This window comes from Variovorax sp. 3319, from assembly GCF_031456585.1.
In the GTDB taxonomy this organism is placed as follows: Bacteria; Pseudomonadota; Gammaproteobacteria; order Burkholderiales; family Burkholderiaceae_C; genus Variovorax; species Variovorax paradoxus_P.
Genome location: NZ_JAVDUZ010000004.1, coordinates 282205 through 397186, shown reverse-complemented (window position 1 = coordinate 397186; position 114982 = coordinate 282205). Strand labels below are relative to the sequence as shown.

Annotated in this window: 96 protein-coding genes (2 of these 96 running past the window's edge); 35 read left to right on the top strand and 61 right to left on the bottom strand. The window is 66.9% G+C overall.

The features are described 5' to 3' along the window. A protein-coding gene (trpE, locus tag J2X67_RS11325) for an anthranilate synthase component I (protein ID WP_309953061.1) crosses the window boundary here: on the bottom strand, nt 1-1099 show its 5' portion. The gene continues 404 nt to the left of window position 1, outside the view; the window shows 1099 of its 1503 coding nt (coding positions 1-1099); the start codon lies at nt 1097-1099; the stop codon falls past the left edge of the window. Between the two features lie 324 nt (nt 1100-1423). Here trpE and J2X67_RS11320 point away from each other — a divergent pair, with 324 nt between their 5' ends. After that, nucleotides 1424-2026, top strand: coding sequence for a chalcone isomerase family protein (locus tag J2X67_RS11320; protein ID WP_309953060.1), 603 nt, complete (start codon nt 1424-1426; stop codon nt 2024-2026). A gap of 8 nt (nt 2027-2034) precedes the next feature. Here the strand turns inward: J2X67_RS11320 and gph are convergent, their stop codons facing one another. After that, nucleotides 2035-2766, bottom strand: a complete 732-nt coding sequence (gph, locus tag J2X67_RS11315) for a phosphoglycolate phosphatase (protein WP_309953059.1) — start codon at nt 2764-2766, stop codon at nt 2035-2037. Between the two features lie 242 nt (nt 2767-3008). Here gph and J2X67_RS11310 point away from each other — a divergent pair, with 242 nt between their 5' ends. Continuing rightward, nucleotides 3009-7859, top strand: coding sequence for an autotransporter domain-containing protein (locus J2X67_RS11310; protein WP_309953058.1), 4851 nt, complete (start codon nt 3009-3011; stop codon nt 7857-7859). A gap of 33 nt (nt 7860-7892) precedes the next feature. On the opposite strand, the gene J2X67_RS11305 is transcribed toward J2X67_RS11310, so the two are convergent. Both J2X67_RS11305 and J2X67_RS11300 read right to left on the bottom strand, forming a co-directional pair. After that, nucleotides 7893-8375, bottom strand: coding sequence for a PA2169 family four-helix-bundle protein (locus J2X67_RS11305; protein ID WP_281147671.1), 483 nt, complete (start codon nt 8373-8375; stop codon nt 7893-7895). A gap of 180 nt (nt 8376-8555) precedes the next feature. Beyond that, complete coding sequence (locus J2X67_RS11300; RefSeq protein ID WP_309953056.1) at nt 8556-8834, bottom strand: hypothetical protein; 279 nt, start codon at nt 8832-8834, stop codon at nt 8556-8558. A gap of 203 nt (nt 8835-9037) precedes the next feature. Between J2X67_RS11300 and J2X67_RS11295 the strand changes: the two genes are divergently transcribed. Together J2X67_RS11295 and J2X67_RS11290 are read left to right on the top strand one after the other, a co-directional pair. Beyond that, entirely contained in the window at nt 9038-9421 is a 384-nt protein-coding gene (locus J2X67_RS11295; protein WP_309953054.1) for a translation initiation factor IF-2, read from the top strand. Between the two features lie 18 nt (nt 9422-9439). Continuing rightward, on the top strand, nt 9440-9667 hold the full coding sequence (locus tag J2X67_RS11290) for a hypothetical protein (protein WP_309953052.1): 228 nt from the start codon (nt 9440-9442) through the stop codon (nt 9665-9667). 13 nt (nt 9668-9680) lie between these two features. Here J2X67_RS11290 and J2X67_RS11285 read toward each other — a convergent pair whose 3' ends face one another. Together J2X67_RS11285 and J2X67_RS11280 are read right to left on the bottom strand one after the other, a co-directional pair. After that, entirely contained in the window at nt 9681-10133 is a 453-nt protein-coding gene (locus tag J2X67_RS11285; RefSeq protein ID WP_309953049.1) for a hypothetical protein, read from the bottom strand. A 26-nt stretch (nt 10134-10159) separates the two neighbouring features. Beyond that, nucleotides 10160-10549 carry a hypothetical protein gene (locus J2X67_RS11280; RefSeq protein WP_309953048.1) on the bottom strand — a complete coding sequence of 130 codons (390 nt, stop codon included), beginning with the start codon at nt 10547-10549 and terminating at the stop codon, nt 10160-10162. 277 nt (nt 10550-10826) lie between these two features. On the opposite strand from J2X67_RS11280, the gene J2X67_RS11275 reads away from it, so the two are divergent. After that, on the top strand, nt 10827-11270 hold the full coding sequence (locus J2X67_RS11275) for a beta/gamma crystallin domain-containing protein (RefSeq protein ID WP_309953047.1): 444 nt from the start codon (nt 10827-10829) through the stop codon (nt 11268-11270). Nucleotides 11271-11303: 33 nt separating this feature from the next. Here the strand turns inward: J2X67_RS11275 and J2X67_RS11270 are convergent, their stop codons facing one another. Next, nucleotides 11304-11984 (bottom strand): response regulator transcription factor, encoded by a 681-nt coding sequence (locus tag J2X67_RS11270; RefSeq protein WP_309953046.1) that lies wholly within the window; start codon nt 11982-11984, stop codon nt 11304-11306. Nucleotides 11985-12230: 246 nt separating this feature from the next. Here J2X67_RS11270 and J2X67_RS11265 point away from each other — a divergent pair, with 246 nt between their 5' ends. After that, nucleotides 12231-13559 (top strand): DotU family type IV/VI secretion system protein, encoded by a 1329-nt coding sequence (locus J2X67_RS11265; RefSeq protein WP_309953044.1) that lies wholly within the window; start codon nt 12231-12233, stop codon nt 13557-13559. A gap of 22 nt (nt 13560-13581) precedes the next feature. Continuing rightward, on the top strand, nt 13582-14694 hold the full coding sequence (locus tag J2X67_RS11260) for a type VI secretion system protein (protein WP_309953043.1): 1113 nt from the start codon (nt 13582-13584) through the stop codon (nt 14692-14694). A 14-nt stretch (nt 14695-14708) separates the two neighbouring features. Here the strand turns inward: J2X67_RS11260 and tssJ are convergent, their stop codons facing one another. Then, nucleotides 14709-15221, bottom strand: coding sequence for a type VI secretion system lipoprotein TssJ (gene tssJ, locus J2X67_RS11255; protein WP_309953041.1), 513 nt, complete (start codon nt 15219-15221; stop codon nt 14709-14711). 71 nt (nt 15222-15292) lie between these two features. Between tssJ and tssA the strand changes: the two genes are divergently transcribed. The 5 genes from tssA (at nt 15293) to J2X67_RS11230 (ending at nt 20133) form a co-directional block, all read left to right on the top strand. After that, nucleotides 15293-16330: a type VI secretion system protein TssA gene (gene tssA / locus J2X67_RS11250; protein ID WP_309953039.1), complete on the top strand. Its 1038-nt coding sequence runs from the start codon at nt 15293-15295 to the stop codon at nt 16328-16330. A 76-nt stretch (nt 16331-16406) separates the two neighbouring features. Further along, complete coding sequence (tssB, locus tag J2X67_RS11245) at nt 16407-16922, top strand: type VI secretion system contractile sheath small subunit (protein ID WP_354328526.1); 516 nt, start codon at nt 16407-16409, stop codon at nt 16920-16922. Nucleotides 16923-16951: 29 nt separating this feature from the next. Then, nucleotides 16952-18448, top strand: a complete 1497-nt coding sequence (gene tssC / locus J2X67_RS11240; protein WP_309953038.1) for a type VI secretion system contractile sheath large subunit — start codon at nt 16952-16954, stop codon at nt 18446-18448. Nucleotides 18449-18631: 183 nt separating this feature from the next. Continuing rightward, on the top strand, nt 18632-19108 hold the full coding sequence (locus tag J2X67_RS11235; RefSeq protein ID WP_309953037.1) for a type VI secretion system tube protein Hcp: 477 nt from the start codon (nt 18632-18634) through the stop codon (nt 19106-19108). An 11-nt stretch (nt 19109-19119) separates the two neighbouring features. Further along, nucleotides 19120-20133: a hypothetical protein gene (locus J2X67_RS11230; protein WP_309953035.1), complete on the top strand. Its 1014-nt coding sequence runs from the start codon at nt 19120-19122 to the stop codon at nt 20131-20133. 22 nt (nt 20134-20155) lie between these two features. Here J2X67_RS11230 and J2X67_RS11225 read toward each other — a convergent pair whose 3' ends face one another. From J2X67_RS11225 to phnD, 36 genes are all read right to left on the bottom strand, one after another. Further along, nucleotides 20156-20950, bottom strand: a complete 795-nt coding sequence (locus tag J2X67_RS11225) for a serine/threonine-protein phosphatase (protein ID WP_309953034.1) — start codon at nt 20948-20950, stop codon at nt 20156-20158. Between the two features lie 34 nt (nt 20951-20984). Then, nucleotides 20985-22691, bottom strand: coding sequence for a type VI secretion system-associated FHA domain protein TagH (tagH, locus tag J2X67_RS11220; protein WP_309953032.1), 1707 nt, complete (start codon nt 22689-22691; stop codon nt 20985-20987). A gap of 132 nt (nt 22692-22823) precedes the next feature. Further along, complete coding sequence (locus J2X67_RS11215) at nt 22824-24077, bottom strand: TIGR02270 family protein (protein ID WP_309953031.1); 1254 nt, start codon at nt 24075-24077, stop codon at nt 22824-22826. A gap of 12 nt (nt 24078-24089) precedes the next feature. Beyond that, complete coding sequence (locus tag J2X67_RS11210) at nt 24090-24800, bottom strand: hypothetical protein (RefSeq protein WP_309953030.1); 711 nt, start codon at nt 24798-24800, stop codon at nt 24090-24092. Then, nucleotides 24772-25686, bottom strand: coding sequence for a type VI immunity family protein (locus tag J2X67_RS11205; protein ID WP_309953029.1), 915 nt, complete (start codon nt 25684-25686; stop codon nt 24772-24774). The genes J2X67_RS11210 and J2X67_RS11205 overlap by 29 nt, the downstream gene beginning before the upstream one ends. A gap of 13 nt (nt 25687-25699) precedes the next feature. Beyond that, nucleotides 25700-26620 (bottom strand): DUF4150 domain-containing protein, encoded by a 921-nt coding sequence (locus J2X67_RS11200; RefSeq protein WP_309953028.1) that lies wholly within the window; start codon nt 26618-26620, stop codon nt 25700-25702. A gap of 3 nt (nt 26621-26623) precedes the next feature. Next, a complete protein-coding gene (locus J2X67_RS11195; RefSeq protein ID WP_309953027.1) occupies nt 26624-27691 on the bottom strand; it encodes a hypothetical protein in 1068 nt (355 codons plus the stop codon). Between the two features lie 2 nt (nt 27692-27693). Next, nucleotides 27694-28746, bottom strand: coding sequence for a DUF2169 domain-containing protein (locus tag J2X67_RS11190; protein ID WP_309953026.1), 1053 nt, complete (start codon nt 28744-28746; stop codon nt 27694-27696). A gap of 13 nt (nt 28747-28759) precedes the next feature. Then, nucleotides 28760-29251, bottom strand: a complete 492-nt coding sequence (locus tag J2X67_RS11185; protein WP_309953025.1) for a DUF6484 domain-containing protein — start codon at nt 29249-29251, stop codon at nt 28760-28762. Between the two features lie 3 nt (nt 29252-29254). Then, complete coding sequence (locus J2X67_RS11180) at nt 29255-31600, bottom strand: type VI secretion system tip protein TssI/VgrG (RefSeq protein ID WP_309953023.1); 2346 nt, start codon at nt 31598-31600, stop codon at nt 29255-29257. 70 nt (nt 31601-31670) lie between these two features. Then, entirely contained in the window at nt 31671-32066 is a 396-nt protein-coding gene (locus tag J2X67_RS11175) for a DUF4150 domain-containing protein (RefSeq protein WP_309953022.1), read from the bottom strand. An 11-nt stretch (nt 32067-32077) separates the two neighbouring features. Further along, nucleotides 32078-32743: a DUF3540 domain-containing protein gene (locus J2X67_RS11170; RefSeq protein WP_309953021.1), complete on the bottom strand. Its 666-nt coding sequence runs from the start codon at nt 32741-32743 to the stop codon at nt 32078-32080. A 40-nt stretch (nt 32744-32783) separates the two neighbouring features. Continuing rightward, nucleotides 32784-33836, bottom strand: a complete 1053-nt coding sequence (locus tag J2X67_RS11165; protein WP_309953019.1) for a pentapeptide repeat-containing protein — start codon at nt 33834-33836, stop codon at nt 32784-32786. Continuing rightward, complete coding sequence (locus tag J2X67_RS11160) at nt 33833-36481, bottom strand: DUF2169 domain-containing protein (protein WP_309953017.1); 2649 nt, start codon at nt 36479-36481, stop codon at nt 33833-33835. Before J2X67_RS11160 ends, J2X67_RS11165 begins: the two co-directional genes overlap by 4 nt. A 42-nt stretch (nt 36482-36523) precedes the next feature. Then, on the bottom strand, nt 36524-39385 hold the full coding sequence (locus J2X67_RS11155) for a type VI secretion system tip protein TssI/VgrG (RefSeq protein WP_309953015.1): 2862 nt from the start codon (nt 39383-39385) through the stop codon (nt 36524-36526). A 40-nt stretch (nt 39386-39425) separates the two neighbouring features. Continuing rightward, on the bottom strand, nt 39426-42155 hold the full coding sequence (gene tssH, locus J2X67_RS11150) for a type VI secretion system ATPase TssH (protein WP_309953013.1): 2730 nt from the start codon (nt 42153-42155) through the stop codon (nt 39426-39428). Between the two features lie 39 nt (nt 42156-42194). Then, the gene (gene tssG, locus J2X67_RS11145; protein WP_309953012.1) at nt 42195-43244 is read right to left on the bottom strand and encodes a type VI secretion system baseplate subunit TssG; all 1050 of its coding nucleotides are present in this window, start codon (nt 43242-43244) and stop codon (nt 42195-42197) included. Between the two features lie 2 nt (nt 43245-43246). Beyond that, on the bottom strand, nt 43247-45139 hold the full coding sequence (gene tssF / locus J2X67_RS11140; protein WP_281147640.1) for a type VI secretion system baseplate subunit TssF: 1893 nt from the start codon (nt 45137-45139) through the stop codon (nt 43247-43249). A 7-nt stretch (nt 45140-45146) separates the two neighbouring features. Further along, nucleotides 45147-45662, bottom strand: coding sequence for a type VI secretion system baseplate subunit TssE (gene tssE, locus J2X67_RS11135; protein ID WP_281147639.1), 516 nt, complete (start codon nt 45660-45662; stop codon nt 45147-45149). Beyond that, nucleotides 45655-46500 (bottom strand): type VI secretion system accessory protein TagJ, encoded by an 846-nt coding sequence (locus J2X67_RS11130; RefSeq protein ID WP_309953008.1) that lies wholly within the window; start codon nt 46498-46500, stop codon nt 45655-45657. Before J2X67_RS11130 ends, tssE begins: the two co-directional genes overlap by 8 nt. Nucleotides 46501-46525: 25 nt before the next feature. Then, nucleotides 46526-47092 (bottom strand): type VI secretion system tube protein Hcp, encoded by a 567-nt coding sequence (locus J2X67_RS11125; protein WP_281147637.1) that lies wholly within the window; start codon nt 47090-47092, stop codon nt 46526-46528. A gap of 59 nt (nt 47093-47151) precedes the next feature. After that, complete coding sequence (locus J2X67_RS11120; RefSeq protein ID WP_309953005.1) at nt 47152-49173, bottom strand: caspase family protein; 2022 nt, start codon at nt 49171-49173, stop codon at nt 47152-47154. Beyond that, nucleotides 49170-50300, bottom strand: coding sequence for a hypothetical protein (locus tag J2X67_RS11115; protein ID WP_309953004.1), 1131 nt, complete (start codon nt 50298-50300; stop codon nt 49170-49172). The genes J2X67_RS11120 and J2X67_RS11115 overlap by 4 nt, the downstream gene beginning before the upstream one ends. 28 nt (nt 50301-50328) lie before the next feature. Beyond that, a complete protein-coding gene (locus J2X67_RS11110) occupies nt 50329-51078 on the bottom strand; it encodes a hypothetical protein (RefSeq protein WP_309953003.1) in 750 nt (249 codons plus the stop codon). 141 nt (nt 51079-51219) lie between these two features. After that, nucleotides 51220-52830, bottom strand: a complete 1611-nt coding sequence (locus J2X67_RS11105; RefSeq protein ID WP_309953001.1) for an MltA domain-containing protein — start codon at nt 52828-52830, stop codon at nt 51220-51222. A gap of 54 nt (nt 52831-52884) precedes the next feature. Beyond that, a complete protein-coding gene (locus J2X67_RS11100) occupies nt 52885-54795 on the bottom strand; it encodes a serine/threonine-protein kinase (RefSeq protein ID WP_309952999.1) in 1911 nt (636 codons plus the stop codon). 619 nt (nt 54796-55414) lie between these two features. Further along, entirely contained in the window at nt 55415-56044 is a 630-nt protein-coding gene (gene tagF, locus J2X67_RS11095) for a type VI secretion system-associated protein TagF (RefSeq protein ID WP_309952997.1), read from the bottom strand. Then, entirely contained in the window at nt 56041-59640 is a 3600-nt protein-coding gene (gene tssM, locus J2X67_RS11090; protein ID WP_309952996.1) for a type VI secretion system membrane subunit TssM, read from the bottom strand. Before tssM ends, tagF begins: the two co-directional genes overlap by 4 nt. Further along, nucleotides 59637-60968 (bottom strand): DotU family type VI secretion system protein, encoded by a 1332-nt coding sequence (locus J2X67_RS11085; protein WP_309952994.1) that lies wholly within the window; start codon nt 60966-60968, stop codon nt 59637-59639. The genes tssM and J2X67_RS11085 overlap by 4 nt, the downstream gene beginning before the upstream one ends. Nucleotides 60969-61000: 32 nt before the next feature. Then, the gene (tssK, locus tag J2X67_RS11080; RefSeq protein WP_309952992.1) at nt 61001-62332 is read right to left on the bottom strand and encodes a type VI secretion system baseplate subunit TssK; all 1332 of its coding nucleotides are present in this window, start codon (nt 62330-62332) and stop codon (nt 61001-61003) included. Between the two features lie 166 nt (nt 62333-62498). Next, nucleotides 62499-65384, bottom strand: coding sequence for a zeta toxin family protein (locus J2X67_RS11075; RefSeq protein ID WP_309952990.1), 2886 nt, complete (start codon nt 65382-65384; stop codon nt 62499-62501). Beyond that, on the bottom strand, nt 65381-65734 hold the full coding sequence (locus tag J2X67_RS11070) for a hypothetical protein (protein WP_309952988.1): 354 nt from the start codon (nt 65732-65734) through the stop codon (nt 65381-65383). The genes J2X67_RS11075 and J2X67_RS11070 overlap by 4 nt, the downstream gene beginning before the upstream one ends. Further along, nucleotides 65731-65931 carry a hypothetical protein gene (locus J2X67_RS11065; RefSeq protein ID WP_309952986.1) on the bottom strand — a complete coding sequence of 67 codons (201 nt, stop codon included), beginning with the start codon at nt 65929-65931 and terminating at the stop codon, nt 65731-65733. The genes J2X67_RS11070 and J2X67_RS11065 overlap by 4 nt, the downstream gene beginning before the upstream one ends. Then, nucleotides 65928-66284, bottom strand: coding sequence for a hypothetical protein (locus tag J2X67_RS11060; protein ID WP_309952984.1), 357 nt, complete (start codon nt 66282-66284; stop codon nt 65928-65930). The genes J2X67_RS11065 and J2X67_RS11060 overlap by 4 nt, the downstream gene beginning before the upstream one ends. Nucleotides 66285-66513: 229 nt before the next feature. Further along, a complete protein-coding gene (locus J2X67_RS11055; RefSeq protein ID WP_309952983.1) occupies nt 66514-67572 on the bottom strand; it encodes a phosphate/phosphite/phosphonate ABC transporter substrate-binding protein in 1059 nt (352 codons plus the stop codon). A gap of 1 nt (nt 67573) precedes the next feature. Then, entirely contained in the window at nt 67574-68581 is a 1008-nt protein-coding gene (phnD, locus tag J2X67_RS11050) for a phosphate/phosphite/phosphonate ABC transporter substrate-binding protein (protein WP_309952981.1), read from the bottom strand. A gap of 256 nt (nt 68582-68837) precedes the next feature. Between phnD and J2X67_RS11045 the strand changes: the two genes are divergently transcribed. The 4 genes from J2X67_RS11045 (at nt 68838) to J2X67_RS11030 (ending at nt 74790) form a co-directional block, all read left to right on the top strand. Next, entirely contained in the window at nt 68838-70727 is a 1890-nt protein-coding gene (locus J2X67_RS11045) for a hybrid sensor histidine kinase/response regulator (RefSeq protein WP_309952979.1), read from the top strand. A gap of 179 nt (nt 70728-70906) precedes the next feature. Beyond that, entirely contained in the window at nt 70907-71932 is a 1026-nt protein-coding gene (locus tag J2X67_RS11040; protein WP_309952978.1) for an ABC transporter substrate binding protein, read from the top strand. Continuing rightward, the gene (locus J2X67_RS11035) at nt 71929-73953 is read left to right on the top strand and encodes an ATP-binding protein (RefSeq protein ID WP_309952977.1); all 2025 of its coding nucleotides are present in this window, start codon (nt 71929-71931) and stop codon (nt 73951-73953) included. The genes J2X67_RS11040 and J2X67_RS11035 overlap by 4 nt, the downstream gene beginning before the upstream one ends. A 66-nt stretch (nt 73954-74019) precedes the next feature. After that, the gene (locus tag J2X67_RS11030) at nt 74020-74790 is read left to right on the top strand and encodes a hypothetical protein (RefSeq protein WP_309952976.1); all 771 of its coding nucleotides are present in this window, start codon (nt 74020-74022) and stop codon (nt 74788-74790) included. Here the strand turns inward: J2X67_RS11030 and J2X67_RS11025 are convergent. The 5 genes from J2X67_RS11025 to J2X67_RS11005 all read right to left on the bottom strand — a co-directional run bounded on the left by J2X67_RS11025 (nt 74787) and on the right by J2X67_RS11005 (nt 86594). Continuing rightward, entirely contained in the window at nt 74787-80072 is a 5286-nt protein-coding gene (locus tag J2X67_RS11025) for a filamentous hemagglutinin N-terminal domain-containing protein (protein ID WP_309952974.1), read from the bottom strand. The genes J2X67_RS11030 and J2X67_RS11025 overlap by 4 nt on opposite strands. Before the next feature lie 11 nt (nt 80073-80083). Beyond that, the gene (locus J2X67_RS11020) at nt 80084-81796 is read right to left on the bottom strand and encodes a ShlB/FhaC/HecB family hemolysin secretion/activation protein (protein ID WP_309952972.1); all 1713 of its coding nucleotides are present in this window, start codon (nt 81794-81796) and stop codon (nt 80084-80086) included. A 143-nt stretch (nt 81797-81939) separates the two neighbouring features. Further along, nucleotides 81940-84084: a CHAT domain-containing protein gene (locus tag J2X67_RS11015; protein ID WP_309952970.1), complete on the bottom strand. Its 2145-nt coding sequence runs from the start codon at nt 84082-84084 to the stop codon at nt 81940-81942. 159 nt (nt 84085-84243) lie between these two features. After that, nucleotides 84244-86430: a catalase HPII gene (gene katE, locus J2X67_RS11010; RefSeq protein ID WP_309952968.1), complete on the bottom strand. Its 2187-nt coding sequence runs from the start codon at nt 86428-86430 to the stop codon at nt 84244-84246. After that, the gene (locus tag J2X67_RS11005; protein ID WP_309952966.1) at nt 86427-86594 is read right to left on the bottom strand and encodes a hypothetical protein; all 168 of its coding nucleotides are present in this window, start codon (nt 86592-86594) and stop codon (nt 86427-86429) included. The genes katE and J2X67_RS11005 overlap by 4 nt, the downstream gene beginning before the upstream one ends. 329 nt (nt 86595-86923) lie before the next feature. On the opposite strand from J2X67_RS11005, the gene J2X67_RS11000 reads away from it, so the two are divergent. Beyond that, entirely contained in the window at nt 86924-87742 is an 819-nt protein-coding gene (locus J2X67_RS11000) for a transglutaminase family protein (RefSeq protein WP_309952964.1), read from the top strand. A 32-nt stretch (nt 87743-87774) separates the two neighbouring features. Here J2X67_RS11000 and ligD read toward each other — a convergent pair whose 3' ends face one another. From ligD to J2X67_RS10985, 3 genes are all read right to left on the bottom strand, one after another. After that, entirely contained in the window at nt 87775-88665 is an 891-nt protein-coding gene (ligD, locus tag J2X67_RS10995; RefSeq protein WP_409050484.1) for a non-homologous end-joining DNA ligase, read from the bottom strand. Between the two features lie 20 nt (nt 88666-88685). Further along, nucleotides 88686-89741: a Ku protein gene (locus J2X67_RS10990; protein ID WP_309952963.1), complete on the bottom strand. Its 1056-nt coding sequence runs from the start codon at nt 89739-89741 to the stop codon at nt 88686-88688. Nucleotides 89742-89942: 201 nt separating this feature from the next. Beyond that, nucleotides 89943-90938 (bottom strand): succinylglutamate desuccinylase/aspartoacylase family protein, encoded by a 996-nt coding sequence (locus tag J2X67_RS10985; RefSeq protein WP_309952962.1) that lies wholly within the window; start codon nt 90936-90938, stop codon nt 89943-89945. A gap of 159 nt (nt 90939-91097) precedes the next feature. On the opposite strand from J2X67_RS10985, the gene J2X67_RS10980 reads away from it, so the two are divergent. After that, nucleotides 91098-91373 carry a hypothetical protein gene (locus tag J2X67_RS10980; RefSeq protein WP_309952960.1) on the top strand — a complete coding sequence of 92 codons (276 nt, stop codon included), beginning with the start codon at nt 91098-91100 and terminating at the stop codon, nt 91371-91373. A gap of 7 nt (nt 91374-91380) precedes the next feature. Here J2X67_RS10980 and rpe read toward each other — a convergent pair whose 3' ends face one another. Continuing rightward, nucleotides 91381-92079 (bottom strand): ribulose-phosphate 3-epimerase, encoded by a 699-nt coding sequence (rpe, locus tag J2X67_RS10975; protein ID WP_309952959.1) that lies wholly within the window; start codon nt 92077-92079, stop codon nt 91381-91383. Nucleotides 92080-92150: 71 nt separating this feature from the next. Between rpe and apaG the strand changes: the two genes are divergently transcribed. The 3 genes from apaG to J2X67_RS10955 all read left to right on the top strand — a co-directional run bounded on the left by apaG (nt 92151) and on the right by J2X67_RS10955 (nt 95335). Beyond that, nucleotides 92151-92546 (top strand): Co2+/Mg2+ efflux protein ApaG, encoded by a 396-nt coding sequence (gene apaG, locus J2X67_RS10970; protein ID WP_157611759.1) that lies wholly within the window; start codon nt 92151-92153, stop codon nt 92544-92546. A 285-nt stretch (nt 92547-92831) separates the two neighbouring features. Then, the gene (locus J2X67_RS10960) at nt 92832-94103 is read left to right on the top strand and encodes a cation:proton antiporter (RefSeq protein WP_309952957.1); all 1272 of its coding nucleotides are present in this window, start codon (nt 92832-92834) and stop codon (nt 94101-94103) included. 50 nt (nt 94104-94153) lie between these two features. Then, nucleotides 94154-95335, top strand: a complete 1182-nt coding sequence (locus tag J2X67_RS10955; RefSeq protein WP_309953091.1) for a YbdK family carboxylate-amine ligase — start codon at nt 94154-94156, stop codon at nt 95333-95335. Nucleotides 95336-95365: 30 nt separating this feature from the next. On the opposite strand, the gene J2X67_RS10950 is transcribed toward J2X67_RS10955, so the two are convergent. After that, nucleotides 95366-96343 carry a helix-turn-helix domain-containing protein gene (locus J2X67_RS10950; RefSeq protein WP_309952956.1) on the bottom strand — a complete coding sequence of 326 codons (978 nt, stop codon included), beginning with the start codon at nt 96341-96343 and terminating at the stop codon, nt 95366-95368. A gap of 104 nt (nt 96344-96447) precedes the next feature. On the opposite strand from J2X67_RS10950, the gene J2X67_RS10945 reads away from it, so the two are divergent. Continuing rightward, a complete protein-coding gene (locus J2X67_RS10945) occupies nt 96448-97074 on the top strand; it encodes an isochorismatase family protein (RefSeq protein ID WP_309952954.1) in 627 nt (208 codons plus the stop codon). Nucleotides 97075-97119: 45 nt separating this feature from the next. Next, the gene (gene thiL, locus J2X67_RS10940) at nt 97120-98079 is read left to right on the top strand and encodes a thiamine-phosphate kinase (protein WP_309952952.1); all 960 of its coding nucleotides are present in this window, start codon (nt 97120-97122) and stop codon (nt 98077-98079) included. Here thiL and J2X67_RS10935 read toward each other — a convergent pair whose 3' ends face one another. Together J2X67_RS10935 and J2X67_RS10930 are read right to left on the bottom strand one after the other, a co-directional pair. Next, nucleotides 98080-98790 carry a DUF3053 domain-containing protein gene (locus J2X67_RS10935; RefSeq protein ID WP_309952950.1) on the bottom strand — a complete coding sequence of 237 codons (711 nt, stop codon included), beginning with the start codon at nt 98788-98790 and terminating at the stop codon, nt 98080-98082. 104 nt (nt 98791-98894) lie between these two features. Next, nucleotides 98895-99791 carry a LysR family transcriptional regulator gene (locus tag J2X67_RS10930; protein ID WP_309952949.1) on the bottom strand — a complete coding sequence of 299 codons (897 nt, stop codon included), beginning with the start codon at nt 99789-99791 and terminating at the stop codon, nt 98895-98897. Nucleotides 99792-99891: 100 nt separating this feature from the next. On the opposite strand from J2X67_RS10930, the gene J2X67_RS10925 reads away from it, so the two are divergent. After that, a complete protein-coding gene (locus tag J2X67_RS10925; RefSeq protein ID WP_309952947.1) occupies nt 99892-100902 on the top strand; it encodes a tripartite tricarboxylate transporter substrate binding protein in 1011 nt (336 codons plus the stop codon). A gap of 16 nt (nt 100903-100918) precedes the next feature. After that, complete coding sequence (locus tag J2X67_RS10920) at nt 100919-102625, top strand: FAD-dependent oxidoreductase (protein ID WP_309952945.1); 1707 nt, start codon at nt 100919-100921, stop codon at nt 102623-102625. 34 nt (nt 102626-102659) lie between these two features. On the opposite strand, the gene J2X67_RS10915 is transcribed toward J2X67_RS10920, so the two are convergent. Then, on the bottom strand, nt 102660-104138 hold the full coding sequence (locus J2X67_RS10915) for an MFS transporter (RefSeq protein ID WP_309952943.1): 1479 nt from the start codon (nt 104136-104138) through the stop codon (nt 102660-102662). 135 nt (nt 104139-104273) lie between these two features. Between J2X67_RS10915 and J2X67_RS10910 the strand changes: the two genes are divergently transcribed. From J2X67_RS10910 to J2X67_RS10895, 4 genes are all read left to right on the top strand, one after another. Continuing rightward, nucleotides 104274-104855: a phosphatidylglycerophosphatase A gene (locus J2X67_RS10910; protein ID WP_309952942.1), complete on the top strand. Its 582-nt coding sequence runs from the start codon at nt 104274-104276 to the stop codon at nt 104853-104855. Further along, nucleotides 104849-105376 (top strand): CinA family protein, encoded by a 528-nt coding sequence (locus tag J2X67_RS10905; protein ID WP_409050483.1) that lies wholly within the window; start codon nt 104849-104851, stop codon nt 105374-105376. The genes J2X67_RS10910 and J2X67_RS10905 overlap by 7 nt, the downstream gene beginning before the upstream one ends. Before the next feature lie 110 nt (nt 105377-105486). Continuing rightward, a complete protein-coding gene (locus J2X67_RS10900) occupies nt 105487-105981 on the top strand; it encodes a nuclear transport factor 2 family protein (protein ID WP_309952939.1) in 495 nt (164 codons plus the stop codon). Beyond that, the gene (locus J2X67_RS10895; RefSeq protein ID WP_309952938.1) at nt 105978-106295 is read left to right on the top strand and encodes a GNAT family N-acetyltransferase; all 318 of its coding nucleotides are present in this window, start codon (nt 105978-105980) and stop codon (nt 106293-106295) included. The genes J2X67_RS10900 and J2X67_RS10895 overlap by 4 nt, the downstream gene beginning before the upstream one ends. Before the next feature lie 21 nt (nt 106296-106316). Here J2X67_RS10895 and J2X67_RS10890 read toward each other — a convergent pair whose 3' ends face one another. Next, nucleotides 106317-107099: a UPF0149 family protein gene (locus tag J2X67_RS10890; protein ID WP_309952937.1), complete on the bottom strand. Its 783-nt coding sequence runs from the start codon at nt 107097-107099 to the stop codon at nt 106317-106319. A 56-nt stretch (nt 107100-107155) separates the two neighbouring features. Here J2X67_RS10890 and J2X67_RS10885 point away from each other — a divergent pair, with 56 nt between their 5' ends. Beyond that, the gene (locus J2X67_RS10885) at nt 107156-108853 is read left to right on the top strand and encodes an FMN-binding glutamate synthase family protein (protein ID WP_309952936.1); all 1698 of its coding nucleotides are present in this window, start codon (nt 107156-107158) and stop codon (nt 108851-108853) included. Further along, complete coding sequence (locus J2X67_RS10880) at nt 108850-109767, top strand: hypothetical protein (protein WP_309952935.1); 918 nt, start codon at nt 108850-108852, stop codon at nt 109765-109767. Before J2X67_RS10885 ends, J2X67_RS10880 begins: the two co-directional genes overlap by 4 nt. 29 nt (nt 109768-109796) lie before the next feature. Here the strand turns inward: J2X67_RS10880 and J2X67_RS10875 are convergent, their stop codons facing one another. Further along, on the bottom strand, nt 109797-110201 hold the full coding sequence (locus J2X67_RS10875; RefSeq protein ID WP_309952934.1) for a putative toxin-antitoxin system toxin component, PIN family: 405 nt from the start codon (nt 110199-110201) through the stop codon (nt 109797-109799). A gap of 159 nt (nt 110202-110360) precedes the next feature. On the opposite strand from J2X67_RS10875, the gene J2X67_RS10870 reads away from it, so the two are divergent. Then, nucleotides 110361-110786 carry a surface-adhesin E family protein gene (locus J2X67_RS10870; RefSeq protein WP_309952932.1) on the top strand — a complete coding sequence of 142 codons (426 nt, stop codon included), beginning with the start codon at nt 110361-110363 and terminating at the stop codon, nt 110784-110786. Between the two features lie 22 nt (nt 110787-110808). On the opposite strand, the gene J2X67_RS10865 is transcribed toward J2X67_RS10870, so the two are convergent. After that, the gene (locus tag J2X67_RS10865) at nt 110809-112059 is read right to left on the bottom strand and encodes a THUMP domain-containing protein (RefSeq protein ID WP_309952931.1); all 1251 of its coding nucleotides are present in this window, start codon (nt 112057-112059) and stop codon (nt 110809-110811) included. A gap of 124 nt (nt 112060-112183) precedes the next feature. On the opposite strand from J2X67_RS10865, the gene J2X67_RS10860 reads away from it, so the two are divergent. From J2X67_RS10860 to J2X67_RS10850, 3 genes are read left to right on the top strand one after another with little or no spacing between them, the layout of a single operon-like run. Continuing rightward, nucleotides 112184-112813, top strand: coding sequence for a cytochrome b/b6 domain-containing protein (locus J2X67_RS10860; RefSeq protein ID WP_309952929.1), 630 nt, complete (start codon nt 112184-112186; stop codon nt 112811-112813). Beyond that, nucleotides 112810-113388 carry a YceI family protein gene (locus tag J2X67_RS10855; protein ID WP_309952928.1) on the top strand — a complete coding sequence of 193 codons (579 nt, stop codon included), beginning with the start codon at nt 112810-112812 and terminating at the stop codon, nt 113386-113388. Before J2X67_RS10860 ends, J2X67_RS10855 begins: the two co-directional genes overlap by 4 nt. A gap of 52 nt (nt 113389-113440) precedes the next feature. Further along, nucleotides 113441-114073, top strand: a complete 633-nt coding sequence (locus J2X67_RS10850; RefSeq protein ID WP_309952927.1) for a YceI family protein — start codon at nt 113441-113443, stop codon at nt 114071-114073. A 41-nt stretch (nt 114074-114114) separates the two neighbouring features. Here J2X67_RS10850 and J2X67_RS10845 read toward each other — a convergent pair whose 3' ends face one another. Then, nucleotides 114115-114982, bottom strand: the 3' portion of a protein-coding gene (locus J2X67_RS10845) for a phospholipase D family protein (RefSeq protein WP_309952926.1). 737 nt of this gene lie beyond the right edge of the window; the window shows 868 of its 1605 coding nt (coding positions 738-1605); its start codon lies beyond the right edge, outside the window; its stop codon occupies nt 114115-114117.

Sequence of the window (114982 nt, the reverse complement as noted above, 5' to 3'; positions counted from 1 at the left end):
TCACCTTCACGGTGCCGGTCTTGGCAATGCGGCCGATGTCGTTGCGCGCAAGGTCGATCAGCATCACGTGCTCGGCGCGCTCCTTCGGATCGTTGATGAGTTCTTCCTCGGCGGCCTTGTCGAGCTCTGGCGAAGCACCGCGCGGACGCGTGCCGGCCAGCGGGCGGATGGTGATCTTCTGTTCGCCTTCGCCCGTGTTTTCCTGGCGCACCAGGATCTCGGGCGAAGCGCCCACCACGTGGAAGTCACCCAGGTGGTAGTAATACATGTAGGGCGACGGATTGAGCGAGCGCAGCGCGCGGTACAGCGACAGGGGCGATTCGGTGTAGCGCTTGCTGATGCGCTGCCCCACCTGCACCTGCATGAAGTCGCCGGCGGCAATCATGTCCTTGGCCCGCTCCACGGACGCAAGGTAGTCGGCCTTGGCAAAGCTGCGCTCGGGCGGGTGCGGCTGCGTCGGCTTGACGATGGGCGCGCTCACCGAGTACTTGAGTTTTTCTTTCAGCTCGCGCAGGCGGCGCTTGCCTGTCGCATAGGCCTCAGGCTGCTTCGGATCGGCATAGACGATCAAATACAGCTTGCCCGAGAGGTTGTCGATGACGGCCAGTTCCTCGCACTGCAGCAGCAGGATGTCGGGGCAGCCCAGCGCATCGGGCGGGCAGCTTTTTTCAAGCTTGCGTTCGATGTGGCGCACCGTGTCGTAGCCAAAGTAGCCCGCAAGGCCGCCACAAAAACGCGGAAGCCCCGGACGCAACGCCACCTTGAAGCGCTTCTGGTATTCGGCAATGAAGTCCAGCGGATTGCCCGGCGCGGTTTCGACGACCTGCCCATCGGTGACCACCTCGGTCACGGCATCGGCGCCGAAACCGCTGGCGCGCAGCAGCGTGCGTGCAGGCAGGCCAATGAAGCTGTAGCGCCCGAAGCGCTCGCCGCCCACCACGGATTCGAGCAGGAAGCTGTGCTTGCCGCCGCCCTGGGAGTGGGCCAGCTTGAGATAGAGCGAAAGAGGCGTCTCGAGGTCTGCAAAAGCCTCGGCCATCAGCGGAATACGGTTGTAGCCCTGGGCGCTGAGGCTCTTGAATTCAAGTTCGGTGATCACGGATTCGTTCTCCAGTTGCCTCGCGGCGCTTCTTGGCCGGCGGCAAGGTCATTCACGGGTGGTCCGGAGTCTGCAGCGATCCGGTACCGCGGGCGCACGGCGTGCGCCGTGCAATCAAACAGTCAGCGATGTATGGCTACGCCAGGGCCAGGCTCCCCGGCTGCCTTGACCTGTTTGAATGATGTGATGAACGAACATGGAGCGTGGAGTTTAGCCCACGAAAACGCCGCCGCGTGCAGCCGCGGCCTTCAGGGTTCCCCCGAGGGGCGGGAGTAAAACGAAAAGATACATTCGAACGATCGTTCGCAAATCGAGGAGATCAACGTGCCTTTTCTTTCGGTCCCGCCCCTGTTCTCCCGCCTTGCCGTGCTGGCCTGCGTCGCGGCCACCGCGCTTGGTGCATCGGCCGCACAGGTAGACGTAGCTGGCGTCAAATTGAACGACACCCTCGACCTGCGCGGCAGCACCCTGCAGCTCAACGGCGCCGGTGTGCGCTACAAGGCGGTGTTCAAGGTGTACACCGCCGGCTTCTACGTTGGAAAGAAAGTCTCCACACCCGAAGAGGCGCTGGCGGCACCGGGCCCCAAGCGCGTTGCCATCACCATGCTGCGCGACATCGAGGCCAATGAACTCGGCAAGCTCTTTACCAAGGGCGTGGAAGAAAACTCACCCAAGACCGAGATGGTCAACCTCATTCCGGGCCTGCTGCGCATGGGCCAGATGTTCGCCGACCAGAAGCAGCTCAAGGCCGGCGACACCTTCACCATCGACTGGCTGCCCGGCACCGGCACGCTCATTACCGTGCGCGGCGTGCCTCAGCCCGATCCGATCAAGGAACAGGCGTTTTTCAATGCGCTGCTGCGCATATGGCTCGGCCCGGTGCCGGCCGACTGGAAGCTCAAGGACGCGTTGCTCGGAAAGCCGTAGCCCGGCCCTCACAGACCTCGCAGGCCGGCAAGCTCGGCCAATGAATCCACGAATCCGTCGGCATCGACCCCGCGCACCGGCTCGCCATGGTTGTAGCCGTAGGTCACCAGCACCACCGGGCAACCGGCGGCGCGCGCGGCCTTGGCATCGTTGCTCGAGTCTCCGATCATCAGCGTGCGCGCGGGAACGGTGCCCAGCGCCTCGCAGGTTTTCAGCAGGGGGAGCGGGTCGGGCTTCTTGCGCGCAAAGACATCGCCGCCGAACGCGAATTCGAAGAATCCGTCGAGCCCTTTCGACGCCAGCAACGGCTTGGCGAACGAGGTTGGCTTGTTGGTGAGGCAGGCCAGGCGCAGCCCTCGGGCGCGCAGTGCCTGCAAGCCCTCGGCCACGCCGGGATACACCGCCGAATGCTGTCCGTTGATGGCCAGGTAATGGTGCTGGTAGCGCTCCCACGCGCGATCGAAAAGAGCCTCCGCCCGCTCGTGCAGCGCCTTCGCGCCGGCAGCCGAAGCCGCATCGCCGCCAGAAGCCATCACGTGCGCGAGCGCCGAAAGAATCAGGTGCTCCGACCCTTTTCCCACCATTTTTTCGACGGCGGCCGGCGGCACCGGCGGCAGCGAAAGGTCAGCGAGCATTTGGTTGAGCGACACCGCGAAGTCGCCGAGCGTGTCGACCATGGTGCCATCGAGATCGACGATGGCTGCGTCGAAGCGGGTGAGGTCGAGGCCGATAGAGTTCAAAACGGAGAGGTAAGAGCTGGAGAACTGACCACCACTTTACCGAGCCCCGGGGCACTCGGGTCCGGCTGCCGCTCCGACCACGAAGCATAAAGTTTCACAATTCATAAAAGGTAACATATCGGCCGTTCACCCAACTGGCGTTCTGCTCTGGCTGGACACCGCCCCCTGATCAGCGGGGCAACAGTTCAACTTACGCGCAGCCTCATGAGGCACTCGCGCGCCTGCTGGAGAGGAACCCGCCGATGAACCGGATCTACCGCGTCGTCTTCAACTGCTGCACAGGCATGTGGCAGGCCGTCAGTGAAACAGCGCACGGGCGCCAAAGAACTGCCTCGTTCGGCGACGCGAGCCGAAGCCGAATGGCATGGCCCCTGCGCACGCTGGTCGCGGCTGTGGGCTTGGCGCTGGCGCAAGCCGCGAGCGCGCAGGTGCCAGGGGGCGGCGTCATCATGGGGGGCAGCGGAACAATCGATCCGCTGGACGCAACGATGGTGTTGGTCGATGCGACGACGAGCCGGATGGCAATCGATTGGGGAACGTTCGATCTGGGACCAAACCCTGACTCCGAGATCATCTTCAGCCAGTTGAGCCCTCAAGCAACCGTACTCAACAACATCAACTCGACCACTGCAAGCCAGCTCGGGGGTATGTTGACATCCAACGGCCAGGTTTTTCTGCAGAACCGGATGGGGCTCTTCTTTACCGGTGCGGCGAGTGTCGATGTCGGCGGGCTGTTGGCCACCTCACTGATCATGACGCCCAGCAATTTCATGGGCGGCGGCTATACGCTGGAAAAGGCCAGCGGATCGTCGGGAATGGTTGCGAACCACGGCTTCATCAATGCGTCTTCGGGCTCGGTAGCCCTGCTGGGCGCCGGCGTTTACAACAGCGGTACGATCGTCGCCCCATACAGCATCGAGCTCATGGCCGCCGACAAGGCCATGCTCTTCCAGGAAGGAAACGGGTTCAGCGTTCTCGCAACCGGCGCATTGCAATCGCAACTCAGCTACGAGGCCGTTAAAAACACCGGCACGCTGTACGCGCCGGGCGGCCAGATCACGCTGCAGGCACGTGCGGCACCGGGCATATATGGCAATCTGATCAGAAACGATGGCGTCATCGACGCCTCATCTGCCGATGGCAATGACGGCGTGGTCTTCTTCACTGCCGTCGGGGCCAGCAAGTTCGCCGTGTCGGGCAGCGGAAGCGTCAATGCGGGCAAAAACGGCAGCGTCGCGCTCAATGTCGACAGCAACGTCGAGCAGAGCGGTAAATACACTGCCGGCATGTTGGCGGGTGCCATTTCCGGCGACGCGACCTTTTCAAGCAGCAGCAACGAGATCCGCACGCTGGGGCAACTGGACGTGTCGGGCAATCTGGACCTGCACAATGCGGTCCCGCTGACCCAGACAGGCACGCTGTCGGTGGGTGGCACCAGCAACTTCGAAATGAGCGGCCATGACCTGACGCTCACGAATGCCGCAAACACCTTCGGCGGTGCCGTCACCGTCAATGCCGCCAACGTGGCCCTGACCAGCAGCGGCGCGCTCAGCTTGCAAGGCACGGTGTCCGGCGGCCTGAATGCAAGCACCGCCGGCGCAATCACCCAAAGCAAAGCGCTCACCGTCAACGGCAAGAGCATCTTCGACAGTTCCAGCTCTCCGGTCGCGCTGACCAATGCGGGCAACGACTTCGGCGGCACCGTCTCCTTGAGCGGAGGTTCCACACAGATCAGCGACAGCAACGCGCTGGCACTCGGAACAGTGGCCACGGGCGATCTCACCGTTACGAGCAAGGGCGCATTGAGCCTGGGCAGCGGCGTCGTCAACGGCAAGCTGACGGCCGTCAGCAACGGAAGCGACGTCAGCCAGGCAGGTTCGATCACCGTCGCAGGCAATGCCTCGATCAACGCCGGCGCGGGTGCGATCACGCTTTCAGACGCCGGCAACGACTTTCAGGGTGCTGTATCCCTCATCGGCACAACCGCCCGGGTACGCAACAGCCGCGACCTGACGCTCGGCGCGGTCACCGTGACCAAGGGGCTTACGCTCAATGTCAATGGCACGGCCTCCACCACCCAGGCTCTTACGGCTGGCACGGTCGCCATCGATGCAGGCACGCTGCGCGTGGCGCACGAAGTCACGACAAGTGCGGTGCAGGTGGGCAACGGCGCCGCGCTTACGGGCACCGGCGCCATTTCAGGCGCCGTCAACGTGGCTTCCGGCGGCACGCTGAGCGGCACCGCGGGCTCTACGCTGACCATGGTTGCGCTCACCCTCGACAGCGGCGCCACCGTGGACGTGACGCTGGGCGCGCCCGCCGCGGCCAGCCTCTTCAATACCGGTGCATTGACGCTGGACGGCACGCTCGACGTGCACGACATCGGAGGCTTCGGCGCGGGCGTGTACCGGCTCTTCGACTACACCGGCCCTCTGACCGACCACGGGCTCGAGATTGGCAGCGCGCCTGCAAACGGCGTGCTGGGCCTGCAGACCGCCGTTGCCGGACAAGTCAACCTCGTGAACGTTGCCGGGCAGGCTCTGGTCTTCTGGGACGGCGATGCGGCAGGCACCGCCAACAACAACGTGGTCAACGGCGGCAGCGGCACCTGGACGGCCACCTCCGCCAACTGGACCACGGCCGGCGGCAGCCTCAACGCCAGCATCACGCCCACGCCCGGGTTCGCCATCTTCCAGGCCGCGCCCGGTACTGTCGCCGTGAGCGATGCCCAGGGCCCGCTCGCCGTCACCGGAATGCAGTTTGCGAGCGACGGCTACCGGCTCGAGGGCGACGCAATCGCGCTGAGCGGCGCGAACGCCATCGTCCGCGTGGGCGACGGCAGCGCAGCGAGCGCCGGCTACACCGCCACCATTGCCAACAACCTCACCGGCTCTGCGCGGCTGGAGAAGACCGATGCGGGCACCCTGGTGCTGAGCGGCGCCAACAGCTACACCGGCGGCACCCTGGTAAGCGGCGGCACCCTGCAGGGCACCACCACCAGCCTGCGCGGCGACATCGTCGCCAACAACTCCACGGTCGCCTTTGTGCAGGACACGGCTGGCAGCTTTGCCGGAACACTGAGCGGCAACGGATCGCTCCGCAAGGCGGGCAGCGGCACGCTGACGCTGACAGGCACGCACACCTATGCGGGCGGCACCACCATCGAAGCCGGCACGCTGGTCGGCGGTGCAAACAGCTTTGGCAGTGGCGCCATCGCCAACCAGGCGGCATTGGCGATCGACCAGGCCAGCGACGCGGTGTTCGCCAACAGCGTTTCCGGCAGCGGCAGCCTGACGAAGACCGGCACCGGCACGCTGCGCCTTTCGGCGGCCAACACCTATGGCGGCGGAACCACCATCGATGCAGGCACGCTGGTCGGCAGCACCCGAAGCTTCGGCAGCGGCGCAATCGTGAATCGTGGTGCGCTGGTCATCGACGAGACGTCGGACGCCGTGTTCAGCAACGCGCTCTCCGGCAACGGCAGCGCAACAAAGACCGGCGCGGGCCTGGTGACTTACACCGGCGACGGTTCAGCCTACACCGGCACCTTCACGGTGGACAGCGGCGCCTTCTCGGTCAACGGAACGCTGGGTGGGCGGATGGTCGTCGGCAGCGGCGCGATGCTCAAGGGCACAGGCAATGTGGGCAGCACCACGCTGGCTGCCGGCGCAACAGCGGCGCCGGGCAACTCCATTGGTACCCTGCGCGTCAACGGCGACCTGGTGTTCCAGCCCGGGTCGGCCTACCACGTCGAGCTCGATGCTGCAGGGCACAGCGACCGCATCGACGTAACGGGCAGCGCCACGCTGGGCGGCGCTTCCGCCACAGTGCTCGCGGCCAACGGCAACTGGGCGCCGGTTACCCGCTACACCATCTTGCGCGCCGAGGGCGGCATCCTCGGCACATTCGGCGCGCTGTCGTCGAACTTCGCCTTCCTGACACCGTCGCTCAGCTACGACACGCAGCAGGTCACGCTCATGCTCGAGCGCAACGATGTCGGCTTTCCGCAGGTCGGCATATCCGCCAACCAGCGCAGCGTGGGGCAGGCTGTCGAGCAACTGGGCGCGGGCCCCGTGTACGGCGCGGTACTCAAAGCCGATGCAATCACCGCGCGCAACGCGTTCGACAGCCTCTCGGGTGAGATTCACGCAACGTTGCGTTCCAGCCTTACGGAAGACAGCCGCTTCCTGCGCGACGCGGGGCTTGCGCGGCTGCAGAAAGACGGCGGCTCGGCCTCTGCAGCCAGCGGCCTGCGCGTTCGCGAAAACGAGGCTGGCGACGGCGTGTGGGTCCGCGCGTACGACAGCAACGGCCACGCTGCCGGCGATGGCAACGCCGCCCGCGCAAAACGCAGCGCGAGCGGCGTGCTCGTGGGGTCCGATCGCCGCGTCGGCGACTGGCGCGTGGGCCTGATGGGCGGTGCGAGCCGCAACCGCACCCAGACCGCCGAACGAAACGCGAGCGCTTCCGTCGACAGCTACCACCTGGGCCTGTACGGCGGAACCCGGTGGGGCGCACTCGCGCTGCGCACGGGCCTTGGCTATGCGCGCCACGACATCGAAACGCAGCGCAGCATCGCGTTCACAGGTTTTGCCGATTCCACGCGCGCCGACTACCACGCCGACACGGTGCAAGCCTTCGGCGAACTGGGCTGGCAACTGCAGGCCGGGGGCGTCGATCTGGAGCCGTTCATGGGGCTGGCGCACGTGCGCCTTCGCAATGGCCACTTCGCGGAACGCAGCGGCGCAGCAGCACTGCTGGGCCAAAGCGAAAACTCGAACACCACCTTCTCGACGCTGGGCCTGCGTGCAGGCAGCAGCTTCGAAGTAGGCGGAGTGCAAGTGACTGCACGCGGCATGCTGGGTTGGCAACGCGCTTTCGGCGATGTGACTCCGACGGCAAGAATGGCCTTTGCCGCCGGCCCCGCATTCACGGCAGCCGGCGTGCCCGTCGCGCGAAACGCGCTCGTGGCAGAGGCCGGCGTCGAAGTAAAGCTGCAGCCCGAACTGACGCTCGGGCTGTCCTATGCCGGGCAACGCGGTGACGGCACCCGCAACAACAGCGTGAAGGCCGACCTGCTCTGGCGCTTCTGAAAAAGCCCGGCGCAGGCGCCCTACTTCGCTTGCTTACTTGCTGGCGCGCATCTGGTCGCGCAACTGCTTGATCTGGTCGTGGTTGCGCTGGGCGCCGTCGGCCTGCTGCTGGATGATTGCGCGCACGTCGGCGGGCAGGTCGTTCTTCAACGCCTTGCGATAGCGCGCCACCGCAGCGTCTTCGCCGCGCTCGCACTCCTCCAGCATCGAGAGCGCGCTGTTCGCGCCCACCGAGCCCTTCACATGCACCCAGCCGCGATGCATGGCACCGCTCACGGTGCCGCCATCGTCCGGCGAGCCGCCGAAACGCCTTACCAGCTGAACCAGCTCAGCCGCCGCCTTGGCGCATTCGGCTGAACGGTTCTGGAACACCTGCTTGAGTTGCGGAGACTCCACTTCCTCCGCGCAGGCGCGGAAACCGTATTCACCGTCTCGCGTGTTCTCGAGCAGATCGTTCAGCACCTCGACGACGTCTTCGCTGTTCGCGGTTTCAGCAGTGTTCGTGTAGTTGGCCATGGAATGACTCCTTCGTTAGCCTCCTGAAGAGGCGGGTTGAAAATTGCCGCGCATGCGTGCCCGGAGGCGGCCGCATTGCGCTGGTCCCAGGACAAATGGTGTTCGCGCGGATCGGGATCCATGTCGGCTTCGCCCGACGTCCCCTGTAGGGGTTCTTCGGGGCGTCGATGCCGCTCCGGTTCATTCCTCGCGAAACGGTTTTTCTGGCCGGCCCGGTTGGCTGTAGGGCGAGCTGCCCTGGTTGTCGGTTTCGCCCACGCCTGCATCGCCCGGCGTCGGTGGCTTGCGCTCGCCTGTGATTGCAGGGCCGTTGTTGGGCCCCACGGGCTCGCCGTTTTCTGCGGGCGTCCTGGCCTCGCGCTTCATGCTTTTCTCGGCGGGTGTCGGCTTGCTGTATGCGGCCGAACCAGCTGCATCGTCGGGCGCGGCGGGCCTGGCCGTGGTCGTAGGTGTGGTCACGCAGTGTCCTTTCTGTATTTCTAAAACTTCACCGTGCGCCGCGCCGAGAGGCCTGTGCGTAGGAAAGCGTCGCGTTTGCGGCGCAAGCACGCGGCAACCGGCCAGGCAGGCACGCAACCGGCGCAAGGACGGTGCGCTTGCCTACAAGAACCGGGCACCGTTGCGCGAGAGAAAGAAGGCTTCAGCTTTCGAGGAATCCATTCATGGCCCACGCCAAACACAGCCACAACCACAGCTACGCAAGGCGCTTCGACACGCGTCTTTTCACGATGTACGGCTTCGCTGCCGCATTGCTGCTTGCCGCAGCAGCAGTGGCCGCGCAGCCCACCGGCAACCCCAAGGGAACGCGCCCGCCGCCCATCAGCGATTCGGCCGAGCCCCAAGGCGCGCGCCCGGCAGAGCAGCCCCGCGGCGACATCGACCAAGGCAAGCTGGGCGCCGACAAGGGGCCCGCCGGTGCACGCAGGCAAACCTCGCGCCCGCCCTCGAGCGGCAACCCCGGTGGCATTGCACCCACGCGCGATGGCGACCCATCCAAGGAGCAGCGCGGCAGCAACAAGCGCCACGCGCAGCCCGCGCCTCAATAAACGAACACCGAGCCAACCATGACTTCCACCACGCAGATCGATGCCCGTATTGCAGGCCCCGTCGAATTTCGCGCAGGAGACGGCCCGCAACTCAAGATTCCGGAAGGAAACTGCCAGGTCCTGATGGCCGACGACAGCGTCGTTCTCACCTGGACGGAGGGCGGCCAGTCGCTGACCGCGGCCATACCGAAGATCGAATTCGACCGCTACATCGAAGAGGGTGCGATCGTGCTTGGGCGGGGATGACGCCCCCTCTTGCTCAATCGCGCACCTTGGCTGCCGTGTCGATGGCCTGTGTGTACCAAGCAGCTTCTTCCTCGGTCATGGAGCCTTCGAGCTCCGAAAGTTCGAGTTGCTCGAAGTCATACGAAATCCACTCGAACAGGTGCGACTTCGGCATTGCGTCCAGGCTCTCGCAGTCGCTCCACGACTGCAGCCGCGTGGGGGCGCTCTCCAGCAGCATGCGAAGGTACAAAGCGCGCGCAACCTTGATCTCGGCAATCTGCCGCGGGTCTTCGATCACGAAGCGCAGTTCTGCCAGCGCCTGCTCGCAGTGCAGCACCCGGCGATGCGCCTCGCCGATGACCGCCTGGGCCTCTTCCGACTCTTCGGCCCGCGCATGCCAGGCGCGGGCGAACTCTCGCGCAATGCGCGCGTAGGCGAGCTGCTGTAGCCCCTGGAGCGCGGAGTCGAGTTGGCGATGCATGGTCATGGCTGTCTCCAGCAAACGAACCGGGGTCAAGCCAGACTGTCTTCATCGTCCTCCGGATCGGCTGGCTCATCGGCCAGTTCGTCCGGCATGGCTATATCTTCCAGGTCGCCGGATGCGGCCACGTCGGCCGCGCTTGCGGGAACAATGCCCACGCGGTCCGGCAGGATGTCCGCATCGGGCTCCACGGGCGGCGCATCGGCAGATGCACGCTCGCCAGTGCCTTCGGCGTCGCTGCTGCTTTCATGCGCCACCGGAATGGCGCCCTCGGCGGCATCTTCAGGAATGGCAGAGCGCTCGCGCGATGTGCGCACGTCGCTTCCGCTGTCGCTCGTGTCGCTGGGGCCAAGGCTGTCGACGTCGGTTCCCTTCGGTTCCGCCGGTGCGTAGTCGCCTCCCAGAATGCTGCTCGTGGCCATGGCTTCCTTCACTTCATGAAAAACGTTGATGAACGAGATGGGCTACGTGGCCCTTTCGTCCAGACTGGACAGCCACGGCGGGCCTGTGCGTAGGAAAGGCGCGCATACGGGGCGCAGTCATTCGCGAAGATTGCGCTCTGGGTGGGCTACTGGGTGGGCTACCTCGTAGAGGCTCGGAGACAAGACAGGGCGACGGGCGCTTGGGGCCTGCTCCTACGCGATAGCCGTATGGCGCAGGTAGCCTCGCGTTTTTCGCTCTCCACCTGGAAAACCATCCATGAAGAACCTTCGCTACCTGATGATTGCTGGCGCCGTTGCGCTCGGCGCCTGTGCCAATACCAACACCTCGGCACCGCAGTCGACCGCCGCCGCCCAGAACAAGCCCGACCCCACCATCCTGCTGGTGCCGGTGCGCATCGAAGACCCTGCGCTGGCTTCAGGCTGCTGGGCGCAGTTCTATACGGGGCGCAACTTCCAGGGCGACATGCTTACGCTGGTGGGCCCCGCCGAAGTCCAGAGCATGGACCGCGGAACCGCAAGGCAGCTGAAGCGCGACATCGACAGCGTGAGCGTCGGCCCGCGCGCAACGCTGCAGGTGTACGAGCACGCAATGTTCAGGGACCGCACCGTCAACTTTCCGGCCAACAGCCGCGAAGGCGGCCTGACACGCAAGCTGGGCTTTGGCGGACGGATCGAGGCTATGAAGCTCAGCTGCTCCTGAGCGTTCCCGGAAAGACGCGGCAGCTGGCAAGCCTCAGGCTTGCGCTTCTGTCAGGGCCTGCGCGGCCACCACCGCTTCGGTTCGGTTGCGCACGTTCAGCGCGCGAAAGATCGCTGCAAGGTGAATCTTGACCGTGCCTTCGCTGATGCCCAGGCTGCGGCCGATGAGCTTGTTGGGCTTGCCTTGCGACAACAGCTGCAGCACCTCGACCTGGCGCTCGGTGAGCACGCTGCGCAGGTGCTCCAGAGTTGCCGACGATCCAGCGGCTGAGCGCGCATCGCCGTTCTGCGTAGGGGCCACGCCGGCCACGATTCCCGGCGGCAGCGCCGTCAGCATCATCGGCGGCACATACACGCCGCCCGCCAGCACCAGCCGCACCGCCGACAACATGACTTCCGGCGAATAGGCCTTGGGAATGAAACCGAGCACCCCGCGCTCGAGCGCGCTGCGCATGATGGCCGGGTCTTCGTAGCCGGAAAGCACGATCACAGGCACCGCCGGGTGCCTGCGGCGGATCTCGTCGATGTGGGCCTGGCCGTCCGCGCCGGGCATGTTGAGATCGATCAGGGCCAAATCGAGCTCGTCGGTCGCGCCGGCAAGCAGTTCGTCGACGCTCATGGCCAGGACGAACTCAATGCCGGGCTCGAGCTCCGACAACTTGGCTTTGACCGCCTCGATGACGAGCCGGTGGTCGTCGGCGATCAGGATTTTCATGGCATGTCCCAGTGTCCCAGCGTGCATTGATTCAGCGGAAGCCGAAGATACCGGCGATTGCCCCGCACAGCAATACCGCGTTGACCCACGAACGGCATAGACCCCAAGCGATATGGCGCCCGCCGCGCCTCGTTTGAAAGAATGAATGCCCATTCGAAGGAACCGGGGACATAGGCATGCGCCATTGCTGCAGACGCCGGTGCGAGGCATCCTTCACCATGCAGGCGCAGTGAGCGGGCACGGTTCATGGCCCGCCTGCTCGACAGTTTTTCGGCATTCGTTTCATTCGGCCTTGCCCTCGATGTATCGATTGCCGGCGGCCGCACCACCCTGTCGCATGATGCTGCACAGCAACAGGCTCGCTACCTGCTCGATGCGGCGCGTGCCGCTGCCAGTGCGGCCGGCACTCCCGCGGCGCAGGTCGAATCGGCCGCCTTCGCGATGGTGGCGTGGATCGACGAAATACTGGCTCGCCACCCTGGCGCACACAGCGGCGCGGCGCCGCTCCAGGTGCAGCTCTTCAATTCGAACAACGCCGCCAGCGAGTTCTTTCACCACCTGTCAGCGCTCACCGCAGAGGACGACGAAGTGCGCGAGGTCTACTGGCATGCGCTGGTGCACGGCTTCAAGGGACAGTACTACTTCGAGAGCGGCGACCAGGGCGAGCTGGGCAAGCTGAAGGAACTGCACAGCCGGCAATTGCGGCTCCAGCCGCTCACGCCGGCAAGCCTCGTGCAAGACCGCATCACGCCGCAGCCCTACCGCGTGGCCGACCCGCCGGGTCCGCACGATGCACGGCGCCGCGACCGCGCCATGCTGCGCGCCACGGCGTCGCTCACGCTGCTTCTGCCCCTGCTCTACCTTCTGTGGTGGCAGTGGCTCTCAGGCCCGCCAAGCGCCGAGCCCGAACTGGCCGCCCGCGTCGAACAGCAACTGCAAGCCTATGCGTGCGCCGACCTTGCGGCCGCCGCCGGCAAGGACGGCAACCTGCGCGTGAGCGGCTTCGTCTCGCTGCCCGAAGACCTCGACCGGGTCGAGCGCGAGGTGGCCGCTATACCCGGCGCCGGAACGCCCACCTTCGACGTCGAGTTGCGACGGTGGCCGCACTGCGAGGTGTTCGCAATTCTCAAGCCCTACCAGCTGCGCAATCGCGAAAAGACGCAAGGCCTTGCACTGGACGTTCCCAGCGCCAGCAACGACGAGCTTCGAGAAGGCGACAACGTGCGCGTGCAGGTGTCCGCGCCCACCCACGACAGCTACCTGTGGATCGACTACTACACCGCCGACGGTTCGGTCATGCACCTCAACACCGGCCAGTCGGCCACGCGGCTGCGCGCGGGCGAAAAGCTCGAGCTCGGCCGCGACATTCCGTCGAGCTGGCTCGTGGGCCCGCCGTTCGGCCGCGTGCTCGTCACGGCGGTCTCGTCGCCCGTTCCGCTCGGCGCGCTTGCCGACCGCCCCCCCTTCGAGCTTGCATCGGCCTACCTACTGCGGCTGCGCGAAGCGCTTGCGGCAGGCAAGGGAAGCGAACGGCTGATTGCCGACTTCGTGTTTCTCGAAACCGTCGCACGCTGAAAAAAGCTGCCGAGCCATCGCCATGACCGCCGTGCTCTCGCCCCTGCATCTGTTCTGGTTCTTGCTCGCCTTGTGCCTCGTCGGCTTTGCGCTCTTGTACGCCACCGTTCGCGACGCGGGCCGCGGCGCTCGCCGCCGTGCGCTGCAGCGGCGCATCGACGCAATCGGCCCGTGGGCCGCAGAGGCCGACGAAGCCACCGTGCCCGCCATGCGCGAAGCCATGTCGCGGGCCCGGCAGGCCCTGCGCCAGCCGCCGCGGCAACGCGACGCGCCGGTGCCGTGGTTTCTCTTTCTGGGCGACGCGGCGGCCAACCTGCCCGGGCTGCTGGCGGCAGGTGGCGCCGAACGGCTTGCGCCGCCGGACAACGCGCCCTTCGGCGAACCCTACTGGCGCTGGTGGCTCACGGGCTCGATAGCCGCCATCGAACTCCACCCGGCCGCCGTGAGCGAAAAGGCCACCGAGCCCCACACGCGCGGCCTCTGGCTGCAGGCGCTCATGGCGCTGGCCGAGCGACGCGAGCGCTTTCCGCTCAATGGGCTGGTGGTGTGCATTGCAGCAAGCGAACTGCTGCATGCGGACCGCGAAAGCCCAAAGCCGCTGGCGGCAAGAATGCGGCGTTTGCTCGATGAGGCCAGCGACACCTTGCGCCTGCAGTTGCCGGTCTACCTTGTCGCAACCGGCCTCGAGCAGCTCGCGGGCTATGCCACGCTGCGCGGCGCACTACCGCCCGAAGTGCTCACGCAAGCCATCGGCCATCGGCTTGCAGAGCCCTTTGCCGCCAATGGCCCAGCCTCCGCGCGGCTCGACGCCCTGTTCGACCCCATGGCAGAGCGGCTGCATGCGCTTCGCATGGCGCTGCTGCGAGAGCAGCCGGGTGCATCGCGCCGGCTCGCAATCCATGAGTTCATCGAGGCATTGCGTGCGCTGCAACCCGGGCTGCGCGAGGTTGCCGAGGCCTTGTTCGAAAGCCATGGCCGCGGTTCGCGCGGGCTTCGGTGGCGCGGCCTCTACTTCACGGCCGCCGCATCCGATACGGCCGGCGGCGCGTTCACTGCAGACCTGTTCGGGCGCTTCCTGCCCGCCGATCAACCACTGGTGCGGCCGGGCCGCCCGTCGAACCCGGGCTCGCAGTGAAGCACTTGCCCGGCCTACTTGCTTTCGACGCGGATCTGGCGGGCCCCGAAGGTCACCGTCATGGCCTGCGCCTTGCCCGTCTGCACAGGGCGCACTTCGCGCCAGCGCGCGCGGTCCAGGTCGCGGAAAGCAGCCATCACGCCAATGGCCTTGGCATCGGGCGGCAGCGTGAGATCGACCTTGCGGGTTTCGCCGGGCCTGAGCAGCATTTCTTCGCGCTGCACCAGTTCGGCGCCGAGCGTGGCCTGGTCTTTTTCGAACAGCGAGAAGAAGTCGGCACCTTCGAAAGGGCCTGGCGACTTGAGTGCATACACGCGCACCGTGAGCGGCGAAGCGCGGCCGCGCGCATCGGGGTTGGCATCGGCGCCCGCAACCAGCGTGATCGACACCGTGGTGACCACAGGTTTGGGTGCGCAGCCCGCAACCAGCATGCCGGTCAACACAAGCCCCGAGGCCAGTGCAAGGCGCCGCGAGACCGCAGCAGGAGAGCGTCCATAGGACGAATGGTGTGTACCCAGCGTGCGCATGCTATTCCCTTCGTTGCATTGACCGGTTCTGCTGCATCTTTGATTATCACCAGCCAACTCGAACAGGCAACATGCTGACCAACGAACTTGTCGAAGCCCTGCTCACGCCCATCGGCGAGGCATCGCCGTGCGGTGACGACCTGGAGTACGACGCCGCCTTTACCGCGCTCGCAGCGTCTTCGGAGCGCAAGCCCGAGCAGCAGTTCGGCGACACCGTCATTCCCGCGGTGGAGCCGGAGTGGCGCGACGTGGCCGAGCAGGCCGAGGCCATCCTCCGCCGCAGCAAGGACGTGCGGGCCGCCGTGCTGCTGCTGCGCGCTTCCACGCGGATGCAAGGCATGCCGGGCTTCGTTGCAGGCCTTCAACTGCTGATCGGCCTCTTCGACCGCTTCTGGGACGGCATACATCCAACGCTCGATGCAGACGACGGCAACGACCCCACCATGCGCCTCAACGCACTCGCACCGCTGTGGGACGAGAACATGGTGCTGCGCGACCTGTACGACGCGCAGGTGGGCATGGCCCCCGGCGTCGGTCCGATCCGCGTGCGCGACATTGCCATTGCAAGCAACACGCTCACCGCGGTGGGCGGCGAGCCCACCTATTCGATGGCGCAGATCCAGGGCGGCCTTGCCGCGGTGCAGGCTTCGCACCCCGAGCTATTGCAGGCCGCCATGGGCGCAACCCGCCTGGTGGAGCAGCTGCAGGCCCTGCTGACCGAACGCACCGGCCGCGCCGATGCAGTAGACCTTGGTGCGCTGCGCGGCATTGCGCGCATGCTGCAAAAGGCGTGCAGTGTTGCCGTGGGCGCACCTGCAGACGCGGACACCGGCGATGCCGCCGAGGCCGCACCGGCTTCGCAAGCAGCGGGCGACGCGCCGCGTCCCGCTGCCGCGCGCGGCGAAATCCAGAGCCGGCAGGACGCCGTGCAAATGCTTGACCGCGTGATCCGCTATCTCGAACAGGCGGAGCCCGGCAACCCGGCGCCGCTCTTGATCGACCGCGCAAAGAAGCTCATTGGCGTGAGCTTTCTCGAAATCATGGCCAACCTCGCGCCCAACGCCATGGACACCATCGAGACCGTGACAGGCAAGCGCCCGTCCGAATAAGCCGCTTCGTCTCTCTCTTTTTGCTTTCTTCCTTTTTCATCGACCCGCCACATTCACACCCGCAAGGAGCATTCCCATGGCCAAGAGCAGTCAGAAATTCATCGCCAGAAACCGGGCGCCCCGGGTCCAGATCGAGTACGACGTGGAGCTGTATGGCGCGGAGAAGAAGGTGCAGCTGCCCTTCGTGATGGGCGTGCTGGCCGACCTGTCGGGCAAGCCGGCCGATCCGCTCGCACCCGTGGGCGACCGCAAGTTCCTGGAGATCGACACCGACAACTTCGACTCGCGCATGAAGGCCATGAAGCCGCGCGCCGCCTTCGCGGTGCCCAACACCCTTACCGGCGAAGGCGACCTGAAGGTCGACATCACCTTCGAGAGCATGGACGACTTTTCTCCCGCCGCGGTGGCGCGCAAGGTCGATGCGCTCAACAAGCTGCTCGAAGCCCGCACCCAGCTGTCGAACCTGGTCACCTACATGGACGGCAAGGGCGGCGCTGAAGACCTGCTGGCCAAGGTGCTGGAAGACCCGGCCCTGCTGGCGACGCTTGCCGCGAGCAAGAAGCCCGAGGACGGCGCCACGCCGGCCGCCTGACCACCTACCGGACCACGAGGAGAAACACCATGGCAGAAGCACTCGAACAGCAGAGCGCACTCAAGGACGTTGCCTACGAAGGGAGCGACTTTTCTTCGCTCCTGCAAAAGGAGTTCAAGCCCCGCAGCGACGAGGCCAAGAGTGCCGTCGAAGCCGCCGTGCTCACGCTGGCGCAGCAGGCGCTGAGCAACAGCGCAATCATCGGCAAGGACGTGACCAAGTCGATCCAGGCCATGATCGCGGCCATCGACAAGAAGCTCACCGACCAGGTCAACGCGATCCTGCACAACGAAGACTTCCAGAAGCTCGAAAGCGCATGGCGCGGCCTGCACTACATGGTGAACAACACCGAGTCGGACGAGCACCTGAAGATCCGCGTGATGGACATCTCCAAGAAGGACCTGAGCAAGACGCTCAAGAAGTTCAAGGGCGCGGCCTGGGACCAGAGCCCGATGTTCAAGAAAATCTACGAGCAGGAATACGGCCAGTTCGGCGGCGAGCCCTTCGGCGCGCTGGTGGGCGACTACCACTTCGACCAGAGCCCGCCAGACGTCGAGCTGCTCGGCGAAATGGCCAAGATCGCCGCCTCGGCGCATGCGCCCTTCATTACCGGCGCCAGCTCCAACCTGATGCAGATGGAATCGTGGCAAGAGCTCGCCAACCCGCGCGACCTGACCAAGATCTTCCAGACGCCCGAATACGCCGCCTGGCGCTCCCTGCGCGAATCCGACGACGCCAAGTACCTGGGCCTGTGCATGCCGCGCTTCCTGGCGCGCACGCCCTACGGCGCCAACACCAACCCGGTGGAGGAGTTCGATTTCGAGGAAGACGTGGCCGGCGCCGACCACAGCAAGTATTCGTGGGCCAACGCGGCCTATGCAATGGCGACCAACATCAACCGCTCGTACAAGCTCTACGGCTGGGGTTCGCGCATTCGCGGCATCGAGTCGGGCGGCGCGGTGGAAAACCTGCCGCTGCACACCTTCCCGAGCGACGACGGCGGCGTGGACCAGAAGTGCCCCACCGAAATCGCCATCAGCGACCGGCGCGAAGCCGAGCTTTCCAAGGCCGGGCTGCTCTCGCTCATCCACCGCAAGAACTCCGACTTTGCAGCCTTCATCGGCGCGCAGTCGCTGCACAAGCCGGCCGAGTACGACGACCCCGACGCCACGGCCAACGCCAACCTGGCCGCACGCCTGCCCTATCTCTTTGCCTGCAACCGCTTTGCGCACTACCTCAAGTGCATCGTGCGCGACAAGATCGGCAGCTTCAAGGAGCGCGAGGAAATGCAGCGCTGGCTCAACAAGTGGATCATGAACTACGTGGACGGCGACCCCGTCAACTCGTCGGAAACCACCAAGGCCCAGAAGCCGCTGGCGGCCGCCGAGGTGGTGGTGGAAGAGGTCGAGGGCAACCCCGGCTACTACACCTCCAAGTTCTTCCTGCGCCCGCACTACCAGCTCGAAGGCCTCACCGTGTCGCTGCGGCTGGTGTCCAAGCTGCCGTCCGCCAAGGGCGCGAAGTAAGGCCCGAGTTTTTTTGAAAAGACCTGCGCCGGCTTCTTTGAAACCCGCGCACCTTTTTCGTTCTAGAAGCAGCCGGCCAGGAGCCTCACCGCAACTCCTACCGGCATGAATCGAGGCCCCGCCTCGAAGCAGATTTTCATCAACCCGGCCATCTCATCAAACTGGCCACCAAGGAGAACCGACATGAGCATCGATTGCCATTTGAAGCTGGACGGCGTGAAGGGCGAATCCGCCCACAAGGACCACAAGGACGAGATCCCGCTGTTCAACTGGAGCTGGGGCGTGCACAACGCGTCGTGCACCGTGGGCGGCGGCTCGGCCGTCGGCAAGGGCACCCCGGGCATGCTGAGCTGCTCGAAGAAGTACGACAGCGCCTCGCCCACGCTGGCCAAGTTCTGCGCCAACGGCAAGCACTTCGACACCGCCACGCTCACCATGGCCAAGTCGGGCGAAGGCCAGCAGACCTTCATGACCGTCAAGCTGAAGGAGGTGTACATCTCCGACGTGAACATCAGCGCATCGCAAGGCGGCGACGTGCACGAGAACGTGTCCATCTCGTACGGCGACATCGAATTTGCCTACAAGCCGCAGAAGCCCGACGGCAGCATGGGAGGCGACATCAAGTTCGGCTGGGACACCCGCAGCACCGAAACCCGCTGAGAAGAAAAGAGATGGTGCTTTCCATTGCCCGCTCAGTCGGCTTCGGGGGCGCCAACCTCCAGCAGGACGTCAGGTGCATCCAGGACCTGCTCAACCTGGTTCCCGGGCCGCGCGGCGGCCCGATGCCTCTCCTGGAATGCGACGGCCTTTGCGGGCCGTTCACCATCGGTGCGATCCGCCAGTTCCAGAAGACTGCGGCCGTGCCGGTGGTCGACGGCCGCATCGACCCCATGGGCGCCACGCTCAAGGCCATCGAGCAGTTGCTGAAGAGCCTGGGCATCACGCCGGGCGCAGTGCCCGTGATTGCGGGCATGAGCCCCGTGCGCGCAGCCATCGTGGCCATGGCGCATTCGATGGTGGGCAGCGTGTCTGACCAATTCAGCGAAACCCGGCTTCCGCTGCCCGAAGGCGCCACCTCGCCCGCGCAGGTGCGGCGCGGCTGGCGCAACCTGCAGTCGTTTTTCGACGATGCGACCACGCCGGCTCCCAACTGGACCATTCCGCGCAACTTTCGCGGTGTGTGGGGCAAGCAGCACAAGGTTCCCAAGGCGCTCGGCGACCCGAACGACGGCATGCCCAACGACCAGGGCACCACCACGGGCGGCACCGACTGGTGCGGCATCTTCACCACCTGGGTGTGGCGCCGTGTCGGGCTCAACGTCATGTGGAACCCGACGGGCACCGTCAAGTTCAACATCTCCGGCGAGGCGGGCCGCATCGACGTGGCGCGCTCCGGCCAGCTGGACCCGAAGACAAAGAAGTTGCAGGTGATTGCGCCGCGTCCGGGCGATGTGTGCGGACTTTTCGGCACCCTGGCCCACCACCTGATCGTTGTGAGCGAACCGGTCAATGGCGTTTTCCAGACCGTGAACGGGAACTCCGATTTCCAGGGCATCGTTGTGAAGCCTCACAACGTCAAGGCAGTGTTCTCGCTTTTTTCGCCGCACGACGACATCGTGCCCACCTTGGTTCCTCCACGCGGCACTTCGCTGGTGATGCCGCCGGGCGGCTGGCCTTCGTTCTGACAGCGGCCGCCTCGGCCGCGCGTTATTCGCCCACGGGCGATTCGGGCCCCGGCTCCAGGAGCCGCGTCGCGTCGGCGTCTTCATCGATCACCCATAGCGTGAGCGCCGTGTAGTTGTCGTGGCCTGGCTTGGCGTGCGCCCTGATCTGCGCATCGAGCAGCTCGGTCCACTGGCTGGGGGTTCGCGATGCATGCAGCGTGTCGATCAGGCACTCGTCGCCCAGCGGCTCCCACACCCCGTCACTGCACAGCAGCAGCACGTCGCCGGCCACCAGGCGCATGCGGTCCGACACGGTAATGTCGGGCGCCTCTTCCACCGAGCCGAGCGCCGACAGCAGCATGTTGCGCTGCGGATGCAGGCGCGCGCCCTCCTCGTCGAGCATGCCGCCTGCCACCATCTGCTGCACCAGGCTGTGATCGGTGGTGCGCGCCACCACGGCGCCGCCGCGAAACAGGTAGGCCCGGCTGTCGCCGCTGTGCACCCAGGCGAGCGCCTGCGTCTCCAGGTCGATGGCGGCAAACACCACCGTAGAGCGCATGCCGGCCAGCTTGCCGCCTTCGGACTGGCGCGCAACCACGTCCAGGTTGGCCTGCTCGACCAGCGCACGCAGGGTGGCTTCGTCCAGGCCGGGTGCGGCCGAAAAGCCGCCCAGCATGCTGCTGCGCGCAGTGGCGGCGGCCACGTCTCCGCCGCCGTGGCCGCCCGCACCGTCGGCCACCAGGCAGGCGACGTAGCGCTCGTCGTGCCAGTGGCCGTGCACGTCTTCGTTGTAGTTGCGGCCGCCCTGGCGGGACAGCGTGACAATTTCGATTTCCAAGCGCGGTGCCTTTTGCTTTGTGTCGGGGGTTCGGCTAGCTGCCGGACGGCGCGTCGGACTTCAGGCGCGCCATCTGTTCTTCGTAGGCCTCCAGGAAGGCCTTGCCGAAGAGGTTGTGGAAATCGTCCTCGGCCTCGCTCGCAATGCCGCCGTAGAGCGCCACGAACTGGTCCCAGAGCTTGGCCTTGCGGTTGGCGCTGAAGAGTGCGTCCAGCGCCGACCTGGCGCTGATCTTCTTCTCGAGCTCGTCGGGCTCGAACCGCGCAATGACGTGCGCCAGCGCCGCGCGCATGCCCACCATCACGCCGAACTGGTGCGCGCGCAGGTCGTTGAAGGCATCGCGCATTGCGGCCTCCGGCGGCATGAAGCCGCGCACACCGGGCCCCAGCAGGTGCGCAAGCGCCACCTCCACCGTGGGCGAGAACTTGAGCGGGTTGTTGGCCTGAGAGGCGATCATCGTCACCTCTGCCCGCACCTCGCGCTTGAACTCCTGGCGCGTGAGGAGCAGCTGCAGAGTGCCTTCGGTGGCACTGCGAAGAATGGTGCCGATGCGCTCCATGAGGCCGGGCGTGAGCATCTCCGGCGGCTGGTGGGTGCTGGCCAGGCCGCGCAGGAAGGCTGCGAGCAATTCGTCGTCGGAGGCGCTGCGCTGCACGGCGGGCGCCGCGGGCGCCGCAGCTTTGGCGACCGGTGCCGGCGCGGGTTGCGCCCGGGCAACTTGCGGTGAGGCCGGCAAAGGCGGCACCAGCGGTTCGATCGGATCGTCGAGCAGCGAAACCTCGGGCCCGCTGATACGGATCGGCTGGCCCGTGATGTCGTCGAACTGCGGCAGCTCCGGCTTGGGCCGCGGCGCTTCGATTGCCCGGGGCGGCGTAAAGCCGAACTGGTCGATGGGCAGGTGATCGGCACGCGGTACCGGCGAGGCAGGCGCCGCACGCTGCAGCGCCGCCAGCGGATCGGCATCGGACGCCGTGTTGGGCTGCAGGAGCGGATCCGCCAGCGGAGAAAGCGCGAGCGGATCGCCGCCGATGCCGCCACCGCCTCCCATGCCGCCGAACAGCTCGTCGATGCCGGCCGCCTTGCCGCCCGCGGGCGGTGCGCCAAGATCGGAAAAATCGTCGAGCGCACCAAGCCCGCCCGCAGGTGCCGGCGAAGAAGGCGTGGGCCCCAGCAGGTTGGCGAACGGATCGATCTGCGCAGCCTGCGCATTGCGCGAGCCGTCTTGCATCGGATCGGCGAACAACAGCGAATCGGCAGGCGCCGGCGAAGCCGAGGGCGATGCCTTGGCCGCGGGTGCCGGTGCTGCCGGCGGCGCAAGGCCCGCCAGCAAGTCGGCAAAAGGATCGTCGCTCGACGTTGATGCCACGGATGCCGCTACGGGGGCTTTCATCACCGTGTTCGGCACCGCCAGCGAAGGCGCGGCAGCGCCGGCCATCGCGCGCACGCGAAGCTCGAAGCTGCCCACCACCAGTTGCGTTCCATCGGTGAGCGGTGCTTCCTTGCCCGAGCCCAGCGGCACGCCGTTGCACTGCATCGGATTGCTGCCCCTGTCGATCACGAAGTACTGGCCGTCGCGGCACAGCACCTGCGCATGCACGCGCGACACGGTGCGGTCGGGGTCGTCGAGCACCAGCGTGTTGGTGTCCGCACGTCCGATGGTGCCCCCGTTGGGGCCGAAATCGGCGGCAATGGCCTGCCCCGCCGGGGCGCCTTGCCGGGTGATGACAGCGATATGAATCATGAATCGGCCCCCGGGGCTGCGCCCGAACATGGCTCGCGCAAGCACGAGCCCAAAAACTCAGAAGGAGTATTCATTCCGGGGGGCCGCTTGGCAATCTCGCCTTAAGAGGTATGCCTTTGTTGCAGCGGCGCTTCAGGCCACGCTGTCGAGCCAGCGCCGCTGCCGCCACGCGGGCGCGCTGGTGGCAAACAACGGCGCGCGCGGCTCCAGCAGGCACAGGTGCAGCGCAGCCGCCACGCGCTGCCGCTGGAAACCTTCGCGCAGCACCTTCGTGCAACCGTCGAGCGAGACCGGTTGCCCCATGAAGAGCCGCACGCCGGGTGCGAAGCGCGCACCATTCTTCGCCCACCAGGCGCGAACCTTTTCTACGTCGGGCCAGGGCAGCGCAATGTCTTCGGGGAGCTCGACGTTCTCGTCGTCGGGGTCGTCGGTGGGGCCGTCCTCGAAACCGTCGGGCGGCATGGTTTCCATCTGCTCCAGGTTGAAGTCGACGCCCGTGATGGTGACAAACGCTTCGGCCGCAATGCGCGCGACGGCCGGCTGCGTCATCTGCTCGATGAGCCAGGGCACATACCGCGCGTCGCCGATGAAGCCCGAGCCGATGATGCGAAGGCGCTGCACTTCGGGCAGGCTGCCGCTCTCGAGGAGGAGTTCGTGGCCCGACACGACCTCGACCGCCTGCAGCGCCAGCTGGAAGGCGCGCGGCTGGCGCGGCCCGCTCTTCAGCGCAAAAGCCGCAAGCGCGTCCAGCGCCTGCGCCCGGTCGCCAAGCAGCACTGCCGCCCATGCAGCCCAGAAGCGCAACTCGGGCTTGGCCTCGCCGAGCAGCGCCAGGGCCTGGGGCAACAGGTCGGCGCGGCCCAGTTCGCCGGCCGCACGCAGCACGCGGACGCGCACGCTGTCGGGCGCATCCATGAGCAATTGACCGAAGGGCGCCCCCGGGTCGCGCCGATGCAATGCGCAGGCGGCAACGCCAAGTTTTCGCGCGAGCGGCGAGGCGTCTTCGAGCAACGCCTTGACGCGCCCGCCGAGCTGCTCGGGCTCGACCCAGCCGACGGCGGACATCAAACCGGGCACGACTTCGGGCAGGTCCTTGGCGCGCTCGACCAGGTCGTCGAAGCGGCTATCGACTGCTTCGATGGCGAGCACTGCGGCGACGAAGAAGTCTTCGGGGCCTTCGTTGTCGGTCAATGCGAGTGCATGCTGCCAGCCTTCTTCGCCGGCAACGCGCAAGCCGTCGATGTGGGCGGCAAGCCGTTCGTCCAGGTCGGCAAACTGCTGGGGCGAATAGTTGGGCGCGTGAACCGCGCTTGCGCGCTGCAGCCAGAGGAAGGAGGCTTCGTCTGCGTGTTCGGCGACGATGAGAGGCAGCGTTTCAGCGTCCACGGAAAAGGCTCCTTACTCGAAATGCAATCGCACGATGGGCAGCTTCTGGTGCCAGGCGCAGCACAGATTGACGATGAGATCCCACGCTTCGGCGTCGGCCTTGTCCCAGATCCATTCGTGATAGTGGATCGTGCGCGGATCGTTGAACATCGCCTGCGCGCCGCTGACTTCCACTGCCTCGTCGGGATCATTGGGGTAGGCAAGCGACAACGCGTCCCACAGCGCAAGGGTTTCGAGCAGGCCCTGCCGGAGTTCGGGCGGCACCGGCTGCGAAAATTCGATCTCGACCAACAACGCGTAGTTGCCGCCCATGTCCTCTGGAAACTCGACTTCGAAGGGCGGCTCTTCCGGAGCGGCCGGACGCACGCCTCTCTCGCGGAGCAAGTCAAGCTCGCGCTGGCCCAGCATGGCACGCGCCGCACGAATAAAGACCTCGTGTTGGCGGCAATCCGCGAGCATGCCACCCAGCACATCCAGGGCGGTAACGGGAAGATCCTCGACTTGCAGCCGCGCCTGCACAGACGCACCAACGGCACGAAGCTCGACCGGGGCAGAGGAGAGTCGCCTCCCTGGAAAGAAAAACCCGGCGTCGATCGCATCAAGAAAGACGCGAATGCGCCGCTCGACGAGCGCGGCCGATCCTTCGGGGCCGTGCTCCAGCGCGGCCTGCAGCAGAAGCTGGCCGCTGTAACGCTCAGACGAAGAAACGTCGAAGCCAGTCATACGCATCCTCTTCGGACATCGCATCGATCAGCAGCTCATCCAGAGCTTCGTCGGTCGCTCGCACGGGTCCGACGAGCCGACCCACGGCATGGTAGGCCGGCAACAAATCCTTGCGGTTCACGTCACCCAGTTTCGGTGCTTCACCCGCGCGAAGAATCACCCCACCCTGGCCAAGCGGAAGCACCGATACCTCTGCAGCGGCGCTGCTCGCCAACGCATCGCTTCCGCCCAGGGCAGCCACCAGCTCAGCACCGAGGAACGTGAGCCAGTTGACCGCAACCACACCTCGATCGACCGCATTCGACAAGCAGACCGCGTCGCCATAGCCAAGGCCCGGATGACGACGATGCAACGGGCCCGCCCAGGCGAGAACCTTTTCCTCAAGCGCCGTATCGGTCTCTTCCCAGACGAGGGAGTATCCGCAGTAGCCGCTGCCAAGCTGCAGTTCTGCCAAGGCGGTCTGCGCCAAGCTGACCAGTTGCTCCGGCTCGTCCCCCCATTCGACGGGCAAGATCATTCGAAGTATGAAGCGCGGCGGCTCGAAGACGCCTGCGAGCGTCATGTCCACGGCCGGCGGACACACATCGCGAGCGGTTCCGCCGCTGTGCGCACGAAAACTGAGCATGTTGGCGGCCAGCAGGCGCGGGTCGGTGAACCAATGCGCCGGCCCCTCAAGCGCTTGCGCGTCAAAGGCGCGAAAGCGCTTCATGTCTCCGGTGCGATAGAAGCGCAGCTGCCCTCCGAAGTTGTGGGCGAAGTCATTCAGGAACCTCGCGAAACCTGCGCCACCGTTGTCCGGCACGCCATTGACAAATGCGACGATGTCGACGCATGGCATGGCCAGTACCTGGCCGTCCTTCGCGAGAGTGAATCGGTGCCATTCCATGGTTCTCGACCTTTCAGGAACAAATGCAGTGGTCCGCAGGCCTCAACTCAAAGACCTTCTTCTTTGTCTTGGGTGACATCTTCAGCATCTTCGTTTGATTGTCTGTCGGGCTGTCTCCCGGAAACTTGACCTCGATGATCTTGAATACGTCCTTCAGGACCACCTTTCCTTTTTCCACCAGCTTCTTCGATACCTTCTTGACACCGAGCAGCACGATGTCCCATCTGGCGCATCCCGCTCCCGTGCCGGTTGCCGCACCCCACTTGCCGATGAAGTCTCCCCCTACGAGATCCTGCGAAGCCTCGGTGATCAGCCCCGGTTGACTTCCCCGTTGCCCGCCCTTCTTGGGGTCCAGGACATTGCGCATCTCGTTCTGGAATTTTCTTGTCGACGGCTTCTGCTTCTTTTTGCTCTTTTTGGCCTTGCTCTTGGCTTTGGCATCTTTCTTTTTCTTCTTTTCCATCGCCTTGCAGGCCGCATCGCAGAGCTTGTCCGCCATGGTCTGGCCGACTTCGTCGATCAACGGCTGCTGCGCCACTCCGCCCAGATTGGCCGCGTTTTCCGAGTTGTGGAACATCTTGTCCGTAAGCCGGGCCGCGCTCTTGCCGTCCATCTTCACGTCGAAGGAATAAAGAATCCAGGTGGCCTCCTTCATGAAAGTGCTGGACTTCACCCCGCCGGCCACGCCCGCGTTGTCGCCGTTGGAAATGGCGAACTTCGAACCCTTGTTCGCAGCCATCGCCTTGTCGCCCTTGACGGTGGTGGTGCCGCTCGACAGCGTGATCGAGTTGGCGATGTTCGGGTAGGGAACCGGCACGGGACCGCCAGGGCTCGGCGTCTTGCAAACGTCGGGGATGGTCGCGGTGCTGATGCCGATGCTGAACTTGTGCACCAGCGTGAGACTGGTGCCGTTGACCCTGATGGTGAGCGGCATGGCTCAGCCTCTCAGCGGTTCGGCGCCGCGCACCAGCACCGCCCCGCGCTCGCCCGACTCGGAACTGCCCCACACCATCGACAGCGGTCCGTTGGCATAGCGCTTGCGGCTTGCGATGACGGCCAATGCCACGTGCAGCAGTGAACCCGCCGCACCCACGTCGCCCCAGCAATCGGCTGGCGCGACAAAGTCGGACGCTGCGCGAAAGTGCTCGCCGGTGCGCAGCGCGGCAAAACCGAACTCGTCGGCGCGGTAGGGCTCGCCGTTGAGATCGCAGAACACGTTGTGCACCTGTTCGCCGGACGCCAGGGCCTGCAGCGCGGCACGGAAGGCTTGGGTCAGGCCTTCACCGATGCACACCTCGTCGGTCTTGATGAGCCTGGACTCCATGCCGATGCCGACCGACACCAGCTCGCCCAGCGGCGCAATGCCGCACAGCTGCGCCAGACGGGGCGTGCCAAGCAGCACTGCGCCCGCTGCCTCGCCTGGGATGAAGCCCCAGGCATTGTTGAGCGGGCCGCCGCCATGGAGTTGATCGCAGGCTTCGATCCATTCGAGCGTCTCGGGTGCAAGGTACGAATCGGTGCCTGCCACCACGCACGCATCGAAGGCATCGCGCGCGCAACCGGCCTCGGCGGCCGCCATGGCCATGTGGCCCGCTGCATGGCCGACCTCGAAGCGCGCGATGCGGACGAATCGGTCGCCCATGCGCTCGCGAATGGCGGCCAGCACATCGTCGATCAGACCATCGGGTTGCCCGGGGCGGGGCGGCGGCAACGCCAGTGCAAGGCCGATGCGCGGAGACACCGCTCCGCCAAGCTTCGCCAAAGGTGCCAGCGCCTCCTCGATGGCCGGCAGCAGCAGCGCACCCAACCGCGCGGCTCCGTCAAGGCCAACGTCGAGCCAGGGTGCCCGCGCGATACGCATCGGCTCGCCGGCCGTATCGACCATGTACGGATGCTCGGAAAAGCCGCACACGCCGGCCCGCGCCGCGGCAGCGCTGGCCCATGCGTCGCGGCCTATAGGCGTGCTGGCACCGAGCCCGAGTATCTGCAACGCGGTGTCGGCCATGCTCAGGCCTCCGCCATCTGCCCGGACTCGGTCTCGCCCAGGCGCAGCAGCCGCTTTTCGACGATGCGTGTCTTCAGCAGCTTGTGAACCTTGGGGTGGCAAGGCAGCGCGCTGTGCCAGACCAGCGAAACACGCATTGCCGCTGGTTCGAGAATCACCGTGTGCAGCTTCGGCCGCTCATGCAGCACCTGCGTGTTGTCGGAGAAAAAGGTTTCAAGGCCCAGCGGCACGCGTGGCAACGTGAAGCGTATCTCTGGCTGCGGCGCCAGATGCACCAGTAGCACCGGCTCGTCGCCAATGAGAAACTGCGGCGCCTGCTGGTCCACAGGCGCGCACTGGTAGTGCCGGTCATCGAAGTCCGTCGGCAGCAACGGCAACCGATCGCGCTTCCATGCCTCGTCATACGTCCCGGCAAACCCCGCGCGCGGCTGCCAGTGGTTGCACAGTGGCCCGAACGCCGCGGGCTCGGGCCGGTCGCTGCACGAGCGCACGCATTGGTCGGGGTATTCGATGTTCGGCAGCCGCACGCCTTCCGCATGCGCGGCCTCCGTCACAAAGCCGGTGCCCACCGGGTTGCGCACGTCGAACTGCGGCAGCGGCGCATCGCGTGTCCATGGGTCGATGCCACCATATGCGCGCTCCCACACCAGCGGCATGGTGCTGAAGGGCTCGGGCTCCGACGGCGAACCGCCGAGCCACACGCGATCGCCGGTCACGCGCAGGCGCTTGGCGATGGGGCCTACGCGCAGGCCCACGTCGAGCTGCGTAACCGGCACGCCGCCGGGCGAGTGCGCATGGCCGATCAGCACCACGTCCGTGGTCTGCTTGGTGCGCACCAGGTCCATCTCGTAGAGCAGGCTCGGCTGGGGCGCGGGCTCGTCGACAAAGATGGGCGCCTGCGCAACCGGCGGCTGCTCGGCCGCGACGCTGGTCTCGCCGTCGGGCGAAATGTCGAAGCTGCATTTAACGGCCACGAGCCAGATCTCCGCGCCGTCGCGGTCGCGCACCCAGGTGCGTTCGGCGGCGTAGGGCGTGCGGTTGTCCAGCTGCCACATGGCGCATGCCTTTTCAGTTGATGCCCACGTAGGCACCTTTGACGCGGTTGGCGCCGCGCGAACGCGAAAGCACGTAGTTGCCGTTGATCAGCACCTTGCCCGCGCGCGTGAGCACGATGCTTGCGTCGCCGCAGCGCAGCTCGATGCGCTCGCGCGCCTGGAGCAGCACGCGCTCGCCGTCCGCGCTGGCCTGCACTTGCACAGCTTCGGCCGCCGGCGGTGCCTTGGCATGCGGCGGCTGAACGCGCCCCACGACAACGGGGTGCCGCACCTCGCCCTGTTCGAAGGCCACGACAACGGCCACGCCGACATCGCCGGGCGCCAGGCCTACCGTCGACAGCGCCTGGACCGGCGCCATGCCTTCGCCCAGCGTGACAAGAAAGTGCCCCTCCGCATCGAAGCCGGCAAAGGTGGCCAGCGCCACGCCCTGGCCCGACAGCTTCGACCAGGCGGCCACGCTGTGCAGCAGGCTGCGTGCGCTCTGGAGATCGGTGTGGTCTTCCACGGCTCAGTCCTCCCCCAGGTTGGAGCCCTTGATCTTGATCGAGCCTCCGGCCTTGAACGATGCGGTGCCGTCGGCCTTGATGGTGATCTTGGCGCCCTTGATGGTGATGCCGCTGGCGTTCATGACGATCTTGCTGCCGCCCGCCTTGAGCATGATGGTGGGTGCCTCGACCATGCAGATGGCTCCCGCCTTGATCTTTATCGGCCCCTTCGATGTTTCGGAAATCACCGCCGCCGACAGCTTGTGCGGCCCGCCGACGGTGATGGACTGCAACGCACCCACGCTCACCTTCTGCAGTCCGCCGACGCTCACCATCTGTGCGCCGCCCACGCTCACAGTCTGCACACCGCCCACGTTGATGGCCTCGCCGGCACCCACACTGTGCATGCGCCCCGCGCCCACGGTATGCGCCTCGGCGATGGAAATGGTGGTGGTCTGCACGCCGTTCACGGTGTGGCTGCGCCCGCCGTTGATCGTCACGGTTTCGCCGCTGTTCACGGTTTCGGTGCGGTGGCCGCCAATGGTGATGGTCTCGGTGCCGCCCACCTTCTCCTCGCGGTTCGAGCCGACTGAAATGCTCTGGTTGGCGCCGATGCTCTGCTTCTGATTGCTGCCCACGGTTTCCGTGTCGTCGACATCTACGGCGTCGGTGCGGTTGTTGTGCACGGTGGTGGTCTGGTCGTGCTCCACCGTGGTGTTCATGTCGTACTGGCCGTGGATGGTCACCTTCTCCTTGCCCGCGGTGTCGTCCATCGACAGTTCGTTGTAGCCCTTGCCCTTGTGCGTGTTCGACTTGATGCCGCTCACCACGGCGCCGCCCGGCAGGCCGAAGGGCGCCATCGATTCGCCGTTGTAGAAGCGCCCGACGATGATGGGCTGATCGGGGTCGCCGTCCAGAAAGTCGACCACCACCTCCTGGCCGATGCGCGGAATGCTGACCGCGCCCCAGCCCTTGCCGGCCCAGGGATGCGACACGCGCACCCAGCATGAGCTGTTCTCGTCGTTCTTGCCGTAGCGGTCCCAGTGAAACTGCACCTTCACGCGGCCGTGCTCCTCGGTCCATATCTGCTCGCCGCTGCGGCCCGTGACGATGGCGCTCTGCGGCCCCGGCATGGTGACGCGCGGTGTCAGGCGCGGCGGGCGCCACGGGGTGTTCAGCGGCACCAGCGTCAGCAGAAAGCTGCTGCTCGCGCGCTGGCCGCTGCGCAGCGCAGGTGTCTCGGCAATCAGGTCAGCCACCAGTTCGTGCAGCCCGGCGTTGACCGGGTCGTCGGCCAGCGCATCGTGCAGCACGGCGTCGATCGGGCGCGGGCTCTCCAAAATGTCCGCGCCTTCGTAGCCCGGATGGCTTGCAACGAAGGTGCAGGCCGCAATCAGGTAGTCGCCGTCGTGCTTGCCCTCGGGGTCGCCCTTGAAGGCAAAGCTGCGCCCGGCCGTCACGTCGGGCCAGCCGGTCAGTGCCCAGTGGCGCTGCCGGCGGCCTATGAGTTCGTCCAGCCGCAGTTGGGCCAGGTTGTCGGTGTCGTCGCCCGAGGCGTAGCCGCCCGGGAACTCGAACACCTCCAGGTCGGACAGTTCATGCGTGTCGGGGTCTCCCTTGTCCGCGAACAGCTGCTTGCTGATGACCTTGAAGTCGCGGTCGCGCGATGCGAACTTGCCCGACTCGAACTGCCGCGAGCTGATCCACCGCGTGATCTCGTTGAAGCGCCCTTCCGATGCGTCGCGCTCCACATGGTGCAGCGTGTCGGCAACGGGCAGCTTCTCGTGTGCCAGCGTGCTGGTGTCCGAAAGATGCAGCGTGCCGGGCGCATCGTGCGCGTCGAACCAGTAGTAGATGCCTTCTTCTTCCAGGACGCGCGACAGGAACTGGTAGTCGCTCTCCCGGTATTGCACGCAGTAGCCGTGGGGCGCATGCGGGCCGACCACGCCGCCCGACTTGATCTTCTTCAGGCTCCCGACGGGGCTGTCGTCCAGCACCGCGTCGATCACTTCCAGCACCGGCTTGTTCTGCAGGATGCGCGCGTTGACGCGCTTGCTCAGCAGCCAGAACCACGAGCGCAGGCTGATGCGGTATTCGACGAAGCGGCCGCTGCGTCCCACGCGCGTAAAGCGCACCGCATGCCCCTGGCAGTGCCGCTTGTGGGCGCCGCCATCGGCATCGGCAAACTCGATGGCCACGTCGAAAGAGCGGCCCAGCACGTCGGCAGGCTCGATGCTTTCGTTGTCGGTGAGCACGGTGAGCTCGTAGGCCGACGGGCGCGCCAGCACCTCGTGTCCCACGATGCGCCAGAACATGAGCTTGTCGACGACGGGCGAGTCGCCCTGGATGCTGAACGTGTGATCGGTCATGCTTCCCATCCCTTTTTACGTTCTCCCTCCCTCCCGAACCTCGCCGCCGCTGTTCCGGCGGGCTCTGCGCCTAAGGCGACAGCAGCAGCACAAGCGCCTGGCTCGGCACAAGCCGCACGCCCGGGCAATTGGTGCTGTTTTGCAGCGACATGCTGGTCATTCGCGTGGCCGGCATGCCGTTGAGCAGCACGGTGAACGCACCGGTCACATGCCGCGACGGTCCCATGACGGTGCCCGAGGCCACGCCCATGTTCACGCCCGTGTTGTCCCCGTTGGTCATGGGAATGGTGGTTGCCAGGTTGTGCGCGGGCATGCACATGAAAAGAATCGTCGGGCAGTTCGGAACGGCCATCGGCCCCATGGCGATGTTGGGGTACGGAATGGGCACCGGGCCCGCCGGCGTGGGCGTCAGGCACACGTCGGGAAAGCCCATGTCGGTGCCCATCATCTGGCAGTTGGCAAACATGGCGGCTCCCGTCAGCCGAAGTGGATCTGCGCGCCGCGCGCCTTGACCAGCTGCTCGCCTTCCACCAGCGTGTGCTCGCCATGGATCTGCAGCAGCTGGCGCGCCTGCAGCTCCATGTGTCCGGCCTGGGTGCGGTCCAGGCCGTCGGTGCTGCGCATGTATTGCTTGCTGTGGTGGTGCACCCGGTCGAACAACGTGGACAGCGCGGCGCCAATCGCCTTGACCGTGCCGCCCACCAGGTTGAGGCGCTCGCCCATTGCGTCGGCCTGCTCGCAGCTCAGGCGCACCTGGGGTGCGGCCAGCTGCAGAAGCTCTTGCGCGTTGGCGCTGACGGTGGGTGCGCTCAGTTCGAGCTTGCCCTGGCTTTGCAGCACGACGTCCTGTGCGCCGCTGCGCTCCAGCACCGCCATTACCCAGCATTGGCGCTGGTCGTCGAGCAGGCACGCGACAACGTCGCCCGCCTGCACCGCCACCAGGCAACTGAAGGCCTGCCGCGCGCCGACCTCGTGCGCGGCTTCGTTGTCGATGCGCAGCCGAATTTGTCCCGTGCCGGACGCGGCAAGCACGACGGCACGATGCCAGCCGGCTTGCGCCGCAGCGGGCGCGTCGGGTTGCTTGCCCGGCTTGCCGGGCTTGTGTGGAGCCCTGGTGCGGCGTTCGGTAACGGTAGCGGTCATGGATGGCCTCGTAGGTGAATGGCGTTCGTCGCTCGGCGCTTCAGGCGGCAGCCCACTGTTCGGCGCGTGCCAGTTCAGGGTCGGTGCCGAGTGCGCGGCTCCGGTCGGTGGCTTGCGCGTCCTTCAGCTGCGCGCGATGGAAGACGGCGCGAAACAACCCGGCATCGCGCAGGTCTGCGCCCTGCAGGTCGGCATACCGGAAATCGGCGTAGGTGCAATCGGCACCTGCGAACACCGCGCGTGCCAGCCTGGCCTGCGCAAAGTGGCACTGGTGCAGTTGCGCAGCGCCGAAGTGGGCGCCCGGCAGCGCGGCCTCGGTAAAAAGCGACTGGCGCAGCTGCGCCTTGGTAAACCGCACGCCCTCCCCCTTGGTGGCGCAGAAGATGGCTTGCGGCGCCTGTGCGTTGCTGAAGTCGCAGCCGTTGAGGGTGCTGCCCTGAAAGTTGCATTGCCGCAGCTTTGCGCCTGCAAAACTGCTGCCGCTCAGGTCTGCATCGGCAAACTGGCACGACTCGTAGTTGCCGCCATCGAACCGCATGTTCTGCAGGCTGAGTTTCGAGAAGACCACGCGCGTCATCGGCGCGCCCACCCAGGTCATGAGACTCAGGTCGCAACCTGTCACCACCGTGTGCATCCACCGCGAGTGGTCGGCGTTGACGTCGACGAGTTTCGATTGCGAGAACACCGCCGATTCGAGGTTGGCGCCCTGCATGCCCGCATGGTCGAGCGCGCTGGCATGAAACCTGGCCATGGCCATCGACGCCTCGCCGAACTGCGCATGCGTGAGGTCGCACTCGTTGAAGGTGGCCGTGTGCAGGTTGGCCCCGCGAAAATCCGCGTGGTCGAGCTTGCAGCGGTTGAACACCGCATGGCGCAGGTTGGCGCCCGCAAACAGCGCGCCGCCCATGTCGCACTGGTCGAACACCGCCTCGCGAACGTCGGCTTCGCGCAGGTCCGCGCCGCTCCAGCGGCACTGCGTGAAGATGCCACCACCCAAAAAGGTCTTGGCGTAGTGGCCGCCGCTGAAGTCCTGCCCTTCGAAGGTTTCGCCCAGGCCGGCACCCAGCGAAAGAAGTTCGGCGCTCACCCTCATGCCGCACCTCCTTCGGAATTGCTGGCCGCATCTCGCGCCGCGGCAACGGCCTGCTGTTCTGCGTTCAGTCGCGGCCATGTGCGGCTGCGCGTGAGCAATGCGCCGTCGAACTGCGTGTCGCCGCTCAGTGCCACACGTGTGAGGTCGGTGCCGAAGAGATTGGCGCGCCGCAGGTCCGCACCGATCAGGTTGGCGTAGCTGAAGACGGCATCATGAAAATTGGCGCCTGCCAGGCGTGCACGGCCGAAGCGGGTCTTGCGAAGGAGCGCGCCTTTGGCAGAAGCCAGCCGCAGGTCGGCACCTTGCAGGTCGGCCATGCCCAGGTTGGCGCCGTCGAACAGCGCCTTGGGCGCGCGCATGCCGATGGCGCTGCATTCGCCGAGGTTCGCGTTCGAAAAATCGGCGCCGCTCGCATCCACGCCGTCGAGCACGGTGTTCTTCACGAACACCACGCCCTTGGCACGCGCGGCAATCATGCGTGCGCCCTGCAGCTGGCAGGTAACGAAGGTGGTGGACTGCAGCAGTGCGCCTGAAAGATCGACGCCGCGCAGATCGCACTCGATGAAGTTGGCGCCGCTCAGGTCGGCCTCGCGCAGGTCGAGGCCCTGCAGCACGAGCTTGTAGAACACGTTGCCCGCCAGTTGCGCGCCGCTCCAGTCGGCAACGCCCCACTCCGTTTCGAGCAGGTTGGCGCCGGCCAGGTTGGCGCGCCGCATCTGCGTGCCGGCAAGCGCCGTGTGCATGAGCATGGCACCGCCGAGATTGGATCGGTCGAACACCGCACCGGCAACTTTCGCGCGGCCCAGGTTGGCGCCGGTGAAGTCGGCCTCTATGGCCATGCAGTCCTGCATGTCGGCATGCGCGAGCACCGCGCCGGCAAACTTGCAGCCCGATATGTTGGCCTTGCGAAGGTTCGCGCTCTCCAGCCACGCACCCGAAAAATCGAAGCCGTGCAGGTCGAGGCCCGACAGGTCGACACCGGTGAGATCGATCCAAGGCAGCGTGCGGTGGCCTTGCCCGGCCAGCCATTGCACTTCTTGCCGGCGTTGGGCGCCTTCTTCTCCTTTCAGCGCAAAGGCCGGTGGCTGCATGTGGGCCGATTGCAAATAGCCCAGCCGCTCCGCACCCTGGCGGTCACGCAGCTTTTGCAGCAGTTGCGCCTCCGGCATCGGCAGCTTGCCGAACTGAGCCTTGAGCTCGGCCAGGTGCTTCTCGGCGGTGTAGGGCGGCGGGCCGCGGTGCGCCAGCTCGGCCATGCGTTTTCTGTCTTCACCGCTCAGCGCGAGCAGCTTTTCGAGCTGCTCCAGCATGTCTTGCGCTACCGCGAGCTGCTGCGCCTCGGCCTCCTTCTGGCTGGCCTTGACGTAGGCGGGCAGCTCGGCCAGGGTCGGTGGCTTCTCGCGCACCGGCGGCTTCAGGCCCAGTGCGTCCGGGTCTTTGCCAAAGGCCACGGCCTTCTCGCGCGCAAGGGCCACGTCGATCTCCGCGCGGCGGAACTGCGCGTCGGCCTGAAGGCCGTCCATCTTGTAGATCTCGGACGCCTTTTCGAAGTCGGGGTCGGCGGTGTCGATGTCGTCGGGCACCAGGTCGGCATCGTTCAGGCTTTCGATGCCGCCATGCACGGGGTCTGTGCGTCGGGCAAGCACGCCGGCATAGTGGGCATCGCCGCGTGGCTGGCCCAGGCGCTCGACCGCCGTCATCAGGTGGTCGATGTCGCTGCCGTCGTACTCCGCCACTTCGGCCAGGCCGTGCCAGATGAGCAGCATGCGCTCCACTTCAGGAAAGAACCACACGGTGGTGAGCCGCATCGGCACTTCCTTGAACTTGTGCGATTCGCCGCCCGGTGCCACCTGCTCCGGCGGCAACCGGTAGTTGGCGAACACGCGCGCCCGCAGCCCCGGCAGGTTGCCCTGCAGCAGCGGCTTGGTGGGGTGCAGGTGCTCGAGCGCAAAGGCCTCGTCGCCGCGCAGGGGTGCATCCAGCCACTGGTCTTTCGGCGCCATGTTGAAGTGGCGCCAATCCACGTCAGGCGGAAAGCCGGGCGCATGCTGCTTGAGGTAGTTCTCGTCGTAGGAGCCGCGCAATGCGGCGCGCTGCGGGTGCATCACATCGAGCGCGCCAAAACCTGCGGGCTGCACCACGTCGCCAGGCGCGGTGATGCGCGAGCCGGGCAGCTCGAGCGGCGGCAGCCAGTGCACGCCGCCTGCCGCTGCGGCGCCCATGCCCAGCGGGTTGTCGGCCACCGTCGGCCCGCCGTAGGCATTGGCCCAATCGAGCGGCACCGGCTGATAGACCTCCGACTGCACCACGCGCGCGCCGTCCCAGTAGCGCGGCGAGAAGGCCATGACGGCCTTGCCGGCATTGCCCAGCCGCACGCGCGCAACAGCCCCGCGCGAACCGGCTTCGCTCGCATGCACGCGGCCGACCACCAGGTATTCGGGCGTGAGCTTGGCAATGCCTTCGTCGACCAGCGGCATCGCCATGAGCTTGGAGATGCAGTTCCACATCGACTGCTCGCGCAGCAGGCCTCCCACGTCGGGCGACATCGGCGCGAAGAGCATGGTGCTCACGCACAGCCCGGCCTTGGACCGGTACTCGATCGGCCGAAAGCTCAGCGCGGCGACATGGGGCTTGAGTATCTGCATGAGAAACGGGTGATGTCGTGCGCGCGGCTGTGCGGGCGGCGCTCAATCGGCCGACGCCGGCGGCGTGGGCAGCCCCTTGGAGGCGGCCGGCTGGGGCGCTTCGGTTGGCATCTTCGACGAGCCTGCGGCAATCTTCGATCCGTCGCCGACAACGGCATCGGGCGGTGCGCCCAGCTGCTTGTCGTCCGTGTATTGCGCGGCCTTGTCGGCCGGTGCCGAATGCAGGCGAATGTTGTCTGGGTTGGCCCAGCCGTTGTCCCTGCGGGCTTCGGCAATGCCCTTGGCAGTGGCCAGGCGCGACGCCATGCCGTGCAGCCCGAGGGCTTTTGCCTGCGTCGCGGCTTCCTGCAGCGCAGCCGCCGCATCCGTGTACTGCTGGTTGGTGGCCTTGATGTCGGTGTACGCAGCCGCAATCGAATACGCGACCGCGCCGATTGCGGCGCCAATGGACGCGCCCATGGCAAACGCCCCCCCGGCGCCCCCGCCCGCACCGCCGCCGGGCATGATGACTTTGGCTTGCCGCTGCTCCACGTCCACAGGCGAAATGCTCAGGTCCACACCCGCAAAGCCGAGCTTGAGCGCCGCCGCCGTTTCCATTTGCAGCGCCAGGCACGAAGCCATGCTCAGGCCCATCATCGTGTCGATCGACAGGCCCATGAAAGTCGAGCGCGCCATGCCCATGTTGGCTTCGCTGTTGACGCCGATGTAGCCGCTGGAGTTCGGGCCCAGCACGGTGGTATTGGAGCCGTTCGAGGTGGCGTTGATGTTGCCCACGGCGAACATCTCGAGGTTCGAGTTGGACACCGCCTTGATCGAATTGGCGAAGATGCTGTGCGAACCGACGCTCGCATCCACGCGGTCTGCATTGGTGGCCAGCTTCAGCTCGCCCACAGAACTTATCGCGATGTTTGCGCCCGAGGTCAGCGCAACCGCGCCCACCGCATTGACCGTCATCGACGCAGAGGTCTGCGAGAACGCACCCACGGTGGTAAGTGTGTAGGTGCTGTTGGTGTGCGACGTCACGGGGCCGTTCACCACCGTGTCCTGCTTGCCCTTGGTGCCGACGGTCTGGTTGCCCAGCGTGGTGGTGAAGGTGTCCGCGTCGAACTTGTTGGTCTGCGCCAGAACCACATGGTTCATCTGCGTCTTCATGACCGTGTGTTCTTCCTTGCCCTTCACCATGATCGTGCGGTGGCGGTCGACGGTCAGGCTCTGGTCGCGCATCACGTGGCCGGAGTCGTCGTTCTCCACCGTGGTGGCCATGTTCTTTTCGGCGTGGATGTTCAGGAGCTCGTGCCCCTTCTTGTCCTCGAACATGATCTCGTTGTAGTTGGCGGGCCCGCCGCCCGGCGTGGAGCGCGTCTTGAAGCCGCTCTGCGTGGGCGACTTGTACGGAATGGGCTGGTCGTCGTTGTAGACGCGGCCCGTAATGATGGGCCGGTCCGGGTCGCCGTTCATGAACTCGACGATCACCTCTTGCCCGATGCGCGGCGTGAAGTAGCCGCCCCAGCCCTTGCCTGCCCAGGGTTGCGAGCAGCGTATCCAGCAGGTGGCCTTGCCGTCGCCGTCGTTGTAGCGGTCCCAGTGAAAGTGCACCATCACGCGGCCCTCGTCCACGTGGAGCTCTTCGCCTTCGGGGCCGCACACGATGGCACTCTGCGGGCCGGGCATCGTCACACGGGGCGTCAGCAGCGGCGGACGGAACGTGCGCTCCACCGGCAGCGCGGTAATCAGGAAGGCGCTCGCGCCCCGCGCGCCGGTGCGCAGCGACGGATGCCGCTCGACCACCTCGGTGAAGGCGGTCAGCACGTCGGCATTCACCGCGTCGTCGAGAATCGCTTCGGCCAGCACCGCCGCGGCCGATTGCGATTCGCCGTCTTCATCGGCGCCTTCATAGCCCCGATGGCTGGCCACGAACACGCAGCCGCCGATGACGTACTCGCCGTCGCGCAGGCCGCCGCGGTCGCCCTCGAAGTCGAAGCTGCGGCCGGCCGCCACGTCGGGCCAGGGGGTGAGGCCCCAGTGGCGCTCGCGGCGCCCGTCGAACTCTTCCAGGTGCACCTTCACCGCCGCGTCCACTTCTTCGCCGGTGAAATAGTTGCCCGGGTATTCGAACACTTCGAGGTCGGAGAGCTCGTGCTTTTCCTGCACGTCCACTTCCACGCTCAGCGGCTTCTTGATTGCCTTGTAGTCGACGTCGCGCGAGGCGTATTTGCCGCTGTCGAAGCGGCGCACATCGATCCATTCGCTGATCTCGTTGAAGCGTGCCTCGCTCACATCGGGCGATGCAAAGCGCAGCTTGGCCTCAACCGCGAGCTTCTCGTGGGCAATGCCGCTCGCGTCCGAAAGGTGCATGGTGCCCGGCGCGTCGTGCGCATCGAACCAGTAGTAGATGCCCTCGGCCTCCAGCAGGCGCGACAGGTAGTTGTAGTCGCTCTCCTGGAACTGCACGCAATAGCGCCGGGCCGGGTGCGTGCCCACCACGTTGTCGGTGCGCGTCTTCTTGAAGCGCTTGATCGGGCTGTCCTCGAACACCGCGTCCAGGATGCCGAGCACCGGCTTGTCCTGCAGGATGCGCGAGTTGGCCCGCTTGGTGAGCAGCCAGAACCATGAACGCAGCCGTATCTGGTAGCGAAAGTAGCGCCCCACCTGCCGCCCGCGGGTAAAGCGCACCGCATGCCCCTGGCAATGCCGCTCGTGCTTCCCGCCATCCGCATCCGAGAACTCGATCACCACATCGAAGGCATGGCCCAGGATGTCCTTGGCGTCGACAAAGGCATTCTCCGAAAGCACCGTGAGCTCGTAGGTCGAGGCCCTTGCCAGGGCCTCGTGCCCTGCAATGGACCAGAACATGAGGTCGTCCTTGGCGGGCGACTCGCTCTCGATGCGGAAATCATGCGACATGTGTTGTTCTCTTCAGGCGTGGCGTCGGGCGTGCAAGGCGCTAGTCGAAGGCGTAGGTAAAGTCGGCGTCCTTCACGTCCAGCGCCACGCGGCGGATCTCGCCGCCCGAAGCCAGGCGTTGCAGGTACTCGACCGAAATCGTCGGCAGCACGGTGTTGGTCAGGATCGCGTCGATCACGCGGCCGCCGGACTCCGGGTCCTGGCAGCGCGCCACCACCTGGTCGACCACCGCGTCGCTGTATTCGAACGGCACGCCGTGGTTGGTTTCCACACGCTTCTTGATGCGGCCCAGCTGCAGCCGCACGATCTTCTTCATCATGTCCGGCGACAGCGGGTAATAGGGAATGGTGACGATGCGGCCCAGCAGCGCGGGCGGAAACACCTTCATGAGCGGCGCCTTGAGCGCATCGGCCAGCGCATTCGAATCGGGCAGCAGCTCGGGGTCGCGGCACATGCTCATCACCAGCTCGCTGCCGGCATTGGTGGTGAGCAGGATGATCGTGTTCTTGAAGTCGATCATGCGGCCCTCGCCGTCTTCCATCCAACCCTTGTCGAACACCTGGAAGAAGATCTCGTGCACGTCGGGGTGGGCCTTTTCCACCTCGTCGAGCAGCACCACGCTGTAGGGCCTGCGGCGCACGGCCTCGGTCAGGATGCCGCCTTCGCCGTAGCCCACGTAGCCGGGCGGCGCGCCCTTGAGCGTGGAGACGGTGTGCGCCTCCTGGAACTCGCTCATGTTGATGGTGATGATGTTCTGCTCGCCGCCGTAGAGCGCCTCGGCCAGTGCCAGCGCGGTTTCGGTCTTGCCCACGCCCGAGGTGCCGCACAGCATGAAAACGCCGATGGGCTTTTGCGGGTTGTCGAGCCGCGCACGCGACGTTTGAATGCGGCGCGCAATCATTTCCAGGCCGTGCTTCTGTCCGATGACGCGCTGGTTGAGCGTGTCCGCAAGCTTGAGCACCGCCTCGACTTCGTTCTTGACCATGCGGCCGACGGGAATGCCGGTCCAGTCGGCCACCACAGAAGCCACCGCCTGCTCGTCCACCGAAGGCAGGATGAGCGGCGACTCGCCCTGCACCGCATGGATCTTCGCTTGCAGCGCATGCAGCTCTTCGAGCAGTGCAGCCCGGTTTTCTCCCCCTCCCCCGCTGGGGGAGGGCTGGGGTGGGGGCACCTCGGCCTTGGCCTCCCCCTCAGCGGTAGCCGCATCCACCGGCTTGTTCCCCGCCCGCAGCTTCGCACGCAATTCAAGCAGCCGGTCGACCAGCCCCTTCTCTTCCTGCCAGCGCGCATTCAGCGCATCGAGCTGCACCTTCGATTCGGCCAGCAGCGCGGTGACCTGCGCCGCGCGCTTGGTCACGTCGATGCCGATCGCCTCCTCGCGGCCGATGATCTCCTGCTCGACCGTGAGCCCCTCGATGCGGCGCATGCAGTCTTCCACTTCCGGCGGCGTGGCGTGCTGCGACACGGCCACGCGGGCGCAGGCGGTGTCCAGCAGGCTCACGGCCTTGTCGGGCAGCTGGCGCGCCGGAATGTAGCGGTGCGAAAGCTTCACGGCCGCCTCGATGGCCTCGTCGAGCAACTGCACGCGGTGATGCTTTTCGAGCACGCTGGCCACGCCGCGCAGCATGAGGATGGCCTTCACCTCGTCGGGCTCGGGCACCTGCACCACCTGGAAGCGCCGCGTAAGGGCCGGGTCTTTCTCGATGTATTTCTTGTACTCGGCCCAGGTGGTCGCGCCAATGGTGCGCAGGTTGCCGCGCGCCAACGCAGGCTTCAGCAGGTTGGCCGCGTCGCCCGTGCCGGCCGCGCCCCCGGCGCCCACCAGCGTGTGGATCTCGTCAATGAAAAGAATGATGGGCGTCGGCGAGCTCTGCACCTCGTCGATCACCTGGCGCAGGCGCTGCTCGAACTCGCCCTTCATGCTCGCACCGGCCTGCAGCAGGCCTATGTCGAGCGTGAGCAGCTTTACGTCTTTCAGCTGCGGCGGCACGTCGCCGCGCGCAAGGCGTTGCGCAAAACCCTCGACCACGGCCGTCTTGCCAACGCCGGCCTCGCCGGTCAACAGCGGGTTGTTCTGGCGGCGGCGCATCAGGATGTCGACGATCTGGCGAATCTCTTCGTCGCGCCCGGTCACCGGGTCCATCTCGCCCTTCTTGGCCTTTTCGGTCAGGTCGACGGCAAATTTCTTCAGCGCATCGCCCTTGCCCATGGCCGCCGGTGCCATGGCGCCGGAGTCTTCGCCCGGCGCGCCGCTGCCCATGCCGGTTCCGTCCTGCGCGCGCATCTGCGATTCGGGCGAAGGGTCGCAGATCTTCACGAAGTTGTCGGCCAGGTCTTCGACCTTGATCTTCTCGAACTGCTTCGACAACCCGAAGAGCGGGTTGCGCAGGCTCTGCGTCTTGAGCATGCCCACCAGGATGTAGCCGGTGCGCACCTGCGCCTCGCCAAACTGGAGCGTGGCGTAGGTCCAGGCACGCTCGATGGCGTTCTCGATATGCGGAGAAAAGTCGCTGATGGCGGTGGCGCCACGCGGCAGGCGGTCGAGCGCGGCCGTCATGTCCTTGGCAATCACCGACACGTCGAGCCCGTAGTGCTGGATCACGCGGTGCAGGTCGGAGTCTTGCGCCTGCAGCAGCTGCGCAAACCAGTGCTCCAGCTCCACATAGGGATTGCCGCGCATCTTGCAGAACACGGTGGCGCCTTCGATGGCTTTGTAGGCCAGCGAGTTGAGCTTGCCGAAAAGGGCGGTGCGGCTGATTTCACTCATGGAGGACTCCGTATCTCTTCAAGACGAATGAAGCTGGGTTTATTGAAGTGGTAGCTCGGCAGGTCGCCGGCCCGTAGCGGCCGGCTGGCTTGCAATGCGCACGTCGGCTGCATCGCGCGGGCGCGGCCTTTGCCCGAGCCACGCGATCCAGCCAAGGCGAGGCGCGTTGCCTTTTGCCTGGCCAAGGCGCGTGGGCGGCACCTGTGCGCCTTGCAGCGCAAGCTGCGCGTCCCACTCGAGCTCGTCGCCGAGCAGTTGCTGCATCCAGCGCTGCAGCACGGGCTGCGCGTCGCCGATGGGAAGAAACATGCGGTACTGCTCGAGCGTGAGCGGGCCCACGTGCAAGCGCACGCGGTGCTGCCGGTCCCAGGCACGGGTGCCGAGCATGGCGCCCATGCCCATCGAGCGCGAGGTCTCGCCCTGGCCCAGTCGCGTGAGCTCGCCGGTGGGCAGGCTCATCCAGTGGCCGACCCAGCGCTCCAGCCTGAACGGCACGCCGAAGTAGCTGCACAGCACTGCCTGAACACCTTCGGCGTTGTGCACGCGCCGCGCAAGCCGACCCGAAAAATGCAGGCGGGCGTCGTCGTGCACCTCGTCGCGCCCGATGCGCCCCGGCGTGCCGATGCCGACCAGCGCGCCAACCTGCAGCCTGAACCTGTCTTCGCCCGGCCGGTCGAGAGCCACGGCCGGCCGCGACTGCGCCCACGCCCGGTAGAAGTGCAGCGAGAAGCGGTGCGAAAAGCTGTCCAGGAAGGCCAGCCACGTGGGGTCGCCATGGTTGATGCTGCGCTCGCGGATGAAGTCGCTCAGGTGCACCGGCAGCGGACCATTGGGACCGATGTAGCTGAAGAAGTGCTGACGCAGCCGCGGTGGCGAATAGGCGGTGGCCGCCTCGAAGCGGCTGAAGCTGGCGGGCGCAAACGAAAGCGAAGGCTCTTGTCCCACGCGAACCGGCTCTGCATTGGGCAGCAGCGCGCGGCCCCAGCGCGGCGTGGTGCCGGCAATCGACTCCAGCCGGCGCAGCACCGCAAAGTAATCGAAAGCCCACGGCTCGGCCGACCACTCGCGCAGTGCGTTGTCGACCCGCACCGCTACAGAATCTGGCGTGTTCCGCACAGCGGCCTCCAGCGCATTATTTCGCCCTTGCCCGAAATTCGGAGCACGGCCTCGACGAAGTGATTCACCTCTACATGGCGCGCGAGGTAGTGCGCCATGACGGCGCCAAAAAGAAAAGCGCTGTGGCCGTGGAACGCGTCCTTGTCGACCTCGAGCGTTACTTCGAGCCCACGCCCGAAAGCAATGGGCCCCGGAAGCGGCAACCTGCGCGCCACCGGCTTGCTCTTGACCGACAGCAGGCCGCGCACCTGGCCCTGGCGCATTTCGTCCGCATGCACGGCGTAGAGCATCAGGGTTTCGCGCAATGCGGCCGCGCCCTGCTCGGGGGTGCTGTCCGAGATCGACAGGTAGTTGAGCGCCAGGTGGTCAACCACGCGCCAGCCGAGCCCCTGGCTCACCACCGGCGACACCGGCCGCGAAGGCCCGCGCACCATGCGCACGCGCTGCGCCGGAAAGGAGTCGATGCAATCGAAGTCGTTGTCGCGGCCGAGCGGCATCAATAGGGGCAGGTCGCGGTTGGTGCACAGCGCCGTCACCGCCAGCTGGCGCAGCGCGGTCGAGTACGGCGCCTGCTGCGGGTCGACGATCTGCATGTAGACCTCGGAGCCGATGTGGCTGCTGCGGTGCCCTTCGGTGCGCTGCCGCACCGAGAGCATGCGCGGCTCGCGCGTGGTCGTGTAGTAGGCCGGGTGCGCGTGGCGGCTGCCGTGAAACGCCGAGTAGAACGGCCGAAACGACTGCTCGGTGGCGGCTTCTGCGCCGCCGGGTGCGCCGTGGCCGGTAACCTCGGTTACGGTGTGCACTTCAAAGTCTTGCGGGCGGGTGCGGTCGGGCACCAGGTGGAACTGGCTCACGCCTTCCGACACCGGCACGCGGTCGAGCCTCTTGCTGAAGAGGTTGACCACCGGCACGCAGTGCAGCTGCACGTTGTCTGCGCTCACCAGCTTTTCGAGCGCGGCGTCGCCGCGCGAGAAGAGCAGCACAACCTCGACCTCCGTCACGGCCATGTCCGCTAGCAGCGGCTGCAGGCCGCCGATGCGCGCAAACTGGAAGCGCTGCGGAAACGCAAAGTATTCCTGCAGCAGCCTGAAGCCCGAGAAGCCCGTGGCCGTGACCGGCAGCAACGCTTCGTCTTCTTCGAAACCCACCGCCTTGATGGCGCTGCCGGGCAGCGTCTTCATTGCACCCTGCATTGCGCCGCCGGCCGCCATGGGCCGCACCAGCACACCCACGGGTTGGCCCAGCGCGCATTCGTGCAACTGCCATGCAACGTCTTCGGCGCCGCTGAAGTGCAGCAGCAGTTCGTCCATGGCAATCTGGCTGAAGTTCAATCCGGCCGTCGCGCGCAGCGATATGCGCAGGCCGCCGCGGATCGCGCGCGACTGCGGGTGCGCATTGAGCGGCAGGTCCGGTGCGTAGGTGAAGTATTGGGCCCGCAAGATTTCAACGGGCCACACACGCAGCGTGGCCGCCGTTCGAAATTCGCAATGCGTGTTCTGCCCGACTGCCTGCCGTGCGCGCAGCCCGCTGCCGCGGGCGAGCGTCGGGCCGGTTGCCAGCTTTGCATCGTCGGCATCGGGCACCACCGACACCACGGCCATGGCCGGCGTGGGCGCCAGGAAGTGCGGGTAGACGATGTCGAGCAGGTGGCCCGTGAAGCGCGGGTACTCGGCGTCGAGCTTGAGCCCCACGCGTGCCGAAAGGAATGCGGTGGCCTCTATCAGCCGCTCGACGTACGGGTCTGCAACTTCCTGGCCTTCGATGCCCAGGCGGTGCGCAATCTTCGGAAAGGCGCGCGCAAACTCCGACGAGCTCTCGCGAAAGTAGCGCAGTTCCTGTTCATACAGGCTCAGCAACCTGGGGTCCATGGCGGACTTACCTCTGGGATTGCGCCATGTCCACGATCTCTATGCGGCCTTCTTCCAGATCGACGCGGCTGCGCATCAGGAACTCGAGCGGCACGGGCTGCGCCCACAGCATGCCGCGAATCTGCAGGCCGATGCTGTTGTGGGAGTCCAATGCCGAGCCTTCCATGACGAGTTCAACTTCGAGAGTGCGGGACAAGATGCGTGGCTCGAACTGCAGGATTGCGTTCTTCAGAGCCTGCTCCATGCTGACACGCTGCACCGAGGAGGTGTACTGGCCAGACAGCATAGGCAATCCGTAATTGATGACGGAGCGCGCCGCATTGGGATAGCGCTTGTCGTCCATTTCGAGCCCGTAGCCGGTGGCGTTGAAGAGCCAGCCGAGATCGCGCAGCACGGCCTGGCGCAGCGCCTGCTTGGTGAGCGTGCGCTTGTCGTCGCTCTCGCGCTTTTCGTTCGGCGCGTGATCGACGAGGCGGTCGAGCAGCGAAGGCTGCAGCCGCTCCTGCGCGGTGAGTTCAGCCATCGGCTCCGTCCTCCGACGGCGTGTCGGCCTCTGCAGTGGCGGCCGCGGCAGAAGGCGTGAACAGAATCTCTCGAACATCCATCAGCGCGTACTCGCCTGCGTCGCTGCCCAGCACGCGCTGGCCGGTGCCTACCCATACCTCGGGCCGCAGCTCTCGCCATTCGGTCTTGCGCGCAAGCTGCAGTTCGCCGTCTTCGCTTTTCTCGCTGCCTTCGTAGCGCGTGGGAATCAGCGCGAGCGTTTCGCCGCCGTTCTCGAACTCGAGGTGCGCGGGCATCCAAACGCAATCGCGCAGGTCTTCGGGCGGCTCGATCTTGATGTGCGCGAGCCGGGCATAGGGAATCCAGTAGTACTTGCCATTGACGAAGGCCTCGAGCACCGGCCCCAGGCGCATGTCGGCATCGGCCAGCCATTCGAAGGGCGCACCGTCGATGGTGCCGCCGATGGCGGGCGCCGCATCGAACGCGCGCTGGCGCAGGTCTTCGGCCATGGCGTGGTCGCCGCTCCCCTGGCGCAGCAACGATTCGATGAGCAGCGCTAGCCATTCGTCGGGCTGGCCGAACACCATGGGCGTGCGCTTGCCCGCAAACACTTCGGCGCGCAGGCCCTCGCAGCGCACGGCTTCGCCGTACACCTGCTTCATGGGCACTGCCAGCGCGTCGAGTTCGGCGGCCACGGTGAGCTGGTTGAGCGCGCGCTCCCACTGCCCAAGCACGCAGAGCAGCTGCGCCATGAAGACGCGGTGCTTGCTATCGGACGGCTTCGCGCGCACTTCGTCGCTCAACGCCTTGAGGGCGGCGGCCGGATCGGCAGCCTTCAGCAGTTCGGATGCGGTCATGGTGTGGTGCCCCGGTTGGTTGCGATCACTCGGCGGACTCGAAGACGCACTCGCGCACTGCACCGCGCGCGCCGGTGTTCTTTTGCGGCGCCGATCTGATGGTGAAGCGCCTGAACGCGAAGCTGATGATTTCGGTCGGTGCGCCCAGCACGCTGTTGGTGAGCATCATGTGGCTGGTCACGCGCACCTTCTCCATGGTGAACTCCAGCATGGGCTGGGCCTCGGTCGACTTGAGGTCGCCGCCCGACTTGTAGATGCCGACGATCACCTTGCCGGCTTCCGCATTGACCCGCAGCATGCTCGCGATGGAGGCCGTGGCCGCATCGGTGCGGCGCACGACGATGAAGTTGGACAAGGTGCGCGCCGCAGCCGCGCGGCCGGACTGCGTGTGCTGGTGCCCGCCGCAAAAGTAGCCGGCAATTTCCATACGCGGCTTGCCGTCTTCGAACTGGCGCGCCAGCTCGCCCTCGATGGGACTGCCCGCGTTCTCGATCATCATCACCAGGTCGCAGCCGCTCGCCGCCCCCAGCGCCAGGTCGAGCATGCGCAGCGCGTCGTCGGGATCGGGGACTCCATTGGAAGTCATGGACATTTGCTTCTCCTTCTCGGTAATGTGATTCGGTGGGTTGATGTGGGTGCGAATGGACGGGGTCAGGGCGCGGCCGCGCTCGCCCAGCGCAACATGGCGCCGTACACCTGGCGGTCGCGCTCGGGCGTGAGCTGCCCGCGTACGCGCAAATCCGGGGCGTTTGTCGCGGGCTCGGCCATGCCGGCGCCAAAGAGCCGCGGTGCGCTGCGGGCCTGCGCCGGCGTGGCCAGCACCAGCAACCTGGCGGCACGGCCGGGCTTGAGCCAGGGCAGCGCAAAGCGCTTGGAGGCCGGTGCTTCGCGCGTGCCGCGCTCGAAGCGGTTGGCCTCGCCAAGGTCTTCGGGATAGACGGCCCGCAAGATGCCTTGCGCATCAATGCCCACCACCACAAGGTCGATCGAGTGGCCGCTGCCGTTGCGCACGATGAGCTCGGCACGCTCGCCCTGCCTGAGCAGCAAAGTGCCGCCCGCGGTGTCGCGCACATCGGCGCTGCGCAGCACACGGCTCTCATCGCGCACTTCGAGCACCGCGTCGAATCCGTCGATCCGCCCCTCCTTCGCCAGCTCGGCAAGGCGCGACATCCACTTGAGTTGCGCCAGCGCCTGCAGCCGCGCGCGGGCTTCCGCCGCATCGCGTACCACGGCGCCGGCTGGCGCAACGCCCGCTTCCGCAGCGGCTGCGAGCGCGGGAGACAGCACTTCGAGCCGCCCGCCTGCCGCGCCCAAGTCGACCCAGCGCACATCGGCCTGCGTATCGGCCGCGGCGCGAATGGATGCGGGGTAGTCGAGGCTGATGCCCGCGGGCAGCGCGGAATCGCTGCGCACCCGCAGCGCCGCAGAAGCCGGCTCTGCCACCGGCGTCACGCTCCATGACGTGGCCTGCGCCAGATCGCCCAGCGTGGCCGGAACAGCCAGCCGCGCACTGCCAAGGTCGACCTGCGCCAGCCTGCCCTGCGCCGTGCGCTGGATGCCGTCAGCCAGCGTGGCAACGATGCGAACCTCTTGCCCCGTCTCCAGCCCATCGAGCAGGCCCACCTTCAGCGTGAGGCTGCCGCCCGCGCGTTCGGCACGCCACACGGGCCGGGTCGACAGAGGGGCAGCGGCGTTGGAGAAGATCGGCAGGTCGAGGTTGCCCTCGGCCACTGGCGAAGGCAGCTCGCGCGCGGGAAAGCGCGATTCCAGTTCTTCGATCACCGGCGGATACAGGTCGAGCATGCCGTTGAAAAGATCGCGCCAGGTTGCGGGCTTCTGTTGCAGGGCCTCGGCCACCGCCCAGGTGAGCAGGCCCTGGGGCTGCGCATTGCGCGCCTTGCGCGGCAGGCGCAGCTCGGGCGTGACCTGGTGGCTCTCCGACGCGAAGAAGGCCACGTAACGCGCGCGGGGCACGCTGGCGGGCTCGGGCGGCACCGCTGCCGCTGACGCCGCCGCTGGCTGTGCAACCGCAAGCTGCCCGCCTCCTGTCAACTGGCCGGCGCGCACGCCGCGAAAGCGCACCTCGTCGTCGGCGGGCCCTGTGTCTTCCACCGCTTGCGCGGCGCTGCGCGTCATCGAAGCCGCAGAGCAGGTGTCGAACACCGACCACACGAACACGTTCTTGCCCAGGAAGGCGCGTATCCAGCGGTCGAAGTCCACATCGCGCAGGCCGCCGGGCAAGCTGCCGCCGGACGAATCGGAGCCGCGCGCGTCGCGTGCGAGAAAGTTTTCTGCCAGGCCGTCAGGCTCCTGGTAGCGCTTGGTGCTGTCGCGCAGCCGCGTGCCGTGGCCCGAAAAGTAGAGCATCACGAAGTCGCCCGCGCGCGACTGTTCGAGCAGCCTGGCCAGGGCCTCGTTGATGCGCTGCGCCTCGGGCAGCGAAGCGCCCGCCACACCGTCGGCCAGCACCGTGACGTCGGCTGGCGCAAAGCCTTGCTTCATCAGGGTCTGGCGCATCAGCATCACGTCGTTGCGCGGCGCCTGCAGCCACAGGGCCTGCGGCTGGTTCACCAGTTCGGACACCCCCACGAGCAGCGCGCGCTGCCCTGCCGCCGCGTTGCCGCCCGTGGCAAGCAACACCAGCAACAGCATCAGGCGCGCCGCAATGGTCATGGCCGCTCCGGTGCCGGGCCGGCGGATGCAACCAGGGGTGATGCCGCCAACGCGGCAAGGCCCTGCACGGGATCCGCCACGCGCAGCCGCCAACGGCCGTCGGCGCCCGGGCCGCCGACCACTTCGGCCGAGATCGATTGCAGCAGCCGGGTGGTGTCTTCGACGCGCGCATCGGATTTCCAGCGCACCACCAGATCGGCAGGTGCAACGGCGGCGGCGGGCGGTGCGGAGCGGAACCGCACATCGTCTTCTTCGGTGCGCTGGCCGAAGAGGCTCACGTTCTCCACCACGAGCACCAGCGCGAGCACTGCGAATGCAGGGCGCATCCAGCCATCGGCGGTGAACCAGCGGCTGATGCTGCCCCACAGGCCGCCCTCGGGCTTCAGCTGCGGGCTTGCTGCGCCGGCCGTGCCCGCCGCGGCCGATGCGCTGCTCAATTGCGATGCGGCATCGCGGTAGAGCGCCTGGTAGTCGGCGCGCGGGTCTTGCGTGCCCAGCGGCGTGCCGCAGAGCACCGAGAACACCTCGCCCACGGTGCGCAATGCAATGTGACCGGGCTCCGGCGAAATGGCCAGCGGCGCCTGTGCGCTCCACTCGTCGTGCACTGCGCGAATCGCAGCAAGCCGCGTGGCCGAGACCTCACCGAGCACGCGCGCGCAAAGCTGCGGGCTGGGTTCGAGCGTGAGCACGTTCCACGCCTGGATCAACCCGAAGGCGGGCTCGAAAGGTTCGTCGTCGGGCTCCAGCAGCACGTCGTGCGCGCTGGCCCAGTCCGCCTCGCCCGCGGCCATCCAGCCTTGCCACAGGTCGTCGTGAATGCAGCGGTCGAGCAGCACGCCGAGCAGCCGCCCTTCGTGCACCACGCTCACAAGGCGGCCCGGCGCCCATCGCGCCGTGAAGGCACGCTGGGCCACGGCCTCGCGGCGCCGGGCCAATTCGGTCAGGGGCAGCAACAGGTCGAGCACGGCGCGAGGCGGCTCGGCGGCGGCGCCGGGTGCCGTGCCCGGCATGGCCACGACGGCCGTACCTTCCATGTGGCCCGGGGCGTCCGGGGCCGCGGGCGTGGCGCCCCCGGACTGGAACGCACTTCGGATCACGCTGAGAGGGGGCCAGAGTTCGGTGTTCATGGCGGTCTGTTCCTGAATGGCTATGTCTTCAGGCATAAGACGCTTCAGCACCGAGGATTTTGAAAACCTGCAGGATCGCCGCCATGTTCTCGGGCTCTATGGCAATGCCCAGGGTCTGCTGGAGCCAGCCGCCCAGGCGGGTCTTGGCGTAATCGGCCGTGAGCCCTTCGCGCTTGTGCACCAGGCCCAGCCGGCCCGCACGGTAGTGGTACGAGGCAATGGCATGGCGCGAGGCGATGCCCGAGAGGCCGCCCTCGGCCTCCTTGCCGAAGCCTTCGCACAGCAGGATGCGCTCGGGCTCGGGCAGTTCGGCGATGAATGCGCGCGCGGCCAGTTGCACCGCGGCGGCACTCAGGCCGTGCTCCGCAAGGCAGCCCTCGTGGTCGTCGCCGCCGCCGATCGCGTCTTCAAGCTGCGCCTCGGTCACCTGGTCGCCGATGGAAAGCTTGCGGCGGAACGAGCTCGCGCGCGTGCAGTCGATGAGGTAGCGCCTGAAATAGGCGCACAGCGCAAAGGCGCTCGAGGGTGCGCTGTGGCTCGCGCGTTCATCGGCCTCGTCGGGGTCGGCGTCGAGCCGCAGCACCTTCACGTAGATGAACTGCGCCACCAGTTCCTGCCGGCCTTCGCCCAGCACCTGGAGCTCCGGCGGATTGCAGGCCACGAGCGCATCGCCCACGATGCGGTACATGGTGCCCATGTCGTTCGAGGACAGCGTCTGCCGACGCCGCCACAGGCGGACGAGCTCCGTACTTTCCGCGGACGACAGTGTTTCAATCATCGGCCCACCCCCAGGCTCTGCGCACTTCGTGTCGCTTCTCCCTCCCCCTTGCAGGGGGCAACACCAGCGGCCCGGCAAAGCCGGTTCCGCGGTGTTTCCAGGAGAAGGCCAGCCGTGCCCATCGCTGAAGAGCCGGACGCATCAGTCGTCCACGCACACGCCCTCGGTGGGCACCAGGCATTGCGGCAAGCCGGCGCCGGCCGGACCGCCGCGCGTACGAATTGCCGAAGACACCGCCGCCGACGCTACGGCCAGGCCGCGCGGCAACAAGATCCATAGCTGGCCGCGCTCTTTCATGCGGCGTGCATTGGTCGCGGCCTGCTGGCCGTTGCCGAAGAAATAGTCGGCCCGCACAGCGCCGCGGATCGCACCGCCGGTGTCCTGCGCAATGGTGAGCCGCTGCATCGGCGCACCGGTGCCGGGCGCGCGGGTAGAAACGAACACGGGATAGCCGAGCGGTGTGCTGCGCGGGTCTACCGCAATCGAACGACCGGCCGACAGCGGCACGCCGAAGGCACCTACAGGCCCACCCGAGGGCGACGCCGACTCCTTGAAGAACACATAGCTCGGGTCCTTGATGCCCGAACCGACGACCGGACCGGCCGTGCGGCGCCCCGGCACCACGACAGCACCGCTGACGGTGGGCCGCGCAAGCGTGAAGCCGCGCGTGCGAATGGCGTTGGTCGAGCTGCCGCCGGCATCTTCGTCGTCGTCGCCGTCGTCCAGGTCCAGCTCGATGGAAGCGCCGCGCACCTTTACCGGGCTGCGCGGCTTGCCGTTGGACGCCTGTGCCAGCGTGGGACGGAAGGGCTGGCCGTTCTGCTCTGCGTAGGCCACGCGAATGATGTCGCCGTTGGCCAGCTTGATGCGGCCTGAGCCCTGGATCTGCATTTCGTAGAGCGCGGTGGCGCTGCTCACGAAGGCGAGCACCTTGGCGTTGGGCGCGCCCTTGGTTTCGATTTCTTCGCGCGTGTAGTACGGCAGCAGCTGCTTGCCCTCGATGCGCAGGCGCACCTTGCGGTCGAGCGTGTCGCGCGTGATGGCCGAGAGATCGAGCGCATAGAGGCCAGGCGCGCCCATGTCGCGCGTGCTGAGCCCGGTCTGCACCACCACGTTGCGGCCTTCGATCCGCGCCGCCACCGTGCCGTTGCCGGCCGGCAGCTTGCGTGCATCCGCAAACAGCATGTCTTCAGGCTGGCCGTACACCGGGTAGATGAAGGGTGCCGCGTATTGGCGGCTGCCCGGAATCTCGGGCTCGAAGTAGCCGGTGACCACGCCGTCGGGCTTGCGGTCGTCGTCGCGGATCTGGTAGGCCGAGAACTCCTGCTCGAAGAACGCGCGAATGGCCGTGCTGCTCTTGCTGTCGACCCTGAGGGCGCGCGCACACACGTCCTTCCACTCGGCGCCGCGGCCGGTGAGCACCTTGCAGCTGCCCAGGAACGCAGGCCAGCTGTCGGAGAAATCGTCTCGGGCCCAGCCGGGCACGGCGTCGAAGCTGACCGAGGTGTAGGTGGCCAGTTGCGTGGAGAAGGTGCGCGCCTGGCCGGCCACGCTCGCGCCGACAGGGGTCGGGCGCGTTGCCGTCGCTCCTGACGCCCCGCTTGCCGTTGCGGCGGAACCCGCCGGCCCCGCATTGGCATCGGTGGACGATGCCGGCGGCGTGTTGACGCACCCTGCGGCGGCAAACACGGCCGCGGCAGCGGCGGCCCAGCGAAGGGCGGAAAAATTGAAAATCGGCGACCGGGTGTTCATGAAAGTCTCCTTGTCCGAAAAGACAGCCCCGCAGGGCCAACGCTCTACAGACGATTACTTCTCGACGATTTTGAAATTCGCGACGCCGTAGACGTCGTTGCATGGGGTGTTGGGCGCGCACACCGGCTTGCCCAGCAATGGCGACGGCCCCGTGCCGCGCGTGGCTTCGAGCGCAGCCAGCACGGGTAACGGGAACTGCGGAAACACGCCGTCGTTCTGAATGCCCGAGGCGCTGAAGTCGCGCTCGCGCTCGCTCACGAGCACCGCAAACTGGTTGGTGCCGGCCGGGCCGCCGGCATCCATCGGCCATGAAGCGCGCGGCAGCGAGAGCGGGCTGCCGGCGGTGATCTTGTTGTGCTTGTCGAGCAGGTTCGGAAACAGCAAGAACATCTCGCCGCCGCTGGACAGCAAGAACACGTACACAAAGCCGTCGCGCTTGCTGCGCACTTCGAAGGCGAGCTTGTCCTTGCCGATTGCAACCTCCGGCTTCTTCGGCGCGGCCGCCACATCGAAACCCGCAGCAGCTCCCGCGGCGAGCGACTGCAGCGAGTCGAGCGGCGTGTGGGGTGCCGGCGGGGGAGGAGGAGGCGGCGGCGGTGGCGGCGTTGCGGTCACGCGGGTTTCGGGGGGCGGTGGTGGTGGCGTCACGATGGCCTGCTTGCTGCCACCGTCCGCCTCCGTACCGGCGGTGCGCCCCTGGTACCACCACCAGCCGCCGCCGGCCACGATGGCTGCAACCGCCAGCGATGCGATTGCGGGCACGGCCTTGCTTTTTTTGCCGGCGCTGCCAGCACCGCTTTCTTCATCCGTGCGCTGCACCGGCGCCTTGCCGCGGCCGATGACCGTCGGCGCGTCGGCGTTGCTGCCGGCCTTGCGCGAGCCCGGAGTCAGAGGCGGGTTGGTGCGCGGCACCGGCGCAATGCTGTGGCCCACCTCCAGGTCGAGCGCCGCCCGAAACTCGGCCATCGACTGCGGCCGCGACTCGGGCCGCACACCCAGGCCTGCATCGATGGCCTGCAACAGCCGCAAGCTGTAGCGCTGTCGAAGGATTTCGTTGCCCGCAAGCGGCACATAGCTGTCGGACAAGAGCCGTGCCACCGAAGGCGGCGGCGCGCGCCCGCAAACGGCCACGTGCATTACCGCCGCAAGCGCATAGACATCGGTCCACGCACCCTGCGACATGTCGGGCATTTCGGCGTACTGCTCGATGGGTGCGTAGCCGGGCTTGAGGATGACGGTGATCGCCTGCGTCTTGTCGGTGATCACGCGGCGCGCGGCGCCGAAGTCGAGCACCACCGGACGGCCCGAGCCTTCAAGCAGGATGATGTTGTCGGGCGCGATGTCGCGGTGATAGCAATTGGCGCCGTGCATCACACCCAGCGCCTGCGTCACGCCGTCCATGATGCGGACGAGCCAGGCCTCGTCCACACCCGCCGGAATGGAACCCAGCGACTGGCGCAGCGTGTCGCCGCGGTAGAACGGCATGACCATGTAGGTGGTGCCGCGCTCTTGCCAGAAGCGGTAGACCTTCAGCAGCGAGGGATGGTCGAACTGCGCCAGCAGCCGGGCTTCGTTGATGAAGCTGCGCATGCCGAGGTCGAAGGTTTCCCTGTGGCGTTCGGACAAGGGGACTACTGTTCCGTCCTGCTGCCTTGTCGAGAGAGAGGTCGGCAGGTATTCCTTGATGGCGACGACGCGTTCGAGGGCATGGTCCCAGGCTTCGTAGACGACGCCGAAGCCGCCCTGGCCTACGACACGGGTGATCTCGAATTCTGCAAGGCGGCTGCCTACGGGGAGGAGGCCGGCTTCGTTGCCTTCTGTGGCTGGGCTGGTGATGGGGGTGTTGGACAGGCTTGTGGGGCTGGCGGTGATTACTGTGACTGAGGTGTCTTTTTGCTGGACGGGCCTTGACATGACCTGGGTGCGGTCGTCTTCTGCCGGTGTGTTGGGTTTTGCTTCGGTCATTGGATGGCTCCCGTATGGACGTTGACGGGGGCTTGCTTTCCGAGGCCGGGTGTCGCCCCGGCGGGCGACCTACTTTTCTTTGCTTCGCCAAAGAAACGTAGGCAAAAGAAAGGCGACCCCACTGTCTGCGACCCCTGCGCTGCGCTTCGGGGCAACCTGCGGTGCTCGGTTTTCACGGGGTCCGCAGAACTCGCTTCGCTCAAACAGCTGCGGCCCTGATCCGCGAAACCCTCCGCTCCTCGGCGCATACAGAGGGGAGTGCAGCCCACCGGGCCTTTGCTTCGCTCGGCCACCAGGCCACCGCGGCGCTGCGCGCCGGAGTGGTTGGCGTTGGCTGTTGGACTTGGGGCCGAGCGAGAGCGAAGGCTGCCCGCTCCCAGCCCCTTCTGTATGCGCCGAGGAGCGCAGATGGAGGCGGGATCAGGGCCGCAGCTGTTTGAGCGAAGCGAGTTCTGCGGACCCCCGCCGGAGTCGAGCACCGCAGGTTGCCCGTAGCGAAGCGCAGGGACGCAGACAGTAGGGGTCGCCTTTCTTTGCTTACTTTCTTTGGCGAAGCAAAGAAAGTGAGTCGCCCGCCGGGGCGACACCCGGCCCCGGACAACAAACCAAAGCAAGGAGTTCATTCCCCCTCCCCCACAAACAAAGCCTCGAACTCCCCACCCAACGGCAACCCCACAACAACCATCCGAGCCCCCTCTTCAGCGCCAGGATCGCCAAGCCACAAAGACCCCCCCGCCCCAGGCAAAGCCAGCGACTCCACCCCCCCCTCGCGCCCCCCACCACCTTGCGTCGCAACAAACAACCGCTCAAGCAACGCATCGAACCCGAGCGCATCCATATCCCCTTCAAGCCCCTCCAGAGCAGCCTGCGTCCCGCGCTCCCACCAAAGCAGCACCCCCCGCAACGCATCGCCCTGCAATGCATCGCCAACCGGAGCATCGAACTCGACAGCCAGCGTGATCGGAAAGTACCGCCCCACTCCATCGACCGAAGGCATCATCACGCCGATCCACGCACCTTGGCCCGCCACGCCCGGCCCCAGCGCAAAGCACCACACCGGCGCCTGCAGGTAGTGCGCAATCCAGTCTTCATGCCGGTCCTTCAGCCGCGCGAGGCCGCGCTGCAGCCAGTGGTCCCACTCAGAGCGAAACGACTCGGGCAGCCGCCGATGCGCAAAGTCCCCCATGCCGGGCAACTTGCCGAACCATCCAGGCAATGCAGCAGCAGAAAAAGCAACCGCGCCGGTCACAACCCCTCCGGACAAGAGAACTCGCGCAGTTCCTTCAGGCGGATGGGGTGCTGCACGCTGTTCGTCGTTACCTCGAAGCGCGTCTTGCGCGGGCCGACCTGGAAGGTGATGAAAAACTTTTCGGGCGCATCGCCGGCTTCGAGCTGCCCATCGTCGAGCGCGCGGAACAGCGCCCACGGCCCATCGACCGCGGAGCCGGAGCTGCCGGTGGTCGAGGGCGGGCTCACCTGAATACGCACCTGGTTGCTGCCCTTGGGCCCCGGCCATTGCACAGCCATGGGCACCACGGGGCCGTGCGCGTACTTCACGAGCTGGCCGTCCACGTCAAGAATGAACTGCGTGATGCCCGCATCCATCTCGACCGGCTTGAAGTCCAGCCGCATCGACGGGCCACGGCCGCCACCGCGGAAGAAGATGTCCTTGATGCGCGCGGCACGCTCGAACTGCGCCAGCGCCTGCGTGGTAACGGCGCCGCGCTCGGCCACGGGCTTGTAGCGCCATGGTTTGGTGCTGGTGTCGACCAGTGCGGCCAGCCGCTTCTGGAAGAAGTCGTCCATCAGCCCCCCGGCACCGAACATCTGGCCGAAGTCTTCGGGCAGCACGTCGCGCTTGCTGTTGCCCACGAAGGGGTAGCGGCCCGCAATGGCGCGGTTGCAGAACTCGGTCACGGGGCGCAGGTCCTGGCTCAGGTTGCCGCGCTCGGCCACCTGGGCCTGCGCCGCGCCCGACTGGCTCAGGTTTTCGACCATCGTGCGCACCGGCTCGGGCAGGCGGCCGGCATCCGACTTGAGCTTGCCTGCCACGTCGCCGGGCGGCGGCGAGGTGCGGCCCTTCACGGCCGTGTCTACCGCGTTGAGGTACACGTACACCTCGTTGAACAGCTTGAGCGCGTCGTCGATGGGCGCGGGCTGGTTGGGTGCAACCGGCGTGACCAGGCGGCGCAGCGCCTCGAAGCGGTCGTCCACGATGCTCTCGATGCGCTTGCCGCTGGCCACCGCCTTGTTCGGATCGCCGCCGAACAAGTCTTCGAGGCCCTTGCGCGTGCTGGCGACGGTGGCGGTCGCCTTGCTCACCACGTCCTTGGGCTGGTCGGCGGGAATGAGCGTGGTTTCCTTCACCACAGCGCGCAAGAAGTTGGCAAGCGGCGAGCCCACGCCCGAGAGAATGCGCGCGGCCTCGATGTTCTTCTCGAGTCCGGTGGCGCGAATCAGCCGCACGTCCGCCAGGAGCGTCTCCCACACCTTGACGTATTCCGCCAGATAGAGCCGGCGCACGCGGTCGGTCAGCGCGCCAAGGGCGGCCACGTCGCGCATGCGGTCGGTGGCGCTGCGGTCTTGCCCCAGCACCCACGGGTCTTCCTGCGCGAGCAGTCCGGTGAGCACCGTCACTTCGTTCTGGAAGCGCTTGTGATAGCCGTCGTAGGTGAACATGCCCGGCACGCCTTCGGTCAGCGGCTTGCCGCTGATGCGCTCGAACACCAGCGGCGCCGAGGGGCCCGCGGCGGTGGCGATGCTGAAGGCCGGAATGTCCTTGGTGGCGCGCTGGCGCTTGAGGCGGCTGAACACGCGCTGCTCCAGCGGATAGCTCGCGAGCACGGCGCGCACGCTGCGCACCAGGTTCTCGTCCATCTTGAGCGGCGAGCGCGGCGGGCCTTGTGCAATGAGCACGTCGAGTTGGTCTTCGAGCGCCTGGCGCTGGTCTTCGGGAATGCCGCGGTCCAGGCTGCGCGCCCAGTCGAGCGTGATCCATGCCTTGAGCGCCTCGGCATCGAAATGCTCGGGCTGGTAGAGCATGAGGTAGCTCTTGAGCGCCTCGTACGTGTACTCCAGGTTGTCCTTCTGCGCAGTGCGCAGCTGGTCTTCGATGCGCTTGGCAATCTGCGGCAAGAAGGCGTCGTTGAGCGCGCGCTGGTGCGTGAGCATGGCGGCCGCATCGAGCTTGTCGCCCTGGTAGAGGCCCAGCGTCATCGACAGCGGCTCGTCGCCCTGCCGGTTGTCGGGCGTCTTCCAGATGTCGCGCAGGCCCTGCAGCACAGGCGCCACCTCGACCAGGTTCTGCACACGCGAAGGCAGCGCCGCAAGATTCTGGCGTGCGGGCTCTACACGCGCCTCGACCGACTTCAGGTAGTTGACGTTCTGCAGCGTGCTGTAGCCCCACCCCGCCAGGAGCGCCAGCGTGACCAGCGTCATGGCCGCCACGCCCGCCATGCGCAGCGCATGGCGCCGGCGCTCCAGCTTCACGTTGGCACCGGCAAGGCGCTGCTCCGGAAACACCACCTCGCGCAGCAGCGCGGTGAGAAAGTAGCTGCGGCCGCTCGACTTTTGCGGCGCGAGCATGGCGCGCTCCAGGCCGAAGCTGCGCGCAAGGCTGCCCATCACGCGGTCGATGGGGCTGCCCTCTTGCGTGCCGCTGGTGAAGTACACGCCGCGCACCCACGGCGGCTGCGCAAAGCGCGAACCGGTGAACACCTGGTCGAGCAAATCGGACAGCATCGAACCGATGGAGCCGAACTGCGCCGGAAAGCCGAAGATCGCCGCACGGCGCGCGCCGTCGGTCTCGCGCTGCATGCGCGCAATGAGGCCGTCGTTCACGCGGTTGTGCAGCAGCGCGAACTCACGGTTGAAGGCGGTGGAAAGGCCCTTCTCGTCGGCTTGCACGTTCTCGTCGGCCGGCAGCGTAAAGCCGAACACCTGCGCACGTTGCTCCTTGCCCAGGTCGTCGAAATAATCGGTAAAGCCGTAGAGCAAGTCGCTCTTGGTGACGAGCACATACACCGGCAGCCGCGTGGTGAGCTTCGCGTCCAACTCCAGCAGCCGCGCGCGAATCGATGCGGCCAGTTGCGTGCGCTGCTCGGGGCCCTGGCTCAGCAGGTCGGCCACGCTCACGGTCAGGAACACGCCATTGAGCGGACGGCGCGGGCGCGCCTTCTTGAGCAGGCCCAAGAAGCCTTCCCAGGCGCTCTTGTCTTCCGATTGATGGCTGTCCTGCGTGGTGTAGCGGCCGGCGGTGTCGATGAGCACCGCCTCGTCGGTGAACCACCAGTCGCAGTTGCGCGTGCCGCCCACGCCGCGAATCGCGCCGGGGCCGAACTTTTCCGCCAGCGGAAACGAAAGGCCCGAGTTGACCAGCGCCGTGGTCTTGCCCGCGCCGGGCGCGCCGATGAACACGTACCACGGCAGGTCGTACAGATAGCTGCCGCCGGAGATGGAAAGCCAGTCGCGCCACCCGGGCTTCTTGCCCGCGGCATGCAGGCGCATCTGCTTGAGCGTGGCCACGGCTTCGCTGAAGCGCGTGTCCAGGATCTTCTGTTCGCCGTTGACTGGCGCGTCGCTCTTGGCGGCCGGCGCCTTCATCAGGCCGTCCGTCAGGTGCTGGCTTGCACGGCGCGCACGCCAGCGGCGGTAGAGCGCGCGAAGCACCACCATGAGCACGATGGCGCCGATCAGCAGCGCGCGCACCAGCTCGCTTTCGAGCGGCGCCCATGCGCCGATCTTCACCAGCGGGCCGATCCACCAGATCAGCAGCGAGACGATGACCAGCGCGAGGATGGTCAGCAGCAGCGGACTGAACAGGAAGCCGAAGATTTTCTTGATCATTTCGTCACTCCTGCCGAAGCGACCCGGTCGGGCTCGGACAACAGCACGATGTCGACCCGCCGGTTGCGCGCGCGGTTGGCGGGCGTGTCGTTGGCGGCCACCGGCTCTGCATCGGCCTTGCCGTCGGAGCGCATGCGCGCGGGCTCCACCAGCGTGGTGAGCGCGCCCTTCACCGCATCGGCGCGAGCGGCCGACAGGTGCCAGTTGGACGGATAGCGCAGCGAGCGGATCGGCTGGTTGTCGGAGTGGCCGGTGATCAGCACCTCGCCCTTCACCTCGGCCAGCGCCTGGCCGATGCGGCGCAGCACCGGCAGCGATGTGGCCATGGGCTCTGCGCTGCCGGAGCCGAAGAACGAGTCGCCACGCAGGCGCACCACGCTGCGGTCCGCCTCGTCGGTCACGGTGACCAGCCCCTGCTTGATCTCGGGCTCCAGAAAGCGCGCGAGCCGCGGCGTCTTGGCGGGCGCGGCGGGCGGCGCAATCTGTATGTTGGGCACGCGCAGGCCCGACACCGCGGCATAGGTGGTGTCGGAACGGTAATTGAGCGTGAGCCGCAGGCCGAACCATGCCAGCGCAAGCAGCAGTGCAAAGCCCGCTGCAAACACCCACAGCGGCAGCGATTCGCGCAGCCGCACGGTGCCCGCGCCCTGCCCGCGCCAATGCGGGGAAAGCTCGGCCTCGAGCGGCGGGCGGTCCTTGGCGATGAGGTCTGCCAGGCGCTGGCGCACCGAATCGAGTTGCGCGCGGCCGTTGTCGACCACGCGGTAGCGGCCTTCGAAACCGAGTGCGAGCACGCTGTAGATAAGCTCCAGCAGCTGGCGATGCGTGGGCACGTCTTGCGCGAGCTTGGCGAGCAGCTGAAAAATCTTCTCGCCGCCCCATGTCTCGTTATGAAACTGCACCAGCAGGCTCTGCTTGTTCCAGCCGGCCTGCACGCCCCAGGGCGTATTGGCCACTGCTTCGTCGAGCGCAGTGCACAGCACATAGCGCGCGGCCAGAACCGATTCGTTGCTTACACCGGCGCGGCGCGCGGCGGCGTCGAACTGGTTCACTGCTTCGGCGGTGGAGGCGCGCAGGGCCGGCACGTTGGGCGGCTGCGCAAGATTGCGCAGCTTGCCGATCAGCACCAGCAGCTTGCCCGCGGCCGATACCAGCGGATTGAGCAAACCGATCTCGCCGACTTCGGCCGCAGGCGTCGGATCGACTCCGCCGAAGAACGGCGCAGGTGCCGCGGCGGGCGGCGGCGGCGTGCCGGCAGGTGTACGCGGCTTGGGCTTGATGACCGTGCGCTCCGACTCGAAAGCGGCAAAGGGGTCTGGTGTGGTCATGATGGTGTTCCGTTTCCGCAGGCCCGAAGGGGCTAGGAACGAATGGCCCAGAACGCGAGGTCGAGGCCGGGAAAGTCGCCCGCAATGTGCATCGCGATGCCGCCCGATTGCTCCAGCTGGCGCCACAGGTCGCTGTTGCGCGTTTCGAGTTCGAAGTAGTTGGCGCCGGTATGAAAGGGAATCTGGCGCGGCGCTACCGGCATCGGTGTGAGCGTGACGCCCGGCAGCGCCAGGTTGACCAGGTCGCGAATGCGCTCGACGGGGCCGATCTTGACCTGCGTGGGAAAGCGCGCGCGCAGCGCCTCGCTCGGCATGCTGGCGTTCACTGCAAGCACGAAGGTCGCCTTGCGCTGCAGTTCCACATCGGTAACCACCGCCACGCGTACGCCGTGCTTGCGGTCGTGCAGTTCGATGCGAATGGCCGACTGCTCCAGCACCATCGAGAGGCTGCGGCGCAGGTCGTCCATCACCGGCCGAAAGCTCATTGCCAGGTCGTCGTGGATGTAGGGGCCGAAGTGCGTGACACGACGCGAATCGCGAAAGCTCGCAAGATCGCCCGCCAGCCCAAGCGCATGCTCGAAGAAATGCTGCGGGTGCAGCATTGCGCTTTTGGCAAGATGCGCAAACACCGCCTCGTTGCGGTTGACCGTCTGCAGCAGCATGAAGTCGGCAATCTCGGCCACGCCGCCCGTGCCGCCTTGCGTCATGCGGCCAGCCAGCGCCTCGCCGCGCTGGCGCAAGAGGCCCAGCAGTTCGTCGAGCCACGAGCGGATCGCGGCATGGCCGGCCACGTCGAGCAACGGCGGCAGCATGGCACGGTCGAGCTGAACCTGGTTGTCCACACGGCGTTCGACCACGCGCGCCACCCCCAGCGTGGTCCAGGCATCGGTCGCTTCGCCGGCGCGCATCAGGCGCGTATGAAGCTGGCCCAACTGCAGCATGGCCGTGCGCTCGCCGGCGGTGTTGGAGTCGGGCACCTCCGACTCGAGCACGCGGTGGCGCACCAACTCTTCGTATTCTTCAGCGTCGGCTTCGCGGGCCCCGGCGCGGCGCAGCGGCAGCGCGAGCATCACCGCCTCGTCGCGCATCGTCGGCGGAATGTCGATGGGTTCGGGCAGCGGATCGACCGCCGGCATGTCGAACACCGTGCCATCGCCAAAAATGCCTACGGCGCGCACCAGCGCGAGCTTGCCCAGCGTGAGCGCCGCCTGGTCGATCTCGATCTCCGCGAAACCCCAGGCATATGGCGTGGTCGAGCGCAAAAGCACATGCCGCGCATGGTCGCCATGACGCTCGCTCTGCTGCAGGTGCTGGGGCTGCAGCAGCATCCCCTCGCTCCAGACCACTTTTGTTCGCCAACTCATCCGCACTCCGTCAAAGGCAAGGGCTGCCCGAAAGAAGCACGGAGTTTCCGGCGCGCAAGGCCGGCGGCAAATCCGCCTAACGGCCTAGGCGGGGGGATTTGGAGCTACCGCGAAGGGACTAGATGCGCGCCCCCCCTGTTGCGCGCCCGCTCCCACACTCGGGCTGTCAGCCCATCACCGGCCCCTGTTGCTGGTTGGCTTGCGCTGCGTTCTGTGCCCGAATCTCGCTCATTATTTGCGCCCGCTGCTGCTCGGTTTGCTGGATGTGCTGATCGCTCAGCTGAACGCTGGGTGCGGGCTGGCTGATGTCCATCTGTGCTGGCACGGCAAAGAGCGAGCGGGAGGCGAAGACCACCGACTTGTCGCCGATATAAATACCCGACAGGTCTTTCTCCGTAATGCTCGACCGGTGGCAGGCGGCCGTGCCTTGGGCCAGGCGTTCTTCGGAGGTGCCCTTCGGAAGGAGGTCTTTGAGGGTGCTGTACAGCGCATTTTGCGGATGACCCGGGTCGCTGAAATCGCGCAGAAGCGGGCGGCTCGTGTCAGCCGCGGCAGTTATGGCAGTTGCGGACCTCGAATCGCTCTCATCGCGCCGCGCCACGCCATCGTGTCGCTCTGCGGCCATGCGTGCCATCTGCTGGTGCATCTGGGCCAATTCGGCCCGCGCCGCAGCCGCCTGGGCTTGCGCTGCGGCCACCTGGGCTTGCGCCGCCGCAATGGCTGAGGCATCGCCTGGAGGGTTCGAGTGCACCGGGGCAACCATTGAGGCGTGGGTTGAGACTTGGGTGGTCGGCGAGTGCATCGCCTCGGCGCCAGCGGCCGGCGCCTGCTCCTGCTCCTGCACACGTTCCGGCACACGCTCCTGCGTACGCTCCACCGAAGGCTGCAGCGTCCTTCGAGGGCTCGGCTCGCTCCTGAACCGATCCCTGTCCTGCGCCAGCGCAATCTCCAGGTCACGCATCAGGGTCTGCTCCTGCGCCTGATGCACCCGGTACAACGGGCCGCCTTTGGCCCGGTGGATTTCATCGAGCTTGCCCACCGGCTGCAACGAGCCCGCAGAAATCTGCTCGGGCTCGTCCCGGCGCTTGTGCGCCTCGGCAAAGCTCATGCCGCCCGGCGTGGGCACGATGCGCGATTCATGCGTGGTGATGCGTTCGATCTGCTGGGGTGTCAGATGGCCGTTCGCAGGCTGCGGCTGTGCGGGCACCGCCTGGGGCGTGGCATGGGGTTCCTCGCGCACAGGGCCTTGGGCGGCGTGGGTGACGGCGGCCGGTACCGGGCCGTGCTGTTTCCATCTATGCTGGGTGTAGGCCTCCTGGTAGCGCTGGGCAATGGCTTGCGGGCTGTGGGCGAGGTTGTCGGCAATGACGCGCTGCGCCGCCGCGTCCAGTTGCCGGCTCTGTTCCGGGCTGGCCGGGGCCGTGCGCTGAACCGGCATGCCGTGCGTCGTGGGCGTAGCCGCTTCGGTGGCCTGCCGCGTCCAGGCATGGCTTTGCGGGTCGCGTATCCACGGCTGGCTGGCGCCGATGCCGGAGCGCACCGCTTCACCGATGCTCTCGGGCGCCTGCCTGAACGGGTCTTGGGGTGCGCGCGGATGGGCCAGTGCCAGTTCGACGGCCACGTTGCTGGCCTTGTAGTTCAGCTCATCGGCCAGGAGGGGCGCGGCTTGCATCAGGTGGTTTTTGTAGCCCACCCCTTCAGGGGGCCCTTGGGGCCCGAATTCACCGGGGCGAGGCAGACGGGTCCAGCCCTGCGCGGGCTGGCTGGGGTCGAGGTTCCAGTCGTTGCCGTCGCTGCCGCGCTGGGTGTAGATGCGCGATTGGTCCAGGGCATCCATGATCTTGTTGCCGGCCACGGCACCAACGAGGCCACCGGCCAAGCCCGCGGCGAGAGCCCCGGGCCCGGTCTCGATGCCGGCCGCCGCCGCCACCGAGCCCACGGCCATGGCCCCGGCGGCCATGCCGAGATTGCGGCCTGCGAAGTGCAGCAGTTCAGACTTGGCGCCGGTGAGGTTGTCCTGGTCGAGCAGGTTCTTGGTGTCTCGGCCGGTGGTGAGGGCGTCGTGGGCCAGGGCGGCGGTGCCGAAAACCTTGAGGCCGAGCGCGACACGCGCGGCGCCCGGTTCGATGCGAACGCTGCGGTCGATGGCGGCGGCCTCGGTAGCGGTGCGCTGGACGTCCGCCTTGATCTTGAGGTCGCTGTTTTCGCGCAAAACGTTCTGCACGGTCGATGGCGTAACCTTTGGATTGCGTTGCAAGGATTCGGGAAGCTGCTGTTCCCAGGCTTGCTGGGCTTGCCATTTGTTGTTCAGACCGCGGGTGCGCTCTGGGTCGGTGAGGCGGGCTTCGCGGGCCTGTTCCAGTGCCGCGCCGGGCTTCAACGGGCTGGTGCGACTGTCGTAAAGCTCCGTTCCTTCGCGGTTGTAGATGCGGATGCGGGCGTTGGGCAGTTGCGCGTGCACCTTGTCGAGGTTGGCGGGCAGATTGTCATAGACGCTAGTGCGCACCTCCTGGGGAACGAAGCGGCCATAGCCCTTTTTCTCGAGGCTGTCAGTGAAGCGTTCATGCACGCCATGCTCGCTTTCGAGGCGGTGCGTGGCGAGCACACGGACTTCGACCTCATAGGGATGCTTTTGCAGGGCCTGCATCTTCTTCATTTCGCCGATCCAGTGATCGGCGCCGCCCAGCGTGGTGTCGAAGACGATGTTGCGTCGGCCTTCGACGAAATCGTGGCTCAGTTTGTCGGTCCAGCTTCGGGCATCCTGGTGGGTGTGGCTGGCCCAGGTGTAGGGGTGGGTTTCGCGGAGTTGCTCGCGGTAGGGGTGGTAATTGCGCTTTTCGTCGAGGTCCAATTTGACGACGTTGCCGGCGAATTCTTGCTCGGCAGCGGCTGCCAGACCTCCCTTTCCGGCACCCGGTTGGCCAGCCAGCACAATGGCGCGCGGGTGCTCTTGTGGGGTGGTCTCGTGAAAGCGGCTGTCTGGAAGAACTCGTTCGGCATAAATGCGGTTATGGGTGGCCTCGTCCAGGGCCCATTCGGTGGCGCGACTCATCGGAAGTCCTTCTCCTGAGTCTTGAAATAGCTGGACAGATCGCCGTCGCCGTAGACCGCGTGCACCGCCATGGCGAGCGCCTTCGCCTTCTTGTTGGTCAAACGGGCTGCTTCCATGTCGCCCCGTGCCCGGGCTCGATCCTCTTCGCTGTATGCATCGCCCATATCCCCGCCCAGCATGTCCTTCAGCAGCCAAACGGCTCTTTCAAAGTCCATAGGGCCGCGTGGACCATAGTGGAGGCTAGTCAGAGCTTCTTGAAGTTCTTCAATCAGCTCCGGATAGTCTTTGAGCAATTCGCGCACGGTGCGCGGCACGGGTGGCGGCGGGAAGTTGAGGTGGTTGCGGTTCATTGTTGTGGCCTCCTTGAATGGATCGTCAGTGCAGGAGTTTTACTGCGCGAATTGCCGGCGCCGGGCTGGCCCGCCAGAACGATGGCGTGAGGGCGTGCTTGAGGTGTTGTTTCAGACAGGGCGCTTCTGGGTACAACGCGCTCCGCGAAGACACGACGGTGGGTTTCAGGATCGAGTTTGCCGGTGGGGTCGCTCATTCGAACGCCCCCTTATAGGTCTCGAAGTAGTCCCGCAATTCGGGGAGGCTCCGGGGGCGACCTGCGACTACCAGCGCGTCGTACTTGATCTTGGCCCGATAGATTGCCTGCGAATCGCCGGTTTGCTCGGCTTCCTTGAGGGCTTCATAGGCGTCGGAATAGCGGGCGCTGAGGGTGTCTTCGAGCACCTCGAAGACTTCATTGAACGGGGCGCCCCACTTTCTTTCGAGGTACTTAGCCACGATTTCATTCACGTAGTCTTGGATTTGCTCGATCAGCTCCGGATAGTCCTTGAGCGTCTCGCGCAGGAACTGCGGCATAGGGGGCTGGGGAATGGAGTGTGTCCAGATCATGGTTTCCCTTCGGGCGCTCATTGGCGCGGCCGTTTTATTGATGGATATGTGACGGGTCAAGCGTACATCCGAGAAAACGCTGCACGATCTCAGTGCCTGCGTACCAGCCGCGTTGCACGGATGGATTTCACGATCACTATCGATCGTTTATTGGCGCGAGCAGGTTCGAGTTCCCCGCAAATCCGATGCTGTCAGCGGAGATACCCAGCCAAGACCCTGCCCGCCCCGCTCAACGTGCGGCAGTAGACGCCGCACGCAAAGTCTCCACCTGCTCCTTGTAAGCCTGCTCGATGCGCCGCAGCCGCTGCTCGCGCGCCGCGTCGTTCACCCACGCAGCCGCCATCGCGTTCTGCTTGCCCAGCTGATACTCGAGCGCGGCCTCGGGCAGCAGCGCACTGTCGTCGGCCGGCGCATAGCCGTAAGCCGCGCGCAGGGTCTTGAGCACTTCGCGTTCGGCATCGGCGCGGGGGCCTTTGCCTTGGCCGTAGCCGATGAGGAAAGCCTGGAGCTTGGCCTGGAACGCGGGCGGGTAGTCGCGCCGCACCACCATCTGCGCGCCGGGCGGCGGCTCCGATTCCCACACCACGTGCAGCCGCGCAGCCTCTACCGGAAACTGCTCCCTGAAGCGCTCGAAGTCGGTGGTGTTGTTGGTAGCTACGTCGGCATCACCATTCGCAACTGCGAGTGCGGTGGCCTGGTGGTTGCCGACGATCTCGCCGCGGAAGCGGGTTTCCATCTGGATATTGCGCGGCAAGAACAGCTGGCTCTGCGGCATGAGAAAGCCGGTCACCGAACGGCTGTCTCCACGCGCGAGCCGCCAGCGCTCGGGTTCGGCAAGCACCGCTTCCAGCGTGCTGGGTGCGCCGGTCTTTCGGGTGAGCAGCACGGCACGGTGGGTGGGCATGCCGGGCCGGCGTGCGATTTGCGCGACCACTTTCATGCGCCGCTGCATCACTGCTTCGAGCGCGATCTTGGCCGAGAGGAACGCCATGTCGACTTCATCGCGCTTGATGGCGCGGTCGAGTTCTTCATACGACGCCACCGAATAAGCGGTCACCGGCACACCGATGGCCTGGCTCATGTCGGCCAGCAGGGGCATCCACAAGGCCCGCGATTCGACTGCACCGCCCAGCGGCAGCACACCGAAGCGCACAGGCTGGGTGGGCGCGGCCGCTTTTTCGGCCGTGGCCGCGGTGCCCGGCGCGAGCAAAGCGGCGGCGGCAACAAGCACGGGCAGCAGTGCCGCGGCAAGCCACCGGACAGCGCGAGGAGGCTCCCGGGCAGGCATGTCAGGGCGACAGGTCCCTGAGGACGGTGACCTGCTCCGCGTAGCCGCTTTCGATGCGCTTCAGGCGCGCCTCGCGCGCCTCGTCGTTGACCCATTGCGCGGTCATGGCGTTTTGCCTGGCCAGCTGATAGGCGAGCTTGGCGGCCGGTTGCAGCGAGCTGTTGTCCGCCGCCACGAACCCGGCCAGGTCGTGCAGCGACTTGAGCACTGTGCGCTCCGCATCGCCCTTGGGCCCCTTGGCGCGCCCGTAGCCGACCAGAAAGGCTTGCACGCGGCCGCGCAGTTCGGACGAATATTCGCGCCGCACCACAATCTGCGCATGCGGAATGAGCTCGGACTCCCACAGCACCTGCAGCCGCTGGGCCTCGGCCGGAAAGCGCTGCTTGAAGCGCTCGAAATCGGCCGTGTTGTTGGTGGCCACATCGGCCTCGTTATTTGCCACGGCCAGAGCGGTGGCCTGGTGGGTGCCGACGATCTCGCTCAGGAAGCGGGTTTCCATGGCGATGTGATTGGGCAAGAAGAACTGCAGCTGCGGCACGATGAAGCCCGACACCGACTGCCGTTCGCCACGCGCGAGGCGCCAGCGCTCCGGCTCGCCCAGCAGGCTCTTTTTGGTGTTGAAAGGCGGCGCCTTGCGGGTGAGCAATAGGGCGCGGTAGCCCGCGAGGCCGTCGTGCCGCACCACCTGGGCCACCACTTTCATGCGGCGCTGGGTCACGGCGTCGAGCGCCATCTTTCCGGACAGGAAGGCCATGTCGACCTCGTCACGGCGGATGGCCTGCTCCAGCGCCTCATACGAGTTGACCGAAAGCACGCTCACCGGCCGCGCGATGGCACGGCTCAGTTCGGCCAGTAGCGGATCCCAGTCGCTGCGCGATTCGAAGGCACCGCCAAGCGGCAGGATGCCGAAGCGCACCGGGGCGTCGGGCTGCAACGCGGGTTGGGCCACCGCCAGCAATGGCAGGCCGGCGAGCAGACTCAGCACCAGGGCGCTGCGTCGCACCGCCACGGCGGCGGCTCGCCTGAACCGCGTGCAGCGGCGCGGGGCACCAAGGGCATCAGTAGCGCCGGAAGCCTTCCGGACGCAGCTCGGGGAGGCCTGCATTTTGAACACGGGGCATGGTCCGCTGCGGGATCAGCGGGTCTAACATGGACAACGCGGACACGATTAGATATCAAATACAAGCTATTTTTGTGATGTTTTTCCCATCTTTCGCTCCGTAACCAAGGCCCTTAAGCTCGCTCTTCATGCGCTACACGCCCCCATGAACTGGAACTTCCGCGTCCTCCGGGGGCTTGCGCGCCTCACGTTTGCCCAGCAGCTGATCTTGCTGGCACTGGTGCCGGCCACCGCCGCCACGCTGGCGGCCATTGCGGTGTTGACGCGGCAGCACCTGGACAACCTCACCGAGCTGATGCGCGCCAATGCGCAAACGGTGGCAATGCAGGTGGCTACCGCGGCGCAAGCACCGCTGCTGCGCATGGACCGCCGCATTCTTCAGCGCACGGCGCAATCGGGTACCTACCAGCCGCACGTGCAGCAGGTGCAGATCTGGTCGGACGACGGCGAGATCGTCGCCAACTCCGAAACCGTCGACCGCGACCGGCGCGAAGGCCTGCAGGTGGTGGTTCCCATCGTGAGCGAAGACGGCAAGCACAGCGGCAAGGTCATGGTGGAGATGAGCCTGAACGCCGTGCAGGACGCGCGGCGCTCGGTGTGGCTCAACGTGGTGCTGGTGCTGGCGACCAGCCTCGTGGGCGTGGGGCTGGCGGGCTGGTGGGCGGCGCGGCGCATCAGCGAGCCGATTCGCGCACTGGGCAAGGCGGTCGACCGGCTGGGCGCCGGCGAGGCCGCGAGCGTTGCCATCGAGGGCACCTCTGAAGTGCGGCACCTGCAGCACGGCTTCAACCAGGCGGCGCGTGCCCTGGCCGAAAGCCACCGGCTGCTGCAAAGCCGCATCAGCGAGGCCACGGCCGAGCTCGCGCGCAAAAACCAGCAGCTGGAGGTTGCAAGCCAGGCCAAGACCCGCCTGCTGGCCGCCGCCAGCCACGACCTGCGCCAGCCGCTGCATGCGCTCACGCTGTTTTCCGACGGCCTGGCCAACGGCGAGACCGACCCGGTGCGCCTGCAGCGCATCGGCCACATTCGCGAGTGCGTCGACTCACTCGACCGGCTGTTCTCAGAGTTGCTGAATCTTTCGCAGCTCGATGCCGGCGTGCTGCAGCCGCAGTGGGCGGACTTTCCGCTCGACCAGCTGTTCGATGAAATCAGCCGCAACTTCCGGCCCGTGGCCGAGCAACAGGGGCTGCGGCTGGTGGTGCGCAAGACCGACCTCTGGGTGCGCTGCGACTACGTGATGCTCTCGCGCATTCTCAACAACCTGGTGTCCAACTCGCTGCGCCACACCATCGAAGGCGGCGTGCTGATCGGCGCCCGGCCGCGCGGCAAGGGCGTTCGCATCGACGTGGTCGACACCGGCGTGGGCATTGCCGTGCAGCACCAGGCGCGTGTGTTCGAAGAGTTCTACCAGGTGGAAGCCACCGGCCGCCAGGCGCCCCGCGGCCAGCGCGGCATGGGCCTTGGCCTTGCCACGGTCCAGCGCCTGACGGAGCTGCTCAACACCCGTGTGGAGCTGACGTCGCGGCCCAACAAGGGCACCTGCGTGCGGGTGCTGGTGCGCTCGGCACCGGCTGCGCTGCCTGCCCTGGACGTGGCCCCGGCCATCGGCGCCGCAGAGGAAGAACCGAGCCTCGAGCAGTTGCGCATCCTGGTGATCGACGACGAGCGCACCATTCTGGAAGGCTTGTCGGTGGTGCTCACCAATTGGGGCGCCGAGGTGCAGGCGGCGCAAACCCGCGCCGAAGCACTGGCGCTGGCCGACGCGTGGGAGCAACCGCCCGACGTGGTGGTGAGCGACCTGCTCCTGCAAGGCGGCGACAACGGGCTCGACGTGATTGCCGCGCTCGAACGCCACCCGCGAGGCATCGGCCCCGGTACGGCGCGCCTGCTGGTCACGGGAGAAACCAAACCCGACCGCCTGCGCGAAGTGGCCAGCGCGGGCATTGCCGTGCTCTACAAGCCCGTTTCTCCACGCGTGCTGCGCCAGGCCATCCAGGCACAGCGCGCAGCCGCCTTGCTCAACGCCGAAGCCTAGTCCATCGGACATAGGCCAAGCAGCCGCTGCGCTGTGCACTTCGTCACGCCGGCAGGGGGTGGCGGGTGCCGACATAAGCCCTCCGCCTTATCGCGCGATGCAGGGGCCTTCCGTACATTGGTACTGCCCTTTCTTGCTGCGGAAAGCAGTCCATGTTTGTTGCCGTGAACCCTTTCAAATTGCTCCTCCGGAAACGGCTGCACCGCGGCGTGCGCGCCGCGCTGGCGCTGGGCTTCGTTGCGGCACAGCTCGCGGTTGCCGATGCATCTGCGAGCAACCTCACGGTGCTGATGGGCGACGACTTTGCCGCCCACTCGGAATTCGTGCAGCACCTTCGCACGGGCCAGGAGCCCGGCGGCCGCTTCGAGCTGGTGCGGCTTTCGCCAGGCGGCGCGGACAGCCAGCAACCCGCCGAAGTGGCCAGCACCGAGCCCGAGCGCGTTGCCAATGCCGGCGTGCGCACGCGCGGGCTGCGCAGCCCGCCTGTGGACATGGGCCTGACCCTCGCAGTGGGCGTGCCGGCTGCGCGCGCCGCACTCGACCGGCCCGGCCAGCAACCGCTGGTGCTTGCCATGCTGAGCCGGCTCGACTACGAGACCCTGCGGGCCAGTAGCGCCGCACTGCGCCGCGGCGACCGGCCCGTGGGTGTGCTGCTGCGCGACCCCGCCATGGCCGACCAGCTTGCGCTGGTGGGCGCTGTGCTGCCGCAAAAGCGCCGCATCGGCGTGGTCGCCACGCCCGAATCTGAACCGCTGGTGCGCGAGCTGCAACGCGCGGCGCAGGGCGCAAACCCCGCGTGGGACGTGCAGGTGGAATACGCGCCCGATGCCAGGTCGCTGGCCTCGGCGTTGCACCTGGTGGTGCCCCGCAGCGATGCGCTGATGGTGCTGCCCGACCAGATCGGCGACAGCCAGGCGGCCACGCTCGCGGTGCTGCGTGCGGGTGCCGGAGCCGGCTTGCCGGTGTTCGGTGCCAGCGAGGGCCTGGTACGTTCGGGCGGGCTTGCGGCGGCGGTTTCCACACCGGCGCAGCTGGCCCGGCAAGCGCGGCTGCTCGGCCAGAAACTCGCCGGTGCCAGCGGCGGACCGCTGGTTGAAGCGGCCACGCCCGCCACCGTGCGCGTCAACGTGACAGTGGCGCGCGGACTCGGACTGCGCTTGCCGGAGGAGCGGGAACTGACCGAGCGGCTCACCGTGACGCGATGAGCGACAAGGGGACGACACCCGAAGGCGCGCGCGCCGATTCGACGCAAGCGCTGCAGCAGCAGCAGCAGCAGCAGCAGCAGCAGCCTCCCTCCGCGACCACCCTGCTGGTGCGCGGCAACCTGCAGCGCGACCTGTTCCGGCTTGGCGTGGTGCCGTGCGCGGCGGTGGCTCTTGCACTCACCGGCTGGTTCACGCACAACCGCCTGCAAACGCTCGAGGCGGCCTTCGACGCGGAGGGCCAGGCCGTGGCGCGCCAGGTGGCCGCCATGTCCGACCTGAGCCTTTACGCCGGCGACTTGCCGGCGCTGCAGAACGTGGCCAACGCGGCGCTGCGCGGCGGGCAGGTGATGCGAGTCGAAATCAGCAACAGCGCTGGCGTGTTCGTCACCGCCGGCCCCAAGGCGTCTTCCCTGGCGCAGCTGCGCATGTTCACCTCGCCGGTCACGTTGCGCGAAGCTTCGCGCGCCAGCGCCTTTGCGCCCGCGGGCTCCACCGCGGCCGGCGAAACACCCATCGGCCTGGTGCAGACCTTTCGCGACACCACCGCCTACGCGCGCGAACGCAGCCGTTCGCTCATGGCGGGTATCGGCATTGCAATGGTTGCGTTGCTTGCGGCATGGGCCTCGGTGCGCCACATGGCACGCACGGTGGCACGGCCGCTGCGCCGCGTGTCGCGTACGGTGGCAGCGCTGGAGGCCGGGCACTTCGAAGCGCGCTGCGATGTGGTCGAAGACGGGTCGCGGAGCACACCGGCACCGCCCGGCAAAGGCCACACGCACGAGTTGGCCGTGCTCGCGCATGACATCGACCGCCTCGCAGAGCGGCTGCAGCGCAACCGCCAGGTCAGCGAAGAGCGCGTGCGCGAGGCCACCGCCGTGGCGCTGCAGCGCATGGCCGAAGCCGAGCAGGCTGCACTGTCCCGCGCCCGGTTCCTGGCCGCGGCCAGCCACGACTTGCGCCAGCCGCTGCATGCCATGGGCCTTTTCATCGACGGCCTGCTGCCAAGCGCCACCCAGGCGCAGCGCCCGGCCGTGCTGCGCCTGCAGGAGAGCACCGAGTTCATGGGCGTGCTGCTCGACGACCTGCTCGAAATATCGCGCCTCGACGCCCAGGTGCTGACGCCCGCGATCACCAAGGTGCCGCTGGCCGCGCTGTTCGACCAACTCGATGCGCAGCACGCGCCCACCGCGGCCGAAACCCGCGTGCGCTTGCGCTGGAGCGACCGCGGCCTTGCGGTGCGCACCGACGCGGCGCTGCTGCAGCGCATCGTGGGCAACCTGGTGGCCAACGCATTGCGCCATGCGCCGCCGGGCGGTACCGTGCTGGTGGCCGCGCGCCGCAGCCATGGCGAAGGCGACAACGTGCGCATTGAAGTGCGCGACAACGGCGTGGGCATTGCGCCCATTCACCAGGGCCGGATCTTCGAAGAGTTCTACCAGGTGGCCAACACCGAGCGCGACCGGCGCCGCGGCTTCGGCCTGGGCCTTGCCATTTGCGCGCGCATTGCGGCGCTGCTGGGCACGCGCATCTCGGTGCGCTCGGCGCTGCAGGCGGGCAGCACGTTCGCGCTCACGCTGCCGGCCGCCCATGCCGCCGAAGCCGCAGTGCCGCAGGCCCCGCCTCGTGCACTCACGCCGCTGGCGGGCCTGCACTGCATGGTGGTCGACGACGACCCGGCCATTCTCGACGGCAGCCGCGCGCTGCTGGAGCAATGGGGTTGCCAGGTCGAATGCATTGCCACCGGCGCCGAGGCCATTGCGCGGCTGGGCACCGGAGACCTGCACTTCGATGCGGTGCTGTGCGACTTGCAACTGGCCGGCGCCGACGACGGCATGGACGTGATCACGGCTGCCAAGCGCTTGCAGCCCGACGCGCTCACCGTTCTCATATCGGGTGCCACGGGCCCCGAAGTGCTGCAGCGCCTGCGCCATGGGGGCGTGATGCTGCTGACCAAGCCCGTTGCGCCGGCCAAGCTGCGCGCGCTGCTTTCCACGCGCCGGCATGCCGCTTCACCGGCCTGAGGGTCGTCCTCATCATCCAGGCGAACGGCTCTCGCCCCTCCATGCCCGCAGACAAGGAATTTTCCGATGCTCGACCCCGCCGCCTTGAAAGACATCCGCCCCTTCGTTGCAACGCCAAGCTACGGCGGCGCGCTGGCATCGATCTACGTGCGCAGCCTGCTCGGCCTTGTGAACCTCGCGTGGACGCACGGCTTCTCGATGCAGACGCGCTTCCTCGACGGCGACAGCCTGATTCCGCGCGCGCGCAACCGGCTGGTGGCCGAGTTCATGGCCGACACGCGGTGGACGCATCTGTTCTGGATCGATGCCGACATCGGCTTTGAGCCTGCTGCGGCGCTGCGGCTGCTATTGGCCGGTCGCGACGTGGTGGCCGGCGTCTATCCGCTCAAGGAAGACGGCTGGCCTGCCGAGGGCCTGCGCGAGGCCTTGCCCGCGGGCAGCACGCGCGCCGACTTCGAGGCGCGGCATGCGCGCTTTCCGGCCAACGCATGGGCCGGTGCGCATGAAGTCGATGCCGACGGTTTTGTGGAGGTGCTCGACGCGCCCACGGGCTTCATGCTCATTGCGCGCCCGGTGTTCGAGCGCCTGGCCGAGGCCATGCCCGACCTGCGCTACACGCCCGATCCGTCGCGCGACGCCGCGGCCAGCGCCTGGCCGCACTACCGTTTCTTCGACCTGCTGGCCGAGCCCGGCAACGGCCGCTACCTGAGCGAGGACTATGCGTTCTGCCGCCGGTGGCAGTCGCTGGGCGGCAAGGTCCATATCGATGCGCACTCCAACCTGGCGCACCAGGGCCTGCGCACCTACACGGGCCGCTTCGGCGACGCGGGCCTCTAGAAATCGGCGCAGCCGTTGCGCTTCTCGGTGTCGACGCAGCTCGTGAGGTTGGGCCGCGAGCGCACGCGCGACCATTCGCGCGCCAGCACATCGTTGCCCTGCGAAGCGCGGTCGCCTTCCAGCGGACCGGTCGCAAAGCAGATCGGCGGCGGGCCCATGTTGCGGTCGTACAGCCAGGTGGTCGGCAGCTCGCGGATCACATCGGGCTTGGGAATCTGCGGAAAGCCGCCGACCGTGAGCGTTCCCGGCACCACGTTGACCAGGTAGCCCTCGGCCGAGGTGAAGCTGCCGTTGATCGCGTAGGCGCCGGGAGGGCTCGCCGGCGTGGCCCCGGTGCCTACCGTGCCGCTGAAGCCGGCGCCGGTGTCGCCGAGGATCAGGCCCGTGATGCTCCATGTGAAGAGCGGATTGTTCAGGCCCGCGGGCCGCGATGCATTGCCGATCACAACTGTCGCGGTCGGCCGCTGCGCATAGATGAAATGGTTGTCGCCGGGCGACACGCTCACGCCGCACAGGCCCAGGTATGCGCAGTTGTACAGATTCGGCAGCAGGCCCGAACCGGCGACACCGCCGCGCGTTTCGCCGATCCAGGTGTCGGCCCACACGCGCCACGGCGCACCGCCCAGGCTGGCGCCGCCCACGTTCTGGAAGCGCGCCGCGGCCACCAGGTCAGCGCCCGACGTGCTGGTTACCGCCGTGCCGAGCTGCAGGTCGCCGCTCAGCGTGCGTACAAACACCGTGTCCGCCGCCATGGAGCCGGCCGACACCACTTGCGGTGCGTTGCCCGCCGCGTCGTAGCCGACGACCGACACCGCGCCGACGCGCAGCTCGTCCACGTCCTGGTAGCGGAACGCGCCGGCAGCCCCGCCGCCCAGCGTGTTCGCGCTCACGTTGTTGGCCGCCTGGTCGAGCAGCACGCTGCCGCCGCTGGAGCGGGCCAGCAGCGTGCCGGCCGCGATCGGCGCGGCCGCGGTCTGCGTGATGTTGCCGGCCGAGGCCAGGCCCACGCGTGCGGCCGTGATGGGCGCCTGCAGGGTGATGTTGCCTCCCCCTTCGTTCTGCAGCGTGACAGCGCCTGCGCCGAAGTTCAATGCGCTGATCACGTTGATGTCGGCCGCATGGGTATTGCTGCCGAACACCATCGTCGGTGCGCTCATGCGCGTCAGTTCCGTAGCCGATATTGCAAAGCCCGTGGCGGCCGCGCCGCCGACAGTAATGACGTTGCCGGTGCGGTCCACCGGTGTTGCGGCGTAGCCGAGCGGCGGGCCCGCCAGGTCGATGCCGCCGGGGCGCAGGTTGAGCACGCCGGCCGAGCTGACCTGGCTGCCGGTGCCGAGCACCAGCGCATCGCTCGCGCCGTCGTTGGAGGCACGCAGCACCACGTTGCCGCTCCCCGTGATTCGACCCGCCGGAATGAGCACTGTGATCGGCTGCTCGTTGGCAAAGCGAATGCCGGCGCCGCCTGCGTTTTGCGATTCGCCCGTCACGCTGATGTTGCCGCCGGCGGTGCTGGTGATGAGTGCGCGGTTGCCAATGAACACGCCGTCGCCGCCCGCAGGGCCGCCACTGGCCAGGCGCAGGCCGTTGATCTCGATGTTGCCGCTGCCGGTCTGCACCATTGGCAGGTTGCCCGCCGCAAAGCTGTTGCCGCCGATCACCACGCCATGGCCCGGCAGGGCCGCACTGTTGGGCGTGAAGCTGCCGATGCCGGTGATGCGCACGTTGCCCGTGGTCGTGTGAATGCCGTTGTCGACCGAGTTGCTGACCAGCCGCACACCGCTGTTGAGCGTGCTGCTGCCGAAGATGTCCACATTGCCGGTCGAGGTGACGATTCTGGCGTCGTTGATCAGCACGCCCGCATCGGTGGTGCCGGCACTCACCGGCGCCACGCTGCGCCCGGTGAGCGTCACGTTGCCGCCGCCTGCCGCGTCGCTGCCGCCGGTGTACACGCCGGGCGAGACGATCTGGTTGCCGCCGCGCGTGTCCACTACCACGCCCTGGGAAAGGGCCACGCTGCTGCCCAGATTCGAGTTGTTGGCCCAGGCGCCGGTCATGGTCACGTCACCGCCGTTGGAGTAGATCCGGCCGCTGTAGCTGACCTGTCCGCCGTCCGTGCCGTTGCTGCTGCTGCCGTTCACGTCGGCGGTGAACACCACGTTCAGCGGCCCGGCGCCCGCACCGTATGACGCAATGGTCGTGCCGGTGTTGGAACGCACACTGCGGTGGGCTTCCAGCGTGAAGGTGCGTTCGCCCGCACCCGTGTAGGTGATCTGGGCGTCGTTCATGAAGATGTCGCCCTGGTCGGCAGCGCCCCCGGTGCCCGTGGTGATCCTGACATCGGTCCCCGCATTGAGCGCATCGCTGATGGCCGTGTCGCGGATGACCGAATCCGCCAGCGGCACATATGGATTGCCGGGCAGCGAGGCCGAGCCCCCAAAGCTGTTGATCTCGACGTTGTACGGATCGATCAGCCACTTGCCCGCGGTGGCGCCGGATGCTTCGACCCGGATTGCGCCGATGTCGAATGCGCCGCCGGAGGTTTCGATGAAACCGCCGCTTCCGCCGGCCGCCCCGCCTTTGGCTTCGAAGCTGCCATAGGCCAGCAGGGTGTTGTCTCCCACCGCGCGAATGCTGCCGCCGTTGCCCGACGGGGACGATGCGTTGGCGGCAAGGGTCACGTTGTTGTCGATGCCCAGGATGCCGCTCGCGGCAACGCCGTCTGCGGCCACCCCCCGCAGGTTGATGTTGCCGCCCTGCGCTACGCCGCTCGCATCCAGGCGGGTGTAGCCGAAGCCTTCGCCGTTGTAGCCCTGCACCACCACATTGCGGGCCTGGATGTCGATGTTTCCGCCGGCGCCGGTGGTGCTTGCGGTGCTGATCAGCAGGCCGGGTTCCTCCGGCGTCGAATCGTTGCTGGACGCGCGGATATCGATGGCCCCGGTGCCGCCCTGCAAGGAAATGCGGCCGCCTGCGGCGACAAGGTCTCCCCCCTGCAGCGTGATCGACGATGCCGGCGAGAAATTCGAATCCACCGTGCCGTCCGCGTTGATCTGGAATGCCTGGCTGCCCGCCGTGCCCGTGATTGAAATTGACTTGCCTGCGCCGGCGGTGATCGGTGCGTACGACAGGTCGACGCCGGTTCCTTCGAAGTGGAACGATGCGCCTCCGGTAGCGGACGCCAGCGCGATGAACTGCGGGTCCTGGATGGCGCCAGAAATATCGGCACCGGTTCCGGTGATTGCCACGTTGCCGCCAGTCGCTACGCTGCTGGACCAGATCTGAACCCCCTCCGCGGCGCCCATGAGCGCGCCCACCGGATCGCCCGCGACCCAGCTGCGTCCGCTGCCGGCAATCGTCACGTCGCCCGAAGACGACTCGACCTTGCTGCCGTCGCCGATGGTGACGCCGTACACCAGGCGGTCGAGGCCGCTGCGGCCCTGCACGCCGATGGCGCCTGCGCCGGTGCGCAGCACGCTGCTGCGCACCCGCACGCCGTCCGTCGCATCCAGGTCGAGCGGATTGCCGGGCAGCCCGGTCTCGGTGTACTGCCAGCTCGAGCCCTCGCCCCGCATGCCGATGCTGCCGCCGCCGGCGCAACTGGCCTGTGCGGCGCCGCAAGTGGAGACGGTGCTTTCGTTGATCTCGATGCCTGCCGTGCGGCGTGTCGTGGGATCGGCGTCGACCGGAAACTCGCGAATCACGTCGCCCACCGCGCGGCCGTTGAGCGCATCGCTCTGGCCGTAGAAGCGGATGTCGCCGCCGTTGCTCTCGACGGTGGCATTGTTCAGCACGATCGATCCGCGCCGCGGAAACGGCTGGCCCTCGGGCGTAATCGCGTCCTGCCCGGCTGCACCTTCGGCATCGGCGTTGAAGTCGACGTTCAGCGCGCCGCTCTTCGACTGGATTGCCGAACCCGCGCGCATCTCGATGTTGCGATTCGAATTGACCGTAAGGCTGGCGTTGCCGCCCTCGGCCTTCACCACCTGTGCCTTGTTGTCGAACACAACGCCCCAGCCGCCAAAGTCGCCGATGTTGGCAGCGCGGCTGGTCAGGGTAACGTCGCCGCCCCGGTTCAGCGCGCCCGCAAGCACCTGGTCGTCGATGGTGCTGGTGCCGTCGACCTGCGGGTCGCTTCCGGCCACCTGCACCAGCACGTCGGCCTTCGATACGAACTGCACCTGCCCGTTGGTGGCACCGCCGGCGCTCAGCCTGGCGCCCTGCACGCGGAGCATGTCGCCCTCGATCCCGATTTTTCCGCCTGCGGCACCCGCTGCACCGGCCGACACGTCGAGCGTGCCGCCGACCGCCACCACGTTCGTCGCACCGCCGCTGCCGGTTCCTCCGAGCACGATTTCGCCGTTGCGGCTTTCGAGCGAGCGCGCCTGCAGCACCCCTTGCTGGTTGACCACCGTCGCGCCCGAGTTGGTGGAGCTCGCCATCATCACGATGCGCCCGCCATCGGCCGTGATGCGGCCGCTCAGCGCGCCTTCGGGTGCCTTGCCGTCCACGATGTTCTCGACCCGCGCGTTGTCGGCGGTGTTGGTGGTTGCTATACGGAATGTCGTGAGGCCATCTCCCACGGGGTCGATCACCACAACCTCATTGCCCGCCAGGAGGCCTACGCTGCCGCGCGCGACGTTGATCTCGCCGCGGTTGACCACGGCAGCGCCCACCAGCGCGATCACGCCGTTGCGCCCGTCCACACCGGTGGCGGTGAGCTTGGCGCCCGCTTCCACCGTCACCTCGCCAAGGCCGCTCGCCGGACCCGACAGGCTGAGTTCGCGCCCGCCGGCCATGAAACTCGCGTTGCGCGCGACTTCATCGGCGCCGGAGACATCCAGCGTGGAAGCCACCAGCCCGCCCACGTTGACCTGCGCCGTCGGCCCGAACAGTACGCCCGCGGGGTTGACGACGTACACGCGGCCGGGAGCCGTCAACAGCCCCGCAATCTCGGAACGCGGGCCGCCGTTCGCCACGCGGTTGAGCAGCACGCTGGACGCGCCCAGTTGCTGCTGGACATTGACCTGGTCCTTCGCGCCGATGGAAAAGCTTTGCCAGTTGATGATGGCCCGCAATGAAGACTGGTTGATGCCCAGCGCCATGCCGCCGCCAACCAGCGCGGTGGGCGAGCCCACCGAAACAGTGCCGCCGTTCGAAGGAAAGGTGGGGCCGGTCGGCACGATCTGCGCGCCGGCCGGCGCCAGGCCGATGCAGGCCAGCGAGAGCGCCAGCGGCCGCAGCCGGAGGCAGCGCTGCGCCGGGGAGGATTGACGATTCTTCATGCGGGCACTCCCTAGAAACTCTTTTGCGCCTGCACGTACAAGCGCGGATTGCGGCCGCCGCCATCGGTTTGCGCCGGCCGGGTGCCGTCGCGCCAGGCGAGCGTCGCGTTGATCGCAAAGTTGCCGGGGCGGGCCCAGGAAATGCCGATGCCGAAGCCGCGCAGGCTGTGGCGGTTGGCACCGGTGTCGAGCGGCGAGGGATTGCGCACGATCTTTCCGTGCGCGGCGTCGTAGAACACAAAGGGCGTGAGCTCCGAGTTGAGCGACCAGCGCCACTCGACGGTGCCGATGGCGCCTTCGTCCACCAGCAGTTCGCCCGACGGGTACGCCCGCACCGCACGCGCGCCGCCGAGCGAAAGCTTTTCGGATGCATCGAGGTTCTTGCTGGCCCATTGGCCGCCGAGCGCCACGTAGAGCGAATGGTTCGGCACGATGGCCTGCAGCCGCGAGACCTGGAAGCTCAGCTTGGTGTAGCCGCCCTCGGTGTGATGGCCCGCAACGCTCTGGTCGAACGCACGGCTTTGCTCGTCGCGAATAGAAAGGTCGCCGCGGTAGAGCGTGCCCGAGCTGGCCCAGTAGCCGCCGCCAAGCATCTCGTCGCGCCGCTCCCAGGCCCAGCCAAGGCCAAGGCCGTGCACGCGCTTCTTCGAGGCAAAGTCGACCGCATTCATCTCGTCGGTCAGGTCCTTCACTTCGGCGCTCAGGCGCAAGAACAGGTTCTGCTGGCGCTGGCGAATCAACGGATAGTTGAGCGAAAAATCGAGCACGTCGGCTTTGCCCTGCGCGCCAAGCTCGGCAAACTCGCCGCCGAGCTCGTAGTTGACGCGCGCAAGCCCTACCCCGGCGCGCAGGCCGCTGGTGCCGATGGGGGCCTCGTAGGCCACGCGGCCGAATTGCAGCGCGTTGCTGTTGGACACCATCGCACGCACGTCGAGGTTGTCGCCAATGCCGAAGGGACTGAGATAACGCGCGGTGCCGCCCACGCGAAAACGGCCCGATTCCTTGGTGCCGTGGTTGTCGGCCTCGGCGGTGAAGGCCCAGCGCGGCCCGGCGACAACTTCGACCGAAAGATCGGTGGTGCCGCTCTGCGTGCCTTCTTGCAGGCCGGACGAAACGCGAATGCCCGGCTGGTCGGACAGCAGCAGCATGGCGCGCTCGTAGCCGGGCGCGCTCACGGCCTCCCCGGGCTGCAGCGGCGCGAGGAAGCCACGCACGCGCGCCTCGCTGATGGGCGCATCGGCCGCAACCGTCACATCGACCTTGCCGAGCCGGCCTTCGATGACGCTGATTTCCACAACGCCGTCGCGCACGGTCTGCACGGGCACCACGGCCTGCGCGAGAAAGTAGCCATGCTCCTTGTAGCGAGCGGTGATGGCTTGCGCCAGGCTTTCGAGGTCGCCGAGCGTCACGTTGCGCCCGATGTAGGGTGCGGTAATGCTTTGCAGCTCTTCGTTGGACAGTGCCTTGACGCCGTTCAGGCGCAGATCATTGAGCCGGAACGAAGCGGCGGGCGCCTGGGGCGCGGCTGGCAGGTTTTGCGGCGCAACCGTGCCGCTGGCCTGGGCGAGCGGGCGGGCGCAGGTGCCGCAAGGGTCTTTGGTGGGAAGCAGCGCGTTGGCGTCTGCCTCCGCTGCGTGGGTGCGCTGGGCCGCTACGAGCAATGTAGCGCCCATCAAGGCGGAGACGGCGAAAGCGATTGGCGTAGAGCGTTGACGGGCGCGCATCTCAGTGCTCCACCGTGGATTGGTTGTGTTCTTGTTGGGGGTGCGGTTGTCTGTGACGCCGCTGTTCGGGGCGTGTGCAAAGGCCACCGGGTACTCCCCTCCGCGCAGCACAGCAAAACGACCTGGCAGTTCTTCTTTTCATGTCAGCTCCCCACCGTAAGACGCCAGTTGCCGATCAGGTTGAACGGCGCCCAGAAGAAGGGATGGGACATCTTTGGGTCTTTCAGCACGGCCAGCTGCCCCGCCTGCATGGCCTTCTGCAGATCGCGCCCCTTGGCGAGTTCGCCGTAGAGCGTGCCCATGAGAACGGCCGTTGCGTCGTCTGAAACGGGCCATAGCGAAGCGATCAGGCTCGAGCTTCCGGCTGAGAGAAAAGAGCGTGTGAAGCCCAGCACCTCGTCGCCCTGCGCAATGCGCCCGAGCCCCGATTCGCACGCGGACAGCGTGACCAGTGCCGTGCCGTCCATCGGTAGCGCGAGGATTTCGTGCGCTTCCAGAAAGTTCTGCTTGCCGCCCTCGTTGGCCAGCAGGATGCGCGAGTACAGCGGATCCACCGCATCGGCCTCTGCGTGGGCTGCAACGTGCATCAGCGGCGAACGTGCGGCCACGTCGCGGAACTGCGTCTTGGTGGCCGCCGCGCCCATGTACACCGTGTTGCGTGGGAACAGCTGCGCGAGCTGCTTCACTTCGATCTCGGCGCCGGGCAGGTCGTACCTGTCTTCGATGCGCGGATTGCCGAAGGCCGTGAGCGATGCGCTCACGCGCGGCGTGCGCTGCGCCAGCTGCACCGCAATGCTCATGGAAGGCGCCACGGCCACCGGGTGCGACTCGATCACGTAGCGGCCATTGAGCCGCAGCGCCTGGAACGGCAGGTAGTGCAGCGGACCGTGAGGCACGACGATCAGCCGCTGGCCGTCCGCCAGGCCCAGCGGGCCAAGCAGCGCGGCACCCAGCTTGTCGGCGTTGGCAATGGCAGCACGGCGGCCGCGCACGATGGAGTTGCGAAACACTTCCACAAGTTCGGTGAGCTCTTCGCGGCGCACCGCCACCGTCCTGGCCTCGATGCCGGCGGGGCTTACGACCCACACCACCAGGCGGTCGGGCAATGCGTGGAACTGCACCACGCGTTCGTCGGGCGCCAGGGTGCCTTGCAGCGTGGCCAGGTCGACGATGTGCGCAGCGCGTTCATTGATTTTTGCGCGGCCGCGTACCGCGTCGAGCAGCGCGCGCGAGCGGCTGCGCTCGCTGACTTCAAAAGCCTGGCGTGCATCGCCCGCGTCGCTGTAGATGGACACGCCGCGCTCGAACACCGATTGCAGGTCCGAGAAGAGGCCCATCTTGAACTCTTCGCTGCGGAATCTGGCGCGCACCTGGTCGACACCGCCCAGCGCACGTGCCACGGCTTCGGCCGCGGCCTGCTTCTGGCCGAGTGCGAGCTCGCTGCGCGCCACACCGTCCCAGGCCCAGAGGCGGTAGTACTCGGTGTCGGTGCCCACCTGCCGGGTGGTGAGCGCGCGGTACAGGTCGCGCGCCTCGGCGGGCTTGTTCTCGGCCAGCAGCAGCCGTGCGCGGGTGCGGTCGAGCTGTGCAGTAAGCGGTGCATCCTTGGGCGGGGGCATGCCGCCGAGCACCGAGCGCGCTCTTGCGGAATCGCCCGCCTCGATGAGCGCGTTGACGAGCGAAGCCTGCACCAGCGGGGCATAGCGCGCCGAGCTGTTGGCCAGCGCCTCGTCGTAGCTGATGACGGCGCCGGCGTAGTCGCCGCGGCGGGTGCGCACGTCGCCGATCACTTTTTGCACCGGGCCGACCACCAGCTTGGGGTCGCGCGCCTGGTGCTTGAGCGCCTCGCGTGCAAATTCCTCGGCCTTCTCGAGCTGGCCCGAATAGCTGTAGACGATGGCCAGGTCCCTGTTGGCCATGGCCATCAGGTTGGGGTCGCGCGTGGCGTTGGCCAGGTGCAGCGCCTTGCTGGCTGCGCGCACGCTTTGCCTGAACTCACCGGCCTCGGCCAGTGCAACCGCCTGGCTGCAGTACTGGTAGCCGGAGAGTTTGACCGCGTCTTGCCCGTAGAGCACCGCGCCCTCGCTGGTCAACGCCAGCAAGGTGTCTGTGTCGGCAAGGCGGGCCTGCTCGGCCTTGCTGGCCGCCGCCTCGGCGTTGGGCGCCTGCTGCTGCGCCAGGGCCAACGGCCCGTGCGCCAGCAGCAGAATGCCAGCCAGCCGGAGAGCACCCGCGACTCCTGCACGACGTGCCGAGCGCTCCCATCCCGTTCTCGAAAACCACGTCATTGGACCCCCGCGCGCGGCCCGTGTGCCCGCGGTTGCGGGGGTCGACGCCGCGGAAGTGCGCGCCGTTCAGGCCTCGTGGGGAAAGTCTAGGAGCGCCCTCTTGCGGCGGCTATTCGCAAGAAGGCCTAGCGCAAACGGACTACTTCGGCGCCTGCTGCTTCAGGCCGGAACCGATTCGATGTCGGCCCGGTCCCAGTGGCGGTGCCTGGCAATGGCCGCGATGAAGTCGAGCGCGATCTGCGTGGCCGCGGTGTTGTCACCCAGGTTGGTGACTGGCGTGGCCGCCACCACCACACCCGGAGGCAGGTCTCCAGGCTGCGCATCGGCGGCAATGCCGAGCTTCGACACCAATTGCACGCCCTCGCCCACGGTGCAGATGGCCTTGCAGTGCTTGTAGGCCTCGAGCACGAAGTGCACGGCGTCGCCGGTGGCCGCAAGGGCCGCTGCGCCCACGCTGCCGCCGGGCACCAGCACGGCATCGAACATGACCGACGGCGCGTTGGTAAAGGTCATGTCGACGTCGATCTGCCGTTTCGATGCGCTGGCAATGGTGCCCAGGCGCGGGCCGACCACCTTGCAGCGCGCACCGGCCTGCTCGAGCGCATCTCGGATCGGCTTGAGCGAGGCGGAGTCGATGCCATCGGACACCAGGATGGCGATCTTGCGCGTGCGGATCGAGCCGTCGCCGGTATCGGCCATGCTGAGCGCCGGAGACTCCGAAATGGGCAGCGTCATGCGGTGTTCGCGAAAACCGGCGCGGCCCGCAGCGGCCTTGGCATCGGGCGCACCAATACCGAGCGGCTCCGCCACGCGGCGCGCGAGCTTCTCGTCCACATGCGCCAGGTTGTCGACCATGCGCTGGCGGATGGCCGGCACATCGACCTTCGAGAGCTCGAAGCGAAAGCCCGCAACGATGTGCTCTTTCTCGGCCGCGCTCTGGCTGTTGAAGAACAGGCGCGCCTGCGTGAAGTGGTCGTCGAACGTGGGGCTGCGCCGCCTCACCTTGGGCGATTCCATCTCTTCGGGGTACGACTGGAAGCCGACGCTTCCGCCGTCGACCCGGAACTCCTTGCCGTCGCCCAGCGAGTTGGGCTCATAGGCCACCTGGCCGCGCGCAATGGTCTGGCGGTGCATGCCGTCGCGCTGGAAGTTGTGGAACGGGCACACGCTCTTGTTGATGGGCAGCTCGTGAAAGTTGGCGCCGCCCAGCCGCGAAATCTGCGTGTCGGTATAGGAGAACAGGCGCCCCTGCAGCAGCGGGTCGTTGCTGAAGTCGATACCCGGCACCACATGGCCGGGGTGGAAAGCGACCTGCTCGGTCTCCGCAAAAAAGTTGTCGGGATTGCGGTTGAGCACCAGCCGGCCGATGCGCTGCACGGGCACCATTTCTTCTGGTACCAGCTTGGTGGGGTCGAGCAGGTCGAAGCCTAGCGATTGTGCCTTGTCCTGCGCAATGAGCTGCACGCCGAGCTCCCATTCGGGAAAGTCGCCGTTCTCGATGGCTTCCCACAGGTCGCGCCGGTGAAAGTCCGGGTCCTTGCCGGCGATCTTCTGCGCCTCGTCCCACGCAAGGCCGTGGATGCCGAGCTTGGGCTTCCAGTGGAACTTGACGAAATGGCTCTCGCCGCGGTGGTTGACGAAGCGGAAGGTGTGTACGCCGAAGCCTTCCATCATCCGGTAGCTGCGCGGAATGGCGCGGTCCGACATGGCCCACATCAGCATGTGGGTGCTCTCGGGCATGAGCGAAGCAAAGTCCCAGAAGGTGTCGTGCGCGCTCGCGGCCTGCGGCATCGCGTGGTGCGGCTCGGGCTTGACGGCATGGATGAGGTCGGGAAACTTCATCGCGTCCTGGATGAAGAACACCGGGATGTTGTTGCCCACGAGGTCGTAGTTGCCTTCGCGGGTGTAGAACTTGACCGCGAAGCCGCGCACGTCGCGCACCGTATCGGCCGATCCGCGTTCGCCGGCCACCGTCGAGAAGCGCACGAAAACGGGCGTCTTCGCATCGGGGTCCTGCAGGAAGTCGGCAGAGGTGAACTGCGACATCGACTTGTAGACCTGGAAGAAACCGTGCGCCGCCGAGCCGCGGGCGTGCACCGCGCGCTCGGGAATGCGCTCGTGGTCGAAGTGCGTGATCTTCTCGCGCAGGATGAAGTCTTCGAGCAGCGTGGGCCCGCGCAGTCCTGCCTTGAGCGAGTTGTGGTTGTCGGGAATCTGAAGACCCTGGTTGGTCGTCAGATTGGGCGCATGATCGGTCGCGAAGCCTTCGAGTTGCTGCTGCTTTGCATTGGTGCCGTCCGTGGCCTTCGATCGGCGTCCGGCGGCGGCCTTGTTCTGTGGCGTCATCGAGGATCTTTCATGGGGGGGTCAATTTCGTTATCGAGAAAAAGGTCCAGCACGTTCACCAACGCAATCAGGCAGATGAAACCCGCCACTGCGGCCACCACCCAGAACAGGATTTCATCCCCCCAAGTACCGGTGAGTGAATCGAACAACGCAGAGATATCCATGATTCGCTCCAGCAGATCAGATTGAACAAGACGTGATGCTTGCGCTGCAGCCGGTAAGGGCGATAAGAGCCGATTTGAAGGCGTTGCGAGCGATTCGAAAGGTTATGTTTGCCGCAGTCTGTTACCCGTAGTGACGCCTCGCCCCCGCATGTGGGAGAGGTGATGCGCACAAGGTAGGAAGGCGCCGACAGAACCGGGCTGGCACCTACGCGGCTTTGCGCCTCTGCCCGCGTGCCGCGCACCGGGGCACCGATAGCATCAACAGAGCGGCACGAAGCCTGCTTGCGCACTTGCACAGAACACATACTTGGCCCACAGGGAAGAACGACATGCAGATAGAGATCGGTTTCGACATTGAACTGGCCGTTACGGCACCCACGGCGCTGATCTACATGCTGCAAGTGCATCCGTCGCGCGCGGCCGACCTGCAGGACGGCGAGCACATCACCATCAGCCCGCCGCTGCATACCGACTACTACATGGACGCCTTCGACAACCACTGCGCGCGGGTGCGGATTCCCGCGGGGGTTGAAAGCGTGCGGCTGCGCAACCATGCCGTGGTGTTCGACCCGGGCTGGACCGACCCGGTGGACTACAGCGCCGTGGAGCACGCGGCCGCCGACTTGCCGGTGTCGACGCTGCCCTTTTTGCTGCCGAGCCGCTATTGCGAAGTGGACAGCGAGCTGCTGCAGTTTGCGTGGAACAACTTCTCGCGCGTGACGCCGGGCTGGCACCGCGTGCAGGCCATCTGCGACTTCGTGCATGAGCACCTGCGCTTCGACTACCAGACCGCGCGTGCCACGCGCACGGCGCTCGAAGGCTTTCGCGAGCGCACGGGCGTTTGCAGGGACTTTGCGCATTTGGCCATCACCCTGTGCCGCTGCATGAACATTCCGGCGCGCTACGCCACCGGCTACCTGGGCGACATCGGCATTCCGCCCGTGCCGTACCCCATGGACTTCAGCGCCTGGTTCGAGGTGTACCTGGGCGACCGCTGGTACACCTTCGATGCGCGCCACAACGTGCCGCGCATCGGCCGCATCGTGATTGCGCGCGGGCGCGATGCAGCCGACGTGCCGATCACCATGGTGTTCGGCGCCAACTCATTGCGGCGCTTCGAGGTGACGACCGCCGAAGTGCTGCAGTAGCAGGACAGCCGGCAAGGAGCGCCGGCCCGGCTTCACTGCGGCATGTAGCCCAGCGTTTGCATGGCGGCGCGAAGGCCCGTGCGGCTGCTCTCCATCGCATCCCACGGCGTGTTGCCCACGGCCAGGCGCCCGGCGATATTGGCGACCGTCCAGTGCGCGGCACTTCCAAGATCGGGCAGTTCTTCCCACGCGAGCGGCACCGACACGCCCATGCCCGGCCTCGCCCGCGCCGACCACGCACTGGCCGTGGTCGCGCCGAAGCCGTTGCGCAGATAGTCGGCAAAGATCTTGCCCACGCGGTTGCGCGGCCCGCTCTTTGCCACGAAGCGGTCCGGAACAATGCGCGCAAGGTGCTCGACGATGGCCCGCGAAAAGCCCCGCACCTCGTCCCAGCCAAGCTCGCGCCTGAGCGGCACCACCACATGCAGCCCCTTGCCTCCGCTGGTCTTCAGGAACGAGGGCAGGCCGAGCTCGTCGAGCAGCACGTGCACCAGCAGCGCCGCCTCCTGGATCTGCTGCCAGTCGACTCCCTCGCCCGGGTCGAGGTCGAAGGTCATACGGTCGGGCTTGCCGATGGCACGCGAGGTGGCGTTCCAGGTGTGCAGCTCGATGGTGTTGTATTGCGCCGCACCGACCAGCGCCTGGGCGGTGTCGATCTGCAGCAACGGGTCGTGCCCCGGGTCCAGCGCAGGGTCGAGCAGCTTGATGCCCGCAATGTCGCTGTGCTGTGCGTGCTTCTGGAAGAACAGCTCCCCGTCCACGCCCTCGGGCGCACGCACCAGCGCCACCGGGCGCCCCTTGAGGTGCGGCAGCATCAGCGGCGCCACGGTGGCGTAGTAGGTTGCAAGGTCGCCCTTGGTGACGCCGCTGGCGGCGTCGATCACGCGTTCCGCATGGGTGATGGGCGGTGCCTTCATCTCCATTCGGTCGCTCTTTCGGCCGTTCATGCGGCGCGGCGCCGGGCCGGGGCCGACTTGGCTGCGGTGCGCTTGCCCGCGGCACTGCCGCTGGTGCTCTTTGCGGTGGTCTTGGCGTGTGCCTTGGTTTTCGGCTTGGGCTTGGCGTTGGCGGTGGTGCTCCTGCCGCTCTTGGCCGATGCCTTGGCGGGCTCTTCTTCGTCGTCTTCGTCTTCGTCCGCCTCGGCGGTCTTGGTGGAGGCCTTGGCACCGCCGCCCTTGCGCAGGCTGCGCTGAAGCAGCTCGGTCAGGTCGATGATCTTTGCGCCGCGGCCTTCCACCGCCTGCCCTTCTTCGGGCTCGGGCTGCGTTACCGTCTCGGTCTGGCCCGCGGCCACCTTGCGGTCGACCAGCCGCAGGATCTCGTCCTTGAACTCATCCTTGTATTCGTCAGGGTCCCAGTCGGCGCTCATGTCCTCGACCAATTGCTCGGCCATCTTGATCTCGCGCTCGTTCAGGCCAGCCTTCTTCGCGTCTTCGGACGGCAACGGAAGCTCGTTCCAGGGCCGGATGTCGGTGCCCCAGCGCAGCAGGTTCAGCACCAGCCCGGGGCCCACGGGCACCAATGCGGCCAGGTGCTGCTTGGTCTGGATGACCACGCGCGCCACGCCGATGCGGCCGCTGCGCTGCAGGGTTTCGCGCAGCAGCGCATACACCTTGGCGCCGCGGTTGATGGGCGCCACGTAATACGGGCGCTCGAGGTACAGAAACGGAATGCCGTTGGCGGGCACGAAGGTCTCGATCTCGATGGTTTGCGTGGTCTTGGGGTACGCGTCGGCAATTTCCTTGTCGCTCAGCACCACGTATTCGCCGTCTTCATATTCGACGCCCTTCACGATGTTCTCGCGCGCAATCTCCTTGCCGGTCTTCTTGTTGATGCGCTTGTAGCCCACCGGGTCCATCGTGCGCTTGTCGAGCCAGTCGAAGTCGATGCTCTGGCTGGTGGTAGCCGAGTACAGCGCCACCGGGATGTGGACGAGGCCGAAGCTGATTGCGCCCTTCCACAGGACGCGCGGCGCGGGTGCTTTTTTCGAGACTGCCATGGACACACTCCTTCAGGCTCGGGACTTTGCGCCATGGACGGCCCGCCGGTGTAGGAGTGCTGCGGCGCCTGCCGTAGGGATCGCGTGCATTTCTCCCTCCTCTTCCGGGGGAGGGCCGGGGTGGGGGCAAGCGGCGTGTCTATCGGGCGCTCTGCCCGCCCCCATCCCAACCTTCCCCCAAAGGGGGAAGGAGCGGATGCTTCAGGCTACTGAGCCGAGCACGCGCTCGCTCGGCCGCGCAAAGTAGAACCACTCGGCGCCCGGCAGCGCCAGCGCGTTGGGAAAGACGATGAATCCATCGTCCGGCGCGCTCACCAGCGTGCCGTCGTGGCGCATGCCGATGGGCTCACCGCGCTGCACCGCATCGAAGGTGGCCCAGTCGCGCACAAAGCTGTCTTCTTCATGCAGCCGGTCGGTCACGCTTGCCAGCCGCAGCAACTGGGGATGGCTGGGCGCAGCGGCGGGCATGCCCTGCGGCAGCGCCGCCATGCCCAGCAGCGCCAGCGCGCGGCGAATGGCGCGCCAGGCCACTTCGGGCGCGTTGGGGTCCTGGTGCTGGCCGCATTCGAGCGTGACGCCGTAGCCGCCGCAGTTGCGGATGTATTCATTGGTGCCGCGGCCAAAGTCGATGGCATCTTCGCCGACTGCAACTCCGGCGGAACGCTGCGCGAGCCCGGCGGCATAGATGTCGAGCCAGCCTTCCACCACGACGGGGGTGCCCAGGTGCAGCGCGAGCAGCCCCTCTTCGTCGGCGCGGCCAAAGGGCTCCAGCTGGCCGGCGTTGTCGCGTGGGCCGATCATCGCGAAAGCCTCGCCCTGGCTCTGGAAAGAATGCAGGTCGAGCAGCACATCGTGCCGCTCGATGAGGGGGCACAGCACGTTGGTCACCCGGCCCTCGTAGTCTGCGGGCGCCTCGGTGGGCTTGAAAAGGCGGTTGAGGTTGCGCTCGCCCTCGCGCTGCAGGCGCCGCCGCGCAAGCGGATTGGCGACGGGCAGCAGGGTGAGTTGGCCCTTCAGCAACTGGAGAGCGCCGCTGTCGAGTTCGGCCAGCACGCGCTCTATGCCCACGGTGCCGCAGGTTTCGTCGCCATGCACCCCGCCCATCACCAGCAGCCGGGGGCCGGGGTTCAGCGAAGCGAAGGTGTGGAAGCGCAGGCTGTCGGTTGCGGCGCCGGCAAAAGGATCATCGGAAGACATCCGGCCGATTATTGCGGAGGGGTTGCCCTGTTCGCAAAGACGCTACTGGTTTCATAGCGGCGCGGCACGCCTACAGGGCCCGCCACGGCTGTCCTACCGGCGTCACCGGCCGGGCGATGCAAGCTCGGCTCATCAGATGGATACCGAGAGGAACACGCCATGAGCAGCAGCAACAAGCCCCGTTCGAAAGACCCCGGCACGCCGGAAGATCCGGTGCGGGACGCCGGCGGCGGCGACACCAAGGTCGAACAGGGAGGAGATTCGGCGCCGCGCCTGCCGCATGAGCGCGACCAGTCTTCCGACAGCCAGGAAGCGCAGGACGGGCAGCCGAGCGAAGTGGGCCGCAAGGGCCATGACGATATCGAGCGCGGCGCAGTCGATACCGATCGCGGCCCGGTAACGGACCGCGTCTACAACGACAAGGTCAAGCGCTGAGCCAGGTTTACTTCTGCTTGCCCACGTCCGCGAGCTGGTCGCGCATGGACGAGATCACCGCGCCGTAGTCCTTGGCGTTGAAGATGGCGCTGCCGGCCACGAAGGTGTCGGCGCCGGCGGAGGCCACGCGCGCAATGTTGTCGGCCTTGATGCCGCCGTCCACCTCCAGGCGGATGTCGCGGCCGCTTTGCTCGATGCGCTTGCGCGCCAGTTCGATCTTGCGCAGCGCCGAGTCGATGAAGCTCTGCCCACCAAAACCGGGGTTCACCGACATGATCAGGATGAGGTCGATGTCGTCGATGGCCCAGTCCAGCGCCTCCAGGCCCAGGCCGGGATTGAACACCAGGCCCGCCTTGCAGCCCGCGCCCTTGATGGCCTGAATGCTGCGGTTGACGTGGGGCGACGCGTCGGGGTGAAAGCTGATGTAGTCGGCGCCCGCTTCCGCAAAAGACGCGGCCAGCGCGTCGACGGGCTGGATCATCAGGTGCACGTCCACCGGAACGGGCTTGCCGTCCGCCGTCTTGGCATAGGGCTTCAGGGCCTTGCAGATCATGGGGCCGAAGGTCAGGTTCGGTACGTAATGGTTGTCCATCACGTCGAAATGGATCCAGTCGGCGCCAGCGGCGATGACCTTGGTCAGCTCGTCGCCAAGATGCGCAAAATCGGCGGAAAGAATGGAGGGGGCGATGCGAAACGGCGTGCTCATGCGCCGATTGTCGCAGCCGCCGCAAAACCCGGAAAGCAGTGCGAGAGAAGGCTCCAGTTACCATCGCGCGCATGTCACACAGCCCCTTCAGCGTCCAGGTCGAGCCCCGTTACCTGGCCGACCAGTCGTCCTCCAAGGACAACATCTACACCTTTTCGTACACGATCACCATTACCAACGTGGGCCAGGTTGGTGCGCAGCTGATCGCCCGCCACTGGCTCATCAACGATGCTTCCGGCCATGCGCAGGAAGTAAAGGGGCTTGGCGTGATCGGCCAGCAGCCGCTGCTGGCGCCGGGCGAATCGTTCCGCTACACCAGCGGCTGCCGCCTGCAGGCCCCGAGCGGCACCATGCACGGCAGCTTCTTTGTGGTGACCGAAGAGGGCGAGCGCTTCGACGTGCCGGTTCCGATGTTCGTGCTGGAGGCCGACATCGGCGGCGCACCTGTCTCGCGCGTGTTGCACTAGGCGCTCGGCACCGGGCTGAGCAGAAAACGCCTTTGTCCTGCACGGGCAGGACTCCGCCATGCGTTACAAACCCCGCATCGGCGTTTTTCCGGGCGCCGCTCCGTGCCCACTGCCGGGCCACCTTCATGCGCAATCACATCTCGGGCTTCGCTTGCAACATTCCGCTCGGACTCATGCCTGGCCTGTTGCCCGCATTAGCGGGTTTGTTCGGGCTAGCCTGGGCGTGCGCCACGTGACACTGTCGGCCGGCCAAATAGCGGCGCACACAAGCTTTTTTCTACCTGCATGAATTTGACGAGTCTCTTCAACGACCTGCTCGGCTTCTGGTCCGAGTGGCTGCGCCCTTCGGCGGGCCTGCCCACCGTGCTGTGGTCTCTCTTGCTGGCCGCCTCGGCGGCCTCCGGCCACCTGGTGCAGCGCTACCTCGGCTTGCCCAAGGTGGTCGGCTATTCGATCGTGGGCGCGGTGGTCGGCTTTGCCGGCTTCGAGGGCGCCATATGGCCGCTGCGCGGCATCAGCCTGTTCCTGCTTGAGCTGGGTGCCGCCGTGGTGCTGTTCGAAGCGGGTGGCCGGCTGCCGCTGCGCTGGTTTCGGCACAACCCGATGGTGCTGGGGCAAAGCCTGCTGGAGGCCACGCTCACCTACTTCGGCGTGCTGTGGACGCTGCAGTTGCTGGGCCTGCCCGACCCGGTGGCCAACCCTATCGCGCTGATGGCCATCGTTGCCTCGCCGGCCGTGCTGAGCCGCGTGATCATGGACACGCGCGCCTCGGGCCCGGTAACCGAACGCGCCATGACGCTGGCCACGCTCAACACCTTCTATGCGCTGGCACTCGGCTATGCACAGGCCGGCCTGATCGAGCGCGCTCCGCAAACCCTGCTGCAAAAGCTCTATCCGGTGGCGGTGGTGCTCGGCCTTTCTTTCGTGATCGGCGCCATCCTGGCCCTGGCGCTTCGCACGGCGCTGCGGTTCATGAGCCCGACGAGCGAGAGCACGTCGATCCTGCTGCTCGCGCTGATAGCGGCCGGCGCCGCGCTCACGGCGCACGTCGGCGGCTCCGCGCCGCTGGCCGCGCTGATCGGCGGTGTGCTGCTCAAGACGCTCAACCCCAAGCCCTGGGCCTGGCAGCGGCAGTTGGGCACGGCCGCATCGCTGCTCACCATGCTGATGTTCGTGCTGGTGTCCATCGTGGCGGCGCAAGCCGACTGGACCTTGCCTGTTGCCAGCGTGGTGCTGGCGGTGATCGGCGTTCGGCTTTTCGCCAAGATTGCCGGGGTGGCCATTGCCAACCCGGGCAGCGGCGCCAGCTGGAAGCAGGCTTTCTGGGTGGGCTGCGCAATGTCGCCGCTGTCCGCTATTGCACTCCTGATCGCATCCAACTTCACCACCGCGTCGCCGCTGCTCGGCACCATGATCACGCAGGTGGCCCTGCCCTCTATTCTGTTGATGGAGGTGATGGGCGCCGTGCTTGCCACCGTGGCCATTCACGCGGTAGGCGAAAGCTCGGTGCCGTGGGCGCCGCAGGCATTCAGCACCACGGAGGACACGCAGCGATGACCGCGTCCACAGGCTTTCCAGATAGCTCCAACGCTCCTCTCGTTCCAACCATGGCGGACAGCGACGACTTCCGCTCGCCGGCGCTTCCCGCCGACCCGGCAAGCCGCGTGGTCAAGCTGGAGCCCTTCAACCGCTCCGAAGCGCTGTCGCTCGGCGTGGAACTGGAGCTGCAGCTCGTCAACACGCACGACTACGACCTGGCGCCCTATGCGGAGGACATGCTCCGGCTGATGTCGCAAACGCCCCTGCCCGGCAGCGTGGTGCCCGAGATGACCTCGAGCATGATCGAGATCTCGACCGACATCTGCCATTCTGCGCAAGACGTCATCACGCAGCTTTCGCCCATTCGCGAGGCGCTGATAAAAAATGCCGACAAGCTCAACATTGCGGTGGTGGGCGGCGGCACGCACGCGTTCCAGCAATGGCACGAACGGCGCATCTACGACAAGCCGCGCTTTCGCGAGCTGTCGGAGCTGTACGGCTACCTGAGCAAGCAGTTCACCATCTTCGGCCAGCACGTGCACATCGGGTGCCCCGATGCAGACGCGGCGCTGTTGATGCTGCACCGCATGTCGCGCTACATACCGCACTTCATTGCGCTCTCGGCCTCGTCGCCTTTTGTGCAGGGGCAAGACACGCAGTTCGACTCGGCACGGCTCAACTCGGTGTTCGCGTTTCCGCTCTCGGGGCGCGCGCCCTTTACCTTGAGCTGGAAAGAGTTCGAAGCCTACTTCGAGCGCATGACTCGCACCGGCGTCGTGCGCAGCATGAAAGACTTCTACTGGGACATCCGGCCCAAGCCGGAGTTCGGCACCATCGAGATCCGCGTGTTCGACACGCCTCTTACGGTGGAGCGCGCCGCGGCGCTTGCGGGCTATGTGCAGTCGCTTGCCGCATGGTTCCTGCAAGAGCAGCCCTTCGAGCCGACCGAGGACGACTACCTGGTCTACACCTACAACCGCTTCCAGGCCTGCCGCTTCGGGCTCGACGCGGTGTATGTCGACCCGGCCAGCGGCCAGCACATGCCGCTGCGCGACCACATCCTCATGACCATGACGCAGCTCGAATGGCACAGCGAGGCGCTCAACGCCACGCAGGCGCTCGGCGAGCTGCGCACCAGCGTGGAAGCCAACCGCAACGATGCGCGCTGGCTGCGCGAGAAGCAGGGCAAGGAGCGCCTGCTGGCCGAGGTGGTGCGGCAGGCGGCGCTGCGCTTTCGCGGAGCGGCCTGAGCCTGAACGCGCTGTTGCCGGCGGAGCCGTTCAGCCGGCCACTGCTTCTTGCGAAAACTGCCTGCGGTACGCCGTGGGCGAAATCTTGAAAGCCGCGACAAAGTGCTTTCGCAGCGACACCGCTGAGCCGAAACCTGCGTCCGTCGCCACGCGCTCGACCGGCTTGCCGGTGGTCTCCAGCAGCCGCTGCGCGAGCGCCAGCCGCTGGTTTTGCAGCCATTGGCCGACCGTGGTGCCGGTGGCTTGGCGAAACCGCCGTGTAAAGGTGCGCCGGCTCATCAGCGCACGCCGGGCAAGGCCGTCCAGCTCGTGCGGGGCGTGCAAATGCCGGCCCAGCCATTCGAGCAGCGGCGCAAGGCGGTCGCTTTCTGCGGCGGCAGGCACCGGCCGCTCGATGTACTGCGCCTGCCCGCCCTCGCGGTGCGGCGCAACCACCATGCGCCTCGCGGCGCGGTTTGCCGCCTCGGCGCCGTAGCGCACCCGCAGCAGATGCAGGCAGCAGTCGATGCCCGCGGCGGTGCCTGCGGATGTGAGCACGTCGCCATCGTCGACATACAGCACCTCGGGCTGCAGCGTGACCTTCGGATATTGCCTGGCAAAAACTTCGGCAAGGTTCCAGTGCGTGGTGGCCGGCCGGACGTCGAGCAGGCCCGCTTCGGCCAGCACGAACGCACCCAGGCACAGCCCCACCACAATCGCGCCGCGCCGATGCGCCGCCTGCAGCGCGCGAATCAGGGCCGGCGGCGCGGGGCGCCGGTCGTCGCGCCAAGAAGGAACGATCACGATCTGCGCCTTTCGGATGGCCTCCAGACCGTGCGGCACCGTCAGCGTAAAGCCGGCATTGGTGCGCAAAGGCCCCTCTTCGATGCCGCACACCAAGAGACGAAAACGCGCCTCGCCCGTTTCGGTACGGTCTTCGCCGAAAACCATGCACGGCACCGACAGGTGAAAAGGGCTGATGCCGTCGAAGGCGACGACTGCAATGGTTTCCGCAGGTTTTCTTGCCATGGCCCGATTTTATCGATGAATGGCTTTCGGGCCACTTTCTCCGGAATGCCCGAGCAGGAAGAATCACCCCATCCCAACACACAACCAGCCAGGAGCAAAACACCATGAGCAACCCCGCACCGCGCCGCGCCCTCGTCGTGATCGACGTGCAGAACGAGTATTTCGAAGGCGGCGGCCTGCCGATCGAATATCCGCCCGTCGAACAATCGTTGCCCAACATTGCCAAGGCAATGGATGCCGCCCACGCCGCGGGCACGCCGGTGGTGGTGGTTCGGCACCACGCACCCAAGGGTGCGCCGGTGTTCCAGGCCGACACCCACAACGGCGAACTGCATCCTGAAGTTGCAAGGCGCCCGCGCGACCACCTGGTGACCAAGGCCTTCCCCAGCGTTTTCACCGGCACCGACTTTGCCGACTGGCTCGGCCGCCATGAGATAGACACGCTGAGCGTGGCCGGCTACATGACCCAGAACTGCGATGCGTCCACCGTGTTCGAGGCCATGCACCGCGGACTGAACGTGGAGTTTCTTTCGGATGCCACCGGCGCGCTGCCTTATGAGAATGCGGCCGGCAAGGTAAGCGCCGAAGAAATCCACCGCGTGTTCAGCGTGGTGTTCCACAGCAACTTTGCGGCCGTGACGAGCACTGAAGGATGGATTGCCGCCCTGCAGGCCGGAACGCCTATCGAGAAGGACAACGTCGTGATGTCGAACCGCCGCGCGCGGGGCTGAGCGCCGCCCGGCGCCGGGTGGCGCCGCAGCGCTTATGCTCGCCCCATGGGTGAATTCGACCTGATCGCACGCTACTTCAACCGCCCCGCCAAGCGCTCTCCGCTCGGTGTGGGCGACGACTGCGCATTGCTCGCGCCCGCGCCGGGCATGCAGCTGGCCGTGTCCTCCGACATGCTTGTCGAAGGACGGCACTTTCTTTCGACGGTCGATGCCGCGCGGCTCGGGCACAAGGCGCTGGCGGTCAACCTCAGCGACCTTGCGGCATGCGGCGCCAAGCCGTTGGCCTTTACGCTCGCGCTCTCGCTCCCCGGCGTCGACGAGCACTGGCTCGAAGGCTTTTCGCGCGGCCTCTTTGCGCTGGCCGATGCGCATGGCTGCGAGCTTGTGGGCGGCGACACCACGCGCGGCCCGCTCAACATCTGCATCACGGTCTTCGGCGAAGTGCCGGCCGGCGCTGCGCTGCTGCGCTCGGGCGCGCGCGCGGGAGACGACATCTGGGTGAGCGGCACGCTCGGCGATGCGCGGCTGGCGCTCGAAGTGTTTCGCGGTTCGCTCGCTTTGCCTGCCGACGTCTTTGCGCAGGCGCGCATGCGCATGGAGCAGCCCACGCCGCGCGTGGCGCTGGGCCAGGCGCTACGCGGCACCGCGTCCGCGGCGGTGGATGTGAGCGACGGGCTGGTTGGCGACCTGGGCCACATCCTCGCGTCCAGCCGGGTGGGCGCAACGCTCGACGCCGATGCGGCCACGAGCACGGTGGCCGCCGCATCCACACCGGGCTTGAGCATCGAGACACTGCGCACCTGCGCGCTCTCGGGCGGGGACGACTACGAACTGGTTTTTACCGCCGCGCCTTCTGCGCGCGCCGCGGTCGAGCAAGCGGGCAAGGAGAGTTTCACGCGCGTGACCCGCATCGGCCGCATCGACGCCGAAGCCGGCCTGCGCATCGTGGACGCGAGCGGCTCACCCGTTGCACAGCGCTTCGGCTCGTTCGACCACTTCGTCTGATCAGCCCCCGCGCACCATTGCCTGCATTTTGGTTTGCGCGGCATTGATGGCCTTGGAATGGCCGTTCAGGTCTTGCAGCATCTTGTTGAGTTGCGCCTGCACGGCCGGGTCGGTCACGGCCACGGTCGAGCCCGTGACCTGGATCTTCGACTTGTTCTGCTCGAGGTAGTCGCCCACGGCAACCGCACCGTCGAACACCGCGTCGAGTGCGGGAAACACTTCCTTGAAGGTAGCGGCCGGCGTCGACACGGTCTTGTCGTACGCCTTGTCGTAGACCTGCTTCAGGTCGTCGGGCTGCTTGAGCTTTGCGCGCGCTGCGTCGGCCTTGGCAAGCTCCTGGTCGAGCGCGGTGCGCAAGCCGCCCAGGCCTTCTTTCGCGGCCTTGAGGTCGTCGCGACGCGCGGCCAGGTCGGCAACGGAGCGCAGCGAGCCCTTGGCCATGACCTGGGTCATCGGCTGGCTGACGGACTTGTTCATGCCTTCATTGAAGTCGGCAATCACCGCGTAGTGCTGCGCGTAGTCGCCAAAGGAGGCTTTCTCGTCGGCAGTGAGCGTGGGCACTCGCAGGCCCGGCTTGTCGAGCACGCGTGTCTGCAGGAAGGTTATGAATGCGGTGCGTTGCTCGGCCTCCTTGTTGCCGCAGGCCGCCAGCAAGAGGCTGAATGCGAGGCAGAGCCACAACGCGTTGAAACGGATCAGGTTTTTTTTCATGATGATTGACGGGCTTTCGCGCTTGAATGAGGCGCCAAGCATACGGCCGACTCATTGCACCGACATACGCGAACCGCGCCCGCACAAGCACGAAGAAGAAAGGCCTACAGCGATTGCTTCAGCACGTCGATAAAACTGCACGCCGCCGCGGAAAGCGAATGCCCGCGCTTGGTGACCACCGAGATGTCGCGCACCACGCGCGGCGCACTGAGCACCTTGATCACCAGCGACGGATCGCCCGCGGCGCGCGCAAAGGCCGAGGGCATGATCGACGCGCCCATGCCGCTGGCGGTCATCCACAGCGCGGTTGAAAGAAACGACACCTCGTTCACCACGTCGAGCACCACGCCAGCCGCCGCAGCGGTGCCGTCGATGAGCGGCCGCACGCCATAGCCCGGCCGCACGGTAATGACCGGGTGCCGGCCGAGATCGCTCCAGCGCACCACGCGCGCCTTGGCAAGCGGATGGTCGTTGCGACACACCAGCGCGAGGTGGTCGCGCATGAGCCGCTGCGTCTCGACCTCGGGCCCGGGCCTCTCGGGCGTGCCAATGCCGAAATCCACATGCTCGCCGAGGATGCGCGAAATGAACTGGTCGGGCGCGCAATCGTTCACCAGCACGCGCACCTTGGGGTGCTGCTCAGAAAAGACGCGAATCGCATCGGGCAGCAGCAGCGCCGCGAGCGTGGGTGTGATGGCCAGCGTGACGCGCCCGCGCTCCAGGGTGCTGAGCTCGCGGAAATCGGCCGAGAGCGAATCGACATCGCGCAGCACGCGCTCCACGGTCGAAAGCATTTCTTCCGCAGCGGCAGTGGGCTTGAGCGAACGCGTGGTGCGGTCGAACAGGCGCGTGCCCAATCCGTCTTCCAGCTGCCGGACCAGCATGCTCACCGCCGACTGCGTCACGAAGAGCTTTTGCGCCGCCGCGCTGAGCTGGCGCAATTGGTACACGGCAAGAAAAGCACGCAACTGGCGTAGCGTAGGACTGAAGTTCGCGTTCATTAGAAAAGATGATATTTGATACGGAATTCCTTGATTTACGGATAAATGCTGGCATCGTCCAATCGGCATCAAACAAGACCAATATTCAAGGAGTGAATCGATGACAAGAACAATGGCCCACCGGACGCATGCGCCCCGCCGGCAGCTACTGCTGCTGGGCACGGCCTGCGCAATGCTCGCCGGCACCGCACTGGCACAGCCCGCTGCAGCCGAATTTCCCGACAAGCCCATTCGCATGGTGGTGACCTTTCCGCCAGGCGGCAGCGCCGACGGCGTGGTGCGCATGCTGGTGCCGCGCATGAACGAGAAGCTCGGACAGCAAGTGGTGGTGGACAACCGCCCGGGCGCCGGTGGCAACGTGGGCCTTTCGCTGGTGGCCAAGGCGCCCGCCGACGGCTACACGCTGGGTGTGGGCGCGGCCGGTGCGCTGTCGGCCAACACGAGCCTGTACCCGCAAATGCCTTTCGATCCGCTGAAAGACTTCAAGCCGGTGGGCATGCTCGCCGCCATTCCGTTCGTGATCGTCGGGCATCCTTCGGTGGCGGCCAAGACGCAGCGCGAATTGATTGCACTTGCAAAAGAAAAGCCGGGCTCACTCTCCATTGGCCATGGTGGCAACGGCACGGCCATGCATCTTTCTGCCGCGCTCTTCTCGCAGATGGCGGGCATCAAGCTGGTGGAGGTGCCGTATCGCGGCTCGGGGCCTGCGGCACTCGACGCACTGGCGGGCCAGATACCGCTCGCGGTGGTCGACCTGCCTTCGTCCCTGCAGCAGATCAAGGCGGGCAAGCTGGTTGCCTTTGCCGTGACAAGCCCGGCGCGGCTCCCCATGCTGCCCGATGTGCCGACAGTGGCCGAGGCAGGGCTGCCAGGTTACGACTCGACCGGCTGGTTCGGCGTGGTGGCACCCGCCGGCACACCGGCGCCGGTGGTGGCAAGGCTCAACGCCGAGATCAACGCCGCGCTGGCGGACGAACAGAACAAGGCCTCGATGCGCAACCTTGGCGTGGAGCCCTCGCCGGGCACGCCGGAGGCCTTTGCCGCATACATCCGCACCGAAACGAAGAAGTGGGCCAAGGTCATCCAGGACGCCCACATCAAGCTTGACTGAAAGGGTTGGACAAACCATGACGGACAAGACATTCGATGCCGACGTGCTGGTGGTCGGTGCGGGGCCGGTGGGCCTCACCCTGGCAATGGACCTGGCTTCGCACGGGCTCTCGGTCATCATTTGCGAAACACGCCGCTTCGCCGAGCCGCCTAGCGTGAAGTGCAACCACGTGTCCTCGCGCACCATGGAGCAGTTTCGGCGCCTGGGCGTAGCGCAAAAGGTGCGCGACGCGGGGCTGCTGGCCGACTATCCCAACGACGTGGTGTTTCGCACCAGCGTGACGGGCACGGAGCTCGCACGCATTCCCATTCCGTGCCGGCGCGACCGCTACACCGAAACCGAAGGACCTGATGCGCGCTGGCCCACGCCCGAGCCGCCGCACCGCATCAACCAGATTTACCTGGAGCCGATCTTGCTGAGGCACGTGGCGGCGCTGCCTGGGGTGAAGTTGCTGAACCGGACGCAGTTCACCGCATTCACCCAAGACAGCAAGGGCGTGAGCGCCACCGCAGTCGACATGGACAGCAGCGCAACGCACACCGTTCGCTGCCGCTACATGGTGGGCTGCGACGGGGGCGGCTCCGCGGTGCGCAAGCAGATTGGCGCAAAGCTGGAGGGCACGGCCGTGATCCAGCGCGTGCAGTCGACCTTCATTCGCGCGCCGCAACTGCGCGAGCTGATCCAGGGCAAGCCGGCGTGGTCTTGCTACGCGATGAACCCGCGCCGCTGCGGCACCATGTTTGCCATCGACGGGCAGGAAACATGGCTGGTGCACAACCACCTGAATGCCGACGAGCCCGAGTTCGATTCGGTCGACCGCGACAAATCGCTGCGTGAAATTTTGGGCGTGGGGCCCGATTTTTCCTACGAGGTCATCAGCAAGGAAGACTGGGTGGGGCGTCGCCTCGTGGCCAACCGCTTCCGCGAAGGCCGCGTGTTCCTTGCGGGCGACGCGGCTCATTTGTGGGTGCCTTACGCGGGGTATGGAATGAACGCGGGCATTGCCGATGCGCTCAACCTCTCGTGGCTGCTGGCCGCCTGCGTGCGCGGCTGGGGTGACGACGGCATGCTCGACGCGTACGAAGCCGAGCGCCTGCCGATCACCGAACAGGTGTCGAACTTTGCGATGGAACATGCGCAGAAGATGATCCGCGCGCGGCGCGCCGTGCCCCAGGACATCGAGGCGCCCGGGCCCGCGGGCGATGCGCTGCGCGCAGAAGTCGGCCGCGAGGCTTACGAACTCAACGTGCAGCAGTTCTGCTGCGCCGGCTTGAACTTCGGCTACTTCTACACCGGCTCTCCGATCATCGTGGCCGATGGCGAACACGCCGCGCCGGCCTATTCGATGGGCGGCTTCACGCCTTCCACCGTGCCCGGGTGCCGAGCGCCGCATTTCTGGCTGGGCGATGGCAGGTCGCTGTACGACGCGTTCGGCCCGGGCTATACGCTGCTGCGCTTCGATCGCAGCGCGGATGTCTCGGCACTCGAACGCGCGGCACGCGCCTACGACATGCCGCTTACCGTGGTCGACATCGACGCCGCCGAAGTGCCGCCCGCGTACACGCACCGCCTGGTGCTGTGCCGCGCCGACCAGCACGTGGCGTGGCGCGGCGCGCATGTGCCGTTCGACGCCTACGAGCTGGTGGCGCAGCTGCGCGGCGAAAAACGGCATCTACAGGGCCGAAGGCGGCTGCTGCGGTGGGAAGGCGCGATCTCGGCCTGAGCCGCGATGCAACGCGCCGCACCGCATTTCCTTCTTATCGATTGCGCGCGGCCGTTGCAAACCGTGCAACGAGCCATGCCGCCAACGCCGGCGCGAGCGCAAAGCTTGCAAACAGCCAGAAGGCGGCCGAGCGAGCGCCCGCCACGCCACCCGGAGCGGCAAGGCCGCCCGCGTTTGCGACCAGCCCGGCAACCGCCGCGCCCACAGCCATGCCGTAGAGCTGCACGGTAGTGATGGAAGCGGAGGCCAGGCTTTCTTGCCCTCTGGGTGCGAGCGACATCACGCGCGTGACCAGGTGCGGCCAGCCGATGCCCACGCCCAGCCCGACCGCGCCCAAGGCAAGGGCGACAAGCAGCGTTTCCAATACCGCGCCAAGGCGGCCATGGCCTGGCATCAGCACGGCCAGTGCCACCAGGCCCAGGGTGCAGGCCACCGGCCCGGCACGCAGCATGCGGTCGGCGCCCGCACCGCTGCGCCCCGATGACAACAGCGAACCCGCACTCCACCCCCCGGCCATTGCCGCCGTGAGGTAGCCCGCCAGCAACGGCGAATGCCCGTGCAGCAGTTGCAGGAAATACGGCACGAAGATCTCGGTGGTGGTGCCGATCATCAGCAGCACCACGCCGGCATAGATGGCGCCCAGCGGCGTGCGCACCGCATAGGCGCCGGTGGGCAGCAACCGCACGGCGGCGCGTCCGTCCACACGGGTAGCGGCCACACCAAGCCCGAGCCCCGCCGCCACGCCGGCGGTTTGCCAGGCCAGCGCCGGTGCGAACTCGCTTGCGGCAATCAGCAGCACCGACGCCGCCAGCAGGCCGATCTGCAGGGCGGGAATGCGCGGCATGCCCGCCGGCCGCTCGTGCCGCACGCCGGCGCCGGGCCGCAACTGCACCGCAACCAGCAGTGCCTGCAGTGCCGCCAGCGGCAACAACGACCAGAAGGCCCAGCGCCAGTGCCCCGCCTGCGCGAAAAGGCCGCCGACCGCCGGCCCGCAGAGCGTGGCCACGCCCCACATTCCAGACACCAGCGCCACTGCGCGCGGCCAGAGCCGCGGCGCGAACACGAGCCGGATCAGCCCGTAGCTCAGCGCGGCCAGCAAGCCGCCGCCCACCCCCTGCACCGTGCGGCCCGCAAGCAGCCAGGGCATGGCCGGTGCCAGGGCACAGCCTATCGAGCCGGCAGTGAATGCCGCCAGCGCAACCAGGCACGCACCGCGCGGTCCCAGCGCGGCGAGCAGCCGCACCGAAAGCGTGGCACCGACGATCGATCCGACCACGAAGAGCGTGGTGCTCCAGGCATACCAGTCGAGCCCGCCGATTTCGTTGACCACCGAGGGCAGCACCGTGGTCACGGTGTGCACGTTGACGGCGTGCAGCGCGACGCCGCCTGTCAGTGCAAGGGAGCGCCAGCCGTTGCGGCCCCGGAACAACTCGCCCCAGGCGGCGGTGGAGGGGTTTGAAGCCTGCGAACCGGGGTCGGCGGCAGACGCGGATGCGGCGGGTGGGGCGGTCATCGGGTCGGCGCCCCGCGAAGGAGCGAATGTCGAGAGAGAGGGCCCGATACTAGGCCGCAGTCGTTATTTAAACAAGATAGTTCTTTGATTAATAGGGGCTTCGGCCTGCCTGTGGATGCGCGACACTTCGCTGTGATGCAAGCCGCTCCTCCGCCTCCTTCTTCTCCATCCCCTTCATCGCCCGGGCCCATTCCGGTTGCAGCGCCTCGCCGGCCCACGAAGGCTTTTCTGCTCTCGCACCCTGCGCACTTCATTGCCCTGGGGTTCGGCTCCGGGCTGCCGCGCGTGGCGCCCGGCACGGTCGGCACGCTCTGGGCCTGGGCGGCTTTCGTGGTCATGCAGCTGTGGTTCACGCCGGCGACCATCGGCTGGATCATCCTTGCTTCGCTCCCCGTCGGCTGGTGGGCCTGCAGCGTGACCGCGCGCGACATGGGCGTGGCAGACCCGGGCTGCATCGTCTGGGACGAAGTGATCGCGTTCTGGATCGTGCTCTGGCTGGTTACGCCGGCCGGCCTGCTGGCGCAGGCGGTGGCGTTCGGGCTGTTCCGTTTCTTCGATGCCGCCAAGCCGGGGCCGGTGGCCTGGGCGGACGGGCTGTTCAAGCAGCGCAATGCCACCGAAGTGCGTTGGTGGCGCGCGGGCTTCGGCATCATCCTCGACGACCTTGTGGCGGCGTTTTGCACGCTGCTGGTCATTGCGCTCTGGCGCGCATGGTGAACTTCATGAACCCCTCGGCCCCCTACAGCGTTCTTGCGGACCTGGACACGCCCGCCCTGGTTGCGGCCACCGCCGGGCTGCTGCTGAAAAAAGGCTGGATGCTCGCCACGGCCGAAAGCTGCACCGGCGGGCTCATTGCCGGCGCCTGCACCGAACTGGCGGGCTCCAGCGCCTGGTTCGAGCGCGGCTTCGTCACCTACTCGAACGCAGCCAAGACCGAGCTGCTGGGCGTCGATGCGGCGCTGATCGAGGCCCACGGCGCGGTCAGCGAGCCGGTGGCGCGCGCCATGGCCGCAGGGGCCATCGCGCATTCGGCCGCACGCGCGGCGGTGGCGGTGACCGGCGTGGCCGGCCCCACCGGCGGCAGCCCCGACAAGCCGGTGGGCACCGTGTGGTTCGGCTGGTCGATCGACGGGCAGGTGCGAACCGAGCGGCGCCGCTTCGACGGCGACCGCGCCGCGGTGCGCGCGGCCACGGTGCACTACGCACTGCAAACGCTGGCCGGCCTGCTCGGCCCGTAGGCCGGCCCGCTGCAACCCGTCGCGCCGCGACTGCCGCCGTCTATGATTTCGCGCTACGCGGCATTTCGGCCACGCAGCCATCGCACGTCATCCATAAGAAAGACACATCAATGACAGCAGCAGCCAATGCCCAGACCATCGAACGTTTCTACGAGGCGTTTGCAAGGCTCGACGCCGCCGCCATGGCCGCCTGCTATGCAAGCGATGCGCAGTTCGACGACGAAGCCTTTTCATTGCGCGGCCGCCAGCAGGTGGGCGGCATGTGGCGCATGCTTTGCAGCGCAACCAAGGCCGGCGGCGCCGACGTGTGGAAGCTGACGTGGCGCGACGTGCATGCCGACGAAACCAGCGGCGGGGCGCACTGGGATGCGCACTACCGCTTCAGCGCCACCGGCCGGCTGGTCGACAACAGCATCGATGCGCGCTTTGGCTTTACGCCCGACGGGCTGATTGCCACGCACCGCGACAGCTTCGACTTCTGGGCCTGGTCGCGCCAGGCGCTGGGCGCGCCCGGACTCCTGCTCGGATGGACGCCGATGCTGCGCAAGAAAGTGCGCGCCACCGCGGCCACCAATCTCGTTACCTATCTCGCACGCCAACCATGAGCAACAGCAACAACCTCGCCATCACCAACAACGAAGCTCAGCACCGCTACGAAGCCGCGCTGGAGGGCCAGCTTGCGGCCTATGCCGAATACAACCTGCTGACCGACGCCATCATGTTCACCCACACCGAGGTGCTGCCCGAGCACGAAGGCAAGGGCGTGGGCTCGGGCATTGCGCGGCATGTGCTCGACGAGGCACGCGCCAGGGGCCTCCACGTGATTCCGGTGTGCCAGTTCATTGCAGGCTACATCCGAAAGCACCGCGAATACGCGGACCTGGTGCGGCCGGACATCCAGCGCGCCTTCAAGATCTGAAGGCGGCGTGCGGCGCCTGGGTCAGGCGCCGTGGCACTTCTTGTATTTCTTGCCGCTGCCGCAGGGACACGGGTCATTGCGGCCCGGCTCGGCTTCCTTGCGGATGGTCTCGACCTTCGGACCCAGGCTCTTCCAGAGCTGGCGCAGGTCGTACACGGCCCAGATGGCGGCGCCGAAATCGTCCAGCCGCTGCTGGCTCACGCTGGGCGGGGCATCGTCGCTGTACATCGAGAGCGTGGGCTTGGCCTTGTCGTCCTCGGTGAGCGCAACGATGTTGTCGAGCGCGTCGTTCAGCATTTGCGCGGCTTCCTTGTCGCGCGGCGCGGCCCAGTCTTCGGGCCAATTTTCTACCGCGTACATGAAACCCAACGCCCACACCTGGGCGAACGAGGGGATTTCCTCGCCCTCGATCTCGGCGCGCTCTTCCTCGGGCAGCGACGCAATGGCGCCGCGGGTGTCGAGCACCTCGGGCTGCCAGCTGCGCTCGTCCTCGAGCGACTCCACGTCGGCGTCCAGGCCTTGCTCGATTTCGAGCCAGCGGCGCTTCCAGTTCCAGACAAACTCCATGTGCTGGGCCGGAACGAAGCCGTCGCCCAGCAGCACAGGCCAGTATTCGGAGGGGTCGATGGGCCGGCGGGTGCAAATCAGCGCGGCCATGAAGCCTTCGCAGAACTCCCATTGGGGAATCTCCTCGTCATGCTCGCGCATGGCGTCGAGCGCCTGGTCGAGGGCGTCGAAATCGTCGGGGCCGAGGGGCGTGGAGGCGGGCGCTGCGGCCTGGGGGGTGTCGTTGGTGGTGGTCATGGCAAGTTCCGGGCAGCCCTCTATGATGCAGCAGGCTCCGGCAGTCATTTCACCCCATGTCCACGATTATTCCGTTTCCGACGCGTTACAGCGCCTTTGCCCTGTGCGTGGCGGGCCTCGTTGCCAGCCTGGCCGCCGTGCTGGTGTCCCCGCACCTGTGGTTCGCCTGGGTGGCGCTGGTGGTTTTCGGGGCGCTCAGCGCCACCGGCGTGCACGACTTGCGGCAAACACGCCATGCCATCCTGCGCAACTACCCGGTCATCGGCCACCTGCGCTTTCTGCTGGAATTCATCCGGCCGGAAATGCGCCAGTACTTCATCGAAAGCGACTCCGAGGCCGCGCCGTTCTCACGCGCCCAACGCTCGCTGGTGTACCAGCGCGCCAAGGGCGACCCCGACAACCGGCCCTTCGGCACGCAGCTCGACGTGACCATTGCGGGCTACGAGTGGATCAACCACTCGATGCAGCCGACCAAGCTCGACAACCACGACTTCCGCATCGTGATCGGCGGCACGCCGCAGCCTTCGGAGGCCAACCCGGCCCAGGTCTGCACGCAGCCCTACAGCGCGAGCGTGTTCAACATCTCGGCCATGAGCTTCGGCGCACTGTCCGCCAACGCCATCCTCGCCCTCAACCAGGGCGCCAAGATGGGCGGCTTTGCGCATGACACGGGCGAGGGCTCCATTTCGCAGCACCACCGCGTGCACGGCGGCGACCTGATCTGGGAAATAGGCTCGGGCTATTTCGGCTGCCGCAACGACGACGGCACCTTCAACGCCGAGCGCTTCAGCGCCAATGCGCGCGACCCGCAGGTGAAGATGATCGAGATCAAGCTGAGCCAGGGTGCCAAGCCCGGGCACGGCGGCGTGCTGCCCGCACCCAAGGTCACGCCCGAAATTGCGGCGGCGCGCGGCGTGCGGGTGGCGGTCGACTGCATTTCCCCCTCTTCGCACAGCGCGTTCACCACGCCCATCGAGATGATGCATTTCATCGCGAGGCTGCGCGAGCTTTCGGGCGGCAAGCCCACGGGCTTCAAGTTCTGCCTGGGCCACCCGTGGGAGTGGTTCGCCATCGTCAAGGCCATGCAGGCGACCGGCATCACGCCCGACTTCATCGTGGTGGACGGGGCCGAGGGCGGCACGGGCGCCGCGCCCGTGGAGTTCAGCGACCACGTGGGCGCGCCGCTGCAGGAAGGCCTGCTGCTGGTGCACAACACGCTCATCGGCGTGAACCTGCGCCACCGCATCAAGCTGGGCTGCGCGGGCAAGGTGATCACCGCTTTCGACGTGGCCCGCATGATGGCGCTGGGCGCCGACTGGTGCAACGCGGCGCGCGGCTTCATGATGGCGCTGGGCTGCATCCAGGCTCAAAGCTGCCACACCGGCCACTGCCCCACCGGGGTCACCACGCAAGACCCGGTGCGCCAGCAGGCGCTGGTGGTGCCGGCCAAGGCCGACCGGGTACGCAACTTTCACCGCAGCACCCTGCATGCGCTGCAGGAGCTGGTGCAGGCCGCGGGCCTCGACCATCCCCAGCAGATCACCGCGCACCACATCGTGCGGCGCATTTCCGACACCGAGGTGCGCCTCTTGAGCAACCTGGTCATGCAGGTGCAGCCGGGCGCCCTGCTCGGCCCGCTGGACAAGCAGCACAACGTGTTCCGAACCTACTGGCCGCTGGCCAGCGCCGAGAGTTTCCAGCCCGTGACACAGGGGCCGCACGGCCTGGTGTCGAGTCTCCCGCTTGCCGCATGAACCCCTTGCGACGCGGCGGGTCGGCGCGATTGCAAAGCGCCAAGGGTGCGGCCTCGGCGCCTGCGCCACTGGATGCGCAGCCTTTTGTGCCGGGGCCCGGCGACTACGCCGAGTTCTTGCGCGCGGCCTTGCCCAAGCAGCAGAAAAACGTGGCCAGCCACCGGCTGGGCAGCGAACGCGTGTGGCTCAAGAAAGCCGGTCCGCGCCACGGCAAATGGGGCTACCGCGTGATGGCTGCGGTCGCGCGCATGGCGCGGCTGGACATCATCAAGCCGGTGCCCAACCCCGGCGGCGAAACGGCCATTGCCACCGAGGCCCGGCGCCTCCGCCAACTGGGGGCTGCGGGCCTTCGCGTGCCCGCGGTGCTGGCGCAGCAGCCCGACGGCCTGCTGATTTCCGACCTGGGCCAAAGCGGCCGCAACACCGTGGTGCTGCAGGAAAAGCTCGACCAGGCCGCCGCAGCCGGACCGGCCGCGCTGCTGGCCGTGTGGCGCGAGGGGCTGACGGCCATTGCCAGGGTGCACGTGCACGGCCAGCACCTGAGCCAGGCTTTCGACCGCAACCTGGTGCAGTGCCCCGACGGGGTCATCGGCTACATCGATTTCGAGGACGACCCCTCTGAAGTGATGACGCTGGCCGAGTGCCAGGCGCGCGACTGGCTCAGTTACCTGCACTCCACGGCCATGATGCTCGAGGCCGCAGCACCCGAAGCCGCCGGCGTGCACTGGCATGCCGCGCTTGCAGAAGTAGGCGATGAAGTTCGCGCACGCATCGCCGAGGCGGCGCGGCGCATGAAGTGGGCGCAGCGCCTGCCCGCCAGCCGCCGCTGGGGCCGCGACACGCAGCGCGTGCGCGCGGTGGCGCGGCTGCTGGGGCGATGGCACGGCGCCGGGGCGGCTTCGGCCAACCGCTAGCCCTGGCCGGCCTTGGCCACCCTGGCCGGCTAGAACGCCAGCACCGCCTGTACCACCACGCCCTGCACGGCGAGCCGCTTGCGCATCGTCAGTACCGCCTGGTCTTTGCTGAGCAGCCGCGCGCGCCGCGCGACCGCCAGGTCGATGAAGACCTGGTCGTCCGGATCCTTGCACACGCACGGTGCGCGCGGAGGCGTTTCGGCAACCAGCAGCACGCGCTCGTCGAAAGCCGCCAGAACGCTCTGCGGCGCGAGGTTCCGGCGCGCCAGGCGGGCTGCAATGAGCGGATAGCCGAGCACCCGCTCGAGCTCGTTGCGCATGGCGGCAGTAGCCAGCCAGCGCAGTTCGCTGGCGGCAAGGGCGGCGGCCAGCGGCAGGCAATCGGGGTTGTCGAACACCAGCAGGTCGAGCGCGATGTTGGTGTCGATCACCACGAAGGCGCCGGGTGCGGCGTTTGCTTCTGCTGGAGAAATGGAGATTTGTGCGTTTGGAATAACCCCGATGTTGCACCATGCGCTATCGCAAACGCAAACGGCGCAGTCCATTCACAATCTGCTCCCCGACCCGTGCGCGGCGCCCTCCAACCTCTGACCATGAAACGACTTTCCCTGCTGCTGCTCGTCCTTTGCGCCGGCCCCCTCGCCCATGCGGAATGGCTCACCCTGACTGGTTCGCCCGGGGAAGCGGCCAACACCTATGTGCAGGTCGATCCGACCAGCGTGGTGGTCGATGGGAGCAAGCGGCTGGTGGCGGTGCGGATCAGCCTGGCCGAGCCCCGCGCCGGGCACGACGGCCTCAAGTTCCGGTCTGTCGCGGCAAAGGCGAGCGTCGATTGCGAAGCGCGCAAGGCGCGCTATGTGAGCGCCACCTACTTCGCCGAGCCAAACTTCGTCGGGCCGCCCCTGGCCGTGCGCGAGTTCGAGGAAGGCGACGTTCGTCCGATGAATTTTGCCGGCCTGCCGGGCGACCTGGCAGGGCGAACGGTGAACGCGGCGTGCGGCGTGGGCGCGGCGAAATAGCCCCAACGCCGCTTGGCCGCGGCTACTTCCGCGCCGAGCCGGCCACCATGTCGAAGCGGAACAGCCGGCACTCGATGGGGCCGTTCCACATCGGCACGCGGCGCGACTCCTTGAGCCGCATCTGCCGGGGCAGCTTCAGGTCGGGCGTGAGCACCCAGGCGGTCCAGCCGGCGTAGTTTTTCTTCCAGTGCGTGGCAAGCTGCGGAAAGAACTCGCCGCCATCGCCGGCCTGCCCGCCTTCGCCGCCTGCTGAATTGCCGGGCGTCTGCGCGGCCTCACGGGCACCGAAGCGCGCGACACCGCCCACTTCGATCCGCTCGCCGTAGGGCGGGTTGAGCATGATCACGCCGCCTTCAGCCGGCGGCATGCGCTGCAGCGCGTCGCCGCCGCGAAATTCGATGGCGTCGGCAACACCGGCGCGTTCTGCGTTGCGCTCGGCAAAGTCGACCATGCGGTGTGAAACATCGGAGCCGAAGATGGCAACCTCGCGCACGGGCGCAGTCGATTGGGCGGCCTTCCTGATTGCATCCCACACGTGCGCCTGGAACGGCAGCAGCTTTTCGAAACCGAAGCGCCGCAGCGATCCCGCCGGAATGCCGCGCGCAATTTGCGCCGCCTCGATGGCAATGGTGCCGCTGCCGCAGCACGGGTCGTACAGCGGCTCGCCGGCCACTGCGCCGGTTTCGGGGTTCCACCAGCCGCTGGCGGCCAGCATGGCGGCGGCCAGGGTTTCCTTGAGCGGCGCATCGCCTTTGTCTTGCCGCCAGCCGCGCTTGAAGAGCGGCTCGCCCGACGTGTCGATGTAGAGCGTGCAGTGATCGGTGGTCAGGTGGGCGAACACACGGCAATCGGGCCATTGCGTTTCGATGCTCGGGCGCACGCCGTTGGCCTTGGCGCGAAAACGGTCGGCAATGGCGTCCTTGATGCGCAGCGTTGCAAAGTTCAGGCTCTGCAGTGGGCTGTGCTGGGCCGTGGTCTCGATCTTGAAAGTCTGCTTGGGCGTGAACCAGATCTCCCAGGCCACGCCGCTAGCAATGGCGTACAGGTCGTTTTCGCTGCGATACGGCGCGTGGGCCAGTTCGACCAGAACGCGTTGCGCGAGGCGGCTGTGCAGGTTGAGCTTGAGCGCGTCGCGCCATTCGGCGCGCACCCGCACGCCGCCGCGCAGCGTGAGCAGGTCTTGCCCCACGCGGCCGGTGAGCGCATGGACTTCTTGCGCCAGGAGTTCCTCGACGCCGGCGGCGCAAGGCAGGAAAAGGGAAAGATCGTTCACAAGGGGTTCGCCATCGTCATCGGCTGCTGGGGAAACGCCATTGTCGCCGCGCTTGGCACGGCTCGTGCGATGCCTTCGTCTCTTCCGATATATGCTCCGCGCACAGGCCGCTGGTCCTGCTTCGATGCCCGCCGACACACCCCTACCTTCCGCCCCAGCCGCAGTTGCCGATGCACGCCCGTCCGCCCCGCAAGAACTGCGCTACGGCCCGGTTGCCATGGGGCTGCACTGGCTGCTTGCGGCAATGATCGTCGCCTCGCTCGGGGTCGGCCTCTACATGACCGGCCTGCCGCTCTCGCCCGCCCGCATCAAGCTCTACAACTGGCACAAATGGGCCGGCGTGGCCATCCTCCTGCTGTCGGCCCTGCGGCTGCTCTGGCGGCTGCGCCACACCCCGCCGCCGCTGCCGGCGCCCGCGGCGGCCGCCATGCCGCGCTGGCAGCGCACCGGTTACCGGGCGAGCCATGCGCTGATGTACCTGCTGTTTATCGCGGTGCCGCTGTTCGGCTGGGCCTACAGCTCGGCAATGGGTTTTCCGGTCGTGTGGTTCGGCCTGCTGCCGCTGCCCGACTTCATGCCGGTGGACAAGGAACTGGCGGAGGCCGTGCTGAAGCCGCTGCACAAGGGCAGCGCGTTCACGCTGGCTGCCGTGGCGCTGCTGCACGTGGCGGCAGTGCTCAAGCACCAGTGGATCGACCGCGACGGCATCTTGAAACGCATGTGGCCCGCGCCACGCAAGGAATCTTCCCAATGAAGCGCATTCTTCGCTTGTTCCTTGCGGCGGCGGCGCTCACGCCGCTGGCCCCCGCGGGTGCCGAGCCGGCGGGCCCGGCCCGGCTCGTGGCCGACAAGAGCCAGATTGCGTTCGTCAGCAAGCAGATGGGCGTGCCCGTGGAGGGCACCTTCAAGAAGTTCGACGCGCAGGTCGCCTTCGATCCGAGAAAGCCCGAAGGCGGCACCGTCGCGCTGCAGATCGACACGGCGAGCGCATCGCTCGGCGTGCCGATGAGCGATGCCGAACTGCCCAAGCCGCCGTGGTTCGACACCGCGCATTTTCCGCAGGCCAGCTTCCAGTCGAACGCCATCAAGGCGCTGGGCGAGGGCCGCTTCGAGATGGCGGGCAAGCTCACCATCAAGAACGTTTCGCGGCAGGTCACGGTGCCGGTGACCATTGCGCCCGCCGGCAATCTTGCGGTGGCCACCGGAAGCTTTACGATCCAGCGGCTCGACTACAAGGTGGGCGATGGCGAATGGACCGATACCTCGGTGGTCGGCAACGACGTGCAGGTTCGCTTCAAGTTCACTCTCGCGGGCCTCGGTCCGCTTTGAGCCGCCGTTTCTTCTTCCCAAACCGTTTTTTTCACGAGCACGCCCCTTTGCCATGAAGAAGCTCTCCATTGCTGCCGCGCTTTCTGCCGCGGTTCTTGCCGCTCCGGCCCTTGCGCAGGAATACACAGCGCCACCCGTGGCCGCCAAGCCCGCGGGCGGCCCGGTCAAGAATGCCAGCTACGTGATCGACCCGACCCACACGTTCGTGATGTACGAAATGGGGCACTACGGCACCACCACCAACCGGGGGCGCTTCAGCACGAAGGACGGCTCGGTGCAGATCGACGCCGCCGGCAGCAGCGGCAAGGTCGACATCACCATGGACATCAGCTCCATCAACACCGGAGTCGACCTGCTCAACCGCCACGTGCAAAGCAAGGACTTCTTCAACGTGGCCGAGTTTCCGACCGGCCGCTTCGTGGCGGACCGCATCGAGTTCAACGGCGACAAGGTGGTCGACGTGCCCGGCACGCTCACGCTCATGGGCCAGACCAAGCCGGTCACGCTGAAGGCCGTGCGCTTCAACTGCTACCTGAACCCGCTCATCAACCGCCAGGTCTGCGGCGGCGACTTCGAAGCCACGGTGCAACGCAGCGACTGGGGCATTACCTGGGGGCTGAACTTCGGCTTCGAGAACAAGGTGAAGCTGCTGGTGCAGGTTGAAGCGGTGAACGTGCAGCAGTAGACCCGCGCTGCTGCCGGGCCATGCGCGAAAGCTGGGCCCGGCTACAGCAGGCTCTCGGGTGTGAGCGGAGACAGCAGTTCGAGCATTGCGCGGCCCCAGAAGTCGGAGTCGGGCTCCTCGTTCAGCACCGTGGTCTTGCCCGCCTCCTCGCTGATCCACTCGATGCGCGACTTGCTGCCGTCCTCGGCGAAGCGCAGGCGGTAGGCGCCCTGCTGCTTGAGCACATCGATGAGCTTGAGCGCCTGTTGCGCCATCTCGGGGCTGCGGATGAAGAGACCGATTTCGGTGTTGTGCGTTTCCGAGCGCGGATCGAAGTTCATCGAGCCGACGAAAAGTATCTGCCGGTCGATTACCGCCGACTTGGCATGCAGCCGGCCCACCGAAGTGCCGAAGAGCCCCAGCCGCACGCTGCGGCGGGTGCGCGTGGTGCTGAGCTCATACAGGTCGGCGCCCAGCTTCAGCATGTCGGGGCGGTAGCGGCGGTAGGCGGTGTGCACCAGCGGCTCGTCGGTGGCGGCCAGCGAATTGGTGACCACGCTGATCTTCACGTTGCGCCGGCGAATGTCGCGCATGACCTCCAGGCCGGCCTCGCCCGGGATCAGGTAAGGCGAGACGATGGTCACTTCGGAGCGCGCCCGCCGCATCTGCTCGACCACGTTGTAGCGCACGCTGTCGACATCGAGCAGCGGCACGCCGCCGTAAGACGCGGTCTTGCCGATGACACGGTCGGGCGAATCGGCATAGGCCTCGGCAAGGGCCCAGATCAGGCCGAGCTTGCCGGCGGCAAGGTCTTCGGCCATCGGGCTGTAGCCGAGCAAATCGTTGGGCGCGGGCCGGGGCGGCGGCGGCGTGGTGTCGGGGCCGGTGGCGGCTTCGAAGCGCTTTTGCAGTTCTTCATGCGCGAGGCGG

Bases quoted from the DNA above. Each gene is read 5' to 3' on its own strand.
- J2X67_RS11310 (WP_309953058.1), top strand. From the start codon at position 3,009: ATGAACCGGATCTACCGCGTCGTCTTCAACTGCTGCACAGGCATGTGG.
- J2X67_RS11305 (WP_281147671.1), bottom strand. From the start codon at position 8,375: ATGGCCAACTACACGAACACTGCTGAAACCGCGAACAGCGAAGACGTC.
- J2X67_RS11295 (WP_309953054.1), top strand. From the start codon at position 9,038: ATGGCCCACGCCAAACACAGCCACAACCACAGCTACGCAAGGCGCTTC.
- J2X67_RS11290 (WP_309953052.1), top strand. From the start codon at position 9,440: ATGACTTCCACCACGCAGATCGATGCCCGTATTGCAGGCCCCGTCGAA.
- J2X67_RS11285 (WP_309953049.1), bottom strand. From the start codon at position 10,133: ATGACCATGCATCGCCAACTCGACTCCGCGCTCCAGGGGCTACAGCAG.
- J2X67_RS11280 (WP_309953048.1), bottom strand. From the start codon at position 10,549: ATGGCCACGAGCAGCATTCTGGGAGGCGACTACGCACCGGCGGAACCG.
- J2X67_RS11275 (WP_309953047.1), top strand. From the start codon at position 10,827: ATGAAGAACCTTCGCTACCTGATGATTGCTGGCGCCGTTGCGCTCGGC.
- J2X67_RS11270 (WP_309953046.1), bottom strand. From the start codon at position 11,984: ATGAAAATCCTGATCGCCGACGACCACCGGCTCGTCATCGAGGCGGTC.
- J2X67_RS11265 (WP_309953044.1), top strand. From the start codon at position 12,231: ATGGCCCGCCTGCTCGACAGTTTTTCGGCATTCGTTTCATTCGGCCTT.
- J2X67_RS11260 (WP_309953043.1), top strand. From the start codon at position 13,582: ATGACCGCCGTGCTCTCGCCCCTGCATCTGTTCTGGTTCTTGCTCGCC.
- tssJ (WP_309953041.1), bottom strand. From the start codon at position 15,221: ATGCGCACGCTGGGTACACACCATTCGTCCTATGGACGCTCTCCTGCT.
- tssA (WP_309953039.1), top strand. From the start codon at position 15,293: ATGCTGACCAACGAACTTGTCGAAGCCCTGCTCACGCCCATCGGCGAG.
- tssB (WP_354328526.1), top strand. From the start codon at position 16,407: ATGGCCAAGAGCAGTCAGAAATTCATCGCCAGAAACCGGGCGCCCCGG.
- tssC (WP_309953038.1), top strand. From the start codon at position 16,952: ATGGCAGAAGCACTCGAACAGCAGAGCGCACTCAAGGACGTTGCCTAC.
- J2X67_RS11235 (WP_309953037.1), top strand. From the start codon at position 18,632: ATGAGCATCGATTGCCATTTGAAGCTGGACGGCGTGAAGGGCGAATCC.
- J2X67_RS11230 (WP_309953035.1), top strand. From the start codon at position 19,120: ATGGTGCTTTCCATTGCCCGCTCAGTCGGCTTCGGGGGCGCCAACCTC.
- tagH (WP_309953032.1), bottom strand. From the start codon at position 22,691: ATGATTCATATCGCTGTCATCACCCGGCAAGGCGCCCCGGCGGGGCAG.
- J2X67_RS11210 (WP_309953030.1), bottom strand. From the start codon at position 24,800: ATGACTGGCTTCGACGTTTCTTCGTCTGAGCGTTACAGCGGCCAGCTT.
- J2X67_RS11205 (WP_309953029.1), bottom strand. From the start codon at position 25,686: ATGGAATGGCACCGATTCACTCTCGCGAAGGACGGCCAGGTACTGGCC.
- J2X67_RS11200 (WP_309953028.1), bottom strand. From the start codon at position 26,620: ATGCCGCTCACCATCAGGGTCAACGGCACCAGTCTCACGCTGGTGCAC.
- J2X67_RS11195 (WP_309953027.1), bottom strand. From the start codon at position 27,691: ATGGCCGACACCGCGTTGCAGATACTCGGGCTCGGTGCCAGCACGCCT.
- J2X67_RS11190 (WP_309953026.1), bottom strand. From the start codon at position 28,746: ATGTGGCAGCTGGACAACCGCACGCCCTACGCCGCCGAACGCACCTGG.
- J2X67_RS11180 (WP_309953023.1), bottom strand. From the start codon at position 31,600: ATGACCGATCACACGTTCAGCATCCAGGGCGACTCGCCCGTCGTCGAC.
- J2X67_RS11175 (WP_309953022.1), bottom strand. From the start codon at position 32,066: ATGTTTGCCAACTGCCAGATGATGGGCACCGACATGGGCTTTCCCGAC.
- J2X67_RS11170 (WP_309953021.1), bottom strand. From the start codon at position 32,743: ATGACCGCTACCGTTACCGAACGCCGCACCAGGGCTCCACACAAGCCC.
- J2X67_RS11165 (WP_309953019.1), bottom strand. From the start codon at position 33,836: ATGAGGGTGAGCGCCGAACTTCTTTCGCTGGGTGCCGGCCTGGGCGAA.
- J2X67_RS11160 (WP_309953017.1), bottom strand. From the start codon at position 36,481: ATGCAGATACTCAAGCCCCATGTCGCCGCGCTGAGCTTTCGGCCGATC.
- J2X67_RS11155 (WP_309953015.1), bottom strand. From the start codon at position 39,385: ATGTCGCATGATTTCCGCATCGAGAGCGAGTCGCCCGCCAAGGACGAC.
- tssH (WP_309953013.1), bottom strand. From the start codon at position 42,155: ATGAGTGAAATCAGCCGCACCGCCCTTTTCGGCAAGCTCAACTCGCTG.
- tssF (WP_281147640.1), bottom strand. From the start codon at position 45,139: ATGGACCCCAGGTTGCTGAGCCTGTATGAACAGGAACTGCGCTACTTT.
- tssE (WP_281147639.1), bottom strand. From the start codon at position 45,662: ATGGCTGAACTCACCGCGCAGGAGCGGCTGCAGCCTTCGCTGCTCGAC.
- J2X67_RS11130 (WP_309953008.1), bottom strand. From the start codon at position 46,500: ATGACCGCATCCGAACTGCTGAAGGCTGCCGATCCGGCCGCCGCCCTC.
- J2X67_RS11125 (WP_281147637.1), bottom strand. From the start codon at position 47,092: ATGTCCATGACTTCCAATGGAGTCCCCGATCCCGACGACGCGCTGCGC.
- J2X67_RS11120 (WP_309953005.1), bottom strand. From the start codon at position 49,173: ATGACCATTGCGGCGCGCCTGATGCTGTTGCTGGTGTTGCTTGCCACG.
- J2X67_RS11115 (WP_309953004.1), bottom strand. From the start codon at position 50,300: ATGAACACCGAACTCTGGCCCCCTCTCAGCGTGATCCGAAGTGCGTTC.
- J2X67_RS11110 (WP_309953003.1), bottom strand. From the start codon at position 51,078: ATGATTGAAACACTGTCGTCCGCGGAAAGTACGGAGCTCGTCCGCCTG.
- J2X67_RS11105 (WP_309953001.1), bottom strand. From the start codon at position 52,830: ATGAACACCCGGTCGCCGATTTTCAATTTTTCCGCCCTTCGCTGGGCC.
- J2X67_RS11100 (WP_309952999.1), bottom strand. From the start codon at position 54,795: ATGACCGAAGCAAAACCCAACACACCGGCAGAAGACGACCGCACCCAG.
- tssM (WP_309952996.1), bottom strand. From the start codon at position 59,640: ATGATCAAGAAAATCTTCGGCTTCCTGTTCAGTCCGCTGCTGCTGACC.
- J2X67_RS11085 (WP_309952994.1), bottom strand. From the start codon at position 60,968: ATGACCACACCAGACCCCTTTGCCGCTTTCGAGTCGGAGCGCACGGTC.
- tssK (WP_309952992.1), bottom strand. From the start codon at position 62,332: ATGAGTTGGCGAACAAAAGTGGTCTGGAGCGAGGGGATGCTGCTGCAG.
- J2X67_RS11075 (WP_309952990.1), bottom strand. From the start codon at position 65,384: ATGAGTCGCGCCACCGAATGGGCCCTGGACGAGGCCACCCATAACCGC.
- J2X67_RS11070 (WP_309952988.1), bottom strand. From the start codon at position 65,734: ATGAACCGCAACCACCTCAACTTCCCGCCGCCACCCGTGCCGCGCACC.
- J2X67_RS11065 (WP_309952986.1), bottom strand. From the start codon at position 65,931: ATGAGCGACCCCACCGGCAAACTCGATCCTGAAACCCACCGTCGTGTC.
- J2X67_RS11060 (WP_309952984.1), bottom strand. From the start codon at position 66,284: ATGATCTGGACACACTCCATTCCCCAGCCCCCTATGCCGCAGTTCCTG.
- J2X67_RS11055 (WP_309952983.1), bottom strand. From the start codon at position 67,572: ATGCCTGCCCGGGAGCCTCCTCGCGCTGTCCGGTGGCTTGCCGCGGCA.
- J2X67_RS11045 (WP_309952979.1), top strand. From the start codon at position 68,838: ATGAACTGGAACTTCCGCGTCCTCCGGGGGCTTGCGCGCCTCACGTTT.
- J2X67_RS11035 (WP_309952977.1), top strand. From the start codon at position 71,929: ATGAGCGACAAGGGGACGACACCCGAAGGCGCGCGCGCCGATTCGACG.
- J2X67_RS11030 (WP_309952976.1), top strand. From the start codon at position 74,020: ATGCTCGACCCCGCCGCCTTGAAAGACATCCGCCCCTTCGTTGCAACG.
- J2X67_RS11025 (WP_309952974.1), bottom strand. From the start codon at position 80,072: ATGAAGAATCGTCAATCCTCCCCGGCGCAGCGCTGCCTCCGGCTGCGG.
- J2X67_RS11020 (WP_309952972.1), bottom strand. From the start codon at position 81,796: ATGCGCGCCCGTCAACGCTCTACGCCAATCGCTTTCGCCGTCTCCGCC.
- J2X67_RS11015 (WP_309952970.1), bottom strand. From the start codon at position 84,084: ATGACGTGGTTTTCGAGAACGGGATGGGAGCGCTCGGCACGTCGTGCA.
- katE (WP_309952968.1), bottom strand. From the start codon at position 86,430: ATGACGCCACAGAACAAGGCCGCCGCCGGACGCCGATCGAAGGCCACG.
- J2X67_RS11005 (WP_309952966.1), bottom strand. From the start codon at position 86,594: ATGGATATCTCTGCGTTGTTCGATTCACTCACCGGTACTTGGGGGGAT.
- J2X67_RS11000 (WP_309952964.1), top strand. From the start codon at position 86,924: ATGCAGATAGAGATCGGTTTCGACATTGAACTGGCCGTTACGGCACCC.
- ligD (WP_409050484.1), bottom strand. From the start codon at position 88,665: ATGGAGATGAAGGCACCGCCCATCACCCATGCGGAACGCGTGATCGAC.
- J2X67_RS10990 (WP_309952963.1), bottom strand. From the start codon at position 89,741: ATGGCAGTCTCGAAAAAAGCACCCGCGCCGCGCGTCCTGTGGAAGGGC.
- J2X67_RS10985 (WP_309952962.1), bottom strand. From the start codon at position 90,938: ATGTCTTCCGATGATCCTTTTGCCGGCGCCGCAACCGACAGCCTGCGC.
- J2X67_RS10980 (WP_309952960.1), top strand. From the start codon at position 91,098: ATGAGCAGCAGCAACAAGCCCCGTTCGAAAGACCCCGGCACGCCGGAA.
- rpe (WP_309952959.1), bottom strand. From the start codon at position 92,079: ATGAGCACGCCGTTTCGCATCGCCCCCTCCATTCTTTCCGCCGATTTT.
- apaG (WP_157611759.1), top strand. From the start codon at position 92,151: ATGTCACACAGCCCCTTCAGCGTCCAGGTCGAGCCCCGTTACCTGGCC.
- J2X67_RS10960 (WP_309952957.1), top strand. From the start codon at position 92,832: ATGAATTTGACGAGTCTCTTCAACGACCTGCTCGGCTTCTGGTCCGAG.
- J2X67_RS10955 (WP_309953091.1), top strand. From the start codon at position 94,154: ATGGCGGACAGCGACGACTTCCGCTCGCCGGCGCTTCCCGCCGACCCG.
- J2X67_RS10950 (WP_309952956.1), bottom strand. From the start codon at position 96,343: ATGGCAAGAAAACCTGCGGAAACCATTGCAGTCGTCGCCTTCGACGGC.
- J2X67_RS10945 (WP_309952954.1), top strand. From the start codon at position 96,448: ATGAGCAACCCCGCACCGCGCCGCGCCCTCGTCGTGATCGACGTGCAG.
- thiL (WP_309952952.1), top strand. From the start codon at position 97,120: ATGGGTGAATTCGACCTGATCGCACGCTACTTCAACCGCCCCGCCAAG.
- J2X67_RS10935 (WP_309952950.1), bottom strand. From the start codon at position 98,790: ATGAAAAAAAACCTGATCCGTTTCAACGCGTTGTGGCTCTGCCTCGCA.
- J2X67_RS10930 (WP_309952949.1), bottom strand. From the start codon at position 99,791: ATGAACGCGAACTTCAGTCCTACGCTACGCCAGTTGCGTGCTTTTCTT.
- J2X67_RS10925 (WP_309952947.1), top strand. From the start codon at position 99,892: ATGACAAGAACAATGGCCCACCGGACGCATGCGCCCCGCCGGCAGCTA.
- J2X67_RS10920 (WP_309952945.1), top strand. From the start codon at position 100,919: ATGACGGACAAGACATTCGATGCCGACGTGCTGGTGGTCGGTGCGGGG.
- J2X67_RS10915 (WP_309952943.1), bottom strand. From the start codon at position 104,138: ATGACCGCCCCACCCGCCGCATCCGCGTCTGCCGCCGACCCCGGTTCG.
- J2X67_RS10910 (WP_309952942.1), top strand. From the start codon at position 104,274: ATGCAAGCCGCTCCTCCGCCTCCTTCTTCTCCATCCCCTTCATCGCCC.
- J2X67_RS10905 (WP_409050483.1), top strand. From the start codon at position 104,849: ATGGTGAACTTCATGAACCCCTCGGCCCCCTACAGCGTTCTTGCGGAC.
- J2X67_RS10900 (WP_309952939.1), top strand. From the start codon at position 105,487: ATGACAGCAGCAGCCAATGCCCAGACCATCGAACGTTTCTACGAGGCG.
- J2X67_RS10895 (WP_309952938.1), top strand. From the start codon at position 105,978: ATGAGCAACAGCAACAACCTCGCCATCACCAACAACGAAGCTCAGCAC.
- J2X67_RS10890 (WP_309952937.1), bottom strand. From the start codon at position 107,099: ATGACCACCACCAACGACACCCCCCAGGCCGCAGCGCCCGCCTCCACG.
- J2X67_RS10885 (WP_309952936.1), top strand. From the start codon at position 107,156: ATGTCCACGATTATTCCGTTTCCGACGCGTTACAGCGCCTTTGCCCTG.
- J2X67_RS10880 (WP_309952935.1), top strand. From the start codon at position 108,850: ATGAACCCCTTGCGACGCGGCGGGTCGGCGCGATTGCAAAGCGCCAAG.
- J2X67_RS10870 (WP_309952932.1), top strand. From the start codon at position 110,361: ATGAAACGACTTTCCCTGCTGCTGCTCGTCCTTTGCGCCGGCCCCCTC.
- J2X67_RS10860 (WP_309952929.1), top strand. From the start codon at position 112,184: ATGCCCGCCGACACACCCCTACCTTCCGCCCCAGCCGCAGTTGCCGAT.
- J2X67_RS10855 (WP_309952928.1), top strand. From the start codon at position 112,810: ATGAAGCGCATTCTTCGCTTGTTCCTTGCGGCGGCGGCGCTCACGCCG.
- J2X67_RS10850 (WP_309952927.1), top strand. From the start codon at position 113,441: ATGAAGAAGCTCTCCATTGCTGCCGCGCTTTCTGCCGCGGTTCTTGCC.